The sequence below is a fragment of the Actinoplanes cyaneus genome (assembly GCF_016862095.1).
In the GTDB taxonomy this organism is placed as follows: domain Bacteria; phylum Actinomycetota; class Actinomycetes; order Mycobacteriales; family Micromonosporaceae; genus Actinoplanes; species Actinoplanes cyaneus.
The window spans coordinates 57,189-143,011 of the sequence record NZ_BOMH01000019.1 but is presented as its reverse complement, the minus strand read 5'-3'; the positions used below and the strand labels follow the sequence as shown (position 1 = coordinate 143,011).

Here is an 85,823-nt window from a genome sequence, read left to right as displayed (position 1 = left end):
TGCGCTCCGTGGCGGCGGGCGGTGTGCCTCAGGCCGTCCGGCGGTCGTCCCGGAGCGCCTGCTTCCTCCGACCGGGAGCTGTTCGACGGCCGCGTGTGGGTGCTCTGCTCAGTGGGTTTGGTCGGACAGCCACCAGTTCAGCGGGTTTCCGTCGGTGTCGTAGACGTTGCCGTACTCCCAGTGATGCCCGCGCGGCCCCGTCCAGGCGTCGATCGCCGCCTCCACCGCGTCGAACCCGGCAGCGGCCGGCACGGTGATCACGATGAACCGGCGATCCGGCGGCAGCTCGACGATCCCGCCCAGCTCCTCGAAGGCGTCCCGCAGCGGTGAGAGGTCGTCGGACCCCGGCGCGGCGTCGGGCACCACGAGCAGGCAGATGTTGCCGCCGCGGCGCACCACCTCGAAGCCGCCACCGGCGTGGACCCTGATCTGGTCACCGGCGGCGATCCCCTCCACGAACGCGGGGGTGCCCATCACCAGGTGCAGACCCGGCTCGATGGTCCGGACCAGCACAGTCTCGTAGACAAGCTGGCCACCCGCCCCCAGCCCGGCCAGCAGGCGCACCTGCTCCGTCACTTCCTCAACGGTCACGCCGGGCATTCTGGGGCATTCTGCCCACGTCGTAGAGCGCAACGCGCCGCAGTCTCGCATATCGTTGCCGTCTCGCGATCTTGGCAGCCCGATTCATCGCCCTCCCGTTCGCCGCGTCGCCCTCCCGCTCGGCCGTTCGGCGCGTCGCTCGGCGCCGTTCGCCGCGCCGCGCCGCGCCGCGCCGCTCAATCGTGCGCCGTGCGCCCCGCGCCGCCCCGCGCCGTGCGCCCGCGCTGGTCGGCCCTGCGCCGGCCGCCGGAACTGGTGGCCGCGGCGCCCCGCCGCTCGGCCGTGGGTCGCCGTGCAGACGGCGGCTGTGGCCACTGCTCGCCGGCCGCCGCTCGGTCGTGTTCCCGCGCCGCTCGGTCGCCGCGCTGCTCGGTCGCCGCGCTGCTCGGTCGCCGCGCTGCTCGGTCGCCGCGCTGCTCGGTCGCCGCGCCGCTCGGTCGTCCGCGAGCTGGGACGACCGCGCCGGCACGTCGGCTCGAGGGTCAGCCGGTGATGCGGCTCCACTGGACCGAGAGGCCGCCGGCCGCCCGCTCGGTCCGGATCTCCATCGCCGAGCCGAGCATGGTGGCATGGTCCACCACCAGCACCTGCTGATCCAGCGAGTAGGTCACCCGCTCCGACAGCAGCACCGGCTCGCCCGCCGGACGCCGTAGCAGGCCGGCCACCGGTTCCTCGAGAAGCCCGGGCCGGACCACCTCGGACGCCCGGTGCACCAGGTGGCCCTGGTCGATCAGCGCCGCGTACAACGAGGTGTCGCTCAGATCTGCCGAGGCCAGAGCCGTGCCGCGAATCCAGGACGTCTGGTGGACCGCAGGGCGCCCGGCGACGAGCCGCAACCGTTCCAGGCGTAGCGCCGGAGCGTCGCCGACGAGCGTGGCTGCCCAGTCCGGTGGCGTGCGGACCTCCTGCCCGAGGATTTCCGTGGTCACCGTCTGGCCCTGCGCGCGCAGATCCTCGGCGAAGCCGTGCAGCGACGTGAGCTGGTACTTCACTCGCGGGTACACGAACGTGCCCCGGCCCGGCTCCTGTGACAGCAGGCCCTCGTCCTGCAACTGCTTGAGGGCCTGCCGCAGCGTCGCCAGCGTCACCCCGTAGCGCGTGCTGAGTTCCTTCTGCGGCGGCAGCGCCGACCCGGGCGGCAGCTCACCGTCTTTGATCTTGTTGGTCAGGTCATCGGCGATAACCTGATACTTCGGGGTGCGCGCGGGCAACGGGCATCTCCTGGTCGACCTGGTCGAGGGCGGCACGGAACCCGGCGACCTCGGCTCTCAAGTCATCGGGTGACGCGCCTTCCAGAACCCTACGCATCAAAGCGGAGGCGATCACCACGCCATCCCCGGCCCTGGCGGCCGCGGCGGCCTGACCGGGGGTGGAGATGCCGAACCCGATCAGCACAGGCAGCTCGGTGACCTCCCTGAGGCGGCGGGCGAGGGGTGCCGCGGTTGCGGCCAGGGCGTCACGCTCGCCGGTGGTGTCCATGACGCTCACCGCGTACACAAAACCGCGGCTGCGCCGGCCGATCTCGGCCAGCCGGTCGGGCGCGGTGACCGGCGCGGCCAGCAGGATCAGATCGATGCCGGCGGCCGTGGCGGCCGCTTCGAGACGGCCGGCCTCGTCGACCGGCACGTCCGGCACGATCAGCCCGCTGATCCCGGCGCCGGCGAGCCGTCGGCAGAACGTCTCCGGCCCGTCGCGGAAGACCAGGTTGGCGTAGGTCATCGCGATCAGTGGAATCCTGACGTGCGCTCGGACCGCGACGAGGTCGGCCAGGATCGAATCGATAGTGACGCCGCGCCGCAGCGCTTGGTCGGAGGCCTGCTGGATGGTTGCGCCGTCCATCATGGGGTCGGAGAACGGCAGCCCGATCTCCACCGCGTCGGCCCCGGCCTCCTGATAGGCCAGCAGATAGTCCGTCCAGTCCGGCGTGATGCCACCGGTCAGGTAGGGATTGAGCTGCTTCATCGGATCTCACCCGCCAGCGCCGCCATGTCCTTGTCGCCGCGCCCGGAGAGGGTGAGCAGCACCGTCGAACCGGTCGGCAGGTCGGGCGTGCCGGCCGCGCGAAGCACCCAGGCCACCGCGTGCGCCGACTCCAGAGCGCAGATGATCCCCTCGCTGCGAGCCAGGCGCACCACCGCGGCGAGCACCTCGGCATCGTCGACCGTGCGATATTCCGCCCGGCCGGTCGTGCCCAGATGGGCGTGCTCCGGGCCGATGCCGGGATAGTCCAGCCCGGCGGCGATCGACTCCGCCTCCAGCACCTGGCCGTCGGCATCCTGCAAGACCATCGACCGGTAGCCGTGCACGACCCCGGGAGAGCCGTTGGTCATCGCCGCCCCGCCGGCCGCCTCGACGCCGATCAGCCGGGCATCGGTGTCCACGAAACCGGCGAAGGTGCCGGCCGCGTTCGACCCGCCACCGACGCAGGCCACGACCACATCGGGCACGGTGGGGGTCTGCGCGCGAGCCTCCTCGCCGATCACTCGCTGCAACTCCCTGACCAGCCACGGATAGGGGTGCGGGCCGCCGACCGAGCCGAGGCAGAAGTGCGCGTCGTCGACGGCGGCGACCCAGGCGCGCATGGCCTCGTTGGTAGCGTCCTTCAACGTGCGGCTGCCGCTGGTCACCGGGATCACCTCGGCGCCGAGCAGTTCCATCCGGAAGACATTGAGCCGCTGTCGCTCGATGTCACGCTCGCCCATGTAGACGGTGGCGCGCATGCCGAACAGGGCAGCCGCGGTGGCGGTGGCGACCCCGTGCTGGCCGGCGCCGGTCTCGGCGATCAGGCGAGTCTTGCCCATCCGCTGCGCGAGCAGAGCCTGGCCGAGCACATTGTTGATCTTGTGGGACCCGGTGTGCGCCAGATCCTCCCGCTTGAGCAGCAACGTCACGCCGAGGTCGGCGGAGAGATTGAGCGCCGGAGTGAGGGCGGTGGGGCGTCCGGCATACTCCGTGCGCAGGCGGGACAACTGCTGGTGGAAAGCCGGGTCGGCCCAGGCCTGGCGGAACGCCGCCTCCAGGGCGGCGCAGGCGGGGACCAGGGACTCGGGCACATAGCGGCCGCCGAACTCACCGAATCGCCCGGCCTCGGTCGGCGAACCCATGGCGGGGACTGTGGGAACCGTGGGTGTCGCCCCTCCGGATAGTGCCGCTCCGGATGGTGCCGCTCCGAACAATGCTGCTTCAGGCATCTGCCGCTCCAAAAGTTATAGAACTCTGCCGCCCAAGCATGCCATGCTGGGCGGCAGAGTTCTATAACTATTTCTGAGCGGAGGTCAGGCGACCTTGTACAAGGCCTCCGGGGTCACCAGCCCCGCCAGCACCCGGCCGTCGTCGGTGATCAGCACGCTGAAGAGCGAGCCGCTGAGCAGCCGTCCCTTACCCCACGAACCACTGACCTCGGGCAGTACGCCCAGCACTGCCTGCGCGGCCTTGGCGTCGTCGCCGCTGCCCTTGCTCGCGTCGGTCAGCTCACTGAGCGAGCCGGCCGGCACCTTGGCGGAGACGATGCTGGTCCAGCCCTTGCCGATGACCTTCGGCTCCTCGGCTCCCGACGGCTTCGCCGGAGCGGCCGGAGCGGAGGACGAAGGCTTGTGGTCGCCCTTCGCCTTGGCCGCGTCGGCGGACGGCGTGCCCATCTCGTCGATCTTCGCGCCCGGCGGCGGGTTGAACGTGAACTGCTCGGCGTCCGGAACGCTGAAGCTGATCGAGTCGAAGGCGACCCGGACGGCGGGCTTCGCCGCGCCCTTGGCGTACACCTCCACCCGCAGCGGGATGTGCTGCTCGGCGTCGATCGCCAGCCGCACCTGCCCGACCAGCGAGTCGGCGTCCTTCGGGCTCAGCACCAGCTCATATGCGTCCCGTCCGGCCACCTCGGCGGCGCCGGTCGTCTGCACCTTGGTGGTCGGGTCGATCGCGGCGAGCGCCGCGTCGGCGGCCTCCTTCGGCGTCGACGGCACCGAGCTGGGCAGCACCTTGTCGGGCTTGGATCCGGCGTCGGCCGGCAGCTTCAGGTGCTTGCCCGTGTTGTCCGAGCTGCTCCACTGCCACACGTCCGCCCCGTTGCGGATCACGTCGGTCTCACCCTGCGTTCCCTGCAGGGCGAAACGGACCTTGTCCTGTCCCGCGTACCAGACGCGGGCGGTGTTGCTTCCGGCGATCAGGCTGGTCAGGCCATTCCCCGTGGACGCGGCCCCGCCGAAGTTGCTGGCCAGACCGGCGATGCCGGGCAGACCCAGGTCGGCGCTCTGCACCACGGTGCCGGAAAGGCCGGCGGGGCTGGCGCTCTGCAGATCGACCAGCAGCTGGGCCGCGCTGCGGTCCGGCAGCGACGGGTCAGCGCTGGCCACGATCGTGCCGGCCGCCGCGCCGCCCCCGATGACGACAACCGCGGTGGCCCCCGGTACCAGCCAGCGCAGTGCCGGCCTCGATTTCCACACGGACACGATGTCCACCTCCCGTTGGTATGCATCAATCGTGCGTCGGCACCGCTGTGACAAGCCTGAGAAGGACCCGTAGGGGAAGACCCGCGCGGCCTGCGGGTTCCTGATCAAGGCAGGAACTTCCCGGGATCGACGGTACGGGGTGAGCCCGCTGATGCCGAGTGCCGGAGACAGCCGGTGAAGGGCGCTGTGACCGGCGCGGACGCGGCCGGGAGGAAGGTCAGGCCTGAGAGGTGACTGAGAGCCGGTATCGAGGATCAACGACGGCATGCCAAGGTAAGGAGGTGCGGTTGCTGGTGGTTGAGGACGAGGAACGGCTGGCTGCCGCGCTGCGACGCGGTCTGCAGGCCGAAGGGTTCGCGGTGGATGTCGCTCACGACGGCCACGACGGGCTGGAGATGGCCCGGCACGGTGGATATGACGCGATGATCCTCGACGTCATGCTGCCCCGGCTCTCCGGTTACCGGGTCGTGCGGCAGCTGCGGGCGGAACGGCACTGGTTGCCGGTGCTCATGCTGTCCGCCAAGGACGGGGAGTATGACCAGGCCGACGGTCTGGACTGCGGCGCCGACGACTACTTGACCAAGCCTTTCTCGTACGTTGTGCTCCTCGCTCGTCTGCGGGCGCTGCTCCGCCGTGGCACCCAGGCGCGGCCCGTCGTTCTCACCTGTGGCGACGTCGAGCTGGATCCGGCTGAGAAGCGCGTGCTCGTGGCCGGTGCCGAGGTCACGCTGACGACCCGCGAGTTCGCGCTGCTGGAGTATCTGATCCGCCGGCCCGGCGAGGTGGTCTCCAAGACCGAGCTGCTCGATCACGTGTGGGACGCCGCGCTGGACACCGCGCCGAACGCGGTCGAGGTGTACATCGGCTATCTGCGTCGCAAGATCGGCCGGGATCGGCTGGAGACGGTTCGCGGCGCGGGCTACCGGCTGGTCGCGGCGGACGCGGCGGGAAAGGCGGAAACTCCGGAGCGAACGCAGGCTTGACGGCCGAACGGCCGAACGGCCGAACGGCCGGACGGACGGACAGACCGACGGGCGGATGGGCCCACGGGCAGGCGGACCGACTGGCAGGCGGACCGACGGACGGGCGGACGGGCGGACGGGCGGACGGGCGGGCCCACGGACGGGCGGGCCCACGGGCAGGCGGGCGTGGCGGACGGACGGGCGGGCGGGCGTGACGGGGGAGAAGGCTGCGGAAGGGGAGCGGATGCGCAGGCGGCTGCAAGAACTCAGTCTGCGGGCGCGGCTGCTGCTGATCTCGGCGGCGGCGCTGGCGCTCGGGCTGGCGGCGGGCGGCGTGCTGCTCGTCGCGGTGCTCACCTTCGCGCAGGGGCGGGCGGTGCACGCCGAGGCGCTGGAGACCGCCCGCGGGGTGGCCCGTCTGGTGGACCAGGGGCAGCTCACCGATCCGATCCAGGTGACGCCCGGGGTGCAGGTGCAGGTCATCGACGAGCAGAACCGGGTGCGGGCGGTCTCCGCAACCGCGGACCGGCTGGTGCCGATCCTGTACGACAGCGAGCTGACCGAGCTGCAGGACGGCGACGGCATTCCGATCCCGGGGGAGCGGATCGGGTTCGACGGGGAGGCCCGGGTCGTCAAGGTCACCGCAGGCCCGGCGACCCAGCCGCTGCGAGTCCTGGTGGCGCGTTCCACGAGCCAGCTGACCCAGAGCGTGCACCTGCTGCAGGTCACCTTGCTGATCGCGTTCCCACTGCTGGTGACGCTGCTCGCGGCGGGGCTGTGGCGGACCCTGGGCGCGGCTCTCCGGCCGGTCGACGCGCTGCGGACCGGGGCCGAGGAGATCACCGGGGGTACGCGGGCGGGGCGCCTGCCGGTGCCCGACTCGCACGACGAGGTCGGGCGGCTGGCGATCACCCTCAACGACATGCTGCAACGGCTGGACACCGCCCGGGCACGGCAGCGGGCGTTCGTGGCGGACGCCGCGCACGAGCTGCGCAGCCCGCTCACGAACATGCGCACCGAGCTGGAGGTGGCGCAGCGGCTGCCGGACGACACGGACTGGCCGGCGCTCACCGACGACCTGCTCGCCGACGTGCAGCGGCTGTCGCGGCTCGTCGACGACCTGTTGCTGCTGGCCAGGTCGGACGACGGGGGCGGCCGGGCGGTCTCCCGCCGGCTGGAGCAGGTCGACCTCGGGCAACTCGTGGGCGAGGTGGCGGCACGTTACCCGGGGGTGCGGCACGAGGACGCCACCGGCCCGCTGCCCCTGATGGCCGATCCGGACGCGCTCGCGCGCGTGGTGGCGAACCTGCTGGACAACGCGTGCCGGCACAAGCGGTCGACGGTCACCGTGCGTACGGCGGAAAGTGATCTTGATTTTCTGGTGGTGGTCACCGACGACGGGCCGGGGATCCCGGTGGCGGACCGGGAGCGCGTGTTCGACCGGTTCACCAGGCTGGACGACGGCCGGGCGCGGGACGCCGGCGGATCCGGGCTGGGTCTGGCCATCGTCCGGGAACTGGTGCGGCGGCACGGCGGCTCGGTCACGCTCGCCGACGCGGAGCCGGGCCTGCGTGTGGAGGTGCGCCTGCCCCGGCGAGGGGACGAAGCGACCCGGCGGGGGCAGGAGGGGAAGCGGCCGGCCGAGCCGTCCCCGAGGGCGGCCCGCCTCCAGGAGCGGACGCGCCCCGGAGAGCCGGATCCGGCGGTGATGATCACCAACGAGTGAGCGGCTTCGGAAAGTTGGCGATCGGCGGGAACTTCTCGCGTCCTCGGGCCGACCAACGGGCTGTGCCCGGCAACGGGCGAACGACACGACGGAAGGTTCCCCCAACAATGTCGCTGCTCAAGCGTTCCGCGGTGGTGGCCGCCGCTGCCGGACTGCTGACCCTGGCGTTCGCCGGCCCCGCCTCCGCGCACGTGACGGTCAACCCCGGCACGGCCACCGCGGGCGGCTACGCGAAGGTCTCGTTCCGCGTGCCGAACGAGTCGGACAGCGCCTCCACCACGAAGCTCGAGGTGAACCTCCCCGCTGACCAGCCGATCGCGTCGGTCTCGGTCAAGCCGATCCCGGGCTGGACCGCGGTGGCCGAGAAGGCGAAGTTGGCCACCCCGATCAAGGCGCACGACACCGAGATCACCGAGGCGGTCTCGAAGATCACCTGGACGGCGGCCAAGGGCTCGGAGATCAAGCCGGGCGAGTTCCAGGAGTTCGACGTGTCGATGGGCGCGCTGCCGGAGTCGGGGCAGCTGGTCTTCAAGGCGCTGCAGACCTACTCGGACGGCAACGTGGTCCGCTGGATCGACGAGCCGGCCACTGACGGATCCGAGCCGGACAGCCCCGCCCCGGTCCTGAAGATCGTTCCGGCCGCGGCTGCCAGTGCCGCTCCCACGGCGGCCGCCGCCGTGCCGGCCGCCGAGACCTCCGACGACTCGGGCAGCGGCTCGGGGCTGGGCCTGGCCGGGCTCATCGCGGGGCTCATCGCGCTGGTGCTGGCCGGCTTGGCGTACGCGAAAGCCGCTCGCAAGCCGGAACCGGTCGCGACCGCAACCGAAAAGCCCGCCGCGAGCTGATCATCGAGGGGCCGGTCGCCGGGGGAGTCCCGGGCAGCCTGCCGCGAGCTGATCACCGACTGGCCGGTCGTCGGCGAAGCCCGGGCAGCCTGCCGCGAGCTGATCGCGTCGAAAGCGGGTCCGGGTTCAGGCCCGGGCCCGCACCGTCCTGACCTGCGTTACGCTGCCGCCGAAGATCAATGAGCAAGATCAACGACGGCGGCTGGAGAGATCATGAAATCCCGCGTCTGGCACGGCACGCTCGCGCTGATCGTCCTCGCCTCGTTGATCACGCAAATCGTGCTGACCGCCACGGACACCGCGCCGCACGCCGGGCCGGCGGTGCACGAGACGCTCGTGACGCGATTCGTCCGGCTCTTCAGCTTCTTCACGATTCAGAGCAATCTGCTCCTGCTGATCGCGATCGTCGCGCTGGTCCGCGACCCGGGGCGCGACGGCCGGGTCTGGCGGGTGATCCGCCTCGACGCGCTGCTCGGCATCGTGATCACCGGCATCGTCTATAGCACGATCCTGGCCGGCCAGGTCGAGCTGCACGGCGCGGCATACCTCGCCGACCTGGGCTTCCACTACATCGCGCCGTGGGCGGCACTGCTCGGCTGGCTGCTGTTCGGGCCGCGGCCCCGGATCGACGCCCGGACCCTCGCGTGGGCGGCGCTCTGGCCGGTGCTGTGGATCGGCTACACGCTGGCGCACGGCGCGGTCACCGGCTGGTACCCGTACCCGTTCACGGACGTGAACAGCCTTGGGTATCCGGCGGTGCTGGTCAACCTAGGGGCCGTCGTGCTGCTCGCGGCCGTGCTTGCCGCTGTGCTGCGTCTGCTCGACACGCGTCTGCCGTCCGGGTCGGCAATTGGTCCCGGGTCGGCGGCTCCTGTCGTGCCGCGTCCTCGTTCCGGCGCGGAGTCCGTCGCTCACCGCGACAAGTGATGCCGGCGGGATCGAACCCGGCGGTTGCCTCCCGTGGCCGGCGCCCCACCGGTTTCAGCGTTCAGTCAGGCGCAACCGGAGCGGCGGCCAGGACAGGCACGGGGACTCCTGTTCCAGGCCGGTGAGGCGATGACGCGGGGTCGAGGGAGGCCCGCCGCGCGGTCTTGTGCCGATACATGTCGGCGTCCGCGGCCGACACCAGGCTGTCCGCACTCGTGTCCCCGCCACTGCCGTACGCAACCCCGACGGTCACCCCGAACGGCAGTTCATGCCCCTGCCACCCGGCTGGTGCCGACGTCGCGTCCTCGATCCGGCGCCTCAGCGTGTCCGCGTCACCGGCTGTCGTGCCGGTGCCCATGATCAGGAACTCGTCGCCGCCGATGCGGGCCGCGATGTCCTCGGCCCGCAGCGTGCCGCGCAGCCGGTCGGCGAACACCCGCAGCACCTCGTCGCCCGCTTCGTGGCCGTACTCGTCGTTGACGGCCTTGAACCGATCGAGATCGCAGTAGAGAACCGCCACCCCGGCGCCGGACCTGACCGCCTCCTCCAGCAGGGCGAAGAACCGGCGGCGGTTGACCAGCCCGGTCAACTCGTCGTGGTGCGCCTGGTAGCGCAGCGCCTCCTGGTCGGCGGTCCGTTCCGCCATCAGCAGCCCGATCCGCGAGACGACCAGCGGGATCACCAGCAACGTGCCGAACGTCAGCAGCATGGTGTCGGTGGTGCCGCCGAACAGCTCGGGAACGCTGCCGACGACCGGCACCATCGCCAGCACCAGCCCGAGATGCGACAGCCGCACGGGTCGCAGACGGCTCCGGCGCCACCCGGCCGGCTGCGTGAACTCGGTGGAACTCGGGTGCAGCGCCGCCGCGGCCAGCGCCAGATAGCCGATCATCGCGAACAGGTCCACGAGCGGCGAGTAGTAGTCACTTCCCGGCCGGGTCGACAACAACGACGACACGACGCTGACGACGGTCGCGCCCATGCTGATGAAGAAGTAGATCAACGACGTGCGGGCGGTGCCGGCGGTCCGCGCGATCCGCAGCAGCGCGCCGAGAGTGCCCGTCAGCAGCAGCATCTTCAGCAGATAGATCCCCTGGCTGGAACCCGGCACGTCCAGGTCGAGCAGGTGCGGGCGCAGCACGAACTCCCACACCGGGGTGATCAGGCCGACGCCGAGCAGGGTCGCGTCGATGATGCCGCCACGGTCGCCCTCACCGTGTTTGCGGATCACCTGCAATGCCGACAGCATGATGCTGCCGTAGGCAAAGAACTGCAGCACCAGGTTCGCCGGCCCGTCGGCCCCCACGCCCCGGCCGAGACCGAGCTGCACGAACCACAGGTAGTTGAAGGCCGTGAACAGTCCCGACGCGGCGAGCAGCAGATACCAGGCGGTGCGGTTGACTATCCGGTTGATCCGCATCCCCACGGCGATCGCGGCCGCCGGGAGCGCGCCGATCACCGTCACCACCCCGAGTCGCAGGGCCAGGCCACCGAACGCCCACGTGGCCACCGAGACGAGAACCAGCACGCCGAACGCGGCATGCACCAGGCTGCGGTGCAGACTGGCACAGCGTTGCCGGCCGACTCCCATGAACTGCACCATCGGCCGGCGCGGCCTCGACCTGAGCACGGGTATCCGTCAGGATGCCCGCCGGAAGGGCTGGGCCAGAGCTCCCGGCCGCCGCTGCCGAGTGGTGAACAGCAACATCGCGAGCAGGGCGAGCAGGTACGGCGCCGAGATGAGCAGCTGCGAGTTGACGGTGTGCCCGAGCGCGGGCAGGGCCAGGCGCAGCGCGTCGGCGAGGCCGAACACGGCACAGCCGACGAGCGTACGCCCGAGGCGCCACCCGCCGAAGATGACCGCGGCGATGACGAGGTAGCCGCGGCCCGCGGTCATGTTCTGGTTGAAGGAACCGACCTCCCCCACAGCGAGGTAGGCACCGCCGAGTCCCGCGAGGGCACCGCACCACAGCAGCGCCTGCCGCCGCCGTAGGTTGACCCGGATCCCGGTCATGTCCGCGGCCTCCGGGTTCTCGCCCGCGGCGCGCAGTTCCAGCCCCCAGCGGCTGCGCTCCACCAGCCACCACGTCAGCGGCACCAGCGCGAGGAGCAGGTAGACCGGCCAGCGTTCGACGAACAGGGGAGCGCCCAGCACCGGCAGGTCGCGCAGCCCCGGCACGCTGACCTGTGCGACCTGATGCCGGCCCAGGTCGCCCACGGTGACCAGGTAGCTGGTCAGCCCCAGCACGAGCGCGTTGAGCACGAGACCCACGACGAAGGTGTTGACGTGCCACCGGTGCGAGAGGGCGCCGTGCACCGAGCCCACGAGCGCGCCGAGCAGCACGCCCGCGAGCAGGCCGGCGGTGGCGCTGCCGGTGAGACCGGCGACGGCGATCGAGCCGAAGGCGGCGCCCAGCATCATCGCCTCGACGGAGACGTTCAGCGTGCCGGCGCGCTCGGCGACGTACTCCCCGCAGGCCGCGAACGCGAGCGGCGCGGCCAGCCGGATCCCGCTGGACAGGATGGTCTCCAGGTCAGCGGCGACGGTGCTCATGCGACCACCGGACTCATGCGATCACCGACCGGCGGCGCAGGACGGCGGGCGCTACGAACGCCAGCGTCAGCAGCGCCTTCACCACGTCGACCAGGTACGGCGGCACCCCGGTCGCGGCCAGGAAGTTGCCACCGGCGCGCAGCACCGCGAACAGCCCGGCGATCGGGATCGCGAGCAGCGGCCGGTTGCGGGCGACGAGCGCGACCAGAAGGCCGTCCCAGCCGATGTTGATCGAGATGTCGGGCTGCAGCCGGTTGGTGCTCAGCGGGCTGGTCAGCAGCACGGCGCCGGCCAGGCCGGCGAGAGCCCCGGAGACGGTCAGGGCGATGCCGCCGACGGCCGTGACGGATATGCCGGCATGCCGCGCCGCCGCGGGGTTGAGCCCCGCCATCGTCAGCCGGAATCCCCACCGGGTCCGGTCCAGCGCCACCGCCACCAGCACCGCGACGACGATGCCCACCGCGAGCCCGAGGTTCAGCTGCAGCCCGGGATGATCGCCGAGCGAGCCGAGCAGCGCACGTGAGGGCAGCTTGTTCGACTGCGGCAGCGCGGCTGCCGCGCCCAGCCGCGACTCCTGCAACAGCCACGGCGTGGTGACCGCGAACGCGACCACCTGCTGCGCGAGGAACGTCATCAGCAGCGTGCTCACCGCGATGTCCACCCCGCGCAGCCGGTTCATGAGGGCGCTGAGCCACGCCCAGGCCCCCGCCGCCAGCGCCGCGGCGAGCAGGACGACGACCAGCAGGGCCGGTCCGGGCACGGCCAGGCGCAGCCCGGCGGCGGCGCCCGCGAGCGCCCCGATGAGCACCTGACCCTCCTGGCCGATGTTGAACGCGCCGGACCGCGCGCTGCAACAGGCGCCGACGGCGACGAGCAGCAGCGGCGCGGCGTACAGCAGGGTCTGGCTGACGGCCGTCGCATCGCCGAGGCTGCCCTGGATCAGCGCCCGCAGCGCCGCGGCGGGAGATCCGCCGGTGACGGCGATGAGCAGGCCGGGGAGGACCACGGCCGCGGCGACGATCACGGCGGACACCCAGGCGCCGGTACGGGTCACGCCGCGCCCCCGGTCAGCAGGCCGAGCCGTTCCGCGTCGGCCTGCGCCGTCGGCAGCTCACCCACGATCCGGCCGCGGAAGATCGTGGCCACCCGCGTGGTCAGCGCCAGGATCTCCTCCAGCTCCGTGGAGATCACCAGCACGGCGATGCCGTCGCTCGCACAGCGGCGCAGGCGCGCGTACAGGTCCTCGACGGCGCCGACGTCGAGGCCGCGGGAGGGCTGGGCGGCGACCAGCACTCGAGGCCGGCCGGAAAGCTCGCGCGCCAGCACCACCCGTTGCTGGTTGCCGCCGGAGAGGGTGCGCAGCGGCGAGTCCAGCGAGGGGGCGGTGATGCCGTACTCGTCGGCGAGCGCCCGGGCCCGCCGGCGCAGGCGCCGCCGGTCGACGAACACGCGGCCGCTGACGTCACCGAGCCGCGTCATGACGAGGTTCTCCGCGACGCTCAGGTCGAGCACGACACCGGCGTGGTGCCGGTCCTCGGGCACGATGCCGAGGCCCGCGGCCGACAGCGCGCCCGGCCGGCGCAGGTCGACAGGGGCACCGGCCACCTCCACCGTGCCGGCGTCCGGGACGGTCAGTCCGCTGAGGACGTCACCGAGTGACTTCTGCCCGTTGCCCTCGGCGCCGTACAGCCCGACGATCTCCCCCGCATGGACGGTGAGGCACAGGTCGTCCAGGCCGGGCCGCGTGGTGAGGCCGCGCAGCCGCAGTGCTGCCTGCGACGACGCCGGGGCCGCCGGGGCGGGGGCGTGCGGAAGCACTCCGACCGCCGCGCCGAGCGTCACCTCACGGCCCACCATTTCCCGGGCCAGTTCGGCCTCCGTCGTGGCGGCCGTGGCCCGGCGCAGGACGACCCGCCCCGCGCGTATGACGGTCACCCGGTCGGTCGCCGTGGTGATCTCGGCGAGCTTGTGGCTGATCAGGACGACGGCGCGATGTTCGGCGGCGACGACCCGGCGCAGCACGGCGAACAACTCGGCTGACTCGGCCCGCGTCAGCACGGAGGTCGGTTCGTCCATGATCAGTACGGCCGGATCGCGTCGCAGGCATTTGAGCAGCTCCACACGTTGCCGCTCGCCTGCCGACAGCGAGCCGACGCGCGCGTCCGGGTCGATCGCGAGCCCGTAGCGCTCCGCCGCGGCACGCACCCCGGCCCGCACCGCCGCGCGCCGGACCGGCCCGGACTGGCCGAGCGCGACGTTCTCCCACACCGCCAGCGGGTCGACGAGGCTGAAGTGCTGGTGCACCATGCTGATGCCGAGGGCCGCGGCCTGCCTCGGTCCCGTGATGGTGACGGCACGACCGTCACGGTCGATCGCGCCGGAGTCCTGCGTCTCCAGCCCGAGCAGGATGCGCATCAGGGTCGACTTGCCGGCACCGTTCTCGCCGAGCAGGCCGTGGATCTCGCCGCGCTCGAGGGTCAGGTCGACGCCGTCGCAGGCCACCACGGCGCCGTACCTCTTGGTGATCCCCCGCAGACGCAGAGCCGGCTCAGGAGCCAAGCTTGCGCACCTCGGCCGCCGGGTCGATCGTGCCGCGGCCGATGTCAGCGATGAAGGCCGCCAGTTTGGCGTTCTGCTCGGGGGTGCCCTTGCAGAGCTTCACCGTCGGATACGGGTCCACCCCCAGCTGCCAGGTCTTGGTGATGCCCATCTCCAGCTTGCCCGCGGCGTACAGCTGCAGCGCCGCGGCGAAGTAGTCACCGGGATCGAACAGCACCGAGACGTCGAAGGCAGGGCTGGTGGAGGCGCACCGGTCGGTCCCGGGCGTCAGCGTGACGGCCTTGGCGGAGTTGGCCAGCGCGGTCGCGGCGTCGGTCGCGCCTCCCAGGTACGGGTAGATCGCTCCGACCCCCTGGCTGAGCTGTGCCTGCGTCGCCTCGCGGGCCTTGCCGGAGTCGTCGAAGTCGCCGGTGTACGTGGTGACCAGTGTGGCGGCCGGGACGAGCTCCCGGATGCCGGCCAGGAACGCCGCCGACGCGATCTTCGTGAAGTCCGCCTCCGGGCCGGTGACGAAGCCGGCCTTGGCGGTGTTGCGTGCCTGCATGAGCAGGCCGGCGGCGTATCCGGCGACCAGCATCGACTGGTTCGGGTCGTCGCTGGACAGCATGATCTTGCGAGTCTGCGGGACGTTGGCGGAGGACGGCACGTACCAGGCGGTCTTCGCGCAGACGGCCTCCTCGGACGCCGGAATGGCGTCCTTCAGCTCGCTGGCGCCGATCGCCACCATGTCGGCCTTCTGCTGGCAGAGGGCCCGGGCCGCGGTGAGCGCCTCGGAGACCGGCACGCTGCCGCGTTTGATCACCGTCCAGCCCTGGGCCTGGGCGAACGCCTCGGCCTTGACCACGAAACTCTCGTAGTAGCCGTTGTCGTTGATGTCGCCGGGGCTGAGCACCCCGATGACCACCTTGCCGTCACCGTTGACGTCCGGTTCACCGGGCAGCGGGGTGCCGGTGCTGGTGCCGGGCGCCGCGGTGGGCGCCGGGGTGGCGGTCTCGTCGTTGCTGACACATGCGGCGAGCGCAGCGACCGCGACGCCGGCGGTGAACGCTGCCAGTGCTTTCCTCACGGCCCCAGTTAAACTCATCGCTGTCGATTCTGTAAGTCCACTATGGAGATCTGGTGGCCGGCCAGTTCAGTTCGAGCCCGAGGAGCGGATCGGCATCACCGTGCTCAGCCCCGGCAGCCGCTCGGTGAGCACCTGCAACGCCACACGCGCCTGGGACCGGGCTGCCGCCGCGCCCACGCAGGTATGCACCCCGGCCCCGAACGCGAAGTGCCGTACCGGCCTGCGGGTCACGTCGAAGCGCCCGGCGTCGGGGTAGCGCTCCTCGTCCCGGTTCGCGGACGCGAACACCACCAGGACGTCCGCCCCCTGCGGAATGCCCACGCCGGCGATCGTGGCGGGGCGGGTGGCCCGGCGGAACATGGTGGGGATCGGCGTCTCGAACCGCAGCACCTCCTCGATCGCCCCGGCGATCAGCTCCGGCCGGTGGGCGAGCGAGCCCCACTGCTCCGGGTGGCCGGCCAGCAGCCTCAGGGCGCTGCCGATGAGGGCCGCGGTGGTGATGTGCGCCGCGCCGAAGGTGTTGCTGATCGTCGTGACCACCTCCGCCTCCTGAGCTGCCGTCAGGGGTCCGTCGCCGTCCGCCAGGGCGGCCGTGACGTCACTGATCAGGTCACCGTTCGGGGCCGTGCGGCGCCGGTGCGCGTACCGTGCGACGAGCCGCTTGAACGCGACGAACTCCTGGGCGGCGGCCACCTCGTCGGCCTCGGTCAGGTCGGCGCTGCCCAGCCGGAACGACGACTCGCTGCCGTCCCGCACGATCGGCAGGTCGTCCGGCGCGAAGCCGAACATCGCGGCCGCCGTCCGCAGCGGCAGCGGCTTCGCGAATCGCGTGACGAGGTCGGCGCCGCCGGCCCCGGCGAACCCGTCCACGAGGGCCTCGGCCCGCGCCCGCACCTCCGGCTCCAGGCCTTTGACCCGCCCGGGTGCGGTCAGATGTCTCGTGTACGGCAACCGCAGCCGGCGATGCACCTCGCCGTCGGAGGTGACATGGTCGGGCGGCTGCGGAAACCCCTCGACCAGCACGGTCAGCGTCGCCGGGTGCAGCGGCCGGAGGGGCCGCAGGCTGTTGACCGAGGAGAAACCTGTCCAGTCCTTGAGCACCGCCTCGACATCGCCGAACCGGGTCACCACCCAGGCGTCGATCCGCGGCGAGTAGAACACCGGCTCCCGGCGGCGCGCCTCGGCGTAGAAAGGGTACGGATCCTCGGCGTGCGCACCGAGCGGGTCGTAGCTCTCCGCGAGTTCACTGACCACCTGACGCGCTCCTCGAGTCGGCTGCCCGACTGTCGAGAATGGACTGTGACGGGGGCGCCGGGCAACAGTTCGCCGATTCCGTCGCGGATGTTGCCGATTCCGTCGCGGAAGCGAACGACGGCCGAGGGTGAAGGTGTTTTACTTGCCGGAAACCACTCGGCTCGGGGGTGTCGATGAGGAGCAGCAGGACCGGCACCGCCACTGACGTGCGCATCGCGATCCGGACCGCGCCATGAGCAACCCGGCGAAGGAGTTCGGTGTCTTCCTCCCGATCGGCAACGGCGGCTGGATGATCTCCCGATCGGCGCCACATCCCGAGGCGACCTACGCCTACAACCGCCGGGTGGCGCTCGACGCCGAGGCGATCGGGCTCGACTTCATCATGTCGATGGCGAAATGGAAGGGCTTCGGCGGCAGCACCGACCACTGGGGCCGCACGCTCGAGTCGATGACGATGATGTCGGCCCTGGCCGAGGCGACCAGCACCGTCGACATCTGGGCCACCGTGCACGCGAACGTCTTCCATCCCGCGCTCGCCGCCAAGATGTTCACCACCCTGCAGGAGGTCTCGGGCGGCCGGGCCGGGATGAACGTCGTCAACGGCTCCTACGCCGCCGAGTTCGCCCAGATGGGCCTCTGGGATCCGGAGCTGTCGCACGACGAGCGCTACCGGATGACGGAGGAGTGGATGGTCGCGGTGATCCGGCTCTGGACCGAGGACGCGGTGACGATGAAGGGGGACTTCTTCACTCTCCAGGAGTGCGAATCACGCCCGCATCCCTCGAAGCGGCCGACCCTGATCAGCGCCGGGCGGTCGGAGAGGGGCCGCGAGTTCCAGGCCCGGTACGCCGACGGCGCCTTCCTGAGCGCCGACAACCTCGACCAGATGCGCGACTATTCCCGCTCGGTCCACGACCGGGCCGCCGACTTCGGGCGCACGGTCAAGACCTACTCGATGCTCACCGTCGTCATGGACGAGACCGATGCCGCCGCGGCGGACAAGGCGGCCCGTTACGCCGAGGGCCTCGACAAGGTCGCCCTGGCCGGCATGCGCGCGTCGTGGGGCATCCCCCTCGACGCGGCCCGCGACTGGGCCGAGGGCGCCACCGGGGAACAGGCGTTCCAGACGGCCTACGTGACCGGCCGCCCGGAGACGGTCACCGAGCGCATCGAGCAGATCATGACGACCGCCGAGCTCGACGGCCTGATGCTGATCTTCCCGGACTATCACGCCGACGTCATCCCGTTCGGCGAGTCGGTCCTGCCCGCCCTGCGCCGGAGTCTCGCCTGACAACCGGCTGATCACGGCCGTGCCGAGAGCGACGAGCCGCGGTGTCTTCTCGCCGGTGCCGGATGACGACCTCACCTGTCGTCTCCCGAGCCGGGGCCCGGGGCGCCGGTCAGGACGCGTAGCGCTTCTCGGCGCGGGCGCGGGCCTTCGCGGCCTCGACCTCGCGGTCCTTGGGCGGCGCGGTCGTCACCAGGCCGTCCAGCAGCGCCTGGGTCGCCGCCGCGATCGCCGCCACCGCCTCATCGAAAACGGCCTGATTCGCCTGTGAGGGGCGGGTCGCGCCGGCGACTTTCCGGACGTACTGCAACGCCGCGGCCTGTACCTCGTCCGGCGTCGCCGGCGGTTCGAAGTTGTGCAGCTGGTGGATGTTCCGGCACACGTTCGGCTCCTTCGCGGTGACCAGGTGGTGTGAGGAATCTATGCCATGCCCGGCCGTCCGGCGGCGTACACCGGGCAGCCGGCTCACCGTATCTGTTATGTGACCTTTTATAGGCTCATTCAATTCCCGGTACGCCGATGTCGGATCTGCGCCCGGGAGTCGATGATCGGGGACCATGAAAGTGCTCCCAGTCGTTATCGGAAAAGGATCTACGGCGGTTTCGGTCGATGACCATGAATGGTCGGATCATCCGCCACGGATGATTTATGGATCAGCGTCAGGCAAGCCAGGCTACTTCTTGCGCAATTCAGTAAAACGCGTCGTAGATCCGTCAACTTCCGAGACGCGCGGGGGTTGTGGGCTCACTGCCTACGCGGGGATCGTGTGGAGTTGCGCGGACAGCCGACGGCGACGGGGACCGGCGGCACCACGCGTCCCGGGCGGCGACGAGGGGGCCGGTCCGGGTCGCTGTCTGCCCCTCCACCTGGCATGAAGCGATAGGGGAGCCTCACTCGGACCGCGGCGGCGCGGGCGTTCACGCCTGCCCCGTGGGCCCTGAGGGCCGGCCCTGCTCGATCACGAGGGCGACGGATCGACGGCGCGGTGGCACCACTGCCGGCAGCCGGATCCGCTCGACAAACAGAAAGGTGAGCGTCGATGTCCAATTCCACGACCAATGGCACCATGCCCGCCCGCACCAACCGCTCGGACGCCACCTTCCAGCCGCGAGCGCACGTCCAGAACGCGTTGGCGCCCGGGACGATCGACCTTCCCTCTCTGGTGCCGCTCATGTATGCGCTCATGCTCCGCAACATCGCCAGTGAGGGTTTCACCTTCAGCGACCCGCAGGCGCCCGGAGACATTTCCAGGAATTCCAAGCCGGGTTGCGTCATCGCGGCTCCCTCCTTCCCGGCCGAGACTCCCGGCATCGACGAGGACTACGTCTTCAACTGGGTACGCGACGGCGCGATCACCGCCATGGAGGTCGCCAGGTCGAACCTGCCGGCACGGCCGGGCGGGGTGGTCCCGGTCCTCAACGACTACGTTCAGTTCGCCGACCTCTGCTACTCCAACGCACATCCGACCAAGGGCCACGCGTGCTTCACCATCGCGGGGGAGTCCCGGGCGTGGACGGAGCAGAACGACGGGCCGGCCCTGCAGACGGTCACGATCCTGACGGCTTTCGACCGGCTGGACCCCGGCACTCAGAAGATCGCCGCGGCCCTCGTCAACGCGAACGTCGCCTTCCTGCTGACCGCGTACGAGGAGCCCACGACCAATCTGTGGGAGGAACACATCGGCTACAGCTTCTTCGCCCGCGCCGCCCAGCTGCGCTGCTTCGAGGAGGTGCTGGCCACGCCGATCGCCGGGATCGACAAGCCGGACGCGCTCCGGCCGGCCGCGGCCCGGTTGCGTGAGGCGCTCGACAGCCACTGGGACGGCAGCAAGTACATCAGCGTGATGGCGATCCCCGGTGGTGGCGGTCCGCCGACGCCGCAGCGCCCGGCGACCGGCGGGTACGACCCGAACATCGACATCGTCCAGGCGTGCCTGTACGGGGCGGTGCCCTGCACCGACACCAGGATGCTGGCCACCGCCGCCCAGTTGCGTTCCCAGTGGGAGGAGGGCGGCGCCGCCTTCTATCCCATCAACAAGGCCGACCGGGAGCTGGGCCTCGGGCCGCTCTTCGGCAGGTACCCCGCCGACGTGTACGACGGCGACACCGCCCACCCCGTGCTCGGCGGCCATCCCTGGGCCCTGTCCACGTGCAACGTGGCGGAGCTGCACTACCGGCTCGCGGCGCAGATCAGGTCGTCGGGGCGGATCCCGCTCGACGACCTGTCCGCCCCGTTCTTCGCCCAGTCCGCCGTCGTCGCGTCCACAGCGGCCGGTGACGCGGCCGACGCCCTGATCGCGACCGGGGACGCCATGATGCAGGCCGTCGTGTGTCACAGCGACAACTTCGAGCTCTCCGAGCAGTTCGACGGCACGACCGGCTACCGGCGCAGCGTCAACAACCTGACCTGGAGTTACGCCTCCTACCTGTCGGCCATGCGGGCCCGCGCGACCGCTGTCTGATCGGGATGGACGCCGTACTCGAACCGATCCGCACGCGCCGGCTCCGCGGCGGAACTGCCGAGAGGGGACCGCTTCCATGTACGTGAAATTCCCTGAGGGTGCCGCGATCCGCGCCGACCAGGACACCGACGCCGCAGCCGCCGCCGAGGTGGTCTACGACGTGGTGATCGTCGGCGCCGGTATCGCGGGGTCCATCATCGCCGCCCGGCTGAGCGAGGCCGGCAAACGGGTGCTGGTCCTCGAGGCCGGCCCGGGTGAGGACCTCACCCTGCGCCGGTACGAGGGCTATCTGGACCGCTTCTACTCCGCGGCGTCGAAGGACAACCAGTCGCCGTACCCGTACTCCCGGAACGCACCGATGCCGCGCGGGCCCGACGTGCGGCGGATCTCGCCCGGATCCCCGGACTCGTCGGGCTACATCGTGCAGAGCGGGCCGTTCGCCAGTGACACGACCTACACGCGGGTGCTCGGCGGCACGACGATGCACTGGGAGGGCAAGACGCCGCGGATGCTGCCCGAGGACTTCCGGATGCGCTCGCTGTACGGCGAGGGCGTCGACTGGCCACTGACGTACGACGACCTCGCTCCCTTCTACAACGAGGCCGAGCGGGAGATCGGCGTGTCGGCCGACGTCGAGGACCAGTCCTTCCTGGGCATCTCCTTCGACGAGCGGTACGTGTTCCCGATGAAGGGCCTGCCGCTCTCCTATCTCGACAAGATGGTCGCCAAGGACGTGGACGGCATGCCGATCGAGCTCGACGGCGAGCAGCGGCACCTACGGGTCCGGCCGTTCCCGCAGGGCCGCAACGGCATACCGAACCCCGCCTACGACGACGGCAAGGGCTTTGTCCCGCAGGGTGCGGTCAGCACCTATCAGGTCGAGGTCGGCGAGCGCTGCCAGGGCAACAACAACTGTGTCCCGATCTGCCCGGTGCAGGCCAAGTACAACGCCGGCAAGACGTTGACCCGGGCCCTGCAGACCGGCCGGGTGGACCTGATCGCCCAGGCCGTGGCGTACAAGGTGCACATCGACAACGAGACCGGCCGGGTCCGCGAGATCGAGTACCGCCGCTACAAGCGCCCCGACAGCAACTCCTGGACCACGGTCCGGGCCCGCGGCCGGATGTACGTGCTGGCCGCCAACGCGGTCGAGAACCCCCGGCTGATGCTGGCCTCCGGGCTGCCCGGCTCCAGCGGCCTGATGGGGCGCAACTTCATGGACCACGCGTACCTGCTGGCCTGGGCGCTGCTGCCGGAGGTGGCCGGCACCTTCCGGGGCACGGTCTGCACCGGCGGCATCTCCGACCTGCGCGGCGGCCGGTTCCGGCGTACCCAGGCCGCTTTCGCCGTCGACATCCACAACGACGGCTGGGGCTGGGCGCGCGGCGCGCCGATGACCGACCTGGCCGACCTGGTAGACAACGGTGGCCGCTACGGCGAGGACCTCCGCCAGGGGCTGGTCGACCGCGTGTCGCGCCAGCTGCAACTGGCGTTCATGGTCGAGGTCCCGGCCAGTCCCAGCAACCGCGTCAGCGTCGACCCGTCGTACACCGATCAGCTCGGCAACATGCGCCCGATCCTCACGTACACCCTGCCCGACTACACCATGCGCGGCGTCGCCTACGCGCGTCAGCTGTCCCGGCGGATCTTCGCGCGGCTCGGCGCCGAGGACCACACGAGCTACGACCCGAACTTCTGGGGCTATGCCACGTACGAGGGGCAGGGCTACGAGGTGCGCGGCGGCAACCACCTGGCCGGGACGCACATGATGGGCACCGACCCGTCGTCCTCGGTCGTCGACGCCGACCAGCGGTCGTGGGACCACCGGAACCTGTACCTGGTCGGCGGCGGGAGCCTGCCGACCGTCGGGACGTCGAACGTCACCCTCACCATCGCCGCGCTCTGCCTGCGCAGCGCCCGCGCCATGCTCGCCCAGCTCGACGGGGAGCGGGCGCCCGTCACGGTCGCCACGCAGCCGCAACCCGAGGAGGTCGGACCGTGATCGATGCGACGATCAACAGCCGCGAGGAACTGATCAGCTACCTGGACGCCGCGCTGGCCCTGGAGCACGCCACGATCCCGGTCTATCTCACCGCCTACTACTCGATCCACCCCACGACCAACTCCGACGCGGCCCACATCATCCGGGTGACGGCGGTCGAGGAGATGCTGCACCTCACGCTGGTGGCCAATGTCCTGAACGCCATCGGCGGAAGTCCCAGCCTGATCCGCCCGGGCTTCGTGCCGAGCTATCCCACCTATCTGCCCGACGGCGAGAACGACTTCACCGTCGACCTGCGGCCGTTCTCCCCGGAGGCGGTGGAGACCTTCTGCAAGATCGAGCGGCCCCGTAAGGCTCCGGAGGGCGACTCCCGCCTGGTGTCGACGGGGGCGAGCGAACCGCTGCTGGCGGCGAGCCCGACCGCCGAGGGCTTCCGCTTCTACAGCATAGGCGAGTTCTACGAGGAGATCATCGAGGGTCTCGGCCGGCTGGCCGCCGAGGATCCGAAACTGTTCTGCGGGGACGACTCCCGCCAGGTCGGGCCCGAGTACTTCTACTCCGGTGGCGGCGACGTGATCCAGGTGCACGACCTGGCATCGGCCTGCCGGGCCCTGAGTCTCATCGCCGAGCAGGGCGAGGGCCTGGACGCGGGGGTGTACGACTCCGGCGGCGAGCTGGCCCACTACTACCGCTTCCGGCAACTGCAGTTCGGCCGCTACTACCAGAAGGGCGACAAGGGCGACGCGCCGTCCGGGCCGGAGCTCGACATCGACTGGGACGAGGTCTTCAAGGTCAAGGTGAGCGCCAAGATGTCCGACTACCCGGCGGGCTCCGAGCTGGCCGCCGCCGCGGCGGACTTCAACACCGAGTACGGCACGTTCCTCGCCCTGCTGACCAGGTCGTTCAACGGAGAGCCGGACCGGCTGGTGGAAGCGATCTGGTACATGTTCCGGCTCCGCGACGGCTTCAACCGGCTGATGCGGAACCCGCTTCCCGGCAGTGACGGCCTGAACGCCGCACCGACCTTCGAGATCACCGTCCCCGACGAGGTGGTCCTGTGACCGCGCCGTCGCTCGACGACTTCCTCGCCCTCTCGGTCGACCTCACCGCCTTCCCGGAGACCGACCTGCGCGGCACGGGCCTGGCCGGGAAGTACCTGGCGAAGGTCCGCGCCGCCTGCGGCGATGCCGTGGTCACCGCACTGTTCGCCGCCCACCAGGCGGCCCGGGCCGAGGCCGCGGGCGACCCGGCCGGCTTCGATCGCGCGCTGCGGCACCGGGTCTTCAGCGACGACTGCCGGGGCCCGGTGGCCCGCAACGTGATCAAGCTCTGGTACGCGGGGACGTGGTACGCGCTGCCACCGGAGTGGACCGACGAGTTCGGGGCCCGGCCGGCCGCCGAGACCTCCACGGTCACCGCCGCCTCCTACCAGGAGGGCCTGTTGTGGCCGGCCATCGGAGCCAACCCGCCGGGCGCGAAGGCCCCCGGCTACGGGTCCTGGGCCGAGCCGCCCCGCATCGACGACCGCTACCTGAAAGGCGAGAGAAGATGACGAAGCTGGGTGAGCGACTCAGCCCGGACAGGGTGAAACTGGGGGTCAACTGCACCCTGTGGTGGAACGACGACTTCCCCTCCATCGACGCGGGCATCTCTTTCGGGCAGGCCGTGAGCGAGATGGCGCTGGCCGGCTTCCAGGGCTGCAGCATCGGCCACAAGTACCCGTCGGACCCGGCGGTCCTCAAGGCCGCCCTCGACCTGCGCGGGCTCCAGGTCTCCGAACCGTGGACCAGCACCTACTTCACGATCGGCCGGATGTACCAGAAGACGGTCGACAGCTTCGAGGAGACGCTGGCGCACATCCGGGCGCTGGGCGGCACCGAGCTGGTGGTGGCCGAGTTCGGAGCCTCGTCGCACCTGCTCCCGATCGACGTGTTCGCCAACCGCCCGGTCTTCACCGACGCCCAGTGGGACGCGCTGACGTCCGGGCTGGAGACGCTCGGCAAGATCGCCCAGTCGGCCGGGATGAGGCTGAGCTACCACCACCACATGGGCACCGGCGTGATGACCCGCGCCGAGGTCGACCGCCTGATGGCCTCGACCAGCCCGGAGCTGGTCTCCCTGCTGCTCGACACCGCGCACCTCGCCTTCGCCGGCGACGACCCGCTGGACCTGGCCCGGGCGTACGCCGATCGCATCGGGCACGTCCATCTCAAGAGCATCAGGCCCGAGGTCGTGAGCCGGGTCCGGGACGAGGGCCTGTCGTTCCAGCGGGCCGTCGAGCTGGGCGTCTTCACCGTGCCCGGGGACGGTGCCATCGACTTCCGGCCGATCCTCGAGGTGCTCGCCGACGCCGATTACCGGGGGTGGCTGGTCGTGGAGGCCGAGCAGGACCCGAACATCGCGAACCCGCTCGAGTACGCCAAGCGGGCCCGCGCCTATCTCACCGACGTCCTGGGCTGGTGACGCCACCATGAGCGCACCCTCCCGGCGAGAGCTCTTCTTCAGCTTCTTCATGTTCACGGCGGACCTGAGGCCGGACGACACCGATTACGCCCAGATCCTCGTCAACCATCTCAAGGTCCTGACCGAGATGGGGTACGACGGTTTCGACGTGCACATCGCGGACCGGGCGGCGAGCGTCGACCATCAGCTCGAGGTCAGCGCCTATGTCCAGCTGAAGAAGGTGTTCGACGAGGCCGGCCTGGCCGACGCGAAGTTCACCACCAACGTGGGGACCACCCGGACCTTCGACATCACGTCCCCGTACGAGGAGCAACGCCGGCAGGCCCTGTCCTATCTCAAGTCCCGTGTGGACATCACCGAGGTACTGGGCGGCGCGTCGATCATGTCCGGGCCGTTCCTCTATCCCTACGGCGCCTTCCCGCTGACCGACGGGGGCGAGCCGATCTGGAGCGACGACCTGCAGGACTGGATGAAGCCGCGCTTCCGGGCCGCGCGCCCCGTCTACCAGGAGCTGGCGGAGTACGCCGCCACGAAAGGGGTGAAGCTCGCCATCGAGCCGGTCAAGAGCTGGGAGACGCCGCCACCCAACCTGGTCTCGGAGGTGCTGGACTTCCTCGACGAGGGGGAGGGCCTGCCGGGCGGCGTGACCGTCGACACCGCCCAGGTCGTGATGGAGAGCCAGGGGCCGGCGGTGTTCAAGCGCAACGTGGCCCGGGCGGCGCAGCGGGACCGGCTCCTCTACGTCCATCTCTCCGCGCCCGACCGTGGTGCGGTGCGCGACAGCTGGATCCCCTGGGACCTCGTGCTGGACGAGATCGAACCCGTCTACCGCGGGCCGTACCTGATCGAGGTGTTCAACGCGATCCCGCCGTTCGCCGCGTCCATGCGGATGGCGCGCCGGCGCTTCTGGCGGCCCGGCCAGGACGATCCGCAGCCGGGCCGTGACAGCGCCTACGACATCGCCGCCGCCGCGCTGGAGACGGTGCGCCGGCAGCTCGATTCCCGCACCCGATCCCGATGACGGGGAGATCGCCGATGTCAGCTCGACTGCCGGACCCCATAACAATGGTCGCGAGACGAACAGGAAACGTCCGGGTCCACACCTTCGTCTCGGCGTTCACCGACGACAACATCGCCAACGCGACGCACATCATCGAGAGCCGGAACTCGCTCGTTCTGATCGACGGGCAATTCCTCGCCCCGTACGCGGAGAAGTTCAGAGAATACGCGGACAGTCTCGGGAAGCCGATCGCACGGCTCTACCTCTCGCATCGCCACCCGGATCACTGGTTCGGGGTGGGGACGGCATTCGGGGACGTTCCGATCCATGCCCTGGTGGAGACGAGAGATTTCATCAGGGAGCACGGGGAGGACTCGAAGAACGACCACGAGAAGAAGCTCGGCGACCTCGGCCCGCGGCGGATAGTCGTACCCCAGGAGATCGTCGAGCCGGGCGAGGAGACCGTCGACGGGGTCGGCTACGTCTTCGACCGGGTGACCGACACCGAGATAGATGTCGCCCTCACCGTGGCGGTTCCCGAGGCGGGAGTGCTCGCCGCCCAGGATCTGATCTACAGCGGCACGCATCTCTACCTGACCGCGCACCTGGAGGAATGGACCAGGGTCCTGGAGACGATGCTGGTGTCGGACTACGAGTTGTTCCTGCCGGGCCACGGGCTTCCCGCCGACAAGAACGAGGTCGCCCGGAACATCGAATACCTCGCCGCCGCCGGTCAGGCCATCGCCGGCGGACTGACCGGGAAGTCATTCAAGGACTTCATGATCCAGCGATATCCCGAACGCAGGTGTCCGGGCATCTTCGACATATACCTGCCCCGCTTGTTCGACGGTGCGGGTGATTACTGAAAGCCACGTCGCTTGCGATCGAGTACGGAGGGCTTCGAACCATGGATGCGCAATACACGGTAGGGCAGTATCTGGTCGACAGGCTACGACAGTTGGGTCTGGGGCATCTGTTCTCCATCGCGGGCGACTACTCCATCGAATGGGTGAACCGGTACGTCGAGCAGAGTCAGATCGAGGTCATCGAGGAGGTGAACGAGCTCAACGCCGGCTTCGCGGCCGACGGATACGCCCGGATCAGGGGGATCGGCGCGCTCTGCGTCACGTACTCCGCGGGCGCCCTGTCCGCCGTCAACGCGATCGCGGGCGCCTATGTGGAGAAGGTGCCGGTCGTTCTGATCAACGGCACCCCGAGCATCAAGAGAACGCTCGCGTTCGAGCAGACCGGCTTCAGCTCGCACCACTTCATCAGCGGCCGCCAGACGGACATGCAGGCCTTCGAGCACCTGACCGTCGCGGCGGTACGGGTCGACAACCCCGACCTCGCGCCCATGATGATCGATTACGCGCTGACCCAGTGCATCACCGAGAAGCGGCCCGTCTACATCGAGCTGCTCGAGGACATGGTCGACCTGAGCTGCCAGCAGCCGGTCGGATCGCTGAAACCGGCCCGGGTCATGTCGGACCCGGCCAATGTGGAGGAGTCGGTCGCGCAGCTCAACCGGCGGCTGGAGAGCGCCGCCAAGCCGCTGATCTGGGTGGGCATCGAGGTCGACCGGATGGGACTGCACGAGAAGGCGACGAGCCTGATCCACCAGCTGAACATCCCCTACGTCTCCCAGTTGCTGAGCAAGGCCGTCCTGTCCGAGGACGACACGCTGTTCGCGGGGGTGTTCGACGGTCAGGCCTCCACGCCCGCCGTCAAGGACTTCGCCGAGGACGCCGACTTCATCCTGGCCCTCGGGGTCTGGCTGACCGACCTCAACACCCTGGGCTGGGACACCGACCTCGACAAGACCGCGTTCGTCTCGCTCGACACCGTCAAGTACGGCACGTTCTTCAGCCCGCAGGTCTCCCTGGAACATCTGATCGACGGGTTGCTGGCCGGCAAGGTCACGCGGGACAACCTGAAATGGCCGCAGGCCCCGGCGCACGGCGTGGCGCCGGTGGCCTCCTCCGAGGCGGCGATCACCTACCAGGGGTTCTACGAGGTCATCCCGCAGTACATCGACGAATACACCATCGTGGGCAGCGACGCGAGCCTGAACTACTTCGGGAGCCTGCTGCTGAAGGTGCCCTCCGCGGGTGGCTTCGTCGCGCAGTCGTCCTACTCGGCCATCGGCTACATCGGCCCGGCCGCGACCGGGATCTGCCTGGCGAACAACAACGACAAGAGGGTGATGGTCTTCGCCGGGGACGGCGGCTTCCAGATGAGCGCCCAATGCCTGTCGACGCAGACCCGCTTCGGCCTGAACCCGATCATCTTCGTGATCAACAACGGCGTCTACGGCGTGGAGCAGTGGCTGGCCGACGCGTCGGTCTTCACCAGCAACCGGCCGTTCTACAAGTCCTGCGTCCTGCACCCGTGGAACTACAGCGCGCTGGCCGGCGTCTTCGGCTGCCAGGGCTGGAAGGTCAGCACGTACGGCGAGTTGCGGAACGCCGTGAACGCCGCGCTGGAGAACTCCACCACCCCCACGCTCATCGAGGTCGTGGTGGCCAACAAGTCCATTCCCGACAACGCGGGATGGAAGAAGCGGTAGCGCATCACCCCGAGACGGAAGGAACACGATCATGACGACGAAGATCACGGTCATCTACGACAACCCCAAGGACCCCGACGAATTCGAGGCGACCTACCGGGAACAGGTGGCGCTGGCCAAGCAGATCCCCGGAGTCCAGCGGATCGAGAGCGCGAAGGTGAGCCCCAAGGAGGACGGCACCCCGACGCCGGCCTACCGCATGTTCGACATGTACTTCGTCGACTACGCCGCGGCCAGCACCGCCGTGACGACCCCGGAGGCGGGGGCGTTCGTCGGCAAGGTCTTCGAGCTGGCGACCGGCGGGGTGCGCATCGTCTTCGCGGACGTCGAACGAGTCTGACGCCCTCCGGCGTGGCGCCCCGTCCGGCCGCCGGCGCGCCCGTCCGGGCGGTTCCGTCGTGATCCGCTCCGCCCGGCCCCACGACCATGTCCCACGACCACGTGGGACGCACACGCTGAGGAGATGGCTGGGAGATGGCTGACACCGAGACAACCGGCGCCGAGCAGCGACGCCTGCGTGATGCCGACACCGGCGCCGCGGCGTGGCGCCGCTGGGGGCCGTACGTCAGCGACCGGCAGTGGGGCACGGTCCGTGAGGACTTCAGCGCGGGCGGCGACGCCTGGTCCTACCTGAGTCACGACATGGCACGCTCCCGCGCGTACCGGTGGGGTGAGGACGGCATCGCCGGGTTCTGCGACGACGAGCAGTGGCTGTGCCTGGCGGTGTCGTTGTGGAACGGCCGGGACCCGATCCTCAAGGAGCGGTTCTTCGGGCTGACCAACGGTGAGGGCAACCACGGTGAGGACGTCAAGGAGTACTACTTCTACGTCGACGGCACGCCGACCCACTCGTACATGCGGATGGTCTACAAATACCCGCAGGCCGAGTTCCCGTACGCGGACCTGGTCGCGGTCAACGGCTCCCGCAGCCGCCAGGAGTTCGAGTACGAGCTGATCGACACCGGGGTCTTCGCCGAGGACCGCTACTTCGACGTCGTGGTCGAGTACGCCAAGGCCGGCCCGGAGGACATCCGCGCCCGGATCACCGTCCACAACCGGGGGCCGCGGGAGGCGACGCTGCGGGTGCTGCCGACCCTGTGGTTCCGCAACGTCTGGTCCTGGGACCGGCCGGCTCCGAAACCGTCGCTGCGGGAGGTGGACGGCTCGGTCGAGGCCGTCCACGAGCAGCTCGGCACGCGCTGGCTGACCTGTCTGGGCGCGCCGCCGCTGCTGTTCACCGAGAACGAGACGAACGCCGAGCGGGTCTTCGGCCGGCAGGACGGCGGCCGGTACGTCAAGGACGCCGTGGACCGCTACGTCGTGCACGGCGAGACCGGCGCGGTCAACCCCGGGCACACCGGCACGAAGGTGGCCGCCGACTTCACTCTGACCGTGCCGTCGGGTGGCTCGGCCGCGGTCCGGGTGCGGCTCGGCGAGGAGCCGGCCACCGGCCTCACGGAAGCGGCCTTCGACGAGCTGATCGAGCGGCGCCGCGCCGAGGCCGACGAGTTCTACGACCAGGCGCTCGCCGCGCAACTGAGCGAGCCGCAGCGGCAGGTGGCGCGGCAGTCGCTGGCCGGCCTGCTGTGGAGCAAGCAGTACTACGGGTACGACGTCGAGCGCTGGCTGACCGGGCACGGCCTGGACCCGCTGGCGGCCGGACCGGTGCGCAACGGCGAGTGGTTCCACATGATCAGCCACGACGTGATCTCGATGCCGGACAAGTGGGAGTACCCCTGGTTCGCGGCGTGGGACCTGGGCTTCCAGTCGGTGGCGCTGAGCATGGTCGACGTCGGGCTGGCCAAGAGCCAGCTGAACCTGCTGCTGAGCCGGCGCTTCATGCACCCCAACGGGCAGATCCCGGCGTACGAGTGGAACTTCGGCGACGTGAATCCGCCGGTGCACGCCTGGGCCGCCCACCTGGTCTACGAGCTGGACAAGGCGCGCAACGGCGGCGAGGGTGACCACGCCTGGCTGGAAAGCATCTTCCAGCAGCTGGCCCGCAACCTCAGCTGGTGGGTCAACCGCAAGGACGCCGACGGCAACAACGTCTTCCAGGGCGGCTTCCTCGGCCTGGACAACATCGGCGTCTTCGACCGCAACAGCACGACACTGCCCGGCGGCGGCACCCTGGACCAGGCCGACGGCACCGCGTGGATGGCGCTGTACTGCCAGAGCATGCTGCAGATCGCCCTGGAGCTGTCGGTGCACGACCCGATCTACGTCGAGCAGGCCCAGGCGTACTTCGAGCACTTCGCCTGGATCGCGGTCGCGGTGAACCGCAAGACCGGCAACGCGACCCTGTGGGACGAGGAGGACGGCTTCTTCTACGACCTGCTGCGGCTGCCCGACGGCGAGGCCCGCCACATGCGGATCCGCTCGATGGTGGGGCTGCTGCCGCTGGCCGCGGCCACCGTGTACGACCCGGCGCTGGTCGCGCGGTTCCCGCAGCTGCTGGCGAACGCCCGGGACTTCGTGTCCCGGCATCCCAGCGTCAGCTCGGTGCTGACCCCCGGCCGCATGGCGGGTGAGGACGGCGAGCACCTGCTGGCGTTCTTCGACGAGGACCGGCTGCGCCGCATCCTGGCAAGGCTGCTGGATCCGGGCGAGTTCCTGAGCGGGTACGGGATCAGGTCGCTCTCGCGTCACCACGCCGACCACCCGTTCGAGTTCCCGGTGGGCGGCGAGACGCTGCGGGTGTCGTACCTGCCGGCCGAGTCCGACAGCGGCCTGTTCGGCGGCAACTCCAACTGGCGGGGGCCGATCTGGTTCCCGGTCAACATGCTGATCGTGCGCTCGCTGCTCAACCTGTACGTCGGCTACGGCGACGACTTCACCGTCGAGTGCCCGACCGGCTCCGGCAACCGGATGACGCTGTTCGAGGTCGCCCGGGAGATCTCCGACCGGCTGACCGGGATCTTCCTGCCCGGCGCGGACGGACACCGGCCCTGCAACGGAGGCCAGCAGATCTTCGCCACCGAGCACTGGCGCGATCTGATCACGTTCTCCGAGTACTTCCACGGCGACAACGGCGCGGGCCTCGGCGCGTCCCACCAGACCGGCTGGACCGCTCTGGTGGCGCTGCTGCCCAATCTGTTCGCCGGCCTGTCGGGGCACGAGCTGCTGGAACACCGGATGTCCGGGCTCTTCCCGTCCGCCGGCGACCAGAAGCAGTGACCGTGCGCTCCTCGGTCCCGGGCCGGTCAGCCCCGGGACCGGGGAGTCAGGCGAAGAGTGATCCGTTCCGCGCCACGTACTCGGCGCCGCGGCGCCGCACGGTGTCACGAGCCGCCGGGGAATCGGACTCCAGCGACCACCGCCGGGCGGCGGCCCGGGTGAAGGGCGAGAAGCCGTACCGATCGGCGCCACCGGCCTCGACGAGGTGGAAGTCGGCGAGCCGGGCCAGGATCTGCCGGGCACGGTCCTGCGGAATCTCCAGCACATGGGCGGCCAGGCCGGACGACATGTCGATCACGTTGAGGCCGGCGAGCAGCCGCAGAGCCCGCTGGGCGTCCGGCTCGAGCTTCCAGTACGGCCTGCGGTCGCGCCATCGCGCGTCCAGGCTGTCCAGGTGGGCGATGATCAGCGAGCTGTACTCGTCGCGAATGTGGTGTTCGGCCTCGGCCATGGTGGCTTGCGGGTGGGCGAGGAGGTGGTTCGCGACCACCCGCAGCGGAACCGGGTGGCCCGAGGCCAGTTCGATGAGCCGGTTGACCGGTTCCGGATCCCGGCGCAGGCGAGCCGGGTCCACCGAGCGCTCCAGCAGCCGCCACGCGTCGTCGTGCCCGAGCCCGCCCAGCGTCGTCCAGCGAACTCCGGGGACGTCGCGGTGCCGGTACCAGTTGGTGACGATCATGGCGCTCCCCGGGGTCTCCGGGATCAGTGGCGCCAGCTGCGAGCTGTCGGCGGCGGCGTCGAGGACGAGCAGCACCCGGCGTTGTGACAACAGGTTGCGCCACAGCTGGGAGCGGCAGCTCAGGTCCGGTGGGATGGCCGACTCGGAGATGCCGAACCGGCTCATCAGGTGGCGGAGCACTGCAGCCGGCTCGACCGGCAGGCCCCCGGCGCCGCCGAGGTCGATCATGAACACCCCGTCCGGGAAGGCATCGCGCACCAGGGTGCTGACGTGCACCGCCAGGGCCGTCTTCCCGATGCCGGCGAGGCCGTCGATGCCGATCAGCACCGGCCGGCCCGGGTCGCGCAGCAGGCCGGTCAGCTCGGCGACCACCGCCTCACGGCCGATGAACTCGGTGACCCGGGGCGGTGGCCGCAGCGAGATCTCGGGCAGGATCTCCCGCGGTGCGACCTCCGGCTGTCGCGGCATGACTTCCGGCTGTCGCGGCATGACTCCCGGCTGCCGCGGCACGACCACCGGGGACCTCTCCGGCGGGGCCAGCGTGGGGTCGCCCTCGACCATCCGGCGATGCAGATCCCGCAGGGCCGGCATCGGCTCGACGCCGAGCTCCTCACTGAGCAGTTTCAGCACCGCCCGGTGGGTGACGAACGCCTCGGCCCGCAGCCCGGCCTGGTAGAGAGCCAGGATGTGCAGCTCGCGGAGCCGCTCCCGGAACGGGAACTCCTGGATGGCCCGGGGGAGCTCGGCGATGACCTCGGTGTGGCGTCCCGCTTCCAGCTCGGCGGCGAATTGGGCCTCGATCACGGCCGCGCGCAGGTAGGAGAGCCGGCTGCGCTGGGCCTGCGCCCATTCCCCGCTCAACCCGGCCAGCGGCTCGCCGCGGAACGTCTGCAGGGCCTGCCGCGCCCGTTGCGCCCGATCGCCCGCCGGGCCGGGAGCCGACAGCCCGGCGGTCAGCTCGCGGAACCGGGCCAGGTCGAAGCGATCCGGCGGGACCCGCAGCTGATAGCCGCCGGACTCGGACTCGATCTGGGCGCCGGCCGGCTCCAGCACCGCCCGGATCCGGGAGACATAGGTGCGGACCGTCTTGACCGCCCCGGCCGGGGGTTCCTCGCCCCACAGCGCCTCGACCAGGTGCCCGACCGAGGCCACCAGGCCCTCGTTCAGCAGGATGGCGGCGAGAACCGTGCGTTGCTGCGGCGGCCCGAGCCTGAGCCGGCGGTCGCCGGCCCAGGCTTCCACCGGGCCGAGCACGCCGAACGACACGTTCGTAACCATGGCGGGGAGTATTACGTTTCGATTGCCGGGCCCACCACAGCCTGTGTCGCGCGACACGCGAAGTGCGGCAGTCCGCCGATGCGCCGCCTGCGGCACGGCGTCGGGCAAAGGCGTCTTCGCGGTACGCACCGGAGGCCTCGCCCGCGCGTCCGCTCAGCGTCTGGCGCGGCCGGCCGGCGGATCGTGACCTTGCGGGACGGGAGCGCACCCGGATCGAGGACGCCAGTGATCGAAAACGGCCCCGGCGAGTCCGCCGGGGCCGTCGTGACAGGGTGGAGCCGGGTCAGCTCTCGGTGATCTGGATCGGGGCGGCGGTGAGCTTGTCGCAGCTGACGAAGGCCAGGTCGATCGTCACGTTCGTGAACCAGAGGATCGGCAGGGTCAGCGGCGGCGGCTGCTCCGGGGTGAAGGTCACCGGGATGACGCCGAACAGGTTGCCGGTGAACTTCGGGGTGTAGAAGCGGACGGTGCCCGTCGTCGTCAGCTTGGCGCTCTTGATCGTGGTGGTGCCACCGCCCGGCTCGGCGATCGTGAGGCTGAACGGCTCGTTGATCGCCTCCTGCATGTTGAACTGCAGCGACTTGATCACGCCTTTGGCGGTGGGGACGTCCGCCACGCCCTCGTAGGTGGAGTTGATCATCGTCAGCGAGCTGACCTTCATGACGCCCGGCTTGATCGCCGAGCGGGGGATGCCACCGTCGTCGGCGATCTTGCCCTGCTGGCGGGCGCCGAGGCACGGGATGATGTCGTCGCTGGAAGCGGGCGCGCTGCTGGCGGTCGTCCTGCTGGGGGTGACCCCGGCGGACGGGGCCGTGGCGCTGGCGCCGGCGGCCGGCGCGGTGGCCGTCGTGGTGGTGGTCGGCTCCGCGGCGGCCGAACCGGTCGCCGACGCCGACGGCGACGCGCTCGGAGTGGACGACTCCTCGTCGTCGCCGATGCCGAGCAGGTTGCCGAGGCCGTCGACCACGTCCTGGACGCCGTCGAGGAGTCCGCCGCTCTCCTCTTCCGCGGCGGCGGCCGCCGAGGCGGACGCACTGGCGGAGGCCGCGGTGGTCGCCCCGTCCTTGTCGTCGTCCTTGGCGGCCGGCGCGGTGGTCGCGGCCTTGCCGTCGGTCTTGTCGCCGGTCTTGGCGGAGGACGACGCCTTGGCGGCCGCCGACGACGGCGCGCCCGCGGACTTCGAGGTGGCGGGAGCCGAGATCGAGGGCAGACCGGCCGGGCACTCGTCGTCGGCGCTGGCGGGCAGGCGGCTGCCGACCAGGAACGTGCCGCCGACGAAGGCGGGCACCAGGATCAGGGCGAGCGCCTTGCGGTTGAGCCCCCGGCGCGGGCCGGGCAGGTCACCGTGCGGGCCTTCGGCGGGGTCCGCCGGGGCCGGGGCCGCGCTGCGCGGCTCCTCGAAGCCGGGGAGGATGCTCGGGTCGCTGACCGCGGGAACAGGCTGGTGCGGGCGGTCGTCGTGCCCGGCGACCTGGATCTGCTGCGTGGTCTCACCGGGAGCGTCCTCGGGGTGACCACCCTGCGGGCCGGCGAACTGCGGCGGGCCGGAGAACTCGGCCGGGCCCTGGAGCTTGTTGCCGGGCGGAGGCGCCTGCTGCGTCCAGGCGATGGTCAGCGCGCCGCCGACGATGCCGAGGATCATGCCGATGAACCAGCCGCCGAGGTTCAGGCCGATGAACGAGTAGAGCGCGGCGAGCAGCCCGATGATGCCGTAGAACATGCGCTGCGCCGGGGAGAACCAAGCGAGCACACCGGAGATCAGCATCAGGACCGGCAGGACGTAGGAGAGGAAGCCCTGCGGGCCGATGTGAATCTCGATGTTGGCGAGATCCATGTTCGAGCTCCAGAAGAGCTCCAGGCCCGACAGCACGAGGAACAAGCCGCCCCAGAAGGGCCGCGCCCGCCGCCACCGGCGGAACTTGCTCCAGAAATCGTCCGTCGCCACTCGTCCTCCACAAACGTTCTTCAACTCAGAGCAAAGGGTGGGGCTCGCGGAAGGTGCCGCGAGCCCCGATGGAGCTAGATCAGTAGCACTCGTTGCCGTCGCCGGTCAGCAGCCGCAGGCTCATGCCGGTCAGCTTGAACGTCGAGGCCGACGTCGAGTAGGCCGTCTGCTTGAGGTTGTGGATGGTGACGTGGTCCGCCTGCTGGCCGAAGCCGCCGACGGTGTCGCCCTTGGCGTCGCCGGCCTTGTTCAGCGTGGTGGCGTCGCGGCCGATCTCGATCTTGGTGAAGGTCGCGTCACCCGACAGCTCGGTCATGCCGATCAGCAGGTTCGTCGCCTCGACCTTCTGGGCGTCGCTCGCGCTGTCCGGAACGTCCTTCGCGGCCCGGATCTGCAGGGTGATCCGGCCGAGCGGGGTCACCTGCGAGACCGACTGGCACAGGTCGGTGATGGTGGCCGAGCCGATGCCGGACATGGCGGCCGGCTTGACCGAGCCGCCGCCGGTCGGAAGGGCGCTGCTGTACTGGGTGAAGCCCTCGCCCTCGAGCGTGTCGGCCGACAGCTTGAACTGCTGGCCGGAGATGGCGAAGTTCGCGGCCAGCGCGCCCGTGCTCAGCGCGACAACCAGGCCACCCGCCACGGCGGCGGGAACGCCCACCGCGACGGCGAACCGGCGCCAGTTGGTGCGTCCGGCGGCCGGAACGCTCTGCGAATCCTCCACGGATCCTCCTATAGAAAAGTGATGACGGCTCAGACGGTCACACTGTCAACGGCTCGCATCGACGGGCGGCACTGGCCAACCGGCGACAGTGAGGCGAGTCGATGCCGTCGTCGTAACGTTCGGGAAATGTTGCCGCTCCTGCACGGTGACTACAAGGGCCGGAGCTACTAGTCAGTAACCCGCGTCACTCGAAACCGGTCACTGTGCGTGAGGTGCCTGCCCGTGGTGTCCGGTATTCCGGCTGTAAACCCGACAATCAGCCCAGGTTCACCGATGTGGTGGTCACCACAGGTATACGCGCCATCGTTGGTTACGGATCGGTAACGAAGTCCAGAGATCTCTCAGAAATCGCTTCCACCGGCCGTTTCCCCCGCCGTCCTCGGTCACCCGGACGAGGGTGCCCTCCACCGAATGGACAGCCGGACTCATCTGCGGGCGGGAGCCTGCCGATGTGAGGAACATGACCGGTCCCGAGGAGCTCGGCCGATGAGGCTGCAGCGGCGGCTCAGCGTGGGCTTCGCCGTCCTGCTGGTGCTGTTCACGGCGTTGCTCGCGGTGCCGTTCGGGGTCGGCGCCGGGGTGCGCGAGGAGCACCAGCGGACCACCGCCAGGATCGGTGCGGCCCGCGAGGCCAACGCGGACGCTCTGCAGCGGATGACCGACGCGGAGACCGCGGTCCGCGGCTACCAGCTCAGCGGCGAGAAGCTGTTCCTGGACCCGTACGAGAGCGGGCGCAGCGCCGCGCTCGTCGCGCTGGACCGTGCCGGCCGGCAGACCCGCGACCCGCAGGCCCGCGAGCTGATCGAGGCCGAACGGCAGGCGGCCCAGGACTGGACCGGGCAGTACGCCGCGGGGGTCACGACGAGGCCCGCGGACGCCTCGGACACCCGAGCCGCGCTCGGCAAGCTGCTCTTCGACCGGCTCCGCACACTCAACGCGGCCGCCGACGACGCGATCGACGCCGAGCTGCGCGCCGAGACGGCCGGCAACCGGCGTACCGAACGGCTCCTCGGGATCGTCTCCGTCGCGCTCGTGCTGGCCGTGCTCGGCGTCGGCTACCTGCTCGTCCGGGTCAGCCGGCGCGAACTGCTGGTCCCGCTCGCCCGGGTCGGCGACACCATTCGGCGCCTGACCGGCGGGGACCTCTCGGCGCGGGCCGAGACGACGGGCGCGGCGGAACTCCGTACCGTGATCGACGCCTTGAACGATCTTGCGGCGCAGACCGAGGAGCTTCTCGCCGCGGAGCAGGCCCGGACCGCCCGCGCGTGGTTGCGCCAGGCGGTCGCCGGCGAGCTGCAGCAGGAGGAGACCGACGCGGCGACCATCGGGCATCGGGTCGTGACCCGGATCGGCGGCGCGCTCGCGGCCGACGCGGTCTACGGCGACCTGTTCGTGCCCGGCGCCGGCCGGATCCGGACGCGCTGGCCGGAGACCGCGCCCGACCTCGAGCCGGGGGTCGCGGCGGAGCTGGCCGCCGTGCCGGTCGGCCGTCCCGTCCCGTGCGGCGGCGGCCTGGCCGTGGCGCTGGGCGGCGACAGCGAGTGCCCCGGCGGACATCTGCTGGTCGTGCGCGAGTTCCTGCCCGGCTTCACCGACCCCGAGCGGCGCCTGATGACCAGCGTGGCGCGGGAGATCGAGCGCGCGTTGCGTCAGCGCGGCGTCCGCATCCAGCAGGACCTGCTGATCAGCGAGCTGCGGATGCTGGACCAGCGCAAGGACGTCTTCATCCAGACCGTCACGCACGAGCTGCGCACGCCGCTGACCAGTATCCTCGGGTACACCGAGATGCTCGTCGACGAGGACGAGGAGCTGACGCCGATGCAGAACCGCTGTCTCGCGGCGGTCCTGCGCAACGCGCACCGCCTGCAGGACACGATCAACGACCTGCTGCTGCTGGACCGCCCGGCGACCGCCGCGGAGGCGACGGCCGAGCCGCTCGACCTGGCCGCGCTGGCCACCACCGTGCACCACGAGCTGAACGCCGCGGCGCACGCCAAGGAACTGGTGGTCACGTTCGACGCCGAGCCGTCCTGGGTCCGCGGCGACCGCACCCAACTGCAGCGGGCACTGCGCAAGCTGCTGGAGAACGCGATCAAGTTCACCGCGCCCGGCGGCAGCGTGACCTGGAGCTGCGGCGCGAACGAGCACACCGCGACGATCATGGTGACCGACACCGGCATCGGGATCCCGGCGGAGGACGTGCCCGGGCTGTTCACGCCGTTCCACCGGGCCGGCAACGCCATGGACCAGGCGGTTCAGGGGCCGGGGCTCGGCCTCGCGATCGTCCGGGACATCGTGCGCGACCACGGCGGCGGGATCGCCGTGCAGTCGGTGGTCGGGCGGGGCAGCACGTTCACGGTGACCCTGCCGACGGTCCCCGCGCCGGTTCCGGTCCCCGTGCCGGCATCCTGACCACCCGCCAGCCGTCGAGGTCCGCCGTGCGATGGGTGATCAGCAGGACGGTACGCCCACCGGCGGCCCCCAGCAGATCGCGGACCAGCGCGCCGGCGGTGTCGTCGTCCAGGTGCTCGCCCGGCTCGTCGAGGATCAGCACCCGCGCGTCGGTGAGCAGCAGCCGGGCCAGCGCGAGCCGGCGGCGCTGCCCACCGGAGAGCGCCAGGCCGTGCTCCCCGACCAGCGTGTCCAGGCCGTCCGGCAGGGTCCGCACCCAGTCCCGCAGCCGGGCCCGTTCCAGCGCGGCGAGCAGGTCGGCGTCGGTCGCGTCCGGCCGGGCGATGCGCAGGTTCGCGCCGATCGTCGTGTCGAACAGGTAGGCGTCCTCCGGAAGATAACCGACGATTTCCCGTACGCGGTCGGCCGGCACCGTCCGCAGATCCGTGCCGTCCAGCGTGATCCGTCCCGCCAGCGGGTCGAGGAAGCGGACCAGCAGCGCGGCGATCGTGCTCTTGCCCGAGCCGCTCGGCCCGACGAGCGCGACGCGGGCGCCGGGCGCAAGCGTGAGATCGACGTTCTCGACCGCGATCCGATCGGCCGTCCAGGCGGCCGTCACGCCGTCGAGACGCAATCCCGGAACCCGGCTCCCGATCGGCAACCCCGTGCACGCAGCGCCGCTCTCAACGGCCGTAACCGTCCCGCCCCGTCCCCGGCTGGCGCTCAGGGGTGTGTCCGGTCCCCGGTTGCACCCCTGGGGACCAGCCGGGGCGGTGCCCGGCGTGCGGCCTGGTGCGGGTTGGCGGCTGGCTTTCCGGGGTGTGTCCGGGTCCTCGTTACACCCCTGAGGGCCAGCCGGTAGGGGGACGGACCAGATCTCGGTGAGGCGGCGCAGCGACTCGCGGGCGGTGGCCCAGCGCTGGGCGGCGGCGGGGAGCGGCCCGGCGATCTCGAAGACCGCGAGGGGAGTGAGCACGACCAGGGCCAGCAGCTCGCCGGGGAGGGCGCCGGCCCGGACGGCAGCGGCGCCGACGAGCAGACCGGCCAGCACGGAGATCCCGGTGCAGAGGACGGTCACGGCGGCGCCCAGCCCGGCCGTCGCCGCGGACGTCTTCGCGGCCGCGGTCAGCCGGCGGTCCAGGGCGGCGAGCCGCTCACGCTCGCAATCGACCGCCTCGTACGCCGTCAGATCCGCCATCCCGTGCACGAGGCCGACGACCCCGGTGGCGAGCGCGGCGCGCAGGGGAGCGAGCCGCCCGTCCGCCCGGCGGGCAGCCGCGCGCTGCACCAGCGGCACGACCACGCCGACGATCAGCAGCGTGCCGGCCAGGGCCAGCCCGGCGACCGGCACGAGCGCGCCGACCACCAGCACCGACGCGAGCCCGGTGACCGCCGCCACGGCGTAGGGCAGCAGCACCCGGGTGACCAGGTCGAGCACCGCGTCCACGTCGGAGGCCAGGCGCTGGGCGAGGTCGGCGCGGCGGAAGTCGGCGAGCCCGGCCGGGGCGAGCACCTCCAGCCGTTCGTAGAGGCGGACCCGCACGTCGGCCAGGACGCGGAAGGCGGCGTCGTGCCCGAGCAGCCGTTCCAGGTAGCGCAGCACGCCCCGGCCCAGCCCGCACGCGCGCACCGCGACGATCGCCACCATCAGGTGCAGGATCGGCGGGTGCAGCGCGGCGCGCGAGATCAGCCAGGCGGAGACGGCGGTGAGCGCCACCGCGGACCCGGCCGCGCCGGCGCCGGCGAGCACCGCCAGGGTGAGCCTCGCCGAGGCGGGGCGAATCAGCGCGTACGTCGTCACGGGTGCCCCACGGGGATGCGGCCGACCTCGATCACCCGGTCGGCGAGACTGATCAGTTCCGGCCGGTGGGCCGCCATCAGGACGGTCCGGCCGCGCGCCAGCTCCCGGATGGAGGTCATCACCCGCGCGGCGGTGACCTCGTCGAGGTTGGCGGTCGGCTCGTCGAGCAGCACGATCGGCGCGTCCCGCAGGAACGCCCGGGCGATCGCGACCCGCTGGCGCTGCCCCGCGGAGAGCCCGGTCCCGGCATCCCCGAGGAGCGTGTCGTAGCCGTCCGGGAGCCCGTCGGCGAACTCGGTGACCCCTGCCGCCAGCGCCGCGGCGCGCAGGCCGGGCGCCCGGGAAGTGGCGCCGAGGGTGAGGTTGTCGCGCAGGGAGGCGGCGAGCAGGTGCGGCCGTTGCGGGACCCAGGCGATCCAGCGCCGCCACACCTCGAGGTCCAGCTCGGCGAGCGGCACGCCGCCGACCGTGACCTGCCCGGACGCCGGCGTGACGAAGCCGAGCAGCACGGACAGGACGGTCGACTTCCCGCAGCCGGACGGCCCGGTCAGCGCCACGACCTCGCCGGGCTCGATCGTCGCGGACAGGCGCAGGGCGGGTTCGGCGCGGCCGGGATAGCGGACCTCCACGCCGGAGAAGACGATCGGCCCGGAGACCGGCGTCCGCGCTCCGGAGGACGGGACGGGCGTGTCCAGGATCGCGAAGGCCTCCTCGGCGGCGGCCATCCCCTCCGCGCTGGCGTGGTAGTTCGCGCCGACCTCGCGCAGCGGCCGGTACGCCTCCGGCGCCAGGATCAGCACCAGCAGCGCGGTCTCCAGGTCCAGGTGCCCGGCGACCAGCCGCAGCCCGATGCCGACCGCGACCAGGGCCACCGACAGTGTGGCGAGAAGTTCCAGGACCAGGGAGGACAGGAACGCCGTCCGCAGCGTGCGCATGGTCGCCGCACGCTGCTCGTCGCTGATCCGCCGGATGATCCCGGCCTGCGCCTTGGCCCGCCCGAGCAGCTTCAGCGCCGGCAGCCCGGCCACCACGTCCAGGAAGTGGTGCGAGAGGCGGGCGAGCAGGCGGAACTGGCGGCGGTTCTGCGCTTCGGTGTGCATCCCGATCAACGCCATGAACAGCGGGATCAGGGGCAGGGTGACGGCGATCGTGACGGTCGCGGTCAGGTCGGCGGGGATCAGGCGGGCGAGGACGATGGCGGGGACGAGCAGGGCCAGGACGAGCTGCGGGAGGTACTTCGCGAAGTAGCCGTCGAGCGCGTCCAGGCCGTGCGTGACCAGGGCCGCCACCTCACCGGCCGGGCGCTGCCGGCCCGGGCCGAGCGCGGTGAGGTGGGCGACGAGCCGGTCGCGCAGCTCGCTCTTGACCGTTGCCGCCGAGCGGGCCGACGCCAGCTCCTGCAGCCAGGCGACCCCCGCCCGGGCGGCGATCACGAATGCGAGAGGGACCCACGCGGGGCTGTCTCCGTGGAGGAAGACCGCGGTGATCGTCTGCGCGAGGAGGGTGGCCTGGGCGACGAGCAGGGCGGCGTGGACCGCCCCGAGGGCGACGGTCGCGGCCAGGTACGGCCGCGTGCTCCGGCCGTACGCCAGCAGCTTGGGGTTGATCGGTCTCATGCGGGGATGTCACCGAGCGTGAGGCGCTTGCGGAAGACCCAGTAGGTCCAGCCCTGGTAGAGCAGCACGATCGGGGTGAAGAAGACCGCCACCCAGGTCATCACCCGCAGCGTGTACGGCGTCGAGGACGCGTTGTGCACGGTCAGGCTGAACGCCGGGTCGAGCGTCGACGGCATCACGTCCGGGAACAGCGTCACGAACAGCGCGGCGACGGCCAGCAGCAGCGTCGCGGCGGTGGCCGTGAACGCCCAGCCCTCCCGCCGTGCCCGGGTCAGCGGGATCGCCGTGACCAACGCGATCGCGGCCAGCGCGGAAAGCGCGATGCCCCAGCCGTCGGCGTGCGCGAACCCGGTCCAGGCCAGGAAGCCGGCCGCGACCGGCACCGCCACCAGCGCCGTGGTCTCGGCGATCTGCCCGGCCTGCTCGCGCATCGGGCCGTCCGTCTTGAGCGCCAGGAAGACCGCGCCGTGCAGGGTGAACAGCACGAGCGTGGTCAGGCCGCCGAGCAGCGCGTACGGGTTGAGCAGGTTGACGAAGCCGCCCGCGTACTCGTGGTTCGCGTCGATCGGCACCCCGCGCAGGATGTTGCCGAACGCGACGCCCCACAGGATCGCCGGGATCAGGCTGCAGACGAAGATCGCCGTGTCCCAGCGCTTCTTCCAGGCGGCGCCGTCCCGCTTGCCGCGGTACTCGAAGGCCAGGCCGCGCACGATCAGCGCGACCAGGATGATCAGCAGGGGCAGGAAGAAGCCGCTGAACAGGGTGGCGTACCACTCGGGGAAGGCCGCGAAGGTGGCGCCGCCGGCGACCAGCAGCCACACCTCGTTGCCGTCCCAGACCGGGCCGATCGTGTTGATCGCCAGGCGGCGGGAGCGGTCGTCCCGGCCGACGAACGGGAGCAGGATGCCGACGCCGAAGTCGAACCCCTCGAGCAGGAAGTAGCCGGCCCAGAGCACGGCGATCAGCAGGAACCAGACAGTGGTGAGATCCATGATGTCCTCAGTACGCGAAAGCCAGTGGCCGGTCGTCGGCCTCGTTCTCGACAGGGATGTCCGGGGCTCCGGCGCGGGCGTACTTCAGGAACAGTCCGACCTCGATCACCGCGAGGATCCCGTAGAGCACGGTCAGCACGATCAGACCGGTCGCGGCCTCACCGGTGGAGACCGACGGTGATCCCGACTCGGACGTCTTGAACAGCCCGAAGACCGTCCACGGCTGGCGGCCCATCTCGGTGAAGATCCAGCCGAACGAGTTGGCCAGCAGGGGCATCGCCACCGTGCCGATCCCGGCGATCCACAGCCAGCGGCTGCGCGCCCGGCGCTCGCCGCGGTTGAACCAGAGCGCGGCCAGGGCGACCAGCATGGCGAGCCCGCCGAAGCCGATCATCAGGCGGAACGACCAGTAGGTGACCGGGACGATCGGGGTGTAGTCGCCCTCGCCGTACTGCTGCTCGTACTGCGCCTGCACGTCGTTGATGCCCTCGACCTCGCCGGACGGGCTGCCGGTGGCCATGAACGAGAGCAGCGACGGGATCCGTACGCTCCAGACCTCTTCCTTGCCGTCGAGCGAGCCGATCGTGAAGACCGAGAACGACGCCGACTCGGTGTTGCGGTAGAGCGCCTCGGCCGCCGCCATCTTCATCGGCTGCTGCTCGGTCATCACCCGGGCCTGCACGTCACCGGTGATCAGCACGCCGGCCCCGGCGATCAGCACCACCCAGGCGCCCAGCCGCAGCGACGGCCGGAAGACCTCCTCCTGGTTGCCCTTGCGCAGATGCCAGGCGGAGACCGCGAGCAGCAGCGCGCCGGCGGTGAGGAAGCAGGCGGTCAGCGTGTGCGGGACCGTGACCAGCGTGGTCTTCTGGGTCAGCACCGCGCCGATGCTGGTCAGCTCGGCCCGGCCGTCGCCCATCCGCCAGCCGACCGGGTGCTGCATCCAGGAGTTCGCGGCCAGGATGAAGTAGGCCGACAGCATCGTGCCGATCGACGCGGTCCAGATCGTGGCCAGGTGCAGCCTCTTCGGCAGACGGTCCCAGCCGAAGATCCACAGGCCGAGGAACGTGGACTCCAGGAAGAACGCGAGCAGGCCCTCCATCGCGAGCGGGGCGCCGAAGATGTCGCCGACGAACCGTGAGTAGTTCGACCAGTTCATCCCGAACTGGAACTCCTGCACGATGCCGGTCACGACCCCGATCGCGAAGTTGATCAGGAAGAGCTTGCCCCAGAACTTCGTGGCCCGCAGGTAGTGCTCCTTGCCGGTCCGGACCCAGGCGGTCTGCAGGCCGGCCACCAGGGCCGAGAGTCCGATCGTTATCGGAACGAAGATGAAGTGGTACACGGTGGTGATGCCGAACTGCCACCGCGAGAGGTCGAGCGAATCCACCTGAGATCCTTTCCGCAACGTCGATGAGAGCCTTGACCAGCCGGAACCTGTCGATCAGGGCCAAAGGTCCCGAGGAACGGCCGCGGAAGGTCCCGGGCTGCGACGGCCGAAAAGAAAGCCTCGACCGGAAACACACAGCGCGTAGCGTGCGAACGTGGATCTGCACACGGTCACCGAAGTGGTCAGCCCCGCCGCGCCCGGCATGTGGCGCCCCGGGGACGCCTGGCTGGGCGGGGGGACAGCGCTCTTCGGCGAGCCGCGCCCATCGATCTCGCGACTGCTCGACCTGCCGTCCGCGGGCTGGCCGCCCATCACAGTGCGTGACGACGGGCTGGAGATCGCGGCGACGTGCACCGTCGCCACGCTCTTCCGGACCCTCGGCACGTACGACGTCGTCGCGCAGTGCTGCCACGCGTTCCTGGCGTCGTTCAAGATCTGGAACGTCGCGACCGTCGGCGGGAACCTGTGCGCCGCGCTCCCGGCCGGGCCGATGATCTCGCTGGGCGCCGCACTGGGCGGGATGTGCCGGCTGCTCGACCCGTCCGGCGGAGAGCGGTTCGTGCCCGTCGCCGGCTTCGTGACGGGCGAGGGGCGGACCGTGCTCCGGGAGGGGGAACTGCTCCGCTCGATCGAGCTGCCGGCGGTGATCCCGCGGACCGCCTTCCGGCGCGGGTCGCTGCATCGGCACGGGCGTTCCGCCGTACTGCTGATCGGCGCTCTTGATCGTGACGGCGCGTTCACGCTGACCGTGACCGCGGCGACGCGCCGGCCGTGGGTCCTGCGATTCGACGAGGTGCCGTCGCCGGAGGGGCTCGATGCGGCCCTGCGGGCGATCGGCCCGTCGGACTACGTCGACGACGTGCACGGGCATCCGGCCTGGCGTGCGCACCTGACCGGGTATTACGCCGAGCAGATCAGGACGGAGCTGAGCCGGTGAGCGTGGAGATCAACGGGACGGCCCACGAGCGTGCGCCGCGGCCCGGCCAGTGCCTGCGCACCTACCTGCGGGAGGAGGGCTGCACCGGGGTCAAGAAGGGCTGCGACGCCGGGGACTGCGGGGCGTGCACCGTGCACGTCGACGGCGAGCCCGTGCACTCGTGCGTCTACCCCGCGTTCCGCGCCCAGGGCCGGTCGGTGACCACGATCGAGGGCCTGGCCTCCCGCTCCGGCGAGCTGCACCCGACGCAGCAGGCGTTCCTGGACGCCCAGGGCTTCCAATGCGGGTTCTGTACGGCGGGTCTGATCATGACGACCGCCGCGCTCACCGACGAGCAGCGCGCCGACCTGCCCCGCTCGCTGAAGGGCAACCTGTGCCGGTGCACCGGGTACCGCGCGATCGGGGACGCCGTCGCCGGGACGTGCAACGTGCGCTCGTCCGGCCCGGCGGTCGGCTCGTCGCTCGGCGCCCCGGCCGGTCCGCAGGTCGTGACCGGGAGCGCGCGGTACACCTTCGACGTGGACGTGCCGGGGGTGCTGCATCTCAAGGTGCTGCGATCGCCGTACGCGCATGCCCGGATCGTCTCCGTGGACACCGCCGACGCCCTGCGGGTGCCGGGAGTCGAGCTGGTCCTGACGCACAAGGACGCGCCGGAGCGGCTCTTCTCGACCGCGCAGCACGAGAACGTGGCCGAGGACCCGGCGGACACCCGGGTGCTCGACGACGTGGTCCGGTTCACCGGGCAGCGGGTGGCCGCGGTCGTCGCCGTCAGCGAGGCGGCCGCCGAGGAGGCCTGCCGGCGGCTGCACGTGCGGTACGAGATCCTGCCGGCCGTGCTCGACCCGAAGTCGGCGCTGGCCGCTGACGCGCCGCTGGTGCACGGGGACAAGCAGGACGACAACCTCGTGGGGGAGTTGCACGCGTCGCTCGGGGACGCCGACGCCGGGTTCGCGGCGGCCGACGAGATCTACGAGGCGACGTTCCGGACCCCGCGGGTGCAGCACGCGGCGCTGGAGACGCACGGGGCCGTCGGCTGGCTGGACGAGGACGGACGGCTGGTCATCCGGTCGAGCACCCAGACGCCGTTCCTGACCCGGCGGGCGGTGGCCTCGCTCTACGACCTGCCGCCGGACCGGGTGCGGGTGCTGGCCGGGCGCGTCGGCGGAGGGTTCGGCGGGAAGCAGGAGATGCTCGCCGAGGACCTCGTCGCGCTGGCCGTGCTGCGCACCGGACGGCCGGTGAAGTGGGAGTTCACCCGGCCGGAGCAGTTCTTCGGCGCGACCACCCGGCATCCGTTCGAGGTGACCGTCAAGGCGGGCGCCGCGCGGGACGGGACGCTCACCGCGATGCAGCTCTCGGTGCTGGTGGACACCGGGGCCTACGGGAATCACGGTGCCTCGGTCATGTTCCACGGGTGCCACGAGTCGGTGGCGGTCTACAAGTGCGCGAACATGCGGACGGATGCCCGGACCGTCTACACCAACACCGTTCCGGCGGGGGCTTTCCGGGGGTACGGGCTGGGACAGGTGACCTTCGCGGTCGAATCGGTGCTGGACGAGCTGTCCCGGAGAATCGGCATGGATCCGGTCCTGTTCCGCGAGCTGAACGTCGTTCGGGACGGGGACGATCTGACCGCGCCGGGTGACCACGTCGACGACCTGGGAATCGCGTCCTACGGGCTGGACCAGTGCCTGGAGAGGATGCGAGCCTGCCGCGACACCGCTGACACAGCGCCCGACGGCTGGCTGGTCGGGGAGGGGATGGCGATCGCGATGATCGCCGCGGGCCCGCCCGGTGGGCACTTCGCCGACGCGACGATCCGGGCGCTGGGCTCGGGACGGTTCGAGCTGTCGGTGGGAACCGCGGAGTTCGGGAACGGGAGCACGACCGTCCACGCCCAGATCGCGGCCGACGAGCTCGGCACCACCCCCGACAAGATCGTGATCCGGCAGTCCGACACCGACGTGGTCCGGCACGACACCGGCGCGTTCGCCTCCACCGGAGTCGTGGTGGCGGGGGAGGCGGTGCTCCGGGCCGCGCGGGACCTGCGCGTCACCGGCGGGGAGGCCGGACACGGGCACTTCGACGGCACGCCGCGGTCGGTGGCGTTCAACGCGCAATGGTTCCGCGTCGCCGTCGACCCGGCCACCGGTGAACTGCGGATCCTGCGCAGCGTGCACAGCGCCGACGCCGGGACCGTCATGAACCCGCTCCAGTTGCGCGGGCAGATCGAGGGCGGCGTGGCGCAGGCGCTCGGCGCGACCCTGAGCGAACACCTCGACCTCGACGCCACCGGTGCGGTCACGACGACGACCTTCCGGCAATACCACCTTCCGACGTACGCGGACACGCCTGCCACCGAGGTCCACTTCGCCGCGACCCGGGACGCGATCGGGCCGCTCGGCGCCAAGTCGATGAGCGAGAGCCCGTACAACCCGGTCGCCCCGGCCCTGGCCAACGCCCTGCGCGACGCCATCGGCCGCCGGATGACCGAGATCCCGTTCACCGCCGACCGCATCTGGCAGGCCATGCATCACCGGTGAGGTCACCTCGTCCGGCCGGAGTCCGCGGGCCGATCTCAGCGGCGCATCGTTCGCGCTCCGGTGAGGCGTCGCAGCAGCTCCGGGTCGCCGCCGACCACCACCGGGTTGCCGACCTGTTCCAGCATCGGCAGGTCGGAGACGTGGTCGCCGTACCCGAAGCACTCCCGCGGATCCACTGACGGGTACCGGGCGAGCACGTCCCGCACGGCGGCGCGCTTGCCCTCGCCGATCACCGGGTCACCGAGGATCTCGCCGGTGAAGCGGCCGCCCGAGACCTCCTGCCGCGTGCACACCAGGCCGCTCGCGCCGACCGCCTCCGCGAGGGGCGCGAGCACCGCCGGGAAGGAGCCCGACACCAGCAGGATCGGCTCGCCCCGCGCTCGGTGGCGGGTCAGCGCCGCCACGGTCGCCGTGACGAAGAAGTCCGGGCTCGCCGCCTGCTCGGCGTACCAGCGGCGGCCCCACCGGTGCACCTCGTCGCTGTGCTGCCCCGCCCACGCCCGGTAGTAGCGGCGGTTCGCGAGCTCCCGTGGTGCGCCGGCGCCGACCAGGTCCTCGAGGTCGCGCCGCACCGCCGTGGCGTGGCGCTCCCCGGCCGGCCCGTCCCGCCGCGCGAAGTAGTAATCCAGGAAGCCGAACATGCTCTTCTGCCTGATCAGCGTCTCGTCCACGTCGCTGAACACCAGGCGCCGGGGCGGCGGCGCGGCTCTCACCACGGCTGCGCGTCGCCCAGCGCGGCGGCGTACGCCTGCGCGGCGGCCGCCGGGTGCAGTGCCGCGTGCCCGGCCACCGTACGGATGTCACGCCAGGCGCGGTGCAGCGGGTGCGGTGCGGCCACCGACGCCATGCCGCCCGCGTCGAGCAGGCGGTCGGCCACCGCCAGCAGAAGCCGGACGGCGGCCGCGGCGTCCCGGCGGTTGCCGGCGGTGGCGAGCTCGCCGGCGGGGCCACGGTCGGCGCGGCGGGCCGCGCGGGCGAGCAGCATGGCGGCCGCCTCGATCTCGGCCGCCGACGACGCCAGGACCATCGCGGCGGCGGGCTGCTCGCCGGCGGACCGGCCGGCCTGGCGCCGCCAGCAGGACAACGCGTGGCGTGCCGCGCCCAGCGCCGGCGCCGCGAGCAGCACACTCCCGGGCAGGTGGGCCGGAACCCGATGGCAGCGGGCCGCGCCCGGCTCGCCGTCGCCCCGCAGGATCGCGGACAGCGGCACGCTGCGGTGCTCCGGCACGAACGTCTCCTCGAGGGACACGCCGTGGCTGCCGGTCCCTCGCAGTCCGAGGCTGTCCCAGTCGTCGGCGACGCGGACGGCGGCACGCGGCACGGCGAACACGCGGACCGTCGCGGCATCCTCCGGCTCGGGCGCGCCGAGCAGCACCCATTCGGACCACTCGACGCCGCTGACGTGGTCCCAGCCGCCGTGCACCGTCCAGCCGCCCGCCGTACGCCGGCAGCCGCCGTCCCGCGGTCGCAGTCCCGCCGCGAGGCGCACGTCCGGGCCGGCCGCCCACACGTCGGCCCGCCCCCGCTCCGGCAGGTAGGAGGCGTACCGGCCGTGCGTCGCCCACAGCGACGTGCACCAGGCCGTGGCGGCGCAGCCGGTCGCCAGCTCGGTGACGGCGGTGAACAGAGCCGCGCACGACCCCTCCCGGCCGCCCCACCGGCGGGGCACGAAGTGCCGCACGAGGCCGGCCGCGGTCACGGCGTCCACCACCTCGGCGGCCAGTCGTCGCCGCCGGTCGGTGTCGGCCGCCCGCGAGGCCGCCAGCGCGGTGGCGGTCAGAACCGCGCCGGTGACCGGAGGTGGTTGCGCGATCACCGTGCGAGTGCGTAAAGAGGCTCGGCCGGTGCGCATGGGCTCCTCCACGGTCGGATGACGGACGACGACGGCCGGCTCAGGCAGCCGACCACACCGAGCGCGTGGTGGCCACCGTCGCCCGGGCCTGCTCGACGTCGACGGTGAGCGGGATCCGGTGGGGCGAACCGGTGTTGCCGTGCGGGGACCGCACGACCAGTGCCGTCGGCTGGTCCAGCTCGATGAAGGTGGTGAACGTCGCGTCGAAGGCGGTGAGCGACCACGCCCGGTCGTCCGCCGGTCCGGCGTGGGCCACGAAGTGACCGATCTGGCGTACCGCTTCCATGAGGCCCATGAGCGGGACGTGGTCCACCGGATGATCGAACAGCGAGGGGTGGCTCTGGTCGAGCAGCAGCCGCCACCCGTCGCCGGCCGGGTCCCGGCCGACGACGACGTCCTTGGCGCGCAGCCGGCCGACGTGCGCCGCGGGCTCCCGCCGCACGGGCGGGACGGGCGGGCCGGCCGGCGCGAAGTCGGTGCGCCGGCGCAGGATCCGGTACTGGCGCTCCCCGAGCACCGCGGCGCTGATGTGCCCACGTCCGCAGACGTGGCCGTCGACCGAGAGCACCACGTCCACCCGGAGCCGGCGGCGGCGCCGGTCGAGCCAGGTCCAGCGCGCGTCCAGCAGGGCCGCCGTGGGCTCGTCCCGCACCAGCAACGGCCCCGTGTCGGTCAGCTCCCACGCGATGTCGCGGCCGGTGAAACGGCTGCCCAGGGGCACGCCCTGATGCCGGTGCGCGAGATAGACCATGGCCTGCCTGATCGTCTCGGCGAACAGCACCGGATCGGTGCCGCCGCCCGCGGTGGGGTGGTAGAACGCATGGTCGCGGGGCCACTGGGCGCCGACGAGGTAATGGTCGTCGCCCTGGACGACCGCGTCGGTGACGAACACCTCGGCGATGGCGGCACGGTGGACCAGCTGCCGGGGAACCGGCTGGTCGAAGGAGAGTCCGGACGAGCGTGCGCCGTCGGCTGTCAGGAGGCGGATCGGCTCGGGCATGTACTGGAACTCCTGTCGGGGCGCAGTATCGACATGGCCGTGGCTGACGCCGTCTCGAAACTAACGTCCTCGCGCGGGCGTTAGCTACGGTGTGCGCGGTTCACACATGTAGCGATTCACGTCGACATTCGAGGGGGTGCGATGGAGCCGTCCGGCACCGGTCGCATGGCGGCGCCGCGGCCTCGCGCGGCGATCGGCAGCCCGAAACAGCAACGGGCCGCGCACACCCGGGCGCAGATCCTCCAGTCGGCCGCCGTCGCCTTCGCGGACAAGGGCTTCCCCCAGGTGACCATGCTGGACGTCGCGCAGTTGGCCGGCGTGACCAAGGGCGCGGTCTACTTCCACTACGCCAACAAGGAGGCGCTGGCCGTGGCGGTAGTGGAGACGTTCTACCGGCGCCTGCAGGAGCTGGTGGCCGAGGCGGACGAGGGCGAGGGCCCGCTCGCCGAGCTCGTCGGCTTCCTGCTGCGACTGTGCGCCGCGTTCCGGCGCGACAAGCTCGTTCAGGCCGGTGCCCGGCTGCAGATCGAGAATGCCCTGATCGGCGTGCCCCTGCCGACGCCTTACCAGGACGTCACCGAGGTCGTGGTGAGCGCGCTGAGCCGGGCGGCCGACCGCGGGGACCTGCCCGGCCGGCCGCCACCCGAGGCGTTCGGCAGGGTGCTGGTCGCCGCGGTCTTCGGCGTGCAGCACATCTCGTGGGTGCTCGCGGACCGGGCCGACCTCGCCGACCGCATGCTGGAGGTGATCCGCGCGCTGCTCCCGGAGGCGATGCCGCACGCCGAGCGCATGGCCGCCCGTCTGAGCTGAGCCGCCGCCGGCCCGAGCTGCGCCGCCGCCCGCTTGAGGTGAGCTGCCGCCCGCCTGAGCTGCGCCGCCGCCCGCCGAGGTCAGGCAGCCGGCGGCCGGACAGCCGGGAAGCCGTGCCGGCGGGCGACCACGACGACCACCAGAACCGGCGCGAGCAGCAGCAGCACGCTGACCGGGAACGAGCCCGCGCCGAGGGTCTCGAGCAGCACACCGCCGATGATCCCGCCCCCGGCCATGGCGACGTTCCAGAGCGTCACCAGCATGGCCTGCGCGGAATCCGCGGCCTCGCCGCCCGCGTCGGCGGCAGCGGTCTGCAGCAGGGTGGGCACACCGCCCCAGCCGAGGCCCCAGAGCGCGGCCGCCACGTAGACGAGAGCGTGGCTTCCGGCCATGGTCGCGAGGATCGCCGCGGCGACCGCGACCAGCAGCACGCTGGCGATGGTCAGCGTGCGCAGCCGGCGGTCGATGTGGGCGCCGGTGAACCAGATGCTCACCAGCGAGACGACGCCGAACGTCAGCAGCACCGCGTCGGTGGCGTCGGCCATGCCGACGTGCTGCAGGAACGTGGAGACGTAGGCGTACAGGACCGTGTGCGCGAGCACGAAGACGAGCGTGACCACCAGCACCGGTACGACCCCGGGAACGGTGAGCGCGCGCAGCATGGGTGCCCGGGCGCCGGCGCGCTGCCCGGCGAAGTCGGGGACGGCGGCGGTGATCCAGGCCAGCAGCACCAGCGTCAGCGCGGTCATCGCGAGGAACGCCGCGCGCCAGCCCAGCGTCTCGCCGACGAAGGCGCCCGCCGGGACACCGAGGGAGAGCGCGACGGGTATGCCGGCCATGGCGACGGCGATCGCCTTGCCCTGCAGGTGCGGCGGTGCCAGCCGGCGGGCGTAGCCGGCGAGCAGGGCCCAGGCGAGCCCGGCCGCCACGCCGGCCAGGAACCGGGCCACCATGGTCAACGCGTAGTGCGAGGACACGGCGGTGATCGTGTTGGCGACGGCGAACGCGGCCATCGCGGTGAGCAGCAGGCGTTTGCGCTGCCAGCCGGCGGTCGCGGCGGTCAGCGGGATGGCCGTCAGAGCGGTGCCGAGGGCGTAGATGGTCACGGCCTGGCCGGTGGCCGACTCGCTGACGTGCAGACTGCCGCTCATCGCGGGCAGGACGCCGGCGGGCAGCGTCTCGGTGAGACTGGTGATGAACACCGCGGTGGTCAGTGCGAGCAGCGCGGACATCGGCAGCTTCGCGGATCGTTCCGGTGCCGGCGACTGCGGGGTCGCTCTGGTGCTTTCCGTTGCCATGCCCGGTATGCTCAAACGCTCACATAGGTGTGAAGGTCAATCCGCGCTCAGGTGAGGTGGATCACATGCGAATCGGTGAGCTTTCCGCTCGAACCGGTACATCGCGCAGGCTGTTGCGGTACTACGAGGAGCAGGGTCTCATCGTCTCGCAGCGGTGCGCGAACGGCTACCGTTCCTACGACGAGAGGCTCGCCGACCGCGTGCTGCAGATCCGCGGGCTGCTCGACGCCGGTCTGCCGACCCGCGTGATCAAGCAGATCCTGCCGTGCCTCGACAAGCCGCGCGTCATCGTGTTCTCCGATGCGACCCCGGAGATCATCGACACGCTCGGCCAGGAGCTGGACCGGATGAACCGGCGCATCGACGCCCTGGTGCGCAACCGCAACGCCGTCGCGGAGTACCTGGCGGAGGTCAGCGCACACACCCGTCGCGCGCCGGGTGCGCTGCCGCCGCCGGTCCCGGTGCCCGCCGTTCACGAGACCATCACCTCTCGTTGACATTTCCCGCTCCCCCTTCCTGTGCTGTTCACGGGCTTGATCGCCAGCGACCTGCGGTGACGCCAGGCCCGGATGGCGGCCGTTCGACCTGGTGAGAGCCCGACTTCTCAAACCGTGCCGCCGGGCCCGTGAATCTGACCTTCGCGAAGGTATTTTTCTTTCGGACACTTTGGGTACTCCGAAAGTCGCACACGGTGAGGATGTGGGTTGATGGCTGCCTCGATGCGCAGCGCGACGATCGATGCCGCAAGCGGCCAGTCGTTCGTCGAGGAGGTGTTCCGGCCGTTGCCCCGGGCGGACCAGCGCCACTGGGCCCGGACCTACCTTCGTGGACTGCTGAGCGCCCCGCACCGGGCCAGTCCCGGGCAACTCGCCGCCGCCCAGTCGCTTCCCGCCGCCACCGCTCATCGACTGCACCAGTTCGTCAACGCGAGCACCTGGGCCTGGGAGCCGGTGCGGCAGGCGCTCGCCCGGCACATCTGCTCCCGTACGACGCCGTCCGCCTGGGCGGTCACCGAACTGTTCATCCCGAGGCGGGGCCACAGTACGGTCGGCGTGCACACCACGGTGGACGGCGCCTCCGGGCGCAAGGTGCGGGGGCAGAGCGTTCTCGGCCTGTTCCTCTGCACCGAGGCGGGCAGCTTCCCGGTGAGCTGGCGGCTGCTGTTGCGTGACGCCTGGGCCGAGGATCGGCAGCGCCGGTTGCGGGCCCGGATCCCCCGCGACGTGACGGCCCGGCCGCGCTGGGCGCACCTGATGGAGTTCGTCGGTGAGGTCTCCCGGGGCCGCCTGCCCGCGCTGCCGTGGATCCTCACCTTGCCGCTGGCGCCGGCCGACGTCACCGGCGTGCTGGGGGCGCTGTCCCGCCGCCGCGTCGACGTGGTCTGCGAGACGAGTCCCGAGCAGCAGGTGTACGCCGTGAAGGGCCCCGCCGGCGCGATGAGCGTGGGCGCCCTGCTCAACCGCGAGCGTGCCCGCTCGGTGCCGGTATTCCTGAGCGCACGCGGTTCGCTGCCGGTCGAACCCCGGCGGTACCAGGCGATGTGGTGGCCGGGGGCGCCGGACGGCCGGGGATCCGCGCGGTGTGCCCTGACCAATCTCGGGCCGCGGCACGCCGGGCGCGTGCTGGCCGGCGCGGACGAGTGCTTCCGCGACGCCGCGGCCAGGATGAGCCGGCAGCTCGGCGTCGACGACTTCCGGGGGAGGTCGTTTCCCGGGTGGCATCACCACATGACGATGGCCGCGGCGGCACATGCCTTCCAGCGATTGGCGGATTGAGGCGTGTTCTGAAGTTCACGAACGCCTTGACACTCCCGCACCTGAATCGCCGTTTCTCACGTCAATCTCGAGGTGGAACCGTTGTGCCCGATGCGACGAAAGTGCTCGTTGTTGCGCAGCCAGCAGCCGCGGCGGCATTCGCCAAGGACGTCAACAGAAGACGCTATGTCATTCGCACCGCGGGCAGCGGGGCGGAGGCCCTGAACGGCCACCGGGACGTCGATTTGATTGTTCTCGGCCTGGAATTGCCGGACATCGACGGGCTCGAGGTCTGCCGTTCCATTCGCGCGGAAGGCGGCACCGCGATCATCGCCTGGGCCGGGCAGGGCGACGAGCTCGAACGCATTCTCGCGCTGAAGGCGGGCGCGGACGACTGCATCACCGCCGCCTGCGGGTGGCGCGAGTTCGTCGCCCGGGTCGAGGCCGTGATGCGACGGGTCCGGGCCCGGCCGGCCGTTCCCGAGACGATTTCGCTGCCACCGCTGCGCCTGGACCGGGTCACGCGGGATGTCCGGCTGCGTGATCAGGGCATCGACGTCACGTCGAAGGAGTTCGACCTGCTGTACACGCTGGCCGCCAACGCCGGGAAGGTGGTGTCCCGCCGGGAGCTGATGACCACGGTCTGGGGCGATCAGTGGGCCACGACGAGCCGGACCATCGACACGCACGTCAGCAGCCTGCGCGCGAAGCTCGGATGCGGGCAGTGGATCGTCACCGTGCGCGGGGTGGGCTACCAGTTCGGGCGTGGCTGCGACGAGCCGGCGGCCACGGCGGACGGCGTCGCCAGCCGGCGCAGCAGCGGATGATCCGCCTCCTTGCCCAGCACTCGCAGGGCCCACCAGGCGGCGGCCAGATTGGAACTCAGCAGCACCTGGTCGGTGTGCTCCGCCAGCGCCCGCATGGCCGGCAGCGTCGCCATCCCGGTGCCGGTGAACAGCAGCGCCGCGTCGTCGTCCAGTCGATGCCGGCCGACCTGGGCGAGGATGTCCGCGGTGGTCACCCGGTACGGGTCGAACCGGTCTCCCGCCGGCACCCGCACGACGCCCGCCACGTCGAGTCCCGCCTGCCGCCAGAACGTGCGCGACGTCTCGGTCAGCCACGGCTCGTACGGCGACACGAGCGTCAGCCGTCGGACGTCCAGCGCCTCGCAGGCGGCCAGGATCGCCTGCGTCGAGGATTGCACCGGGAATCCGGTGTGCCGGCTCAGCCGGTCGCAGAACGCCCGATCGCCGTGCGGCGAGAGCAGGTAGTGCGAGGCGCTGCAGGCCACCACCGCGGCGTCCAGGCGCATCCCGCCGAACTGGGCCAGGGTCCCCGGCAGCGCCTCGTTCCAGGACTCGAGCGTGGCGTGCAACCCGTTCGCGGCGGTGGCCGGGAACCGCGCCGCGTAGACGTGCGCGGCGGATCCGGCGAGCCGGTTGAACTCCGGCTCGGCAGTGGGATTCTCCGGCGGCACGACGACACCCAAGCGGGGCATTGCGATGAAATCCACTCTTCGTTCTCCATTCGTACCAGCCGATGTGTTGTCAGGTTATCGGTGAATCGTGGGCGAGCGGGTGTTCCTTGCATTCATTGTCCGCTTCCGGCGGTGGCTGAGGTTTCTTGACAATCCCTGACGTTCGTTTCGTTGACGTGGTCGCCGAATGCGGGAGAGAGTCGTTGAAGCCCCTTCCGCCAAGGAGAGAAGACGGTAATGCCCGAACAATTGCCGCACATTTCGGATGCGACATTGCGTGACTCCGCGCACATGGCCGGCGTCGAATTCAGCCCGAAGGACGCCGCGTACATCGCCGGCCTGCTCGTGCGCACCGGTGTCGAGCTGGTCGAGGTAGGCATGATCTCCGGGCCGTCGTCCAAGGACGAGGACCTCATCGAGGCGGTCCACGACGCCGTCGGCCCGGAACGCAGCCTGTCCCTGGTCGTCGTGCGCGACCGGCAGCAGGTGGAGACGGCGCTGGACGAGGCGCGGCGGCTGGGCGTCCGGTCGGTGATGCTGTCCATCCCGACCTCCGCCCGGCACGCCGAGCTCAAGCTGGGCTCGCCGAGCCTGAAGCTGCTGACCGTGGTGGCGCGCGCGGCCATCGGGGCGGCCAAGGACCGCGGGTTCCACGTCACGTTCAGCGGCGAGGACGGCGCCCGGACGCCGCGCGAGCGGCTGATCCCGTACGTCACCGAAGGCTTCGCGGCCGGAGCCGATCGCTTCCGGCTCGCCGAGACGGTCGCCTCGCTCTCGCCGTGGCAGATGGAGGAGGTGGTCGCCGGCCTCACCGCCATCGAGGGATCCGAGATCGAGATCCACTCACATCACATGCTGGGCATGGCGGTGGCCAACTCGCTGGCCGCCTACCGCGCCGGGGCGACGTGGATCTCCGCGACCGTGGGCGGGATCGGCGAGCGCGGCGGCAACGCCCCGCTCGCCGAGCTGCTTACCGCCCTGCGGGTCATCCACGACGATCGCCGTTTCGACCTCTCTGGCCTCACCGAGTTGTCCCGGGTCGCGCTCGAGGGCGCGCGGCTCGGCGACGCGTTCCAGCCGGGGCCCACGTCGCCGCAGGCGTACGCCTACGAGCTCGCGGGGCAACTGCTGCATCCCGACGCCTACGAGACCCTGCCGGCCGAAGAGGTGGGCAACAAGCGCGACCTGCGCGTACGGACCCGCGTCACGCCGGCCCTGGTGCAGTGGGCCCTCGCCGACTCGGGCGTCAGCGTCGACGCCGACGCGTTCACGTCCTGGCTGACCGCGCGCCAGCACCAGGCCGGTGCGCCGGCCTTGGACCGCGATGCGGTCCGCGCCGCCGCCGCCGCATTCCAGTCGCTCTGATTCCACAGGAGAACATCATGTCCACGACCGTCCTCACCGGCGTCTGCCCCGAGTGCGAGACCGACCTGACGACGCCACCGATCGTGCCCGGCGAAACGCTGTCCTGCCCCGAGTGCCTGCTCACGCTCCGGGTGGACGACATCGACGACGGCCGTCTGCGGCTGCGGATGGTCGAGGTCACGCTGCGCGACTGGGGCCAGTGATGCGCCACGTCGCCCTCGTCGCCGACCGCATCGGCTGGGAGGAGCGCCGGCTCATCGCGGCGGCCGGCGCGCACGACCTGCGCTTGAGCTGGGTCGACGACGGCGCGCTGTGTCTGGGCGCGCCGGCCGCGCCCGCCCTGGGCGACTTCGACGCCGTGATGATCCGCAGCCGCAGCTACACCCGGGGCGGCCTGATCGCCACCGCCGCCGAGGCGGCGCGCGTCCCCGTCCTCAACACGGCCGCCGCCATCCATGCCTGCGAGAACAAGCTGTCGCTGCGTGCGTTGCTGCGCGCCGCTGATCTGCCGGTGCCGGACTTCCGTCTGGTGCTGTCCCGGGCGGACTTCGCCGCCGCGCTGGCGGAGCTGCCGCTGCCGCTGGTGCTCAAGCCGGTGTTCGGCGGCATGGGCAAACGGGTCACGCTGCTGCGCGACGCCGACACCGCCCAGTCGGTCTACGACTACGTCGAGGACCTGGGACACGGCTTCGAGCAGGCGGCGCTGGTGGAGCCGTTCCTCGACGGCGGATCGTCCGTCCGCTGTTTCGTGGCCGGGCGGCAGCTGGTCGCGTCGGCGAGCTTCCGCAGCGCGGGCGGCGACTGGCGCAGCAACGCCGCGCTCGGCAACCGCCACCGCCGCGTCGCGCAGGGACCCGAGATCAGCAAGATCGTGGACGCCGTGGTGGACGTGCTCGGCGAAGGCATCTACGGCATCGACCTGTTCGAGACGCCGGACGGTTTCGTCGTCAACGAGGTCAATCACGCACCGGCGTTCCGGGCCGTCGCCGACACCAGCGAACTGGACATCCCGACGGCCGTCGTCCGCTACCTGCAGGAGGTGACCTCATGATCCGCGTCGGGGTGATCGGCGCCGCCGGGCTCGCCGGCGGAGAGCTGATCCGGCTGATCTCACAGCACCCGGAGTTGAAGCTGACGTTCCTCGGCGGTTCGTCGCACGTCGGGCAGCGCCCGGCCGAGCTGCATCCCGGTCTGCGCTTCGACCTCGGCCTCGCGGTCGAGCCGGTGCCCGACGACCTGGGCAGCCGCTGCGACGTGGTGCTGCTGGCCACGCCCGCCCCCGTGTCCGCGCGGCTGGTGGCGCGACTTGCCGACACCGTGCCGTGCCTGATCGATCTCAGCGGCGCGTTCCGCATCCGCGACCCCGAGCTGCACCACCGGTGGTATCCCGATGTGCCGCGGCCCGACGGGCTGGCCGACCGGTTCGTCTACGGCGCACCGGAACTCGTCGGCGACCAGCTGCCCGGCGCGGCGCTGATCTCGCTGCCCGGCTGTTACGCCACGGCCATCACGCTCGGGCTGGCCCCGTTGGTGTTCGGGTTGGGGCTGACCCTGCGCACGGTCGTGATCGACGGCAAGAGCGGCTCCAGCGGCGGTGGACTGCAGTTGCGCACCGCCGACCTGCACGCGTTGCGGCACGGCGCCATCGCGCCGTACGCGCCGACCGGGCACCGGCACTCGGCTGAGGTCAGCGACTTCCTGGACCGCGGGAAACCCGGGCGCGTCGGCAGAGTCGCGATGTCCGCGTACGGCGTCGCGCAGGTGCGGGGGCTGCTTGCCAGCTGCTACGTCTTCACCGACGACGACGTGGACACGCGCCTGTTGCAGCGCACTTACGTACGGTTCTACGCCGGCCACCCGTTCGTCCGGGTCCGCCGTCACGCCGAGACGCTCATCCCGGTGCCCGACCCGCAGGCGGTGCTCGGGTCCAACTACTGCGACGTGACCGCGATGCACGACCCCGACGGCGGCCGCATCGTCGTGCTGGCAGCGCTGGACAACCTCGTCAAGGGCGCGGCCGGCCAGGCGGTGCAGGCGCTGAACAAACGCTTTTCGCTGCCGGAGCAGACGGGGCTGACGATGCAGCCGCTGATGCCGGCATGAGCGCCGGCGCCCCGCTGGTGGTCAAGCTCGGCGGCTCCACCGCGCACGCGATGCCGGACGCCTGGTGGGACGACCTCGCCGCGCACGCCGCGGACCGCCCGCTCATCCTCGTGCACGGCTGGTCCAAGCCGCTCAGGCAGCTCAGGCCGCAGTATGCGCTGCCGTCAGCGGTCCTGCGCGACCGTTACGGCAACCAGAGCCGGTGGACGACGCCCGAGGTGATCGCGGACATCAAGACGGTCAGCCGCACGCTCGCCGGGCAGGTCGGCGCGCTGCTGGACGGCCGGGGGATCGGGCACACGCACGTGTTCGGCAGCGACGGCCTGGTCGCCGCCGGCGCCGGCGAACGCTGGTGGTGGCAGGGCAAGCAGCTGGTCGAGCTGGACAACCTGGTCGGGCCGATCACGACGGTCACTCCGGGCGCGGTGACGCCGCCGCGGCCGGGTCACTGCCACGTGGTGACGCCGCTGGCGCTCGACCCGGCCGGCCGCGAGGTGAACACGGACGCCGACCGGGCCGCCGCCGCTGTCGCGGGCGCTTTCGGGTCTCCCGCGCTCGTGCTCGTCACCGACGTCGACCACCTGCTGATCGACGGAAGGCCGGTGGCCCGGATCGGCGCCGGGGCCGCCGCGGACTTCCGCGACCGGGGCGCCACCGGCGGGATGCGCAAGAAGTTGCGGGCCGCCGGCGAGGCGCTGGACCGCGGCGTCGACAAGGTCGTCATCGGCAGCGCGCCGGTCTCCGAGCTGCTCGCCGAGCGTGTCGGCACGGTTCTCACCCGCAGCGGGCGAAAGGAGCAGGTCTCATGGCGCCACCTCGAGTTCTCGTGATCAACAACGGCACGCTGTCGCTGCCGCAGCTGCGGCAGCGGCTCGAAGCGCTGGGCTGCGTGACCGACGCCGTGGACGTCGCCTCGGCCCCCGGCCGGGTCGATTCCCGCTACCGGGCGGTGGTTCTGAGCGGGACGAAGGTGCGCGCCCACGACCAGGACCACTACCGGCCGCTGATCGACCTGGTGATGACCACCGACGTGCCCGTGTTCGGCATCTGCGGCGGCATGCAGATCATCGCGGTCGCCAACGGCGCGCGGCTGACGCCCGGCTCGCAGCGCGTCGGCGGGTACGAGGTCCAGGTCGACGTGCAGGACCCGCTGTTCGCCTACGTCAAGCCGACCGTGACCGTTTTCCACCGGCACACCCTGTACGTGCGGGCCGCGCCGGAAGGGTTCCGCGCCATCGGCCGGTCCGAACCGGCGCCGGTGGAGTTCCTGCGCTCGGACGACGGCCGGATCTACGGATCGCAGGCGCACCTCGAGTTCCGCCGCGACGGGATGGAGATCCTGCGCGGCTTCACCCGGCTGTTCCAGTGAACATCGATCGAAGGGTAGTGGCATGAGTTCTCCGGAAAGCGCCGAGCCGGCGTTCGTCGTCTCCCTCAACGGCAGCGGCGGCCCGCTGCGCGGCTGGGTCGTGGTGGACACGCTCGTCGACGGGCTGGCCATGGGCGGCGTCCGCATGACCGCGAACGTCACCGAGAACGAGGTGCGCGGCCTCGCCCACGGCATGACCGAGAAGTTCGTGCTCGCCGGTCTGCGCATCGGCGGTGCCAAGGGCGGCATCGTCTCCGAGGGCGGCACCGGCTCGGACGGGCAGGACCGGGAGCGGACGTTCCGCACGTTCGGCCGGACCGTGAAACCGCTGCTGCACGGCGGCATCCATCTCGGCATCGACCTGGGCGTGACCCCCGCCGACCGGGCGGTGTTCTTCGCCGAGGCCGGCTACGACCCCCGCCACCGCGCCGGTGTCGCCGACATCCCGATGGACTGGCGCACCTACTACGAGCCTCTGGTGGACTGCACCGGCCACGGCGTCGGCGTGGCTGCCGTCACCGCCCTGCAGAGCGCGCGTCGCGGCGGCGCCGCGCGCGTCGTCATCCAGGGTTTCGGCACGGTGGGCCGCGCGGTCGCCCGGTTCCTCGAGGACCGCGGCCACCACATCGTCGCGGTGGCCGACGTGCACGGCACCGTCAAGGCCGACCGGCTGCCGGTCGCCGACCTGATCGCGGTCACCGACGAGCTCGGGCGCATCGACCGGACCCGGCTGCCGCAGCACGTCACCGTGTCCGCCGAACCGGACGGCTGGCTGGACGTCGACGCGGACCTGCTCGTGCTGGCCGCGAACAAGGACGCGTTGCACGCCGACAACGCGCCACGCCTGCGGGCACCGCTGGTCGTCGAGGGCGGCAATCTCTGCTCCACCGTCGAGGCGCGGCAGAAGGTGTCCGCGGCCGGCGGCACGCTCATCCCGGACGTCGTGGCGAACGTCGGCGGAGCCGCTGCCGCGGCCCTGGCCGTCACCCGCACCGTGCCGTTCGAGCTGCCCGCGGAGGAGCGTAAGCGGTGGGTGTTCGACTGGGTGGCCGGCCGCGTCCGGCGCAACACCACCGACCTGCTGGAGATCGCCGGGGCCAGCGCCGGGGACCCGCTGCCCGAGCTGCTCGCGGCCCGGCGCCAGGAGCTGCGGTGACCGCGCCGGCCGGCGTCGTGCCGGATGCCGCGAGCGCGGCCGAGTACCGCCGGCGCGGGTGGTGGCGCGACGCCACCTTCCTCGACGACCTGCGCCGTCAGGCACGCGAACGGCCACACCGGCTCGCCGTCGCGGGGCGGCGCGTTGCCGCCGCGCACACCGACACCCTGGACTACGGCGAGCTGGCGCGGCTCACCGAGCGCTTCGCGGAGGCGCTGCACGCGCTGGACGTGCGTCGCGGCGAGGTCGTGGCCGTCCAGCTTCCGAACCGCTGGGAGATGGTGCCGCTCATCTTCGCCTGCATCCGGGCCGGCGCGCTCATCTGCCCGATCTCCCCGATCTGCCCGCCCGCCGAGCTGCGCCACCGGCTGGAGCTGACCGAGGCCAAGGTGGTCGTCACGGTGCCGGAGTGGTCCGGCGAGCCGCTGGCGTCGATCGCGAAGACCGTGGTGGACGACCTGCCCGCACCGGCCCACGTCGTCGTGGTCGACCGGGCGGACCAGGACGGCACGCTGGGGTTCGCCGGGCACTTCGTCGACGTCGCCCGGGAGGAGGACCCCCGGCTTCCCGAGTCGCGGCAGCTGGGCGCGGACGATCCGTTCGCCGTGCTGTTCACGTCCGGCACCACCGGCGAGTCGAAAGGCGTGGTGCACAGCCAGAACACCATCCACTCGGCGATCCGCGGCTACGTCGACGCGCTCGGCCTGGCCGGCGACTTCGTGGCGGCCGTCTCCACGCCGCTGTGCCACTACTCGGGGTTCGCGCAGGGCATCCTCGCCGGCGTGCTGGTCGGCGGCACGGTCGCGTTCCAGGACGAGCGCCGCAACGAGGTGCTGCTGGATCTGGTCACGCGCTACGGGGCCACGTTGCTGTACGGCCCGCCCGCGACCGTCTCCGACGTCTGTGCCTCGCAGCGCGCGCATCCGCGGGACACGCGGACGCTGCGGCACGTGGTGGTGGGCTCGGCGCCCGTGCTGCAGAGCCTCGTGGACGACATTCGTGACACGCTCGGCGCCCGCACCTACTCGCTGTGGGGCATGACCGAGAACGGCCCGGTCACGTTCACCCGGCCCGAGGAGCCGGACGACCACGCGGCGCGCAGCAACGGGCGCCCCATCGACGCCATGCGGATACGCATCGAACCGCTCGACGGCGTGGACCACGGTGTGGGCCGGCTCCACGTACGCGGTGCGTCGCTGTCGCCCGGATACCACCGGCGCGCGGACCTGTACGCGGCGGAGTTCAGCGCGGACGGCTGGTTCGACACCGGTGACCTGGCGCGCGACGACGGGCACGGCGGCATCCGCATCCTCGGCCGTGCTCGCGACGCGATCGTGCGCTCCGGCGCCGTGGCGCCGGTGACCGAGCTGGAGGCGGTCATCGGCGGTCACCCCGCGCTGCGCGAGGCGGCCGTGCTGGAGGTGCCCGGCATCCCGGGCGGCGCCGTCGTCGCCGTGGTGGTCCCCCGCCGCGCGGCCCGGCCGGCGCTCGACGAGATCCGGGCGCTCGTGGTGGCGGCCGGCCACGACCCCCGTTTCCTGCCGGAGCGCGTCGAGTACGTGGACGCGCTGCCGAAGACGCTGACCGGCAAGGTACGCAAGGCCGAGCTGCGCCGGCGCTACGCCGTCCCGGCCGGCGCGGGGGCGGTGTGAACGTGGCCGGGCCCGCGACCGTCACCATGTCGGCCACGCTGGCCGCCGACGAGGCGCTGGCCCGCCGCCGCCGTGCCGGCGAACAGGTGATCACCATGACCAGCGGCGAGATCGGCCTGCCGGTCCATCCCGTACTGCGGCGCGTGCTGGCCGAGTCGGCCGGGCAGAACGCGTACGGGCCCGTGGCGGGCGGCAGCGCGCTGCGGGAGGCGGCCGCCGGCTACTGGCGCCGGCGCGGCCTCGACACCGATCCGGGTCTGGTGGTGGCCGGGCCGGGCAGCAAACCGCTGCTCTTCGCCCTGCTGCTGGCCATCGGCGGCGACACGGTGGTGCCGGTCCCCGGCTGGGTCAGCTACGCGGCGCAGGCGCGCCTGGCCGGTGGTCAGCCCATCGGCGTGCCGATCCGTCCGGGCGAGGGCGGCGTGCCCGACCCGGTGGCGCTGCGCGAGGTGGTGACGCGGGCCCGGGCCGCCGGCCGTGATCCGCGCTGCGTGGTCGTCACCGTGCCGGACAACCCGACCGGCACGGTGGCGCACGACGGCACACTCCGCGAGCTCGGCGAGGCGGCCCGGGAGCTCGGCCTGGTGATCGTCTCCGACGAGATCTACGGCGACCTGGTCTTCGACGCGGCGGCGCCGGCCGTCTCGCCGGCCCGGTTCGCGCCGGAGCGCACCGTCACGACGACCGGCCTCACCAAGAACCTCGCGCTCGGCGGGTGGCGCACCGGGGTGGCCCGGCTGCCCGCCAACGACCTCGGTCGCGACCTGCGTACGGCGCTCGTCGGGGTCGCCAGCCAGATCTGGTCCAGCCCGGCGGCACCGGTGCAGTCGGCGGCCGCGTACGCGTTCAGCGAGCCCTCGGAGCTCACCGCGCACCTGGGTGCCAGCCGCCGCCTGCACGAGGCGGTGATCCGTGCCGTGGCCGGGAGGCTCGTCGCCGCGGGCGCGCTGCTGGCGCCGGTGCGCGCCACCTGTTACCTCTACCCGGACCTGGAACCGCTGCGGGCGCGGATCGCCCGCCGGCACGACGTGCACACCGGCGACGGCCTGACCCGCCTGTTGCTCGACCGTTACGGGATCGGCGTGCTGCCGGCGAGCGCGTTCGGCGAGCGGGCCGAGCCGCTGCGGCTCCGGCTGGCGACCAGCCGGTTGTACGGCGACACCGACGAGCAGCGCTGGGCCGCGCTCGCCGCCGACGACCCGCCGAGCCTGCCCTGGATCCGGTCCGTCGTGGACCGGATCGAAGAAGTCGTCGCCGACCTTGCCGGGCCGGCCGATCCGTACCCCCGCTGAAAGGGCGAACGCATGTCCATCCTGTTCCAGAGCGAGTACCGGGGCGAGCACCACGTGGGCTTCGCCGTCCCGGCCGAGGGCGACGACGTCACCCTGCACCGGGTCTCGCGGCAGCGTCTGTACGACGCGATCCTGGCGTCGGGCGACCTGCCGGCGCTGCCCGCGATCCTGGCCGAGGGCGCGCCGACCGTGACGGTGCCCGCGGATGATCCCGGGCTGCGCCTGTTCCCGCCGCTGCTGCCGGGCGCCGAGGACCGTGCGCTGGTCAGCGGCTTCATGGGTACGCACAAGTCCAAGCCGGCCGAGTTCGACCCGCCCAAATGGTTCTTCAAGGGTCTCGGGCCGTGGCTGCGGCTGCCCGGTGAGACGCTGGCCGTGCCGGCGGCGCCGGTCGCGCTGATCGAGGAGCCGGAGGTGGTACTGGTCTATCTCAACGATGACGCGGGCGTGCCGCACTACGCCGGATACACGTTCGGCAACGACCTGTGCGACATCGGCCTGCACCGGCGGGATCCGGGCTACAACCCGTACTGCAAGCTGTGCGACACGGCGATCGCGCCGTGGCTGTTCCTCGGCGAGCCGCCGCGCACCGTCACCGGGCGCACGACCATCGAGCGCGACGGGGTGTCGGCCTGGGAGGGCGACTTCGACTGCGGCGCCGACTCGCTGCACCATCGTGTCGCCGACATGACCGGCAACCTGTTCACCTACCCCGCGCTGCTCCGCCCCGGGCTGGTCAACTACCTGCTGCTCGGCGCGGACAAGGCGAGCTTCCACGACGGCTTCCGCATCGCCGACGGCGACCGCATCCACATCGACGTCAAGACCCACGGCGTGCGCCTGTCCAATCAGGTCCGGTTCCACGCCGGCACCGCCGGCGTCTGAGTGTCCGAGCGGCCGCCCCGCGTGTGTGCCGGGCGGCCGCGCCGAGAACAGGAGAAACCCCGCCGTGCACCTAGCAGCACAACTGCCGGGCATCCACAACGTGACCGTCTGGTCGGATCCGCGGTCGCGGAGTCAGATCGGGTGGGAATCCTTCGCCCACCTCGCGCGGACCGCCGAACGCGGCAAGTTCGACTTCTTCTTCCTCGCCGAGGGGTTGCGACTGCGCGAGCACAAAGGCCGCATCTACGAGTTGGACGTCGCCGGACGGCCCGAGTCGCTCACCGTGCTGTCCGCGCTGGCCGCGATCACCACGCACCTGGGCCTCGCCGCGACCGTCAACGCCACCTTCAACGAGCCGTACGAGGTCGCCCGCCGGCTGGCGAGCCTGGACCTGCTCAGCGGCGGGCGCGCCGCCTGGAACGTGGTGACCAGCTTCGACGCCTTCACCGGCGAGAACTTCCGGCGCGGCGGCTTCCTCGACGAGGCGCAGCGCTACCAGCGGGCCGAGGAGTTCCTGGGGGTGGCGCGCCGGTTGTGGGACAGCCTCAGCCTGGCGGACCTACCCGCGGACCAGGCGACGGGGGAGTTCGTCCGTCCTGGCGCGGGCACCTTCGCGCACCAGGGGCAGCATTTCGACATCGCCGGCCGGTTCACCACCCCGGCGGGGCCGCAGGGCCACCCGGTCGTCATCCAGGCGGGGGAGTCCCCGCAGGGCCGTGAGTTCGCCGCGGCGCAAGCCGACGTCATCTTCAGCAAGTACAACCGCCTGCCCGAGGCCAGAGCGTTCTACCAGGACGTGAAGGGACGACTGGCCCGCTACGGGCGCGGCGCGGCTGACCTCAAGATCATCCCGACCGCGACCTGTGTCGTCGCCGACACCGACGCCGAAGCGGCCGAACTGGCCGGGGAGATCACCCGGGCACAGGTCAGCCCGCAGACGGCCATCGCGCACCTGGAGGCGGTGTGGGGCCGCGACCTGTCCGGATACGACCCCGACGGCCCCCTGCCGCAGGTCGACCCGCTGCCCGCCAACCAGCTGCTGCAAGGCCACTCCGTCTTCCGCGGCGACCGCGCGAAGGTCGCCCGCCGCTGGCGCGAGATCGCCGAGGACCGGGGCCTGAGCATCCGGGAACTGGTCATCGCGGTCGGCGACGGGCAGACGTTCGTCGGCAGCCCGGCCACCGTGGCCACCGCGATGCGGCACTTCGTGAGTACGGGTGGCGCCGACGGCTTCGTGCTGGTGCCGCACACCACGCCGGGCGGTCTCGACGACGTGGTCGACCGCGTCGTGCCGCTGCTGCAGGAGAGCGGCGCCTTCCGCGCCGACTACGAGGGAACCACGCTGCGCGAGCACCTCGGGCTCGCGCAGCGGCACACCGCCCGGGAGGCGATCCGATGATGCACCTCGCCGTAGCGCTCGACGGCCTCGGCTGGCACCCGGCGGCGTGGCGCACCACCACCGTCCGCCCCGGCGCCGTGTTCTCGGCGGAATACTGGATCGAGCTCGCGGCGGAGGCCGAACGGGGCACGCTCGACTTCGTCACGATCGAGGACGCGCTCGGCCCGCAGTCCGCCGCGTTCCACCTGCCCGACGAGCGGACCGACCAGCTGCGCGGCAGCGTGGACGCCGTGCTCCTCGCGGCCCGGATCGCGCCGCGGACCACGGCCGTCGGACTGGTGCCGACCACCGACGTCACGCACACGGAACCGTTCCACGTCGCCATCGGCATCGCCACGCTGGACCATGTCAGCAACGGCCGCGCCGGCTGGCGGCCGCGCATCTCGTCACGCGCGGCCGACGCCCGGCACTTCGGACGGCGTACGACCCCGCAGCTGACCGACGAGGACGTGCGGGACCCGGAGTCGATCGCCCGCCGGATGAGCCCGCTGTTCGACGAGGCCGCCGACGTGGTGGAGGTCGCGCGCCGGCTCTGGGACAGCTGGGAGGACGACGCGGAGATCCGCGACACCGCCACCGGACGTTTCCTCGACGCCGCCCGCGTGCACCACATCGACTTCCGGGGGGAGCACTTCGCGGTCAAGGGCCCGTCCATCACGCCGCGGCCGCCGCAGGGCCAGCCCGTGGTGACCAGTCTCGCGCACGCGTCCCGGCCGTACACGTTCGCGGCGCAGGCCTCCGACGTCGTCTTCCTCACCCCGCACACCCGTGACCAGGTGGTTGCCACGAGCGCACAGGTGCGGCGGGCGTGCGCCGCGCAGGCCCGCCCGGCCGGGCAGCCGCTGCGCACGTTCGCCGACCTGGTGGTGTTCCTCGACGATGACGCGGGCCGCGCCCGGCGGCGCAAACAGCGGCTGGACGAGCTCGACGGCGCGCCGCTGGGCTCCGACGCGAAGATCTTCGTGGGTACGCCGGAGGAACTGGCCGACCTGCTGCTGGACTGGCATGCCGCCGGCCTGGACGGGTTCCGTTTGCGCCCGGGCGTCCTGCCGCACGACCTCTGGTCGATCACCCGTGGCCTGGTGCCCGAGTTGCGCCGGCGCGGCGCGTTCCGGACCGCGTACGAGTCGTCCACGCTGCGCGGCCACCTCGGCCTGAGCCGCCCCGCCAACCGCTATGCCGGGTCCCGTGCGGGAAGGCGCTAGCGGGGCGGGCGGGTAGCGGGGTGATCGGGCCGATCGCCGGAACACGGTGGTTTCCTTGCGGGGCGTTTGCGATTAGATTGCGGGAAACGTGATCGACGTTCCTGGATGGCTGCCATGGCGGATCTTGTCCTTGCGGAACAGTTCCAGATCGTGACCGACCCCGTCGCGGACTCCGTGGCGCTGTCGGCGATCTTCGCGGTCCTGTCGCTGCTGACGTTGTTCCTGCTGCTCGGGGTGTTCCGGGTCCGCGCCTGGCTGGCGGGCGTGATCTCGCTGGTGGTGGCGCTGATCGTGGCGATCACCGTGTACGCGATGCCGGTCGGCCAGGCCCTGCTGTCCGCTTCGGAGGGTGCCGCGTTCGGGTTCTTCCCGATCCTGTGGATCGTGATCAACGCTATCTGGGTCTACAACCTGACCGTCGTGAGCGGCCATTTCGACGTGCTGCGGCGGTCGATGGAACGGGTCAGCCCGGACATGCGGATCCAGGCGATCATCGTGGCGTTCTGTTTCGGGGCGCTGCTGGAGGCGCTCGCCGGGTTCGGCACGCCGGTCGCGGTCACCGTGGTGATGCTGATGGCGCTCGGGTTCCCGCCGATCCGGGCCGCGTCGGTGGCGTTGATCGCAAACACCGCGCCGGTCGCGTTCGGGGCCCTGGCGACGCCGATCACCACGCTCGGGACGGTGACCGCGGGTGCTGCGAGCGACCCGCGGCTGAACGCCGACACGCTCGGGGCCATGGTCGGGCGGCAGACGCCGATCCTGGCGGTGGTCGTGCCGCTCGTGCTGGTCGCCGTGGTGGACGGTCGCCGTGGCGTCCGGCAGACCTGGCCGGCCGCTCTCGTCGCGGGGTTCGTCTTCGGGGCCGCGCAGTTCGTGGCGTCGAACTACATCTCGGTCCCGCTGACCGACATCATCGCGTCGCTGGCGGCGGCCGCGGCGGTGGTCCTGCTCCTGCGGGTGTGGCAGCCGGTGGAGACTCCGGATCTCGCGCTCACCGATGCGGGGCCGTCCACCGAGCCCGCCACCGGAACCGTGCCTGCCTCCGGCGGGGGCGCCACGACTGCTGTGCGGCGGGACGCTCCGGTCGAGGTTGCCCGGGCCTACGCCCCGTACCTCATCATCATCGTGATCTTCGCGATCGCGAATCTGGGCCCGATCAAGGACGCGCTCGCGCACGAACCCTGGACGGTCGTCTTCACGTGGCCGGGCCTCGACGTGCTCGGCGCGAACGGGAAGCCGCTGTCCTCGACGAACTTCACCTTCGGCTGGCTGCCGGCGGCCGGCACGCTGATGATCATCGCGGGGGTGCTCACCGCGATCGTGCTGCGGATCCGTCCGGGCGCGGCGCTGAAGGCATACGGCCGGACCTACGCGGAGCTGCGCCAGCCGATCGTCACCGTGATGGCGGTGCTCGCGCTCGCCTACGTGCTCAACCAGTCCGGCCAGACGAACACGCTCGGCGCGTTCCTGGCCACGGCCGGCAGCGTCTTTGTCTTCCTCTCGTCGATCCTCGGCTGGATCGGCGTCGCCGTGACCGGCTCGGACACGTCGTCGAACGCGCTCTTCGGCGCCCTGCAGGTGCAGACCGCCGCGAAGGCCGGCCTGGATCCGGTGCTGCTCGCCGCGGCGAACTCGTCCGGCGGCGTGCTCGGCAAGATGATCAGCCCGCAGAACCTGGCGATCGCGGCCGGCGCTGTCGGCATGGCCGGTCGCGAGGGTGACATCTTCCGCAAGGTGGTGCTCTGGAGCGGGATTCTGCTGCTCTTCATGTGCGTCCTGGTGACGTTGCAGGGCACGCCGGTGCTCGGCTGGATGATCCCGTCAACACCCTGAAGATCCGATTTGGCGTACGGCCGCAGCGGCCGCACGTGAATTCGCGTTCTGTGCCAGGTCGGCACCCGTGGGACTGAACCCGACTGCGCCGCGAACGGTAGCCATGGGAGAAGTAAACCTATGGCTACTGCCAGTGAGGGGTGCTCGGCATGACCAGCGCCGACCTGATCCTGATGGCGGATCGGATCCACACCATGGCGTCCGGTCCACTCCCGACAGCGCTCGCCGTCGCGCGGGGGCGCATCACCGCGCTCGGCGACCGGGCCGACGCCCGTGCGTGGCGCGGACCGCACACCGAGGTGCTCGACCTGGGCGCCGCCACGATCACGCCCGGACTCGTGGACGGGCACGTCCACCCCGTGATGGGGATCGGATCGACCCGCGGGGTGGACCTTTCCTCCGTACGTACCCTGGCGGAATTGATGGTGATCCTGAAGTCGGCCCGGGGGACCGGCTGGCTCGAAGGGTGGGGGCTCGACCCGAACGTGTTCGAGGGGGCGGCGATCACCTTCGCGCCGCTGGTCGAGGCCGTGGGGCCGGACGTGCCGGTCTTCCTGCTGATGTTCGACGCGCACTCCGCGCTGGTCAGCCCGCGGGCGCTGGAGGTGGCGGGGATCACCGGGCCGCGGTCGTTCGGCTCCGGCGGGGGCGTCGTCTGTGATGGTGAGGGGAGGCCCAGCGGGCAGCTGCTGGAGCTCGAAGCGGTTGAGCTGGTCCGGGCGATGCTGCCGCGCGACGCGTTCGCTGATCGGTGCGCGCGGCTGCGCGACCTGATGGCGCGGATGGCGGCCGACGGGCTGACCGCCGCGAACGCGATGGACTTCGAGGAGGATTCGCTCGACCTGTTCCGCGCGCTGGAGGCGGACGGGGAACTGCCGATACGGTGGCGGTGTGCGCCGTTCGTGATGCCAGGGGCCGCGCTGCCCGAGGTCGTGGAGAAGCAGGCGCTGCGCGGGCGTCGGTGGCGGGTCGAGGGCGCCAAGTTCATGATCGACGGAACCGTGGACGGGGGAACGGCCTGGCTGGACGAACCCGACACGCACGGGGAGTCGACGGCGTGCTTCTGGCCGGACCCGGCGGAGTACGCCACGGCGGCCGGCCACCTGGCGGGCCACGGTGTCCCGATCGTGACGCACGCGATCGGGGACGCCGGGGTCCGGTACGTGCTCGACACGTACGCGACGCTGCCGCGGATGCGCGTGCCGCACCGCATCGAGCACCTGGAGACGATGCCGTGCGAGCTGATCGGACGGTTCGCGGAACTGGACGTGACCGCCAGCATGCAGCCGACACACTGCACGCACTACACCCGGGCCGATCACAGCGACAACTGGTCACGCCGGCTCGGCAAGGTCCGGGCAGACCGGGCCTTCCGCGCGCGTGACCTGCGGGACCACGGGGCTCGGCTGGCCCTCGGGTCGGACTGGCCGATCGCGCCGTACGACCCGCGCGCCATCCTCGCCGCGGCCCGGCTGCGGCGTCCGGCCGGGTCGCCGTCGACCTCGCCGGTGCTGCCGGAGCAGGCGCTGACCGCGCGGATGGCGCTGGAGGGGTACACCATGCAGGCCGCCGCGGCCGCCGGCCTGACCGATGCGGGCCGGATAGCCCCTGGCTGCCGCGCCGACCTGTCGGTCTTCGGCCTGGACCCGTTGACCGCCGACCCGGACGAGTTCGCCGAGTCCCCGGTCCCACTGACCGTCGTAGCCGGAACCGTCGCCCACCGAGCCTGACCGTCGTGGCCGGCCCCGTCGCCCACCGAGCCTGACCGGTCCCGCCGACCGTCGTGGCCGTCGCGCACCGGGCCTGATCGGTCCTGCCGACCGTCGTGGCCGGCGCCGTGGGCTGCTGTGCCGCACCGTGTTCCGGGCGCTGGCTGACCCGGCATGACCGGTCCCGGGCGAGCGGCACGCGGCCTTTGCGGCGGCCGGGGTCGCGGCGCGGGGCGCTGTTGCGGGCTGGTTCTCATGGGCGTTATTCGTCCCGAATAACGCCCATGAGAACCAGCCGGAACCCGCGGGCGCGGCCGGGCCTGGACCAGCCGCGAGTGTCGCGGGCTGGGACGGGCCGGAACTGCTGGGACGGGCTGGGACGGGCGGGCGTGGGCTACGGCCGTACCGAAGCGGGGCTCTGGAAGGTTCTGGGGGTTGTGCCGAGGATGCGTTTGAAGTGGCGGATCAGGTGCGGCTGGTCGTAGAAGCCGCTCCGCAGCGCCACCGACGGCAACGGGTGGCCGGAAACGATCAGGCGGCGGGCGAGGTCGACGCGGCGGGAGATGACGTACTGGTGCGGGGTCATGCCGTATTCGCGGCGGAACGACCGGACCAGATGCGCCGGCGCGAAGTGCAGCCGGGACGAGGCGTCGGCCAGTGAAATGCCCGGAACGAGATGGGCTTCGAGCAGGTCACGCAACGTTCGGGCAGCGGAGGCGTCCGGCGGCGGGACGGGATGGGCGGCCAGCCGGACACGCAGGCGCTCCAGGGACACCGCCAGCAACTCGGTGGCCATGGGGGAGTCACCGGGAGAACGCAGCAGCCGGTGCACCGACGAGATCATGCGATGCAGGCCGGGATCGATCAGCGCGGGAGCATCCACTGAGGCGCCGATCAGCCGCTCCGGCAGCTGCTCGGGTGACAGGTAGAGGACCCGTTTGCGGAAGCCGTGCCCGTTCGCGCCGGTGCCGTTGTGCGGAACCTTCGGCGGGAGCAGCGTGACGACGTCGCCGAACGCGCCGCGCTCGTGCCGATCCAGGTCGTAGCGCACCGCACCGTCGTCGACCAGCAGCAACGTCCACGCGTCGTGCGCATGCATCGGGTACGCGTGCGAGGGGAACCGGGCGTGCAGCACCTCGACGACACCGGCCACCGGCGGCCGCCATGCCCGAATCGACGGCTCAGCGTGGATCGAGGTGCCCGGCACGTCAAAATCGTACAAGACCCGCAGGTCACGACCGGTCGACGATGGGAGCCATGACCGGATTCACCACCAAGATCGCCGTCCTGCTGCGGGACGACCTGCTCGTCTGGCAGCGCCTCAACGTCACCGCCTTCCTGGTCTCCGGGCTGGCGACGACCGAGCCGGAGCTGCTCGGCGACACCTACATCGACGGCGGCGACGTCGAGTACCTGCCGATGTTCCGCCAGCCCGTGCTGGTCCTCGAGGGCGGCAAGGAGCTGCTCACCGCGGCGCACACCAGGGCACTCACCCGGGACGTACGGATGTCGATCTTCACGTCGGACCTCTTCGCGACCGGCCACGACGCGGCGAATCGCGCTGCCGTCCGTGCGGTGCCGACCGCCGAGCTGGACCTGGTCGGTCTCGCCGTGCACGGGCCGAGGAACGCCGTCGACAAGATCCTCAAGGGCGCGTCGATGCACGGTTGACGCCCGCGCTCACCGCGAGGAAACCGGCGGCTGTCGATGCTCGACCTCGATGATGGTCGTCGCATCGCTCAGTGCCTGCCGGCGCCTGCCGTCACCTCAACGACCAGGCCTGGTTCGAGCGACCGGTGCACCTGACGACCACCACCCGCGTGCCGGGACGCGCGCCGTCGGAAGGGTCGGTCAGGCACCGGTTGCTGGCCGCGTTGACCAGTTCGCGGCCGTCACCGACCCGCCACTGCGCGGTGGTACGGCCGTCGCAGCCGGTCAGGTGCACGGTGTCGTCGCCGACCAGCATCGCGCACTTGCCCATCACGCGCAGCGTGCCGTCGCCGGCGAGCGTCCAGACCTGCGCGACCGTGCGGTTGCAGTCGAAGACCTGGATGACGTTGTCGTCGGCCGGGATCGCATTCGCCAGGTCCAGGCACAGGCCGTTTCCGCTGACCAGCGTGCCGGTGCCGGCTTTCGGTGGGGACGGGGCCAGGGCCGGCGCATTCGGCTGTGCTGTTCCGGTCGGCGCCACCGACCCGGTCGTCGCGGTGCTCGGCGTGCCCGACGTCGCCCCGCTGGACGGTGTGGTGGTGGCCGTGGTGGTCGTCGGCGTGGTCGTCGCGCCCGTGCGGCCCGGGGTGGAGCCGCCACCCGCGTCGGTGTTGCCCCCACCGCCGACCGTCTCGTCCGTCACCGCGGCCCCGGCCGAGGCGGACGCGGTGGGCGGGCCGGTCACCACGGGAAAGGACGGGCCGGGCAGACCGTCGGAGAACGAGGCGTCTCGACCCGGCCCCAAGGCCGTGTAACCCGCGACCGCCAGCACCGCGACGACGCCCGCCCCGCCACCGGCCACCAGCAGCGTCCGCCGTTTGCTCCGCCGGGGTTCCGGCGTCGTCCCCGTGCTGCCCGAGAACACCGGCAGCACCTGCGTCGCAGAATCGGACGCGGAGCCGGCAGGCCAGGTGGCCTCCGAGACGGTGTGCTCCCCGGGCGCGTCGTCCTGCACCAGGAACGGACGCACCAGCAACGGGTCCCGGTCGCTACCGAAATCCTCGTCGTCCACGGACAGTGACACCCCCCGTCAGCAATCGATGAACCAACTTACCGGCCATCGTCCACTTGCGCGGGGTACGTTCGGCCGATCCGCCTCCGACCGGATCGCCTGCCGCCCCACCCGACCAGCGCCGCACCCCACCCGACCAGCCACTCCACAATCCCAGCCCGCCCAGAACCCCCGCCCGGTTATCCGCCTCACTTTCCCGCAGCCGCGGCGCCGCCGGCGCCGGCGCCGGGCAGCCCGCGTCGCGCAGCCCGCGCCGCGCAGCCCGCGCCGCGCAGCCCGAAGTTGCCAGCAGCCCGCGTCGCGCAGCCCGAAGTTGCCAGCAGCCAGCCGGCGGCCCGCGCCCACAGGGGCAGCCCGATCTCAGACCGCGCTCGCCACGCGTGACTTCGTCACAACGCGCCGCCCACCGCCCGCGAGCAGCGGCACCGCTAGCGCCCCTGCCGGTTCGCGCGCCTGCCGGTTCGCGCGCCGGCCGGTTCGCGCGCTGGCCGGGCCGCCGTGCTGTGGGCGACCCGGTCTTGCGATGCGCGGTCAGCGCTTCCAGAACGCCTTGCGAGCAGGTTTCGGCTGCGCGCCGGCGCCGAAGTCGGTCAGGACCCGGAGCGCCGTGGACCACTTCTCGTCGAGCGGGGCATCGCCGCCGAGCAGCGCCGCCAGGTCGTGCAGTGGAGCGAACTCGGCACCGGTCAGCGGCGTCAGCAGAACGGTGAGCCGACTGGCGAGATCCTCCAGCAGGTCACGCCGCTCGTAGCCGGGCCGGTCGGCGGCGTCACGCAACCGCCCGGCCTCGACCGTCGCCAGCGCACGAACGTCGTCGAGCGAGACCCCGGCGGCACTCTCGAACGTCCGCACGGACCGGCCGAACCCCCGCGCCATACCACCGGCCGCCGGCCCAGCAGGCACTGGGCCGCCGACCGCCGGGCCACCGGCCGCCGGTCCGGCAGGCACCGGGCCACCGGCCGCCGGGGCAGTAGGTGCCGGGCCGGCAGGCACCGGGCCGTCGGCTGCCGGAGCGCCGGTGCGGCGCGGCGGGCCGGTCACGGAAGGGGACCCGTTGTCGAAGTCCGCGTCGTCGTCCTCCTCCGTGAGCCCGAGCCAGACCCCGGCCTTCCGGAGCTTCGGCGGCCCCGAGTCGGCCGCGCCGGCCGGAGCGAATCGCGGCGCACCCGGCACCGGGCCACCGGGCGCGGGCGGGCTCGGCGGGAAGCTCCGCGAGCGGACCGGCGGCGGCCCGCTCTGGAACGGCGACGGCGCCGAGGCCATCACCATCCCGGCCGCCATCATCGGCGGAGCCGGCGGCTCCCAGCCGGAGGGCATCTCGACGGGCTGCGTCACCTTGCGCACCGTGCCGCCCTCGTTGACGACGCGCTCGTCGACAGCCACATATGCCGTGAAGCGGCACAACACCCCGAACCGCAGCGACGTGTCGATGATCTGCCGCTCCAGCTCGTGGTCACCGGCCGCGTAAGCATCCTCGAGGTCACGCAGCCGGGCGCGTGCCCACTGCTTGACGATCGCCTGCTCGGCACGTTCCTGCACGGCGATCATGGTTTGGAACTCCTGATCGTCCCGGGTCTTGCCGGTGACTGTCAGGCTGCCGGCGGCGTCGCCGGCATAACGCCCGGTGATCACCAGCGGCACCCCGGGGTAGAGCCCCGGCAGTCGCTGCGGGCTGCGCGTCCCGTCCAGCGGCGCGAACCCCTCGCCGGCGATCGACAGCCCGGTGACCAGGGGGGCGCCGATCCGGCGGTGGATGTGCTCCATCGCCTCGTCCAGCCTGTCCTCGCTCTCCACCAGCTCGGCCCGCCCGGCGCCGAGCGCGGCGAGCCGGCCCAGGAACCCAGCGTTGACAGCCCGGTCGATCCCGATGGTGTGCAGCCGGGTACCGCCGATCAGCGGGGTGACCTCGTGGACGATCTGGTCCTCGTTGCCGACCTGGCCGTCGGTGACCAGCACCAGCACCCTGTCCCGCCCGGTGCTGTCGGCGAGCAGGCCGAGGCCGGTGGTCAGCGGGGAGAGCAGCTCGGTGCCGCCCCGGGCGTCGGCGCGGGCCAGGTGCTCGACAGCCCGGAACCGATGACGGTCGGTGGCCTCGCTCAGCCCGGACTCCAGCCCGTCGGGCCGCTCGACCTGGTGGTCGAAGGTCAGCACGGCGAAACGGTCGGCCGCGGTCAGCGTGTCGATGACCCGGGCCGCGGCCCGCCGGGCGGCGACCATCTTCCAGCCGCCCATGCTGCCGGAACGGTCGAGCAGCAGCACCACGTCCTTCGGGCGCGGCGTCGCGGTCTCGGCCGGTGGCAGGACAACCAGCTGGTACGTCCCCTCGCCGCCCTCCCCGTCCGGCACCGCCACCGCGGTCTGCCCGCCCGGCGCATAGGCCAGCCGCAGCACGAAGTCCCGGTCGGCGCGCTCACCAGGGGCGATCCGCAGGGTCCCGTCCTCCTCGGTGACGGTGTGCAGGCTGGACCGGACCTCGCCGAGCTCCAGCCCGGCCGGGTCGACGGTCACCCCGACGGAGAGCCGCAGTGGGTTGGGGAAACCGGGCAGCAGCACGGGCGGGGAGATGCGGGACGCGTCCGGAACGGCGTCGGTGTCCGCGGCCTGCCCGTCGCCCGCGGCCGGCCCGGCCAGCATGGTGCCCGGGATGTAGCGCGGGGCGACGACCAGCGGGAACCGGAAGGTGGCCGCACCGTCCTCATAGGGCAGCGGGCCGACGAGGGACAACCGCACCACGACCCGCTCGCCGGGCAGGATGTTGCCGGCCCGCATGGTGAAGACGTCGGGCCGCTCCTCCTCGGCGATCGACGCGCGCTGCCCGGCGGCGATGGCCTCGTCGTAGCGCTCCCGCGCGGCGCCGCGCTCCTGCAGCTCGGCCGTGACCGTGCGGTCGTCGGCGGTCATCGTCAGACCGGTGACGGCGGCACGGTCGGGCAGTGGAAAGACATAGGTCGCCTCGAGCGCGGTGTCGTGCCCGTTGACGAACTCAGCGGTCACCTCGGTGCGGGCGACCAGGCCGTTGATGGCGGCCTGCACGTCGAGCCGGTCGAGCGGCAGGTTCCCCGCACTGGTGCGCATCGAGCCGAAGCCGGCCTCCGGCAGCCGCGGCAGACGCTCCAGCTCGCCCGGGCCCATCGGATTGACGTAGATGATCACAGATCTCTCCTATCGGTGGAGCCCACGGGAAGCGAGCAGGTCGAGCAGGGGCCGGGCCGCCGCGGCGAGCTCGGCCCGGCCGGTGACGTCGAGATCGAGAGGGCCGGGGACCAGCAGGATCACACCGTCACCGAGGGGAAGCCCGGTGAGCAGTGCGTCCGTGCTGCCCAGGGGCAGACCGCCGGGGTCGGCCGGCGGCGGGGGCACGTCGGGTGTGCGGTGCAACGGTGGCAGCGCCGCGCTGGCATCGGCATCTGACGGCCCGGAGGGCGGCGAATCCGATGATCGGCCCCGGCGCCCCGCGTGGGGAAACGCCCAGTCGGGCGTCGGCTCGGGGGGCGCTGGCAGCGCTTTCCAGAACGGCTGGCGCGTGTCCGGGGCCGGGGGCTCGGCCTCGGGATCGACAGTGAGCAGGGCGGGTGGCACCCGCGCGAGGTCGGTCAGCACCTCCTGCGAGGCGCCGGCCAGCCCGGCCTGAATCTCGGCGAGGGTCTGACCGGCCGCCTGCAGGCGCTTGATCGCCACCAGTTGGAGCAGATGCCGGGGACCGTAGAGCGCGGCGCGGCCGCGGGTGCCCAGCGGGCGGTCGACCAGGCCGATCGTCGAATACCACCGGATGGAGCGGCGGTCGGGCAGATCGCGGACCCGGCCGTTGGGCGCGCCGGAGTATTCCGCGGCGAGCGCCTGGCGCACCCGGTCGATCAGCTCCTCCATCGTCCACATGCCCGAGATTCTGACACTGTCAGCGTGACAGTGTCAATGTCGTGTGGCAGGATGGCATCATGTTCGAAGGCCTGAGGCTGGTGAGCCTGTCGCACGTCAACGACCCGGCCCGGGTCAGCGTCTTCCCGGGTGACCCACCGTTCGAGCTGGAAACGGTCGCGACCCTGGAGGCGGATGGCTATTACCTGCGTGCGGTTCGCGGCGGCGAGCACACCGGCACGCATTGGGGCGCGCCGGGGCATTTCACCGCGGGTGGGCTGCTAGCCGACGAGCTGACGCCGGCTGATCTGTTCCGCCCGGCGGTGAAGGTCGACGTGCGTGCCGCGTGCGCGGCCGATCCGGGTCATGCGGTGACGATCGCCGACCTGGAGGCCTGGGAGCGGCAGCACGGGCGGATCCCCGCCGAGGCCGTGGTGATCATCTGGACCGGGTGGGAGGAGAGGTTCGGCAGCGCGGGGTTCGAGCGGCACCCCGGCTTCGCGCCGGAGACCGTGCGCTGGCTGGTGGAGAGTGGCCGGCTGGGGGAGCGGGGCGGCACCGGGACCGACGCGTTCAGCCCGGATGTCAGCACCGATGCCGGGTTCACCGTGTCCAAGCTGGTCTATCAGCGTCGCCGGATCAGTCTGGAGGTGCTGGCGAATCTCAAGGATCTGCCCGCCACCGGCGCGTGGGTCCTGTGTGGCGGGCAGATCAACCGGGCCGGTTCCGGCTCGACAGCGCTCATCTACGGGGTGTTGCCCGAGGCTAGGGACGCTTCCGAGGTGTCGTGATCCCGGACTGCCCATAGGAGCCGGCACGCACAGTCGAAGCAGCAGCAACCGCACCGGCAGTCGCCGCCGACGGGCCGATCGTGCCGGCAGACGGCGCGGACGGCGCTGGGGAGGCCAACGGCGCGGACGGCGCTGGGGAGGCCAACGGCGCGGACGGCGCTGGGGAGGCCAACGCCGCCGACGGCGCGGGAGAGGCCGACGGCGCCGGAGAGGCTGCCGGGACGGGTGTGCTCGCGGACGGCCCAGGCGTCGGCTTGCCGCCCGCGACCGGCACGTCACCCCCCACCGCCACCTGCCCGCCACCCGGCTGCACGACACCGTCCACGGTCAGCGTGTAGGGGGCGTACTGCGTGATCGTCCCGGTCGGATCGTCCTGCGCCACGATCGCCACCACCTTGGGGTAACCGCGCAGCGAGGCCGCCTGCTCGATCGGCACCACCGCGGCCCGCAGCTTGCCGAGCCCGACCAGCACGACGTGCCATCCGCGGACGGCGACCGGGTGCCACTGGGTCGGCGACTTCCACCCGTCCAGCGAGTCGCTCACGATCTTGTTGGCGCCGAGGGACACGTCTCCGACATGCCAGCCGCCCAGGTTCACCGCCGCGTCGCTGACATAGCGGAAGCCGAGCAGCACCTTCTTCCCCGCGTATGCCGTGAGGTCGTAGCTCTGCTTGACGTCCGCCACCTGCCCGGTCAGCCCGGGACCCGCCGGCCCGGTGACAGTGTTGTCCCCCGCCACGGCGGTGTACGTCTTGCCCCCGTCGGCGGAGATCGTCACGTACCCGTAATCGAAGTCCTTCTCCATGCCGTAACTGGTCGTGAACCGCAGCACCGGATCGTCGGCCGGAACCTCGACCTGCCGGGCCGCGGTCTCGTCGGTGTCGGAGGCGTTGCCGGAGAAGAGCATCCCGGAGTCGATCTTCCAGGCCAGCGGGGTCGGGGCCAGGGTCGGCGCGCCGCTGAAGGTGACCGAGCCGAGGTCGCCGCGGATGCGGATGAAGTCGGCCCCGTTCGGCGCCGCTCCCGCTTTCTCGTAGGCGGCCTGGTTGCCCAGGTTGATCGTCGACCGCAGGTGTTCGGCGACGACCCGTTCGCGGGGGACGCCGGTGATCGTGCCGCCGGCCTCGCCGACCTCCTTGTCGACCAGGGTCATCACCTGGAAGTCGTGCAGCACGTCGGTGAGTTTGGTGCGGGGCGGCAGGGCTTCCCGGAGGGCGTCGAGTGACCGGTGCTTCCCGTCCCGGTGCAACTCCGAGATGATCTTCTCGCCGAAGCGGTCACGCAGGTAGATCATCAGTTCGTAGGTGATGCCGTAATCGGCCAGCACCTCGTTCGGCTCGCCCTCGTCCCACAGGTTCAGCGAGTTCTGCGGGCCGCCGCACTGGCGCGGGTTCGCGTTCCAGGTCGTCTTGACGTTGCCGAAACCCTGGTAGCAGGCGAGGTGGCTGTCGTATCCCATGTGGTGCACGCCGAGCCGCGCGTCCACGTAGCCGACCAGCGTCTGGGCATAATCGGACAGCCCCTCGTTGAGCCAGTCCGCCTCGTCCGGGTCGGTGTAGTACTCGAGCAGGTGCTGCCATTCGTGGGCGAACGTGCCTTCGTACATCCGTGGGCGGGCGGGCCGGCTGGTGCACAGGTCGTCGGTCGGCTCGTTCTTCGGGTTCGCCCCGAGCCGGTGTGCCCAGTCGTAGGCGTCGATCGTCATCACGTTGCGGTCGAACAGCTCGTTGAGCTGGGCGGAGAAGAACCCGGCGATGTAGGTGGGCCGTTCGGGGAAGTGGAAGTAGTTGTCGTCGCGCACGTTGTCGACGAGGGTCACGGTCTTGTCGCCGTCGCCGCTGAAGTCGCCGGCCATCCCCGGGTGGGCGCCGGACCGGTCGGGCGGCGTGCTGAACGCCGCGGTCTCCTTGGGGTAGATGGTGTCGTCGAACTGGGTGACCAGGTCCGCCACCTGCGCGTCGGTCACCTCGGTCGCGTTCTTACGGCAGTCGTTCGCGGGGAAGGCGACGTCGTTGGCGACCCACACCTCGATGTGCTTGCCGACGGCCCGCAGCGTGTAGTCCTTGCGGTACAGGTCGTCGTCGGTGTCGTCGAGCCCGACCCAGCTGCGCACGGTGCCGACCGGGGGTGTCGCCGCCGGCGCGCGCCGGCCGGCCGGTTGGGGCCGATATCGCGCCCGTGGCAGCGGTTTTCCGTCAAGACCCAGGTCGGTACGGGTGAGTTCCCGGCTGTCGTCCACGGGCGGGGCCCCGGCGTGTTCGCCGGTGACGGGAGCGGGCGGCCGTCGCTGCTGCGCCTCGGCCGGGCTGGCGACGAGCGGGATCATTACCACGAGCGCAGCGAAGCTGGCAACACCGGTGCGATTCACGAAGCGGACGTTACCTGCCTAAAGGTGCGAATGGCCCCAACACGCGCAGTCGATCATGAATCATCCGCCCGCCCGGTTCGGATCGCACCCGAGCTGTCAATCAGGATGGCATCCGGGGCCGCCGCACCGCCGGAGGTCGGCGAAAGGACGGACGTATGCCGGCCGGCACCAGGTTCGGCGACGACCGGCACGCGGTCACGACACTTCGCGACGCAGCACCCGGACGGCCCCGGCGGCCAGCGGCAGGAGCACCCACACCGCCACCGAGACGCCCAGCCGTGCGTACTCGCCGGAGGTCATGTCCGCCTCGGACAGCGGCGTGGTGGTCACGTTGATGTCCAGCCACTCCGCCGCCGACTTCAGTTTCTTGATCATGCTGCCGAGCACCGTCCACACCATCGGCAGCGCGAAGTAGAGCACGATCGCCAGCGGCGTGTTCTGCAGCAGCGCGCCGAACCCGATCCCCATCAGCACGAAGATCACCTGGAGCAGCAGGCCCTGCCAGACCAGCGAGCTGTCGATGTGCCACGACCCGTCCCCGCCGATCGGCCGGCCGATCACGTTCGCGACGGCGCTGAGCAGGGCGGTCGCCGCGGTGGCCGCGATCGCGATCAGCACTCCGGCGACGATCTTGGCGGTCAGCACCCGGCCGCGCGTGGGGACCAGCGTGAACGTGGACAGCACGGTGCGCTGCGACCACTCGCTGGTGACCGAGAGGATGCCGAGCACCGGCAGCAGCACCGCGGACGGCAGCAGACCGAACGAGAAGAATCCCTCGAACGTCATCTCCTCGTCCTCGGCCCAGCCCAGAATGATCGCCGACGTCGCGGCCGTGGCCAGCCCGATGATCAGCAGGAGCCAGAACCCGGCCCGGGTGTCGGCCAGCTTCCGCAGCTCGACCCCGGTCAGCCGGGTGAGCGGGACCTGCGTGGTGGTGGGTGCGGTGGTGGTGGTCGTCATCGGTTCCCTCCGGTGCTGGTCAGACGCAGGAACATCTCCTCGAGGCCGCCGGCGCCGGCCGGTCGCAGCTCCAGCAGCACCACCCCGGCCGCGGCGGCGGCCCGGGCGATCACCTCGGGCTCGGCCGGCACCAGGATCGTGCCGTCCGACGAGCGGGTGCCGGTCACGTCCAGCTTCTGCAGCACCGCGTCGAAATCCTCCGGATCAGCCGGGCGTACGACGGTGCCGGCCGCTCCCAGCAGCGCGTTCTTGTCGCCCTGGGTGAGGATCCGGCCGCCCCCGATCACTACCAGCCGATCCGCCACCGCCTCCACCTCGCGCAGCAGGTGGGAGGAGAGCAGCACCGTTCCGCCCCGGTCGGCGAACTCCCGCAGCAGCCCGCGCATCCAGTAGATGCCCTCCGGGTCCAGCCCGTTGGCCGGCTCGTCCAGGATCAACACGGCCGGGTCGCCGAGCATCGCGTAGGCCAGGCCCAGCCGCTGCCGCATACCGAGGGAATAGGCCCGTACGCGTCGTCGCGCGGCGGTGGCGTCCAGCCCGACCTTCGCCAGCCGGTCCGGGACGCGCGCGGTGTCCAGGCCCATCGTCATGGCGGCCAGCGCGAGGGTCTCCCGGCCGGTCCGCCCGGCGTGCTGGGCCGATGCGTCGAGCAGGACCCCGACGCGCCGCCCCGGGTTGCCGAGCCGGCGGTAGGGCACGCCGCACACGGTGGCAGCCCCGGCCGTGGGCGGGGTCAGGCCGCAGATCATCCGCAGCGTGGTGGACTTGCCGGCGCCGTTCGGACCGAGGAAGCCGGTGACCGTGCCGGGCTCGCAGGTGAACGACACGTCGTCGACGGCACGCTGATCGCCGTACCGTTTGCTGAGGTTCTCGACCGCAATCATGTCCTCAGCCTCCGGGCCGGGACCCGGTCGCCGCTGCGGCCTTCGGTCGGCTTTCGCGAACCTTGGTCTACCGCCCGGCACCTACTTTGGTCGGTATCGGCGGCGGTGCGGCCGCTCGTAGAGTCGACGCGTGGGTCACGTCGCTTTCACCTGGCTGTTGCCGGCCGCGCTCTCCGCCGAGCCGGACGCGCCGGCCCGGCGGTCCACCCGTGACTGGGTGGTCGACAGCCTCTGCTTCGTGATCGGTTTCGGCTTCACCGTGCTGGCCACCCTGGATCTGCTCGGGTCGCACCCGACGCTGGTGCAGGAGTGGCATCCGACGCAGAGTTGGCTGGTCGTGACCGACGCCGTGCTCAGCGGCATCGCCGGGATCGGGCTGTGGTGGCGCCGCCGCTTCCCGCTGGCGCTCGGGATCTACTGCGTGGTGCTCTCCACGTTCAGTGTGGCCGGGGCGTTCACGATGTTCATCGCCCTGCTCACGGTGGCCGTCCACTGCCGCTTCGTGGTGCTCGCGGCGTACGTCGGTGTCGCGGTCGTGGCCAACGTGATCTTCCCGGCGGTCCGGCCGGAGGGCGACAGTTCGCCCCTCGTGACGGTCCTGTGGGGCGTGGCCATCGTGGTGATCATCGCGTTGTGGGGGATGGTGATCCGCGCCCGCCGCGAGCTGGTGGTCTCCCTGCGCGACCGGGCCGCCCGTGCCGAGGCGGAGCAGCAGTTGCGGGTCGAGCAGGCCCGCGCGCTGGAACGCAACCGGATCGCGCGCGAGATGCACGACGTGCTGGCACACCGGATCTCGATGCTGAGCCTGCACGCCGGGGCGCTGGAGTTCCGTCCCGGGGCGCCGCCGGAGGAGATCGCCGGCGCGGCCGCGGTGGTGCGGGCCAGCGCGCACCAGGCGATGCAGGACCTGCGCGCGGTGATCGGCGTGCTTCGCGCCGGGCCGGACAACGGCGACCCCACCCCGGAGAAGCCGCAGCCCACCCTCACCGCGCTGCCCGCCCTGGTCGAGGAGGCACGGTCGGCCGGCGACAAGGTGAACCTCGAGGTGACCGCGGATCTCCCGGAGGTGCCGGCCGGGGTGGGCCGCGCGGCGTACCGGATCGTCCAGGAGGGCCTGACCAACGCGCGCAAGCACGCCCATGGCACGATCGTCCAGGTCAGAGTCGGTGGCGCGTGCGGCGCGGGCCTCACCATCGAGGTGGCCAATCCGCTGCCGGTCGCTTCCCCCGGCAAATCCCTTCCCGGTACGGGCCTGGGCCTGATCGGCCTCACCGAACGTGCCACGCTGGCCGGCGGCCGCCTGACGCACGGCCCGATCGACGGCGAGTTCCGTCTGGTCGCCCACCTTCCGTGGCCCGAGCCGTGACCGGGCGGCGAGAGATGAACGGTGGTGTGGTGTGACGCCGACTGAACGGGGGGACGGCATGAGCCCGGTCCGGGTCCTGATCGTCGACGACGATCCGCTGGTGCGGGCCGGTCTGTCGATGATTCTCAACGGCGCCGACGACGTACGCGTGGTGGGGCAGGCCGGTGACGGCGGCGAGGTGCCGGACGCGGTCGCCGAGCACCGCCCGGACGTCGTGCTGATGGACATCCGGATGCCCGGGGTCGACGGGCTGACCGCGACCGAGGCGCTGCGCCGGCGGCCGGACGCGCCCGAGGTGCTGGTCCTGACGACGTTCGACGCTGACGAGTTCGTGCTGCGGGCGCTGCGGGCCGGGGCCGGCGGGTTCCTGCTGAAGGACACGCCGCCCGCGCAGATCCGGGACGCGGTGCTGCGCGTCGCGTCCGGTGAGGCCACGCTGTCGCCGAGCGTGACCCGGCAGCTCATCACGCACGTCACCGCCCCGCAGCCGGATCGCCGGCAGGCCGGCCGGCGACTGGATCAGCTCAGCA

Annotated in this window: 71 protein-coding genes (1 of these 71 only partly in view); 40 read left to right on the top strand and 31 right to left on the bottom strand. The window is 71.7% G+C overall.

The window, feature by feature from the left end; all coding sequences use genetic code 11:
- Positions 1–108: 108 nt before the first annotated feature.
- From Acy02nite_RS14320 to Acy02nite_RS14300, 5 genes are all read right to left on the bottom strand, one after another.
- Positions 109–591, bottom strand: a complete 483-nt coding sequence (locus Acy02nite_RS14320) for a DUF4265 domain-containing protein (RefSeq protein ID WP_203740754.1) — start codon at positions 589–591, stop codon at positions 109–111.
- Positions 592–1,082: 491 nt separating this feature from the next.
- On the bottom strand, positions 1,083–1,811 hold the full coding sequence (locus Acy02nite_RS14315) for a GntR family transcriptional regulator (protein WP_203740752.1): 729 nt from the start codon (positions 1,809–1,811) through the stop codon (positions 1,083–1,085).
- The gene (gene trpA, locus Acy02nite_RS14310) at positions 1,771–2,562 is read right to left on the bottom strand and encodes a tryptophan synthase subunit alpha (protein ID WP_203740750.1); all 792 of its coding nucleotides are present in this window, start codon (positions 2,560–2,562) and stop codon (positions 1,771–1,773) included. The genes Acy02nite_RS14315 and trpA overlap by 41 nt, the downstream gene beginning before the upstream one ends.
- Positions 2,559–3,704 carry a tryptophan synthase subunit beta gene (trpB, locus tag Acy02nite_RS14305; protein WP_203740748.1) on the bottom strand — a complete coding sequence of 382 codons (1,146 nt, stop codon included), beginning with the start codon at positions 3,702–3,704 and terminating at the stop codon, positions 2,559–2,561. The genes trpA and trpB overlap by 4 nt, the downstream gene beginning before the upstream one ends.
- Before the next feature lie 171 nt (positions 3,705–3,875).
- The gene (locus Acy02nite_RS14300; RefSeq protein ID WP_203740777.1) at positions 3,876–5,045 is read right to left on the bottom strand and encodes a LolA family protein; all 1,170 of its coding nucleotides are present in this window, start codon (positions 5,043–5,045) and stop codon (positions 3,876–3,878) included.
- A 281-nt stretch (positions 5,046–5,326) separates the two neighbouring features.
- On the opposite strand from Acy02nite_RS14300, the gene Acy02nite_RS14295 reads away from it, so the two are divergent.
- From Acy02nite_RS14295 to Acy02nite_RS14280, 4 genes are all read left to right on the top strand, one after another.
- A complete protein-coding gene (locus Acy02nite_RS14295) occupies positions 5,327–6,028 on the top strand; it encodes a response regulator transcription factor (protein WP_203740746.1) in 702 nt (233 codons plus the stop codon).
- A gap of 223 nt (positions 6,029–6,251) precedes the next feature.
- Positions 6,252–7,733, top strand: coding sequence for a sensor histidine kinase (locus Acy02nite_RS14290; protein WP_203740744.1), 1,482 nt, complete (start codon positions 6,252–6,254; stop codon positions 7,731–7,733).
- Between the two features lie 107 nt (positions 7,734–7,840).
- Positions 7,841–8,578 (top strand): YcnI family protein, encoded by a 738-nt coding sequence (locus Acy02nite_RS14285; RefSeq protein WP_203740742.1) that lies wholly within the window; start codon positions 7,841–7,843, stop codon positions 8,576–8,578.
- Positions 8,579–8,791: 213 nt separating this feature from the next.
- Positions 8,792–9,505 (top strand): Pr6Pr family membrane protein, encoded by a 714-nt coding sequence (locus tag Acy02nite_RS14280; RefSeq protein WP_203740740.1) that lies wholly within the window; start codon positions 8,792–8,794, stop codon positions 9,503–9,505.
- A 61-nt stretch (positions 9,506–9,566) separates the two neighbouring features.
- On the opposite strand, the gene Acy02nite_RS14275 is transcribed toward Acy02nite_RS14280, so the two are convergent.
- The 6 genes from Acy02nite_RS14275 to Acy02nite_RS14250 form a co-directional block, all read right to left on the bottom strand.
- Positions 9,567–11,096: a GGDEF domain-containing protein gene (locus Acy02nite_RS14275; protein ID WP_203740738.1), complete on the bottom strand. Its 1,530-nt coding sequence runs from the start codon at positions 11,094–11,096 to the stop codon at positions 9,567–9,569.
- A gap of 48 nt (positions 11,097–11,144) precedes the next feature.
- The gene (locus Acy02nite_RS14270) at positions 11,145–12,059 is read right to left on the bottom strand and encodes an ABC transporter permease (RefSeq protein ID WP_203740736.1); all 915 of its coding nucleotides are present in this window, start codon (positions 12,057–12,059) and stop codon (positions 11,145–11,147) included.
- A 13-nt stretch (positions 12,060–12,072) separates the two neighbouring features.
- Positions 12,073–13,113: an ABC transporter permease gene (locus Acy02nite_RS14265; RefSeq protein ID WP_203740734.1), complete on the bottom strand. Its 1,041-nt coding sequence runs from the start codon at positions 13,111–13,113 to the stop codon at positions 12,073–12,075.
- Positions 13,110–14,618, bottom strand: coding sequence for an ABC transporter ATP-binding protein (locus tag Acy02nite_RS14260; RefSeq protein ID WP_203740732.1), 1,509 nt, complete (start codon positions 14,616–14,618; stop codon positions 13,110–13,112). The genes Acy02nite_RS14265 and Acy02nite_RS14260 overlap by 4 nt, the downstream gene beginning before the upstream one ends.
- Complete coding sequence (locus Acy02nite_RS14255) at positions 14,608–15,684, bottom strand: BMP family lipoprotein (RefSeq protein ID WP_203740730.1); 1,077 nt, start codon at positions 15,682–15,684, stop codon at positions 14,608–14,610. Before Acy02nite_RS14255 ends, Acy02nite_RS14260 begins: the two co-directional genes overlap by 11 nt.
- Before the next feature lie 66 nt (positions 15,685–15,750).
- Positions 15,751–16,938 (bottom strand): cytochrome P450, encoded by a 1,188-nt coding sequence (locus Acy02nite_RS14250; protein WP_203740728.1) that lies wholly within the window; start codon positions 16,936–16,938, stop codon positions 15,751–15,753.
- Positions 16,939–17,170: 232 nt separating this feature from the next.
- Here Acy02nite_RS14250 and Acy02nite_RS14245 point away from each other — a divergent pair, with 232 nt between their 5' ends.
- Complete coding sequence (locus Acy02nite_RS14245; protein WP_203740727.1) at positions 17,171–18,229, top strand: LLM class flavin-dependent oxidoreductase; 1,059 nt, start codon at positions 17,171–17,173, stop codon at positions 18,227–18,229.
- Between the two features lie 109 nt (positions 18,230–18,338).
- Here Acy02nite_RS14245 and Acy02nite_RS14240 read toward each other — a convergent pair whose 3' ends face one another.
- On the bottom strand, positions 18,339–18,608 hold the full coding sequence (locus tag Acy02nite_RS14240) for a DUF2277 domain-containing protein (RefSeq protein WP_203740726.1): 270 nt from the start codon (positions 18,606–18,608) through the stop codon (positions 18,339–18,341).
- Positions 18,609–19,265: 657 nt separating this feature from the next.
- Between Acy02nite_RS14240 and Acy02nite_RS14235 the strand changes: the two genes are divergently transcribed.
- The 10 genes from Acy02nite_RS14235 (at position 19,266) to Acy02nite_RS14190 (ending at position 31,895) form a co-directional block, all read left to right on the top strand.
- Positions 19,266–20,687: a glycoside hydrolase family 15 protein gene (locus tag Acy02nite_RS14235; protein ID WP_203740725.1), complete on the top strand. Its 1,422-nt coding sequence runs from the start codon at positions 19,266–19,268 to the stop codon at positions 20,685–20,687.
- Positions 20,688–20,763: 76 nt separating this feature from the next.
- A complete protein-coding gene (locus Acy02nite_RS14230) occupies positions 20,764–22,689 on the top strand; it encodes a GMC family oxidoreductase (protein ID WP_203740724.1) in 1,926 nt (641 codons plus the stop codon).
- A complete protein-coding gene (locus tag Acy02nite_RS14225; RefSeq protein WP_203740723.1) occupies positions 22,686–23,750 on the top strand; it encodes a ferritin-like domain-containing protein in 1,065 nt (354 codons plus the stop codon). Before Acy02nite_RS14230 ends, Acy02nite_RS14225 begins: the two co-directional genes overlap by 4 nt.
- Complete coding sequence (locus Acy02nite_RS14220; RefSeq protein ID WP_203740722.1) at positions 23,747–24,241, top strand: hypothetical protein; 495 nt, start codon at positions 23,747–23,749, stop codon at positions 24,239–24,241. Before Acy02nite_RS14225 ends, Acy02nite_RS14220 begins: the two co-directional genes overlap by 4 nt.
- A complete protein-coding gene (gene iolE / locus Acy02nite_RS14215) occupies positions 24,238–25,152 on the top strand; it encodes a myo-inosose-2 dehydratase (protein ID WP_203740721.1) in 915 nt (304 codons plus the stop codon). Before Acy02nite_RS14220 ends, iolE begins: the two co-directional genes overlap by 4 nt.
- A gap of 7 nt (positions 25,153–25,159) precedes the next feature.
- Positions 25,160–26,173 (top strand): sugar phosphate isomerase/epimerase family protein, encoded by a 1,014-nt coding sequence (locus Acy02nite_RS14210; RefSeq protein WP_203740719.1) that lies wholly within the window; start codon positions 25,160–25,162, stop codon positions 26,171–26,173.
- Between the two features lie 14 nt (positions 26,174–26,187).
- Positions 26,188–27,018 carry an MBL fold metallo-hydrolase gene (locus Acy02nite_RS14205; RefSeq protein ID WP_203740717.1) on the top strand — a complete coding sequence of 277 codons (831 nt, stop codon included), beginning with the start codon at positions 26,188–26,190 and terminating at the stop codon, positions 27,016–27,018.
- Positions 27,019–27,059: 41 nt separating this feature from the next.
- On the top strand, positions 27,060–28,718 hold the full coding sequence (locus Acy02nite_RS14200; RefSeq protein ID WP_203740715.1) for an alpha-keto acid decarboxylase family protein: 1,659 nt from the start codon (positions 27,060–27,062) through the stop codon (positions 28,716–28,718).
- Positions 28,719–28,749: 31 nt separating this feature from the next.
- Positions 28,750–29,058 carry an EthD family reductase gene (locus Acy02nite_RS14195; protein WP_203740713.1) on the top strand — a complete coding sequence of 103 codons (309 nt, stop codon included), beginning with the start codon at positions 28,750–28,752 and terminating at the stop codon, positions 29,056–29,058.
- Positions 29,059–29,192: 134 nt separating this feature from the next.
- Complete coding sequence (locus Acy02nite_RS14190) at positions 29,193–31,895, top strand: MGH1-like glycoside hydrolase domain-containing protein (RefSeq protein ID WP_203740711.1); 2,703 nt, start codon at positions 29,193–29,195, stop codon at positions 31,893–31,895.
- 46 nt (positions 31,896–31,941) lie between these two features.
- Here the strand turns inward: Acy02nite_RS14190 and Acy02nite_RS14185 are convergent, their stop codons facing one another.
- From Acy02nite_RS14185 to Acy02nite_RS14175, 3 genes are all read right to left on the bottom strand, one after another.
- Entirely contained in the window at positions 31,942–33,852 is a 1,911-nt protein-coding gene (locus tag Acy02nite_RS14185) for an AfsR/SARP family transcriptional regulator (RefSeq protein WP_203740709.1), read from the bottom strand.
- Positions 33,853–34,135: 283 nt separating this feature from the next.
- Positions 34,136–35,797: a DUF6114 domain-containing protein gene (locus tag Acy02nite_RS14180; RefSeq protein ID WP_203740707.1), complete on the bottom strand. Its 1,662-nt coding sequence runs from the start codon at positions 35,795–35,797 to the stop codon at positions 34,136–34,138.
- A gap of 79 nt (positions 35,798–35,876) precedes the next feature.
- Positions 35,877–36,518, bottom strand: coding sequence for a DUF6230 family protein (locus Acy02nite_RS14175; protein ID WP_203740705.1), 642 nt, complete (start codon positions 36,516–36,518; stop codon positions 35,877–35,879).
- Positions 36,519–37,004: 486 nt separating this feature from the next.
- Here Acy02nite_RS14175 and Acy02nite_RS14170 point away from each other — a divergent pair, with 486 nt between their 5' ends.
- Positions 37,005–38,930: an ATP-binding protein gene (locus Acy02nite_RS14170; RefSeq protein ID WP_203740703.1), complete on the top strand. Its 1,926-nt coding sequence runs from the start codon at positions 37,005–37,007 to the stop codon at positions 38,928–38,930.
- On the opposite strand, the gene Acy02nite_RS46510 is transcribed toward Acy02nite_RS14170, so the two are convergent.
- Genes Acy02nite_RS46510 through Acy02nite_RS14150 form a run of 4 tightly spaced genes read right to left on the bottom strand, consistent with a single transcriptional unit; the run spans position 38,872 to position 44,708 of the window.
- Positions 38,872–40,710, bottom strand: a complete 1,839-nt coding sequence (locus Acy02nite_RS46510) for an amino acid ABC transporter ATP-binding/permease protein (RefSeq protein ID WP_239174773.1) — start codon at positions 40,708–40,710, stop codon at positions 38,872–38,874. The two genes, Acy02nite_RS14170 and Acy02nite_RS46510, sit on opposite strands and share 59 nt — an antisense overlap.
- Positions 40,707–42,326, bottom strand: coding sequence for a thiol reductant ABC exporter subunit CydD (gene cydD, locus Acy02nite_RS14160; RefSeq protein WP_203740701.1), 1,620 nt, complete (start codon positions 42,324–42,326; stop codon positions 40,707–40,709). The genes Acy02nite_RS46510 and cydD overlap by 4 nt, the downstream gene beginning before the upstream one ends.
- Positions 42,323–43,318 (bottom strand): cytochrome d ubiquinol oxidase subunit II, encoded by a 996-nt coding sequence (gene cydB, locus Acy02nite_RS14155; RefSeq protein WP_203740699.1) that lies wholly within the window; start codon positions 43,316–43,318, stop codon positions 42,323–42,325. The genes cydD and cydB overlap by 4 nt, the downstream gene beginning before the upstream one ends.
- A 7-nt stretch (positions 43,319–43,325) precedes the next feature.
- On the bottom strand, positions 43,326–44,708 hold the full coding sequence (locus Acy02nite_RS14150) for a cytochrome ubiquinol oxidase subunit I (RefSeq protein WP_203740697.1): 1,383 nt from the start codon (positions 44,706–44,708) through the stop codon (positions 43,326–43,328).
- 154 nt (positions 44,709–44,862) lie between these two features.
- Between Acy02nite_RS14150 and Acy02nite_RS14145 the strand changes: the two genes are divergently transcribed.
- Positions 44,863–45,645 carry an FAD binding domain-containing protein gene (locus tag Acy02nite_RS14145; protein ID WP_203740695.1) on the top strand — a complete coding sequence of 261 codons (783 nt, stop codon included), beginning with the start codon at positions 44,863–44,865 and terminating at the stop codon, positions 45,643–45,645.
- Positions 45,642–48,188, top strand: a complete 2,547-nt coding sequence (locus tag Acy02nite_RS14140; RefSeq protein ID WP_239174771.1) for a molybdopterin-dependent oxidoreductase — start codon at positions 45,642–45,644, stop codon at positions 48,186–48,188. Before Acy02nite_RS14145 ends, Acy02nite_RS14140 begins: the two co-directional genes overlap by 4 nt.
- A 35-nt stretch (positions 48,189–48,223) precedes the next feature.
- On the opposite strand, the gene Acy02nite_RS14135 is transcribed toward Acy02nite_RS14140, so the two are convergent.
- Genes Acy02nite_RS14135 through Acy02nite_RS14125 form a run of 3 tightly spaced genes read right to left on the bottom strand, consistent with a single transcriptional unit; the run spans position 48,224 to position 51,040 of the window.
- Entirely contained in the window at positions 48,224–48,901 is a 678-nt protein-coding gene (locus Acy02nite_RS14135) for an HAD family hydrolase (protein WP_239174769.1), read from the bottom strand.
- On the bottom strand, positions 48,898–50,040 hold the full coding sequence (locus Acy02nite_RS14130) for an acyl-CoA dehydrogenase family protein (protein WP_203740693.1): 1,143 nt from the start codon (positions 50,038–50,040) through the stop codon (positions 48,898–48,900). Before Acy02nite_RS14130 ends, Acy02nite_RS14135 begins: the two co-directional genes overlap by 4 nt.
- 40 nt (positions 50,041–50,080) lie before the next feature.
- Entirely contained in the window at positions 50,081–51,040 is a 960-nt protein-coding gene (locus Acy02nite_RS14125) for a ScbA/BarX family gamma-butyrolactone biosynthesis protein (protein ID WP_203740692.1), read from the bottom strand.
- A gap of 141 nt (positions 51,041–51,181) precedes the next feature.
- On the opposite strand from Acy02nite_RS14125, the gene Acy02nite_RS14120 reads away from it, so the two are divergent.
- The gene (locus Acy02nite_RS14120) at positions 51,182–51,850 is read left to right on the top strand and encodes a ScbR family autoregulator-binding transcription factor (protein ID WP_203740691.1); all 669 of its coding nucleotides are present in this window, start codon (positions 51,182–51,184) and stop codon (positions 51,848–51,850) included.
- A gap of 80 nt (positions 51,851–51,930) precedes the next feature.
- Here the strand turns inward: Acy02nite_RS14120 and Acy02nite_RS14115 are convergent, their stop codons facing one another.
- Entirely contained in the window at positions 51,931–53,148 is a 1,218-nt protein-coding gene (locus Acy02nite_RS14115; protein ID WP_203740690.1) for an MFS transporter, read from the bottom strand.
- Between the two features lie 65 nt (positions 53,149–53,213).
- Between Acy02nite_RS14115 and Acy02nite_RS14110 the strand changes: the two genes are divergently transcribed.
- From Acy02nite_RS14110 to Acy02nite_RS14100, 3 genes are all read left to right on the top strand, one after another.
- A complete protein-coding gene (locus Acy02nite_RS14110; protein ID WP_203740689.1) occupies positions 53,214–53,645 on the top strand; it encodes a MerR family transcriptional regulator in 432 nt (143 codons plus the stop codon).
- Between the two features lie 210 nt (positions 53,646–53,855).
- Positions 53,856–54,923: an IS701 family transposase gene (locus Acy02nite_RS46505; protein ID WP_203740688.1), complete on the top strand. Its 1,068-nt coding sequence runs from the start codon at positions 53,856–53,858 to the stop codon at positions 54,921–54,923.
- Positions 54,863–55,729 carry a response regulator transcription factor gene (locus Acy02nite_RS14100; protein WP_425548276.1) on the top strand — a complete coding sequence of 289 codons (867 nt, stop codon included), beginning with the start codon at positions 54,863–54,865 and terminating at the stop codon, positions 55,727–55,729. Before Acy02nite_RS46505 ends, Acy02nite_RS14100 begins: the two co-directional genes overlap by 61 nt.
- Here Acy02nite_RS14100 and Acy02nite_RS14095 read toward each other — a convergent pair.
- Complete coding sequence (locus Acy02nite_RS14095; RefSeq protein WP_203740684.1) at positions 55,654–56,415, bottom strand: maleate cis-trans isomerase family protein; 762 nt, start codon at positions 56,413–56,415, stop codon at positions 55,654–55,656. The genes Acy02nite_RS14100 and Acy02nite_RS14095 overlap by 76 nt on opposite strands.
- A 201-nt stretch (positions 56,416–56,616) precedes the next feature.
- On the opposite strand from Acy02nite_RS14095, the gene Acy02nite_RS14090 reads away from it, so the two are divergent.
- From Acy02nite_RS14090 to Acy02nite_RS14025, 14 genes are all read left to right on the top strand, one after another.
- Complete coding sequence (locus Acy02nite_RS14090) at positions 56,617–57,744, top strand: hydroxymethylglutaryl-CoA lyase-like TIM-barrel protein (protein ID WP_203740682.1); 1,128 nt, start codon at positions 56,617–56,619, stop codon at positions 57,742–57,744.
- A 17-nt stretch (positions 57,745–57,761) separates the two neighbouring features.
- On the top strand, positions 57,762–57,947 hold the full coding sequence (locus Acy02nite_RS14085; RefSeq protein ID WP_203740680.1) for a hypothetical protein: 186 nt from the start codon (positions 57,762–57,764) through the stop codon (positions 57,945–57,947).
- A complete protein-coding gene (locus Acy02nite_RS14080; protein WP_203740678.1) occupies positions 57,947–58,795 on the top strand; it encodes an ATP-grasp domain-containing protein in 849 nt (282 codons plus the stop codon). The genes Acy02nite_RS14085 and Acy02nite_RS14080 overlap by 1 nt, the downstream gene beginning before the upstream one ends.
- Positions 58,792–59,847 carry an N-acetyl-gamma-glutamyl-phosphate reductase gene (gene argC / locus Acy02nite_RS14075; RefSeq protein ID WP_203740676.1) on the top strand — a complete coding sequence of 352 codons (1,056 nt, stop codon included), beginning with the start codon at positions 58,792–58,794 and terminating at the stop codon, positions 59,845–59,847. Before Acy02nite_RS14080 ends, argC begins: the two co-directional genes overlap by 4 nt.
- Positions 59,844–60,677, top strand: a complete 834-nt coding sequence (locus Acy02nite_RS14070) for an amino acid kinase family protein (protein WP_203740674.1) — start codon at positions 59,844–59,846, stop codon at positions 60,675–60,677. Before argC ends, Acy02nite_RS14070 begins: the two co-directional genes overlap by 4 nt.
- Positions 60,653–61,216 (top strand): type 1 glutamine amidotransferase, encoded by a 564-nt coding sequence (locus Acy02nite_RS14065; protein WP_203740672.1) that lies wholly within the window; start codon positions 60,653–60,655, stop codon positions 61,214–61,216. Before Acy02nite_RS14070 ends, Acy02nite_RS14065 begins: the two co-directional genes overlap by 25 nt.
- Before the next feature lie 22 nt (positions 61,217–61,238).
- Positions 61,239–62,372: a Glu/Leu/Phe/Val dehydrogenase dimerization domain-containing protein gene (locus tag Acy02nite_RS14060; RefSeq protein WP_203740670.1), complete on the top strand. Its 1,134-nt coding sequence runs from the start codon at positions 61,239–61,241 to the stop codon at positions 62,370–62,372.
- Complete coding sequence (locus Acy02nite_RS14055; protein ID WP_203740668.1) at positions 62,369–64,024, top strand: AMP-binding protein; 1,656 nt, start codon at positions 62,369–62,371, stop codon at positions 64,022–64,024. The genes Acy02nite_RS14060 and Acy02nite_RS14055 overlap by 4 nt, the downstream gene beginning before the upstream one ends.
- Positions 64,025–64,026: 2 nt before the next feature.
- On the top strand, positions 64,027–65,316 hold the full coding sequence (locus Acy02nite_RS14050; RefSeq protein ID WP_203740666.1) for a pyridoxal phosphate-dependent aminotransferase: 1,290 nt from the start codon (positions 64,027–64,029) through the stop codon (positions 65,314–65,316).
- A gap of 12 nt (positions 65,317–65,328) precedes the next feature.
- On the top strand, positions 65,329–66,201 hold the full coding sequence (locus Acy02nite_RS14045) for a hypothetical protein (protein WP_203740664.1): 873 nt from the start codon (positions 65,329–65,331) through the stop codon (positions 66,199–66,201).
- A gap of 64 nt (positions 66,202–66,265) precedes the next feature.
- On the top strand, positions 66,266–67,600 hold the full coding sequence (locus Acy02nite_RS14040) for an NtaA/DmoA family FMN-dependent monooxygenase (RefSeq protein ID WP_203740662.1): 1,335 nt from the start codon (positions 66,266–66,268) through the stop codon (positions 67,598–67,600).
- Positions 67,597–68,805, top strand: a complete 1,209-nt coding sequence (locus Acy02nite_RS14035) for an LLM class flavin-dependent oxidoreductase (RefSeq protein ID WP_203740660.1) — start codon at positions 67,597–67,599, stop codon at positions 68,803–68,805. The genes Acy02nite_RS14040 and Acy02nite_RS14035 overlap by 4 nt, the downstream gene beginning before the upstream one ends.
- A gap of 114 nt (positions 68,806–68,919) precedes the next feature.
- Positions 68,920–70,638, top strand: coding sequence for an L-lactate permease (locus Acy02nite_RS14030; RefSeq protein WP_203740658.1), 1,719 nt, complete (start codon positions 68,920–68,922; stop codon positions 70,636–70,638).
- A 149-nt stretch (positions 70,639–70,787) separates the two neighbouring features.
- Positions 70,788–72,368, top strand: coding sequence for an amidohydrolase (locus Acy02nite_RS14025; protein WP_203740656.1), 1,581 nt, complete (start codon positions 70,788–70,790; stop codon positions 72,366–72,368).
- Between the two features lie 373 nt (positions 72,369–72,741).
- Here Acy02nite_RS14025 and Acy02nite_RS14020 read toward each other — a convergent pair whose 3' ends face one another.
- Positions 72,742–73,554, bottom strand: a complete 813-nt coding sequence (locus Acy02nite_RS14020) for a helix-turn-helix transcriptional regulator (protein WP_239174767.1) — start codon at positions 73,552–73,554, stop codon at positions 72,742–72,744.
- Positions 73,555–73,604: 50 nt separating this feature from the next.
- On the opposite strand from Acy02nite_RS14020, the gene Acy02nite_RS14015 reads away from it, so the two are divergent.
- Positions 73,605–74,018, top strand: coding sequence for a DUF2000 domain-containing protein (locus tag Acy02nite_RS14015; protein WP_203740655.1), 414 nt, complete (start codon positions 73,605–73,607; stop codon positions 74,016–74,018).
- A 91-nt stretch (positions 74,019–74,109) separates the two neighbouring features.
- On the opposite strand, the gene Acy02nite_RS14010 is transcribed toward Acy02nite_RS14015, so the two are convergent.
- From Acy02nite_RS14010 to Acy02nite_RS14000, 3 genes are all read right to left on the bottom strand, one after another.
- The gene (locus Acy02nite_RS14010; protein ID WP_203740654.1) at positions 74,110–75,069 is read right to left on the bottom strand and encodes a ricin-type beta-trefoil lectin domain protein; all 960 of its coding nucleotides are present in this window, start codon (positions 75,067–75,069) and stop codon (positions 74,110–74,112) included.
- 531 nt (positions 75,070–75,600) lie between these two features.
- Entirely contained in the window at positions 75,601–78,222 is a 2,622-nt protein-coding gene (locus Acy02nite_RS14005) for a VIT domain-containing protein (RefSeq protein ID WP_203740653.1), read from the bottom strand.
- Positions 78,223–78,231: 9 nt separating this feature from the next.
- Positions 78,232–78,945, bottom strand: coding sequence for a MerR family transcriptional regulator (locus Acy02nite_RS14000; RefSeq protein WP_203740652.1), 714 nt, complete (start codon positions 78,943–78,945; stop codon positions 78,232–78,234).
- A 59-nt stretch (positions 78,946–79,004) separates the two neighbouring features.
- Between Acy02nite_RS14000 and Acy02nite_RS13995 the strand changes: the two genes are divergently transcribed.
- Positions 79,005–79,715, top strand: a complete 711-nt coding sequence (locus Acy02nite_RS13995) for a cyclase family protein (protein ID WP_203740651.1) — start codon at positions 79,005–79,007, stop codon at positions 79,713–79,715.
- Here Acy02nite_RS13995 and Acy02nite_RS13990 read toward each other — a convergent pair.
- From Acy02nite_RS13990 to Acy02nite_RS13980, 3 genes are all read right to left on the bottom strand, one after another.
- Complete coding sequence (locus Acy02nite_RS13990) at positions 79,690–82,083, bottom strand: M6 family metallopeptidase (protein WP_239174765.1); 2,394 nt, start codon at positions 82,081–82,083, stop codon at positions 79,690–79,692. The two genes, Acy02nite_RS13995 and Acy02nite_RS13990, sit on opposite strands and share 26 nt — an antisense overlap.
- A gap of 195 nt (positions 82,084–82,278) precedes the next feature.
- Positions 82,279–83,043 carry an ABC transporter permease gene (locus Acy02nite_RS13985; RefSeq protein ID WP_203740649.1) on the bottom strand — a complete coding sequence of 255 codons (765 nt, stop codon included), beginning with the start codon at positions 83,041–83,043 and terminating at the stop codon, positions 82,279–82,281.
- Positions 83,040–83,927, bottom strand: coding sequence for an ABC transporter ATP-binding protein (locus Acy02nite_RS13980; RefSeq protein WP_203740647.1), 888 nt, complete (start codon positions 83,925–83,927; stop codon positions 83,040–83,042). Before Acy02nite_RS13980 ends, Acy02nite_RS13985 begins: the two co-directional genes overlap by 4 nt.
- Before the next feature lie 130 nt (positions 83,928–84,057).
- On the opposite strand from Acy02nite_RS13980, the gene Acy02nite_RS13975 reads away from it, so the two are divergent.
- Together Acy02nite_RS13975 and Acy02nite_RS13970 are read left to right on the top strand one after the other, a co-directional pair.
- Positions 84,058–85,293 (top strand): sensor histidine kinase, encoded by a 1,236-nt coding sequence (locus Acy02nite_RS13975; RefSeq protein WP_203740645.1) that lies wholly within the window; start codon positions 84,058–84,060, stop codon positions 85,291–85,293.
- Between the two features lie 58 nt (positions 85,294–85,351).
- Positions 85,352–85,823 carry the 5' portion of a response regulator gene (locus tag Acy02nite_RS13970; protein WP_203740766.1) on the top strand. 179 nt of this gene lie beyond the right edge of the window, so the window shows 472 of its 651 coding nt (coding positions 1–472); the start codon lies at positions 85,352–85,354; its stop codon lies off the right edge, out of view.

Excerpts from the sequence above, each read along its gene's own strand:
- trpA (WP_203740750.1), bottom strand. The coding sequence starts at position 2,562 with ATGAAGCAGCTCAATCCCTACCTGACCGGTGGCATCACGCCGGACTGG.
- trpB (WP_203740748.1), bottom strand. The coding sequence starts at position 3,704 with ATGGGTTCGCCGACCGAGGCCGGGCGATTCGGTGAGTTCGGCGGCCGC.
- Acy02nite_RS14290 (WP_203740744.1), top strand. The coding sequence starts at position 6,252 with ATGCGCAGGCGGCTGCAAGAACTCAGTCTGCGGGCGCGGCTGCTGCTG.
- Acy02nite_RS14285 (WP_203740742.1), top strand. The coding sequence starts at position 7,841 with ATGTCGCTGCTCAAGCGTTCCGCGGTGGTGGCCGCCGCTGCCGGACTG.
- Acy02nite_RS14280 (WP_203740740.1), top strand. The coding sequence starts at position 8,792 with ATGAAATCCCGCGTCTGGCACGGCACGCTCGCGCTGATCGTCCTCGCC.
- Acy02nite_RS14275 (WP_203740738.1), bottom strand. The coding sequence starts at position 11,096 with ATGGGAGTCGGCCGGCAACGCTGTGCCAGTCTGCACCGCAGCCTGGTG.
- Acy02nite_RS14270 (WP_203740736.1), bottom strand. The coding sequence starts at position 12,059 with ATGAGCACCGTCGCCGCTGACCTGGAGACCATCCTGTCCAGCGGGATC.
- Acy02nite_RS14245 (WP_203740727.1), top strand. The coding sequence starts at position 17,171 with ATGAGCAACCCGGCGAAGGAGTTCGGTGTCTTCCTCCCGATCGGCAAC.
- Acy02nite_RS14235 (WP_203740725.1), top strand. The coding sequence starts at position 19,266 with ATGTCCAATTCCACGACCAATGGCACCATGCCCGCCCGCACCAACCGC.
- Acy02nite_RS14230 (WP_203740724.1), top strand. The coding sequence starts at position 20,764 with ATGTACGTGAAATTCCCTGAGGGTGCCGCGATCCGCGCCGACCAGGAC.
- iolE (WP_203740721.1), top strand. The coding sequence starts at position 24,238 with ATGACGAAGCTGGGTGAGCGACTCAGCCCGGACAGGGTGAAACTGGGG.
- Acy02nite_RS14210 (WP_203740719.1), top strand. The coding sequence starts at position 25,160 with ATGAGCGCACCCTCCCGGCGAGAGCTCTTCTTCAGCTTCTTCATGTTC.
- Acy02nite_RS14205 (WP_203740717.1), top strand. The coding sequence starts at position 26,188 with ATGTCAGCTCGACTGCCGGACCCCATAACAATGGTCGCGAGACGAACA.
- Acy02nite_RS14200 (WP_203740715.1), top strand. The coding sequence starts at position 27,060 with ATGGATGCGCAATACACGGTAGGGCAGTATCTGGTCGACAGGCTACGA.
- Acy02nite_RS14195 (WP_203740713.1), top strand. The coding sequence starts at position 28,750 with ATGACGACGAAGATCACGGTCATCTACGACAACCCCAAGGACCCCGAC.
- Acy02nite_RS14190 (WP_203740711.1), top strand. The coding sequence starts at position 29,193 with ATGGCTGACACCGAGACAACCGGCGCCGAGCAGCGACGCCTGCGTGAT.
- Acy02nite_RS14185 (WP_203740709.1), bottom strand. The coding sequence starts at position 33,852 with ATGGTTACGAACGTGTCGTTCGGCGTGCTCGGCCCGGTGGAAGCCTGG.
- Acy02nite_RS14170 (WP_203740703.1), top strand. The coding sequence starts at position 37,005 with ATGAGGCTGCAGCGGCGGCTCAGCGTGGGCTTCGCCGTCCTGCTGGTG.
- cydD (WP_203740701.1), bottom strand. The coding sequence starts at position 42,326 with ATGAGACCGATCAACCCCAAGCTGCTGGCGTACGGCCGGAGCACGCGG.
- cydB (WP_203740699.1), bottom strand. The coding sequence starts at position 43,318 with ATGGATCTCACCACTGTCTGGTTCCTGCTGATCGCCGTGCTCTGGGCC.
- Acy02nite_RS14130 (WP_203740693.1), bottom strand. The coding sequence starts at position 50,040 with ATGCGCACCGGCCGAGCCTCTTTACGCACTCGCACGGTGATCGCGCAA.
- Acy02nite_RS14125 (WP_203740692.1), bottom strand. The coding sequence starts at position 51,040 with ATGCCCGAGCCGATCCGCCTCCTGACAGCCGACGGCGCACGCTCGTCC.
- Acy02nite_RS14120 (WP_203740691.1), top strand. The coding sequence starts at position 51,182 with ATGGAGCCGTCCGGCACCGGTCGCATGGCGGCGCCGCGGCCTCGCGCG.
- Acy02nite_RS14115 (WP_203740690.1), bottom strand. The coding sequence starts at position 53,148 with ATGGCAACGGAAAGCACCAGAGCGACCCCGCAGTCGCCGGCACCGGAA.
- Acy02nite_RS14110 (WP_203740689.1), top strand. The coding sequence starts at position 53,214 with ATGCGAATCGGTGAGCTTTCCGCTCGAACCGGTACATCGCGCAGGCTG.
- Acy02nite_RS46505 (WP_203740688.1), top strand. The coding sequence starts at position 53,856 with ATGGCTGCCTCGATGCGCAGCGCGACGATCGATGCCGCAAGCGGCCAG.
- Acy02nite_RS14090 (WP_203740682.1), top strand. The coding sequence starts at position 56,617 with ATGCCCGAACAATTGCCGCACATTTCGGATGCGACATTGCGTGACTCC.
- Acy02nite_RS14085 (WP_203740680.1), top strand. The coding sequence starts at position 57,762 with ATGTCCACGACCGTCCTCACCGGCGTCTGCCCCGAGTGCGAGACCGAC.
- Acy02nite_RS14080 (WP_203740678.1), top strand. The coding sequence starts at position 57,947 with ATGCGCCACGTCGCCCTCGTCGCCGACCGCATCGGCTGGGAGGAGCGC.
- argC (WP_203740676.1), top strand. The coding sequence starts at position 58,792 with ATGATCCGCGTCGGGGTGATCGGCGCCGCCGGGCTCGCCGGCGGAGAG.
- Acy02nite_RS14070 (WP_203740674.1), top strand. The coding sequence starts at position 59,844 with ATGAGCGCCGGCGCCCCGCTGGTGGTCAAGCTCGGCGGCTCCACCGCG.
- Acy02nite_RS14065 (WP_203740672.1), top strand. The coding sequence starts at position 60,653 with ATGGCGCCACCTCGAGTTCTCGTGATCAACAACGGCACGCTGTCGCTG.
- Acy02nite_RS14060 (WP_203740670.1), top strand. The coding sequence starts at position 61,239 with ATGAGTTCTCCGGAAAGCGCCGAGCCGGCGTTCGTCGTCTCCCTCAAC.
- Acy02nite_RS14045 (WP_203740664.1), top strand. The coding sequence starts at position 65,329 with ATGTCCATCCTGTTCCAGAGCGAGTACCGGGGCGAGCACCACGTGGGC.
- Acy02nite_RS14035 (WP_203740660.1), top strand. The coding sequence starts at position 67,597 with ATGATGCACCTCGCCGTAGCGCTCGACGGCCTCGGCTGGCACCCGGCG.
- Acy02nite_RS14030 (WP_203740658.1), top strand. The coding sequence starts at position 68,920 with ATGGCGGATCTTGTCCTTGCGGAACAGTTCCAGATCGTGACCGACCCC.
- Acy02nite_RS14025 (WP_203740656.1), top strand. The coding sequence starts at position 70,788 with ATGACCAGCGCCGACCTGATCCTGATGGCGGATCGGATCCACACCATG.
- Acy02nite_RS14015 (WP_203740655.1), top strand. The coding sequence starts at position 73,605 with ATGACCGGATTCACCACCAAGATCGCCGTCCTGCTGCGGGACGACCTG.
- Acy02nite_RS14000 (WP_203740652.1), bottom strand. The coding sequence starts at position 78,945 with ATGTGGACGATGGAGGAGCTGATCGACCGGGTGCGCCAGGCGCTCGCC.
- Acy02nite_RS13995 (WP_203740651.1), top strand. The coding sequence starts at position 79,005 with ATGTTCGAAGGCCTGAGGCTGGTGAGCCTGTCGCACGTCAACGACCCG.
- Acy02nite_RS13985 (WP_203740649.1), bottom strand. The coding sequence starts at position 83,043 with ATGACGACCACCACCACCGCACCCACCACCACGCAGGTCCCGCTCACC.
- Acy02nite_RS13980 (WP_203740647.1), bottom strand. The coding sequence starts at position 83,927 with ATGATTGCGGTCGAGAACCTCAGCAAACGGTACGGCGATCAGCGTGCC.